This window comes from Dactylosporangium sp. NPDC000521, from assembly GCF_042898305.1.
Taxonomy (GTDB): domain Bacteria; phylum Actinomycetota; class Actinomycetes; order Mycobacteriales; family Micromonosporaceae; genus Dactylosporangium.
The window spans coordinates 1-114,583 of record NZ_JBIAYW010000027.1 but is presented as its reverse complement, the minus strand read 5'-3'; the positions used below and the strand labels follow the sequence as shown (position 1 = coordinate 114,583).

At 72.5% G+C, this 114,583-nt stretch carries 94 protein-coding genes and 1 tRNA gene (1 of these 95 cut by a window edge); 64 read left to right on the top strand and 31 right to left on the bottom strand.

All coding sequences use genetic code 11. From position 1 onward, the window contains the following. The 4 genes from ACFY3L_RS47690 to ACFY3L_RS47675 all read left to right on the top strand — a co-directional run. A protein-coding gene (locus ACFY3L_RS47690) for a valine--tRNA ligase (protein WP_389340355.1) crosses the window boundary here: on the top strand, positions 1 to 1,783 show its 3' portion. Its footprint begins 779 nt before the window's first position; only the last 1,783 of its 2,562 coding nucleotides appear in the window; the start codon falls outside the window, past its left edge; its stop codon occupies positions 1,781 to 1,783. 118 nt (positions 1,784 to 1,901) lie between these two features. Continuing rightward, positions 1,902 to 3,233: a bifunctional folylpolyglutamate synthase/dihydrofolate synthase gene (locus tag ACFY3L_RS47685; protein WP_389340341.1), complete on the top strand. Its 1,332-nt coding sequence runs from the start codon at positions 1,902 to 1,904 to the stop codon at positions 3,231 to 3,233. Further along, on the top strand, positions 3,230 to 3,574 hold the full coding sequence (locus tag ACFY3L_RS47680) for a DUF4233 domain-containing protein (protein WP_389340339.1): 345 nt from the start codon (positions 3,230 to 3,232) through the stop codon (positions 3,572 to 3,574). The genes ACFY3L_RS47685 and ACFY3L_RS47680 overlap by 4 nt, the downstream gene beginning before the upstream one ends. A 3-nt stretch (positions 3,575 to 3,577) precedes the next feature. After that, positions 3,578 to 4,546, top strand: a complete 969-nt coding sequence (locus tag ACFY3L_RS47675; protein WP_389340337.1) for a helix-turn-helix transcriptional regulator — start codon at positions 3,578 to 3,580, stop codon at positions 4,544 to 4,546. Positions 4,547 to 4,552: 6 nt separating this feature from the next. On the opposite strand, the gene ACFY3L_RS47670 is transcribed toward ACFY3L_RS47675, so the two are convergent. After that, on the bottom strand, positions 4,553 to 6,976 hold the full coding sequence (locus ACFY3L_RS47670; protein ID WP_389340335.1) for a VOC family protein: 2,424 nt from the start codon (positions 6,974 to 6,976) through the stop codon (positions 4,553 to 4,555). A gap of 236 nt (positions 6,977 to 7,212) precedes the next feature. Here ACFY3L_RS47670 and ndk point away from each other — a divergent pair, with 236 nt between their 5' ends. Then, the gene (gene ndk / locus ACFY3L_RS47665; RefSeq protein ID WP_389340333.1) at positions 7,213 to 7,626 is read left to right on the top strand and encodes a nucleoside-diphosphate kinase; all 414 of its coding nucleotides are present in this window, start codon (positions 7,213 to 7,215) and stop codon (positions 7,624 to 7,626) included. 87 nt (positions 7,627 to 7,713) lie between these two features. On the opposite strand, the gene ACFY3L_RS47660 is transcribed toward ndk, so the two are convergent. After that, complete coding sequence (locus ACFY3L_RS47660; protein WP_389340331.1) at positions 7,714 to 9,240, bottom strand: chitinase; 1,527 nt, start codon at positions 9,238 to 9,240, stop codon at positions 7,714 to 7,716. 358 nt (positions 9,241 to 9,598) lie between these two features. Between ACFY3L_RS47660 and ileS the strand changes: the two genes are divergently transcribed. Next, positions 9,599 to 12,706 carry an isoleucine--tRNA ligase gene (ileS, locus tag ACFY3L_RS47655; RefSeq protein ID WP_389340329.1) on the top strand — a complete coding sequence of 1,036 codons (3,108 nt, stop codon included), beginning with the start codon at positions 9,599 to 9,601 and terminating at the stop codon, positions 12,704 to 12,706. Here the strand turns inward: ileS and ACFY3L_RS47650 are convergent. Beyond that, complete coding sequence (locus ACFY3L_RS47650; protein ID WP_389340327.1) at positions 12,687 to 13,298, bottom strand: helix-turn-helix domain-containing protein; 612 nt, start codon at positions 13,296 to 13,298, stop codon at positions 12,687 to 12,689. The genes ileS and ACFY3L_RS47650 overlap by 20 nt on opposite strands. A gap of 41 nt (positions 13,299 to 13,339) precedes the next feature. Here ACFY3L_RS47650 and ACFY3L_RS47645 point away from each other — a divergent pair, with 41 nt between their 5' ends. The 3 genes from ACFY3L_RS47645 (at position 13,340) to ACFY3L_RS47635 (ending at position 15,776) form a co-directional block, all read left to right on the top strand. Beyond that, positions 13,340 to 13,990, top strand: coding sequence for a B3/4 domain-containing protein (locus ACFY3L_RS47645; protein ID WP_389340325.1), 651 nt, complete (start codon positions 13,340 to 13,342; stop codon positions 13,988 to 13,990). Then, on the top strand, positions 13,987 to 14,847 hold the full coding sequence (locus ACFY3L_RS47640; RefSeq protein WP_389340323.1) for an EamA family transporter: 861 nt from the start codon (positions 13,987 to 13,989) through the stop codon (positions 14,845 to 14,847). The genes ACFY3L_RS47645 and ACFY3L_RS47640 overlap by 4 nt, the downstream gene beginning before the upstream one ends. Positions 14,848 to 15,065: 218 nt before the next feature. Then, the gene (locus tag ACFY3L_RS47635) at positions 15,066 to 15,776 is read left to right on the top strand and encodes a lysophospholipid acyltransferase family protein (protein WP_389340321.1); all 711 of its coding nucleotides are present in this window, start codon (positions 15,066 to 15,068) and stop codon (positions 15,774 to 15,776) included. 1 nt (position 15,777) lies between these two features. Here ACFY3L_RS47635 and ACFY3L_RS47630 read toward each other — a convergent pair whose 3' ends face one another. After that, positions 15,778 to 16,614: a hypothetical protein gene (locus ACFY3L_RS47630; protein ID WP_389340319.1), complete on the bottom strand. Its 837-nt coding sequence runs from the start codon at positions 16,612 to 16,614 to the stop codon at positions 15,778 to 15,780. A gap of 85 nt (positions 16,615 to 16,699) precedes the next feature. Between ACFY3L_RS47630 and ACFY3L_RS47625 the strand changes: the two genes are divergently transcribed. The 9 genes from ACFY3L_RS47625 (at position 16,700) to ACFY3L_RS47585 (ending at position 29,361) form a co-directional block, all read left to right on the top strand. After that, complete coding sequence (locus ACFY3L_RS47625; protein ID WP_389340317.1) at positions 16,700 to 17,428, top strand: beta-phosphoglucomutase family hydrolase; 729 nt, start codon at positions 16,700 to 16,702, stop codon at positions 17,426 to 17,428. After that, on the top strand, positions 17,428 to 19,773 hold the full coding sequence (locus tag ACFY3L_RS47620; protein WP_389340315.1) for a glycoside hydrolase family 65 protein: 2,346 nt from the start codon (positions 17,428 to 17,430) through the stop codon (positions 19,771 to 19,773). Before ACFY3L_RS47625 ends, ACFY3L_RS47620 begins: the two co-directional genes overlap by 1 nt. Positions 19,774 to 19,846: 73 nt before the next feature. Beyond that, positions 19,847 to 21,811: a TIGR03960 family B12-binding radical SAM protein gene (locus ACFY3L_RS47615; protein WP_389340313.1), complete on the top strand. Its 1,965-nt coding sequence runs from the start codon at positions 19,847 to 19,849 to the stop codon at positions 21,809 to 21,811. 31 nt (positions 21,812 to 21,842) lie between these two features. Further along, a complete protein-coding gene (locus ACFY3L_RS47610) occupies positions 21,843 to 22,607 on the top strand; it encodes a TIGR03936 family radical SAM-associated protein (protein WP_389340353.1) in 765 nt (254 codons plus the stop codon). A 132-nt stretch (positions 22,608 to 22,739) separates the two neighbouring features. Then, positions 22,740 to 25,835, top strand: a complete 3,096-nt coding sequence (locus tag ACFY3L_RS47605) for a ribonuclease E/G (RefSeq protein WP_389340311.1) — start codon at positions 22,740 to 22,742, stop codon at positions 25,833 to 25,835. A gap of 127 nt (positions 25,836 to 25,962) precedes the next feature. After that, a complete protein-coding gene (rplU, locus tag ACFY3L_RS47600; RefSeq protein ID WP_033365478.1) occupies positions 25,963 to 26,277 on the top strand; it encodes a 50S ribosomal protein L21 in 315 nt (104 codons plus the stop codon). A gap of 10 nt (positions 26,278 to 26,287) precedes the next feature. Further along, complete coding sequence (gene rpmA, locus ACFY3L_RS47595; RefSeq protein ID WP_389340309.1) at positions 26,288 to 26,545, top strand: 50S ribosomal protein L27; 258 nt, start codon at positions 26,288 to 26,290, stop codon at positions 26,543 to 26,545. A gap of 83 nt (positions 26,546 to 26,628) precedes the next feature. Next, positions 26,629 to 28,083 (top strand): GTPase ObgE, encoded by a 1,455-nt coding sequence (gene obgE, locus ACFY3L_RS47590; protein ID WP_389340307.1) that lies wholly within the window; start codon positions 26,629 to 26,631, stop codon positions 28,081 to 28,083. 129 nt (positions 28,084 to 28,212) lie between these two features. Continuing rightward, positions 28,213 to 29,361, top strand: a complete 1,149-nt coding sequence (locus ACFY3L_RS47585; protein ID WP_389340305.1) for a hypothetical protein — start codon at positions 28,213 to 28,215, stop codon at positions 29,359 to 29,361. On the opposite strand, the gene trpS is transcribed toward ACFY3L_RS47585, so the two are convergent. After that, the gene (gene trpS, locus ACFY3L_RS47580) at positions 29,294 to 30,322 is read right to left on the bottom strand and encodes a tryptophan--tRNA ligase (protein ID WP_389340303.1); all 1,029 of its coding nucleotides are present in this window, start codon (positions 30,320 to 30,322) and stop codon (positions 29,294 to 29,296) included. The two genes, ACFY3L_RS47585 and trpS, sit on opposite strands and share 68 nt — an antisense overlap. Positions 30,323 to 30,590: 268 nt before the next feature. On the opposite strand from trpS, the gene ACFY3L_RS47575 reads away from it, so the two are divergent. Then, entirely contained in the window at positions 30,591 to 30,773 is a 183-nt protein-coding gene (locus ACFY3L_RS47575) for a hypothetical protein (RefSeq protein WP_389340301.1), read from the top strand. Continuing rightward, complete coding sequence (locus ACFY3L_RS47570) at positions 30,770 to 31,285, top strand: hypothetical protein (protein ID WP_389340299.1); 516 nt, start codon at positions 30,770 to 30,772, stop codon at positions 31,283 to 31,285. Before ACFY3L_RS47575 ends, ACFY3L_RS47570 begins: the two co-directional genes overlap by 4 nt. 171 nt (positions 31,286 to 31,456) lie before the next feature. Here the strand turns inward: ACFY3L_RS47570 and ACFY3L_RS47565 are convergent, their stop codons facing one another. Continuing rightward, a complete protein-coding gene (locus tag ACFY3L_RS47565) occupies positions 31,457 to 31,675 on the bottom strand; it encodes a DUF397 domain-containing protein (protein WP_389340297.1) in 219 nt (72 codons plus the stop codon). An 83-nt stretch (positions 31,676 to 31,758) separates the two neighbouring features. Here ACFY3L_RS47565 and nadD point away from each other — a divergent pair, with 83 nt between their 5' ends. From nadD to ACFY3L_RS47520, 9 genes are all read left to right on the top strand, one after another. Further along, entirely contained in the window at positions 31,759 to 32,352 is a 594-nt protein-coding gene (gene nadD / locus ACFY3L_RS47560; protein WP_389340295.1) for a nicotinate-nucleotide adenylyltransferase, read from the top strand. An 80-nt stretch (positions 32,353 to 32,432) separates the two neighbouring features. Beyond that, entirely contained in the window at positions 32,433 to 32,816 is a 384-nt protein-coding gene (gene rsfS / locus ACFY3L_RS47555) for a ribosome silencing factor (protein WP_389340293.1), read from the top strand. After that, complete coding sequence (locus tag ACFY3L_RS47550) at positions 32,813 to 33,412, top strand: histidine phosphatase family protein (RefSeq protein ID WP_389340291.1); 600 nt, start codon at positions 32,813 to 32,815, stop codon at positions 33,410 to 33,412. The genes rsfS and ACFY3L_RS47550 overlap by 4 nt, the downstream gene beginning before the upstream one ends. Positions 33,413 to 33,460: 48 nt before the next feature. Further along, positions 33,461 to 33,826, top strand: a complete 366-nt coding sequence (locus tag ACFY3L_RS47545) for a hypothetical protein (protein ID WP_389340289.1) — start codon at positions 33,461 to 33,463, stop codon at positions 33,824 to 33,826. A 157-nt stretch (positions 33,827 to 33,983) separates the two neighbouring features. Beyond that, a complete protein-coding gene (locus ACFY3L_RS47540; protein WP_389340287.1) occupies positions 33,984 to 34,850 on the top strand; it encodes a DegV family protein in 867 nt (288 codons plus the stop codon). 250 nt (positions 34,851 to 35,100) lie between these two features. Then, positions 35,101 to 35,853 (top strand): helix-hairpin-helix domain-containing protein, encoded by a 753-nt coding sequence (locus ACFY3L_RS47535; RefSeq protein WP_389340285.1) that lies wholly within the window; start codon positions 35,101 to 35,103, stop codon positions 35,851 to 35,853. Beyond that, positions 35,850 to 38,165, top strand: a complete 2,316-nt coding sequence (locus tag ACFY3L_RS47530; protein WP_389340283.1) for a ComEC/Rec2 family competence protein — start codon at positions 35,850 to 35,852, stop codon at positions 38,163 to 38,165. The genes ACFY3L_RS47535 and ACFY3L_RS47530 overlap by 4 nt, the downstream gene beginning before the upstream one ends. A gap of 4 nt (positions 38,166 to 38,169) precedes the next feature. After that, the gene (gene holA, locus ACFY3L_RS47525) at positions 38,170 to 39,153 is read left to right on the top strand and encodes a DNA polymerase III subunit delta (RefSeq protein WP_389340281.1); all 984 of its coding nucleotides are present in this window, start codon (positions 38,170 to 38,172) and stop codon (positions 39,151 to 39,153) included. Further along, the gene (locus ACFY3L_RS47520) at positions 39,150 to 42,083 is read left to right on the top strand and encodes a hypothetical protein (protein WP_389340279.1); all 2,934 of its coding nucleotides are present in this window, start codon (positions 39,150 to 39,152) and stop codon (positions 42,081 to 42,083) included. Before holA ends, ACFY3L_RS47520 begins: the two co-directional genes overlap by 4 nt. Positions 42,084 to 42,636: 553 nt before the next feature. Here ACFY3L_RS47520 and rpsT read toward each other — a convergent pair. From rpsT to ACFY3L_RS47500, 4 genes are all read right to left on the bottom strand, one after another. Next, positions 42,637 to 42,903, bottom strand: a complete 267-nt coding sequence (rpsT, locus tag ACFY3L_RS47515; RefSeq protein ID WP_344512338.1) for a 30S ribosomal protein S20 — start codon at positions 42,901 to 42,903, stop codon at positions 42,637 to 42,639. Positions 42,904 to 43,039: 136 nt separating this feature from the next. Continuing rightward, a complete protein-coding gene (locus ACFY3L_RS47510) occupies positions 43,040 to 44,302 on the bottom strand; it encodes an Ig-like domain-containing protein (RefSeq protein ID WP_389340277.1) in 1,263 nt (420 codons plus the stop codon). A gap of 55 nt (positions 44,303 to 44,357) precedes the next feature. Next, complete coding sequence (locus ACFY3L_RS47505; protein WP_389340275.1) at positions 44,358 to 46,823, bottom strand: PAS domain S-box protein; 2,466 nt, start codon at positions 46,821 to 46,823, stop codon at positions 44,358 to 44,360. Between the two features lie 61 nt (positions 46,824 to 46,884). Continuing rightward, positions 46,885 to 47,652 (bottom strand): ABC transporter ATP-binding protein, encoded by a 768-nt coding sequence (locus ACFY3L_RS47500; protein ID WP_389340273.1) that lies wholly within the window; start codon positions 47,650 to 47,652, stop codon positions 46,885 to 46,887. A gap of 56 nt (positions 47,653 to 47,708) precedes the next feature. Here ACFY3L_RS47500 and ACFY3L_RS47495 point away from each other — a divergent pair, with 56 nt between their 5' ends. Beyond that, positions 47,709 to 48,293, top strand: coding sequence for a helix-turn-helix transcriptional regulator (locus tag ACFY3L_RS47495; RefSeq protein ID WP_389340271.1), 585 nt, complete (start codon positions 47,709 to 47,711; stop codon positions 48,291 to 48,293). Here ACFY3L_RS47495 and ACFY3L_RS47490 read toward each other — a convergent pair. Continuing rightward, positions 48,290 to 49,402, bottom strand: coding sequence for an NAD(P)/FAD-dependent oxidoreductase (locus ACFY3L_RS47490; RefSeq protein WP_389340351.1), 1,113 nt, complete (start codon positions 49,400 to 49,402; stop codon positions 48,290 to 48,292). The two genes, ACFY3L_RS47495 and ACFY3L_RS47490, sit on opposite strands and share 4 nt — an antisense overlap. Before the next feature lie 91 nt (positions 49,403 to 49,493). Between ACFY3L_RS47490 and ACFY3L_RS47485 the strand changes: the two genes are divergently transcribed. Then, on the top strand, positions 49,494 to 50,435 hold the full coding sequence (locus ACFY3L_RS47485) for a PfkB family carbohydrate kinase (RefSeq protein WP_389340269.1): 942 nt from the start codon (positions 49,494 to 49,496) through the stop codon (positions 50,433 to 50,435). Positions 50,436 to 50,598: 163 nt separating this feature from the next. On the opposite strand, the gene ACFY3L_RS47480 is transcribed toward ACFY3L_RS47485, so the two are convergent. Continuing rightward, on the bottom strand, positions 50,599 to 51,000 hold the full coding sequence (locus ACFY3L_RS47480) for a hypothetical protein (protein ID WP_389340268.1): 402 nt from the start codon (positions 50,998 to 51,000) through the stop codon (positions 50,599 to 50,601). 170 nt (positions 51,001 to 51,170) lie between these two features. Here ACFY3L_RS47480 and ACFY3L_RS47475 point away from each other — a divergent pair, with 170 nt between their 5' ends. The 4 genes from ACFY3L_RS47475 to ACFY3L_RS47460 are packed head-to-tail and all read left to right on the top strand — an operon-like array spanning position 51,171 to position 54,985. Further along, on the top strand, positions 51,171 to 53,606 hold the full coding sequence (locus ACFY3L_RS47475; RefSeq protein WP_389340266.1) for a nitrate- and nitrite sensing domain-containing protein: 2,436 nt from the start codon (positions 51,171 to 51,173) through the stop codon (positions 53,604 to 53,606). Further along, complete coding sequence (locus tag ACFY3L_RS47470; RefSeq protein WP_389340264.1) at positions 53,607 to 54,029, top strand: roadblock/LC7 domain-containing protein; 423 nt, start codon at positions 53,607 to 53,609, stop codon at positions 54,027 to 54,029. After that, on the top strand, positions 54,016 to 54,399 hold the full coding sequence (locus tag ACFY3L_RS47465; RefSeq protein ID WP_389340262.1) for a DUF742 domain-containing protein: 384 nt from the start codon (positions 54,016 to 54,018) through the stop codon (positions 54,397 to 54,399). Before ACFY3L_RS47470 ends, ACFY3L_RS47465 begins: the two co-directional genes overlap by 14 nt. After that, entirely contained in the window at positions 54,380 to 54,985 is a 606-nt protein-coding gene (locus tag ACFY3L_RS47460; protein ID WP_389340260.1) for an ATP/GTP-binding protein, read from the top strand. The genes ACFY3L_RS47465 and ACFY3L_RS47460 overlap by 20 nt, the downstream gene beginning before the upstream one ends. Here ACFY3L_RS47460 and ACFY3L_RS47455 read toward each other — a convergent pair. Further along, positions 54,939 to 56,240 (bottom strand): FAD/NAD(P)-binding protein, encoded by a 1,302-nt coding sequence (locus ACFY3L_RS47455; RefSeq protein WP_389340258.1) that lies wholly within the window; start codon positions 56,238 to 56,240, stop codon positions 54,939 to 54,941. The two genes, ACFY3L_RS47460 and ACFY3L_RS47455, sit on opposite strands and share 47 nt — an antisense overlap. Positions 56,241 to 56,366: 126 nt before the next feature. Between ACFY3L_RS47455 and ACFY3L_RS47450 the strand changes: the two genes are divergently transcribed. After that, complete coding sequence (locus tag ACFY3L_RS47450; RefSeq protein WP_389340256.1) at positions 56,367 to 57,881, top strand: amino acid permease; 1,515 nt, start codon at positions 56,367 to 56,369, stop codon at positions 57,879 to 57,881. Between the two features lie 155 nt (positions 57,882 to 58,036). Further along, entirely contained in the window at positions 58,037 to 58,516 is a 480-nt protein-coding gene (locus ACFY3L_RS47445; protein ID WP_389340254.1) for a hypothetical protein, read from the top strand. Here ACFY3L_RS47445 and ACFY3L_RS47440 read toward each other — a convergent pair. Then, the gene (locus ACFY3L_RS47440) at positions 58,513 to 59,187 is read right to left on the bottom strand and encodes a hemerythrin domain-containing protein (protein WP_389340252.1); all 675 of its coding nucleotides are present in this window, start codon (positions 59,185 to 59,187) and stop codon (positions 58,513 to 58,515) included. The genes ACFY3L_RS47445 and ACFY3L_RS47440 overlap by 4 nt on opposite strands. A gap of 95 nt (positions 59,188 to 59,282) precedes the next feature. On the opposite strand from ACFY3L_RS47440, the gene ACFY3L_RS47435 reads away from it, so the two are divergent. Next, a complete protein-coding gene (locus tag ACFY3L_RS47435) occupies positions 59,283 to 62,993 on the top strand; it encodes a BTAD domain-containing putative transcriptional regulator (RefSeq protein WP_389340250.1) in 3,711 nt (1,236 codons plus the stop codon). Positions 62,994 to 63,000: 7 nt separating this feature from the next. Here the strand turns inward: ACFY3L_RS47435 and ACFY3L_RS47430 are convergent, their stop codons facing one another. Continuing rightward, positions 63,001 to 63,984, bottom strand: coding sequence for a hypothetical protein (locus ACFY3L_RS47430; RefSeq protein ID WP_389340248.1), 984 nt, complete (start codon positions 63,982 to 63,984; stop codon positions 63,001 to 63,003). 124 nt (positions 63,985 to 64,108) lie between these two features. Here ACFY3L_RS47430 and hrpB point away from each other — a divergent pair, with 124 nt between their 5' ends. The 3 genes from hrpB (at position 64,109) to ACFY3L_RS47415 (ending at position 70,220) form a co-directional block, all read left to right on the top strand. After that, entirely contained in the window at positions 64,109 to 66,604 is a 2,496-nt protein-coding gene (hrpB, locus tag ACFY3L_RS47425) for an ATP-dependent helicase HrpB (protein ID WP_389340246.1), read from the top strand. A 131-nt stretch (positions 66,605 to 66,735) separates the two neighbouring features. Beyond that, positions 66,736 to 68,028, top strand: a complete 1,293-nt coding sequence (locus tag ACFY3L_RS47420; RefSeq protein ID WP_389340244.1) for a DUF1254 domain-containing protein — start codon at positions 66,736 to 66,738, stop codon at positions 68,026 to 68,028. Positions 68,029 to 68,114: 86 nt separating this feature from the next. Then, positions 68,115 to 70,220 carry an MMPL family transporter gene (locus tag ACFY3L_RS47415; RefSeq protein ID WP_389340242.1) on the top strand — a complete coding sequence of 702 codons (2,106 nt, stop codon included), beginning with the start codon at positions 68,115 to 68,117 and terminating at the stop codon, positions 70,218 to 70,220. A gap of 3 nt (positions 70,221 to 70,223) precedes the next feature. Here the strand turns inward: ACFY3L_RS47415 and ACFY3L_RS47410 are convergent, their stop codons facing one another. From ACFY3L_RS47410 to ACFY3L_RS47395, 4 genes are read right to left on the bottom strand one after another with little or no spacing between them, the layout of a single operon-like run. After that, the gene (locus ACFY3L_RS47410; protein ID WP_389340240.1) at positions 70,224 to 71,117 is read right to left on the bottom strand and encodes a hypothetical protein; all 894 of its coding nucleotides are present in this window, start codon (positions 71,115 to 71,117) and stop codon (positions 70,224 to 70,226) included. Beyond that, positions 71,114 to 71,683: an NADAR family protein gene (locus ACFY3L_RS47405; RefSeq protein ID WP_389340238.1), complete on the bottom strand. Its 570-nt coding sequence runs from the start codon at positions 71,681 to 71,683 to the stop codon at positions 71,114 to 71,116. Before ACFY3L_RS47405 ends, ACFY3L_RS47410 begins: the two co-directional genes overlap by 4 nt. A 35-nt stretch (positions 71,684 to 71,718) precedes the next feature. Next, complete coding sequence (locus ACFY3L_RS47400; protein ID WP_389340349.1) at positions 71,719 to 72,870, bottom strand: sensor histidine kinase; 1,152 nt, start codon at positions 72,868 to 72,870, stop codon at positions 71,719 to 71,721. A gap of 14 nt (positions 72,871 to 72,884) precedes the next feature. Next, positions 72,885 to 73,541: a response regulator transcription factor gene (locus tag ACFY3L_RS47395; RefSeq protein ID WP_344512378.1), complete on the bottom strand. Its 657-nt coding sequence runs from the start codon at positions 73,539 to 73,541 to the stop codon at positions 72,885 to 72,887. A 127-nt stretch (positions 73,542 to 73,668) separates the two neighbouring features. On the opposite strand from ACFY3L_RS47395, the gene ACFY3L_RS47390 reads away from it, so the two are divergent. From ACFY3L_RS47390 to ACFY3L_RS47375, 4 genes are read left to right on the top strand one after another with little or no spacing between them, the layout of a single operon-like run. Next, a complete protein-coding gene (locus tag ACFY3L_RS47390; protein ID WP_389340236.1) occupies positions 73,669 to 74,271 on the top strand; it encodes a hypothetical protein in 603 nt (200 codons plus the stop codon). Next, on the top strand, positions 74,268 to 75,338 hold the full coding sequence (locus ACFY3L_RS47385) for a peptidoglycan-binding protein (protein WP_389340234.1): 1,071 nt from the start codon (positions 74,268 to 74,270) through the stop codon (positions 75,336 to 75,338). Before ACFY3L_RS47390 ends, ACFY3L_RS47385 begins: the two co-directional genes overlap by 4 nt. Then, positions 75,335 to 76,045, top strand: a complete 711-nt coding sequence (locus ACFY3L_RS47380) for an ABC transporter ATP-binding protein (protein ID WP_389340232.1) — start codon at positions 75,335 to 75,337, stop codon at positions 76,043 to 76,045. The genes ACFY3L_RS47385 and ACFY3L_RS47380 overlap by 4 nt, the downstream gene beginning before the upstream one ends. After that, on the top strand, positions 76,042 to 77,253 hold the full coding sequence (locus ACFY3L_RS47375) for an ABC transporter permease (RefSeq protein ID WP_389340230.1): 1,212 nt from the start codon (positions 76,042 to 76,044) through the stop codon (positions 77,251 to 77,253). The genes ACFY3L_RS47380 and ACFY3L_RS47375 overlap by 4 nt, the downstream gene beginning before the upstream one ends. On the opposite strand, the gene ACFY3L_RS47370 is transcribed toward ACFY3L_RS47375, so the two are convergent. Continuing rightward, positions 77,196 to 78,383 (bottom strand): glycosyltransferase, encoded by a 1,188-nt coding sequence (locus tag ACFY3L_RS47370; protein ID WP_389340228.1) that lies wholly within the window; start codon positions 78,381 to 78,383, stop codon positions 77,196 to 77,198. The genes ACFY3L_RS47375 and ACFY3L_RS47370 overlap by 58 nt on opposite strands. Before the next feature lie 249 nt (positions 78,384 to 78,632). Between ACFY3L_RS47370 and ACFY3L_RS47365 the strand changes: the two genes are divergently transcribed. Further along, positions 78,633 to 79,178, top strand: a complete 546-nt coding sequence (locus ACFY3L_RS47365; RefSeq protein WP_389340226.1) for a DoxX family protein — start codon at positions 78,633 to 78,635, stop codon at positions 79,176 to 79,178. Between the two features lie 60 nt (positions 79,179 to 79,238). Here the strand turns inward: ACFY3L_RS47365 and ACFY3L_RS47360 are convergent, their stop codons facing one another. After that, the gene (locus ACFY3L_RS47360; RefSeq protein ID WP_389340224.1) at positions 79,239 to 81,626 is read right to left on the bottom strand and encodes a hypothetical protein; all 2,388 of its coding nucleotides are present in this window, start codon (positions 81,624 to 81,626) and stop codon (positions 79,239 to 79,241) included. 311 nt (positions 81,627 to 81,937) lie between these two features. Further along, positions 81,938 to 84,580: a sugar-binding protein gene (locus ACFY3L_RS47355; RefSeq protein ID WP_389340222.1), complete on the bottom strand. Its 2,643-nt coding sequence runs from the start codon at positions 84,578 to 84,580 to the stop codon at positions 81,938 to 81,940. A 612-nt stretch (positions 84,581 to 85,192) separates the two neighbouring features. Between ACFY3L_RS47355 and ACFY3L_RS47350 the strand changes: the two genes are divergently transcribed. The 8 genes from ACFY3L_RS47350 to ACFY3L_RS47315 all read left to right on the top strand — a co-directional run bounded on the left by ACFY3L_RS47350 (position 85,193) and on the right by ACFY3L_RS47315 (position 95,361). After that, on the top strand, positions 85,193 to 86,266 hold the full coding sequence (locus ACFY3L_RS47350) for an ROK family protein (protein ID WP_389340220.1): 1,074 nt from the start codon (positions 85,193 to 85,195) through the stop codon (positions 86,264 to 86,266). A 31-nt stretch (positions 86,267 to 86,297) separates the two neighbouring features. Next, entirely contained in the window at positions 86,298 to 87,356 is a 1,059-nt protein-coding gene (locus tag ACFY3L_RS47345) for an extracellular solute-binding protein (protein WP_389340218.1), read from the top strand. Positions 87,357 to 87,457: 101 nt separating this feature from the next. Further along, the gene (locus tag ACFY3L_RS47340) at positions 87,458 to 88,540 is read left to right on the top strand and encodes an ABC transporter ATP-binding protein (RefSeq protein ID WP_389340216.1); all 1,083 of its coding nucleotides are present in this window, start codon (positions 87,458 to 87,460) and stop codon (positions 88,538 to 88,540) included. After that, on the top strand, positions 88,537 to 90,291 hold the full coding sequence (locus ACFY3L_RS47335) for an ABC transporter permease (protein WP_389340214.1): 1,755 nt from the start codon (positions 88,537 to 88,539) through the stop codon (positions 90,289 to 90,291). Before ACFY3L_RS47340 ends, ACFY3L_RS47335 begins: the two co-directional genes overlap by 4 nt. Beyond that, positions 90,279 to 91,109, top strand: coding sequence for a creatininase family protein (locus tag ACFY3L_RS47330; RefSeq protein ID WP_389340212.1), 831 nt, complete (start codon positions 90,279 to 90,281; stop codon positions 91,107 to 91,109). Before ACFY3L_RS47335 ends, ACFY3L_RS47330 begins: the two co-directional genes overlap by 13 nt. Continuing rightward, positions 91,106 to 92,566: an argininosuccinate lyase gene (locus tag ACFY3L_RS47325; RefSeq protein ID WP_389340210.1), complete on the top strand. Its 1,461-nt coding sequence runs from the start codon at positions 91,106 to 91,108 to the stop codon at positions 92,564 to 92,566. Before ACFY3L_RS47330 ends, ACFY3L_RS47325 begins: the two co-directional genes overlap by 4 nt. After that, the gene (locus tag ACFY3L_RS47320; protein WP_389340208.1) at positions 92,563 to 93,453 is read left to right on the top strand and encodes an ROK family protein; all 891 of its coding nucleotides are present in this window, start codon (positions 92,563 to 92,565) and stop codon (positions 93,451 to 93,453) included. The genes ACFY3L_RS47325 and ACFY3L_RS47320 overlap by 4 nt, the downstream gene beginning before the upstream one ends. A gap of 150 nt (positions 93,454 to 93,603) precedes the next feature. Next, positions 93,604 to 95,361, top strand: coding sequence for a hypothetical protein (locus tag ACFY3L_RS47315; protein WP_389340207.1), 1,758 nt, complete (start codon positions 93,604 to 93,606; stop codon positions 95,359 to 95,361). Positions 95,362 to 95,553: 192 nt separating this feature from the next. Here the strand turns inward: ACFY3L_RS47315 and ACFY3L_RS47310 are convergent, their stop codons facing one another. From ACFY3L_RS47310 to ACFY3L_RS47295, 4 genes are all read right to left on the bottom strand, one after another. Beyond that, positions 95,554 to 95,703, bottom strand: coding sequence for a hypothetical protein (locus tag ACFY3L_RS47310; RefSeq protein WP_389340206.1), 150 nt, complete (start codon positions 95,701 to 95,703; stop codon positions 95,554 to 95,556). 1,260 nt (positions 95,704 to 96,963) lie between these two features. Beyond that, a tRNA-Lys gene (locus ACFY3L_RS47305) sits at positions 96,964 to 97,036 on the bottom strand. Positions 97,037 to 97,115: 79 nt separating this feature from the next. Then, a complete protein-coding gene (locus ACFY3L_RS47300) occupies positions 97,116 to 97,253 on the bottom strand; it encodes a hypothetical protein (RefSeq protein WP_389340205.1) in 138 nt (45 codons plus the stop codon). A gap of 49 nt (positions 97,254 to 97,302) precedes the next feature. After that, the gene (locus tag ACFY3L_RS47295; protein WP_389340203.1) at positions 97,303 to 98,331 is read right to left on the bottom strand and encodes a LacI family DNA-binding transcriptional regulator; all 1,029 of its coding nucleotides are present in this window, start codon (positions 98,329 to 98,331) and stop codon (positions 97,303 to 97,305) included. A 186-nt stretch (positions 98,332 to 98,517) separates the two neighbouring features. On the opposite strand from ACFY3L_RS47295, the gene ACFY3L_RS47290 reads away from it, so the two are divergent. The 7 genes from ACFY3L_RS47290 to ACFY3L_RS47260 all read left to right on the top strand — a co-directional run bounded on the left by ACFY3L_RS47290 (position 98,518) and on the right by ACFY3L_RS47260 (position 106,008). Beyond that, on the top strand, positions 98,518 to 99,858 hold the full coding sequence (locus ACFY3L_RS47290) for an ABC transporter substrate-binding protein (RefSeq protein WP_389340201.1): 1,341 nt from the start codon (positions 98,518 to 98,520) through the stop codon (positions 99,856 to 99,858). Between the two features lie 83 nt (positions 99,859 to 99,941). Then, on the top strand, positions 99,942 to 100,940 hold the full coding sequence (locus tag ACFY3L_RS47285; RefSeq protein WP_389340199.1) for a carbohydrate ABC transporter permease: 999 nt from the start codon (positions 99,942 to 99,944) through the stop codon (positions 100,938 to 100,940). A 116-nt stretch (positions 100,941 to 101,056) separates the two neighbouring features. Further along, positions 101,057 to 101,920 (top strand): carbohydrate ABC transporter permease, encoded by an 864-nt coding sequence (locus ACFY3L_RS47280; RefSeq protein WP_389340347.1) that lies wholly within the window; start codon positions 101,057 to 101,059, stop codon positions 101,918 to 101,920. Next, positions 101,917 to 103,533 (top strand): glycoside hydrolase family 13 protein, encoded by a 1,617-nt coding sequence (locus ACFY3L_RS47275; protein ID WP_389340197.1) that lies wholly within the window; start codon positions 101,917 to 101,919, stop codon positions 103,531 to 103,533. The genes ACFY3L_RS47280 and ACFY3L_RS47275 overlap by 4 nt, the downstream gene beginning before the upstream one ends. Positions 103,534 to 103,555: 22 nt before the next feature. Then, complete coding sequence (locus ACFY3L_RS47270) at positions 103,556 to 103,753, top strand: hypothetical protein (RefSeq protein ID WP_389340195.1); 198 nt, start codon at positions 103,556 to 103,558, stop codon at positions 103,751 to 103,753. Positions 103,754 to 103,841: 88 nt separating this feature from the next. After that, positions 103,842 to 104,204 carry a response regulator gene (locus ACFY3L_RS47265; protein ID WP_389340193.1) on the top strand — a complete coding sequence of 121 codons (363 nt, stop codon included), beginning with the start codon at positions 103,842 to 103,844 and terminating at the stop codon, positions 104,202 to 104,204. A 181-nt stretch (positions 104,205 to 104,385) separates the two neighbouring features. Further along, positions 104,386 to 106,008 carry a S8 family serine peptidase gene (locus ACFY3L_RS47260; RefSeq protein WP_389340191.1) on the top strand — a complete coding sequence of 541 codons (1,623 nt, stop codon included), beginning with the start codon at positions 104,386 to 104,388 and terminating at the stop codon, positions 106,006 to 106,008. Positions 106,009 to 106,101: 93 nt separating this feature from the next. Here ACFY3L_RS47260 and ACFY3L_RS47255 read toward each other — a convergent pair whose 3' ends face one another. The 4 genes from ACFY3L_RS47255 to ACFY3L_RS47240 form a co-directional block, all read right to left on the bottom strand. Continuing rightward, complete coding sequence (locus tag ACFY3L_RS47255) at positions 106,102 to 106,821, bottom strand: GAF and ANTAR domain-containing protein (RefSeq protein ID WP_389340189.1); 720 nt, start codon at positions 106,819 to 106,821, stop codon at positions 106,102 to 106,104. A 46-nt stretch (positions 106,822 to 106,867) separates the two neighbouring features. Further along, positions 106,868 to 108,007, bottom strand: a complete 1,140-nt coding sequence (locus ACFY3L_RS47250) for a SigB/SigF/SigG family RNA polymerase sigma factor (protein WP_344512419.1) — start codon at positions 108,005 to 108,007, stop codon at positions 106,868 to 106,870. Positions 108,008 to 108,214: 207 nt separating this feature from the next. Then, positions 108,215 to 108,955 (bottom strand): ATP-binding protein, encoded by a 741-nt coding sequence (locus ACFY3L_RS47245; protein ID WP_389340187.1) that lies wholly within the window; start codon positions 108,953 to 108,955, stop codon positions 108,215 to 108,217. A gap of 99 nt (positions 108,956 to 109,054) precedes the next feature. After that, a complete protein-coding gene (locus tag ACFY3L_RS47240) occupies positions 109,055 to 109,747 on the bottom strand; it encodes a phosphoribosyltransferase (protein WP_389340185.1) in 693 nt (230 codons plus the stop codon). 285 nt (positions 109,748 to 110,032) lie between these two features. Here ACFY3L_RS47240 and ACFY3L_RS47235 point away from each other — a divergent pair, with 285 nt between their 5' ends. After that, entirely contained in the window at positions 110,033 to 110,530 is a 498-nt protein-coding gene (locus ACFY3L_RS47235) for a hypothetical protein (RefSeq protein ID WP_389340183.1), read from the top strand. A gap of 46 nt (positions 110,531 to 110,576) precedes the next feature. Here the strand turns inward: ACFY3L_RS47235 and ACFY3L_RS47230 are convergent, their stop codons facing one another. Next, positions 110,577 to 112,787 carry a putative bifunctional diguanylate cyclase/phosphodiesterase gene (locus ACFY3L_RS47230; protein ID WP_389340181.1) on the bottom strand — a complete coding sequence of 737 codons (2,211 nt, stop codon included), beginning with the start codon at positions 112,785 to 112,787 and terminating at the stop codon, positions 110,577 to 110,579. A 102-nt stretch (positions 112,788 to 112,889) separates the two neighbouring features. Between ACFY3L_RS47230 and ACFY3L_RS47225 the strand changes: the two genes are divergently transcribed. After that, positions 112,890 to 113,597, top strand: coding sequence for a class E sortase (locus ACFY3L_RS47225; RefSeq protein WP_389340179.1), 708 nt, complete (start codon positions 112,890 to 112,892; stop codon positions 113,595 to 113,597). 147 nt (positions 113,598 to 113,744) lie between these two features. Then, the coding region (locus tag ACFY3L_RS47220) for an Hpt domain-containing protein (RefSeq protein WP_389340177.1) at positions 113,745 to 114,583 on the top strand (839 nt) is incomplete at its 3' end.

Here is a 114,583-nt window from a genome sequence, read left to right as displayed (position 1 = left end):
CCCGGCGTTCGGCACCGGCGCGGTGAAGGTGACCCCGGCGCACGACCCCAACGACTTCGAGATCGGCCAGCGGCACGACCTGCCCAGCCTCACGATCATGGACGAGCACGGCGTCATCACCGTGCACGGCCCGTTCCTCGGCCTGGACCGCTTCGAGGCTCGCCCCGCGGTCGTCGCCGCGCTGCGCGCCGAGGGGCGCATCGTCGCGGAGAAGCGGCCGTATGTCCACGCCGTCGGCCACTGCCAGCGGTGCGGCACCACCGTGGAGCCGCGCCTGTCGCTGCAGTGGTTCGTGCGGACCGAGCCCCTGGCGCGGGCCGCCGGCGACGCCGTCCGCGACGGCCGGGTCCGGGTGGAGCCGCCGGAGCTCACCAAGCGCTACTTCGGCTGGGTCGACAACATGCACGACTGGTGCATCTCCCGGCAGCTGTGGTGGGGGCATCGCATCCCGGTGTGGTACGGGCCGCAGGGCGAGGTCGTCTGCGTCGGCCCCGACGAGCAGGTGCCGTCGGGCGAGGGCTGGACGCAGGACCAGGACGTGCTCGACACGTGGTTCTCCTCGGCGCTGTGGCCGTTCTCCACCCTCGGCTGGCCCGACGAGACCCCCGACCTGGCGAAGTTCTACCCGACCAGCGTCCTGGTGACCGGCTACGACATCCTGTTCTTCTGGGTCGCCCGGATGATGATGTTCGGCCTGTACGCGATGGACGGCCGCCAGCCGTTCGACGTCGTCATGCTGCACGGCATGGTCCGCGACCAGCACGGCAAGAAGATGTCGAAGTCGTTCGGCAACGTCGTCGACCCGCTCGACTGGATCGACCGCTTCGGCGCCGACGCGACCCGCTTCACCCTCGCCCGCGGCGCCAACCCCGGCGCCGACGTGCCGGTCAGCGAGGAGTGGGTGCAGGGCGCCCGCAACTTCTGCAACAAGCTGTGGAATGCCACCCGGTTCGGCCTGTCCAACGGCGCGACCGTCGAGGGTGACCTGCCCACCGAGGGGCTGTCGACCGTCGACCGGTGGATCCTGTCCCGGTTGCAGCACGTCATCGCCGAGGTCGACGAGCAGTTCGAGGCGTTCGAGCTGGCGAAGGTGTGCGACACGCTGTACCACTTCGCGTGGGACGACGTCTGCGACTGGTACCTGGAGCTGTCGAAGCCGGCCATGACGCCGCAGCGCCAGCGGGTGCTCGGCCACGTGCTCGACCAGCTGCTGCGGCTGCTGCACCCGATCACGCCGTTCGTGACCGAGGAGCTGTGGACGACCCTGACCGGCGCGCCGACGCTGGTCCGGGCCGCCTGGCCGGTCGCCGACCAGGCGCTGGTGGACGACGCCGCCGAGCGGGAGGTGGCCGACCTGCAGCGGGTCGTGACCGAGGTCCGCCGGTTCCGCGCCGACCAGGGCGTCAAGCCGGCCCAGCGGGTCGTCGCCCGGCTCGAAGGGCTCGACGCCGCCGGCCTGTCGGCGCACGAGGGCCTCATCCGGTCCCTGGCGCGGCTCGAGGCGCCCGGCACGGAGTTCGCGGCCACCGCGAAGCTCAGCGTCGGCGTCGGGGTCACCGTCGAGCTCGACACCCGCGGCACGATCGACGTCGCCGCGGAGCGGGCCCGGCTCGGCAAGGACAAGGCCGCCGCGGAGAAGGAAGCCGCGCAGTGCCGGGCCAAGCTGGAGAACCCGGCGTTCACCGACAAGGCGCCCGACGCGGTCGTGGAGAAGATCCGGCAGCGTCTCGCCGCCGCCGAGGCCGACCTGGTCCGCATCACAGGGCAGCTGGACGCGCTGTGAGCGGGCCGGAGCGGAGCGGAGGGGGCGGCATGAGCGGGCCGGAGCGTAGCGGAGGGCTGCGAACCAGGATCACAGGGTGGAGCTCAGGCCGTCGCCGGAGCGGAGCGGAGGGGGCGGCATGAGCGGGCCTGGTCGCTTCGCCGAGGTCGAGCAGGAACTCAACGGCCGGGGCTTCACCCGTATGGTGTTCGACCTCGGCCGGATCGAGGCCCTGCTCGACTCGCTGGGCAGCCCGCAGCGGGCGTACCCGGCGATCCACCTGACGGGCACCAACGGCAAGACCTCGACGGCCAGGATGATCGACTCGCTGCTGCGCGCGCACGGCCTGCGGACCGGGCGCTACACCAGCCCGCACCTGCAGACGATCCGTGAGCGCATCAGCATCGAGGGCGAGCCGATCAGCGAGGAGCGGTTCGTCGAGGTGTACGACGAGGTCCAGCCCCTCGCCGAGTACCTGGACGCGCGCAGCGACGCGCCGCTGACGTACTTCGACATGACCACGGCGATGGCGTTCGCCGCGTTCGCCGACGCGCCCGTCGACGTCGCCGTCGTCGAGGTCGGCCTCGGCGGCGCCGACGACTCCACGAACGTGCTGCAGGCGCAGACGACCGTCATCACCCCGATCGGCCTCGACCACACCGAGTGGCTGGGCGACACCATCGAGGACATCGCGCTCGCCAAGGCCGGCATCGTCCACAAGGGGTCGACCCTGATCTGCGCGGCGCAGCCGGACGAGGCGATGCGCCCGATCCTGGAGCGCTGCGCCGAGGTCGGCGCGACCATCGCCCGGGAGGGCCGCGAGTTCGGCGTCGTCCGGCGCGACCTCGCCGTCGGCGGGCAGGTCCTCACCCTGCAGGGCCTGTCCGGCACCTACGAGGGCATCTTCCTGCCGCTGCACGGCGAGCACCAGGCGCAGAACGCGGCGATCGCCCTGGCCGCCGTCGAGTCGTTCCTCGGCGCCGGCAACGAGCGGGCGCTGAGCGCCGACGCCGTCCGTGAAGGGTTCGGCGGCGCCACCTCGCCGGGCCGGCTCGAGCGGGTCCGCAAGTCACCGCCGATCCTCGTCGACGCCGCGCACAACCCGGTCGGCATGCGGGCCACCGTCCGCGCGCTCAACGAGGAGTTCGCGTTCAGCGGCCTCGTCGCCGTCGTCGCGGCCCTCGCCGACAAGGACGTCGAAGGCATGCTGGAGCTGCTCGAGCCGATCACCGAGAGCATCGTCTGCACCCGTAACAGCTCGCCGCGGGCGATGTCGGCCGCGCAGCTCGGCGCGATCGCCGAGGAGCTGTACGGGCCCGAACGGGTTCACGTCGTGCCCGACTTCGCCGACGCGATCGACGCGGCCGTCACGCTCGCCGAGTCCGACAACGCGGTCCCGGGCTCGATCGGCATCCTCGTCACCGGCTCGGTCGTCACCGTCGCCGACGCCCGCGGGCTGCTGAAGCGATGAGCACCCCCGGGCTGAAGAACCCCGGCGGCGCCGTCCGCGGTGTCGGCGCGTCCGCGCTCGTCGTGTTCGGCCTGGTCCTGCTGCTCGCGCTGCTGCCCCTGGCGAAGCTCGGCCAGTCGACCGGCGCGCTGTGGCTCTGCGGCGGGCTCGCCGTGGTCAGCTTCGGCCTCTGCGGGCTGCTGCGCCACAACTGGGCCTGGCACGCGGCGCTGGTCGTGCCGGTCGCGCTGCTCGCCGGCGGCGCCCTGCACTGGTCCCTGCTCGCCCTCGGCATCGTCTTCGGCCTGACGTGGGCTTACGTGTTGTACGTGCGGCGAGCCGTCTACGCGAACAAACCCTGACGCATGCGGGCGAGCCGGCTGCTCTCCACGCTTCTGCTGCTGCAGACCCGGGGCCGGCTCACCGCGCAGCAGATCGCGGACGAGCTCGAGGTCTCGATCCGGACCGTCTACCGCGACATCGAGGCGCTCTCCGCGGCCGGGGTTCCCGTGTACGCGGACCGCGGGCCCGCCGGCGGCTACCAGCTCGTCGACGGCTACCGCACGACGCTGACGGGGCTGACCACCGACGAGGCGGCCGCGCTCTTCCTCGCCGGCAGCGGCGCCACCGCCGGGCAGCTGGGCCTCGGGCCGACGCTCGACGCGGCGCAGCTGAAGCTCCTCGCGGCGATGCCCTTGGAGCAGCGCACCATGGCGGCGCGCATCCAGGAGCGCGTCCACGTCGACGCGCCCGGCTGGTTCCGCGACCCGGAGGCGCCGCCGCATCTCGATGCCGTCGCCGGTGCGGTGTGGGAGCAGCGGCGGCTGCGGGTGTCGTACCGCAAGTGGGACGGCACCCAGGTCGAGCGGACCCTGGAGCCGCTCGGCCTGGTGCTCAAGGGCACCGCCTGGTACGTCGTCGCCCGCGGGCGGGAGCGTGTCAACGCCTACCGGATCTCCCGCGTCGACGCCGTCGACGCGCTGCCTGAGCGGTTCGACCGGCCCGACGGCTTCGACCTGCGCGACTACTGGACCGAGTGGTCCGATCGGCTGCAGCGCACGCTGTACCGCGGGGGCGACGCCACCGTCCGCGTCGGGCCCCGCGCGGCGAGCATGTGGTGGATGCTGGGCCCGGTCGCCGAACGGGCCCTGCGCGAGACCGCCGGCCCGCCCGACGCCGACGGCTGGGTGGAGATCGTCCTGCCGATCGAGACCTTCGACCACGTGCGGGTCGACCTGGGCCGCTTCGGCCCCGACGTCGAGGTGCTCGCCCCGGCGGAGCTGCGCGAGCTGATGCGCCGCACCGCCGAGGAGACCCTTCGCCGCTACTCCTGACGCCGGCTAGCGCCGCAGCTCCCACTTGGTCAGCGCGATCGCGTGACCGTCGGGGTCGCGGAACGTCGCCGAGCACAGCTCCAGCTGCTCGCCCTGCGGCACGACCCGCGGCCGGTGGACGAAGTCGACGCCCTGCTCGCGGAGCCGCTCGTACGCCTCGTAGACGTCGGGGACCTCGAGATTGAGGTGCACGACCCGGCGGTCGACCGGCGGCATGTCCGCGACCCGGCGCAGCACCACCCTGGCGTCGCCGGTGGCGAGGACCGCGGCCGTGTCGCCGCTGTCGAGCTCGGTGAGGCCGAGGGTGTCGCGGTAGAACCGCCGGGACCGCTCCAGGTCCGACACGATCAGCGTGATGCTCACCCCATTGACGCCGTCGAGGGGGTTGGGCTGCTGCCGCTGCTCGGTCGCCAGGAACTGCCCGACCGCGCCCTCGGACGGCGGCTGCTCCTCCAACTGGTCCTCGGGCGAGTCGCCGACGTAGTGCTCCGTGGCGTACGGGTCCGGGGTGACCGGCTCCTCGTCATCGTCGCCCGGGACCACCGTGGCGGGATCCGGCCAGGCGGGCGCGGCGCCGAACATGCCGGTGCCGGGTGTGGCGGCGTCGCGCGAGTGGCCGTTGGTCGACCACGCCGACGTCGTGCGCCCGCCGGCGTCGGCCGCGCCCCACGGCCGGACCGTGGAGGTGCCGTTGCTCGCCGGGTCGCCGGCGGCGGCCTCGTTCGCCGACCGCAGCGGCGTCGGCGGCCCGGCCGGCGTCGCCCCCATGACCGGTGACGGCCCCATGACCGGTGCCGGTCCCTCGGTGTCGGTGCCGCCCGCGGGCGTGGGGGCGGCGGGGTCGCTGTCCGCCGTCGCCGGGTCCGCGGGAGTGGTGTCCGTGGGCGTCGCTTCAGTGGGCGGCTCGGGGTCGTGGACCGGGATGTCCTCCAGGCGCGGGAGCCGGGCCGGCAGCTGCTCGGTCTCGCGGTCGGGCCACCAGGTGGTCCCCGGCGGAAGGGCGGCGGTGCCCGCGGGCTCGCCGCCGGACTGCTCGACACCGCCCTCGACGGCGGTTTCGACGTCGTGTGCCGCGGCCGCCAGCTCCGGGGCAGGGCCGGCGCCCTGGTCAGCGGCGGGCTGCTCAGGGGTGGCCTGGTCAGCGGCGGGCTGACCAGCGGGCTGGTCGGCGGCGGCTGCGGGCTCGGGCAGGTCGGAGGACGGCAGGTCCGGCGGCGGGGAGAGGGTGGAGGCCGCTTCCGGGATCGTGTAGGTCGGCGCCGCCTCCGGCGCGACCTCCGGCGTCGGCGCCGCTTCCGTGACCGCGGCCGGGGTCTCCTCCGTGGCGGGCGCGACCGCCGGTGCGCGGTCGTGGGTGCCGGGGCGGGGCCGCGGGCTCGGCCGGCGCCGGGCGCCGCCACGCACCGGGTTGGACGGCAGCCGCACCACCATCGGCGGGGTGTCCTCGGTGACGACACCCGTGCGCGCGCCTCCGGCGTCGGCGACGGGTTCCGCTGCCCCCGCACCGCTGACGGGCGCGGCGGTGACGGTCCCGACCCCGGTGGGCTCCCCGGCCGGCGCGTGCTCCCCGGCCGCTGCCCGCCCGCCCGCTGCCGCCTGCCCGCCGGTCGCCGCCTGCCCGCCGGCCGCCGCGGGAGAAGCGGCCGCCGTGGGCGAGCCGGTGGCCTGCGAGCCGGTCTTGGTGAAGGCGACCGCCGCCGGTGCTGCGAACCCTGCCGTGCCGGACGGGTCGGCGGCGCCGGGCGCCGGGGCGGCGGGGGAGTTCGGCCGCTGGCCGGGCCGGGTCTGGCCGGGCCGGTCGCCGCGCCCGGACAGCCGGACCGGCTCGATGACCGGTGCCGCGATCGGTGGGAGGTCGGTGAGCGTGGGCCGGTCGTCGGGCGGGAGTTCGTCGGTCGGCCGCACGAAGGACGTGACCGGGCCGCCGACCGAACCACCGATCGGGCCACCCACAGCGCCGCCGGCTGCGGCCCGGGCGCGTTCGCGCTCGTAGTCATCGGTGGGGGAGTCGACGATGTCGAGCTGGTCGCCGTCCACGGAGTAGCGCGGGCCGCCGCCGGAGGGACGGCGCTCCGACGCCTGGGCGTCCTGGTGCGACTGGACCTTGTCCCAGACCACGGCGAGCTTGCGCGGGTTGCCCTTGAGGACCTGGACGGGCAGGGTCGCGCCGGCGTCGGGCCATTTGTCCAGCGGGATGGCCGGGTCGACGGTGGAGACGGTGGCGCCGTTGATGCCGGTCGCCCTGACGACGAGCTTGAGCCGCCCGCGGGCGGTGCGGCCGTCGGTCGCCGGGCGGGGCGAGATATCGGCGACCCTCGCTGTGCCGTAGACGTATTGCCGCACCTTGTTGCGCGAGTTGAGGACAAGGATCAGCACCGGACCGGCCGCGGCCAGGATGACGCCCAACGCGACCACCAACGCGTTGGTCATTCCCAGTCCGCAGAATGCCAGGAAACCGCCGACCACGACGAGCAGTGCGATCACGAGTTTCCTGGTGCCGGTGTCCTGCGCACGATTGCTGGACGGCAAAGTCGACCTCCCCAGACGACTGACATCAGGCTATGCCTGATCATCGCCGGAACGGAAGTCTTCGGCACCCGGGCGGGTCAGGTGCGGTGACGCTGGGTAGGCTCGCGGGCGTACCGGACCCACCTTGGAGGCACGTCGTGGCCGAGCGTTCGCTCGTTTTGATCAAGCCTGATGCCGTGCGTCGTGGACTCGTCGGCGAGATCCTCGGGCGCTTGGAGCGCAAGGGCCTCACCATCGATGCGATGCGGCTGCGCACCATGGATCGGACCCTCGCCGATCAGCACTACGCAGAGCACGTGGAGCTCGATTTCTACCCGCCGCTGCGGGACTTCATGACCAGCGGTGACCTCGTCGCGCTGGTCGTCTCGGGCGACGAGGCGATCGCCGTCATCCGCACGCTGATCGGTTCGACCGACGGCAGGAAGGCCGCGCCGGGCAGCATCCGCGGCGATTTCTCGCTGTCCAACCGGGAGAACCTCGTGCACGCGTCCGACTCGGTGGACAGCGCGAAGCGTGAGATCGCGCTGTGGTTCCCGGAGCTCGCGGAATAAGAATCACCCTGAATGGGTGAGACGTGAATGGCGAGGAGGGCGGGTGCTGGGACACCCGCCCTCCTCACTGTGTTGGGGAAGAAAGACCTAGGGCAGCGTCGCCAGGTGCGGCTTGACGGTCTTGGCGAAGTTGTTGCCGTTCGTGATGTCCCAGTTGATCGACCAGGTCATCGCGCCCCGGATGCCGGGGTAGGTGTGCGGCGGCTTGAACGTGCCGCAGTTGGTGCCGGACGCCAGGCACGACAGCGCCTGGTTGACCAGCGCCGGGGCGACCACGCCACCGCCGGCGGCGCCGGGGCCGGCCGGCAGGCCGAGGGCGACCTGGTCGGGCCGCAGCCCGTTCTCCAGCTGGATGCAGGCGAGCGCGGTCATGAAGTTGACGGTGCCCTGCGAGTACGCGGCCATCTGGTCGCAGCCGAGCATCGCGCCGGAGTTGTAGTACTGGGTGTAGACCACCGTGAGGATGTCCTTGATGGACAGTGCCAGCGCGAAGTAGCTGCTGCCGGTGGACTGCATGTCGATCGTCTGCGGCGCCATCGTGATGATGAGGTTCGGGCCCGCCTTGGCCCGCAGCGAGCGCAGCGCCTGCGCCATGTAGGTCGGGTTGAGGCCGTTCTCCAGGTCGATGTCGACGCCGTCGAAGCCGTACTGCTGCATCAGCGTCCACGCGCTGTTGGCGAAGTTCGTCGCGGCGGTCGCGTCGCCCACGCTGACCCGTCCGGCCTCGCCGCCGACGGACAGGATGACCTTCTTGCCGCGGGCGTGCAGGGTGGCGATGTCGGACTTGAACTCCGCGTCGGTGTAGCCGCCGAGCGCCGAGGCGAGCTGCGGGTCGACCGCGAAGGTCAGCTGGCCCGGCTGCGAGCCGGTCTCGGCGAACGCGACGTCGATCAGGTCGTACTCGCTGGGGACGTCACGCAGCTTCAGCTTCGCCGCGCTGTTGACGAAGTCCTGCCAGTAGCCGGTCAGGAAGTGCTTCGGCAGCGGGCTGGGCGGCGTCGAGGTCGACGGTGACGGCGAGGTCGACGGGGACTTCGACGCCGACGGCGACACGGACGGCGACGGCGAGGTCGACCGCGACGGGGACGCGGACGGGGTGGTCGGTTCGAGTGTCGTCGGCGGGGTGCCGCCGGGGCCGTTCAGCGAGAAGTCGTCCGCCGTGTAGGCGGGCTGCCCGTACCAGCCGTTGACGTAGACGACCGCCGTCTTCTGCGTCGCGGCGGTGGTGAACGACACCGAGAGCTGCGAGTAGGCGCCGCCGGTGCCGGGCGTCCAGGTGCTGGCGTCGACGCCGCCGGTGACGCCGATGAACACGTAGGAGCCGTTGACGTAGCCGGAGAAGGTGTACTTCGTGTTCGGCTGCACCGACACCGTCTGCTGGCACCGGGCGGTGCCGCCGCCGGGCGTGCCGGTGAGCTTGTAGCTGCCGGACCGGGCCCCGCCGGAGGTGACCGCGGCCGACGGCTCGCAGCTCCAGCTGTTGGCGTTGCCGGTTTCGAAGCCTGGGTTGGTGAGCAGCTCGGCGGCCGAGGCGGGCAGCGCGATCACGACCCCGGCGAGGGTCAGCGCGGCCGCTCCGGTGCCCGCGAGCAGGGCGATAGTGCGTGGACGCATCGTGGCTCCAGGTGGGGGTGACGTCGATGGGCGTCGACGTTTGGTGTCACGAAACTCCAGCGGGGATTTAATGTCAAGGTTTCTTTACTATTCTTTATGGCTGCCGGGGAAACCTGGATGCGCGACGCGGTACCCTGGACGCACAGGCGTCGACCCGGCCATCACCGGCGAGCCTCCGGAAGAACGGACCGCCGGATCGTCGGGGGTCTCAGTAGAACCGGACGGGCACCGGTCCGTTACAGCCGGCCAACGAGCGGCCACCGCCAGGTGGCAAGCGGGGTGGTACCGCGGACCTGCGAGGGTTCGTCCCCGCGTGAAGTCGAGACAGCTGACATCACGCGAGGAGTTGCGACCACCGATGGCCTACCCGATGCACAACGCGGCGCGCGGCGTGCCCGCGAGCCCCGACCTGCCCGAGGTCGAGCGGAATGTCCTGGACTACTGGGCCGCCGACAAGACCTTTGAGGCATCCGTCGAGCAGCGCGACGCGGGCGTCGACGGCGCCAACGAGTTCGTGTTCTACGACGGCCCGCCGTTCGCCAACGGCCTGCCGCACTACGGCCACCTGCTGACCGGCTACGCGAAGGACGTCGTCCCCCGGTACAAGTCGATGCGCGGCCACCGGGTCGAGCGCCGCTTCGGGTGGGACTGCCACGGCCTGCCGGCCGAGGTCGAGGCGGAGAAGCAGCTCGGCATCACCACGAAGGCCGAGATCCTGCAGCTCGGCGTCGACAAGTTCAACGCCGCCACCAGGGAGTCCGTGCTGCGTTACACCGCCGAGTGGGAGCGGTACGTGACGCGCCAGGCGCGCTGGGTCGACTTCACCAACGACTACAAGACGCTCGACCTGGACTACATGGAAAGCGTCATGTGGGCCTTCAAGACCCTGCACGACAAGGGTCTCGTCTACGAGGGGTTCCGGGTCCTCGCGTACTGCTGGCGCTGCGAGACCCCGCTGTCCAACACCGAGCTGCGCATGGACGACGACGTCTACCGCGACCGGCAGGACCCGGCGCTGACCGTGGCGTTCCAGCTGGAGACCGGCGAGAAGATCCTCGCCTGGACGACGACCCCGTGGACGCTGCCGTCCAACCTGGCCCTGGCCGTCGGCCCGGACATCGACTACTCAGTGTTCGAAGAGGACGGCCAGGAGTTCATCCTGGCATCGTCACGCGTCGCCGCTTACGAGAAGGAGCTGGCGGGAGCGACGTTCAAAAAGGCCGTCAAGGGCGCGGAGCTCGTCGGGCGCCGGTACACGCCGCTGTTCGACTTCCTCGCCGAGACCCCCAACGCGTTCCAGGTCATCGGCGCGGACTTCGTCACCACCGAGGACGGCACCGGCGTGGTGCACATGGCGCCCGCCTTCGGTGAGGACGACCAGACGGCCTGCGCCTCCGTCGGCATCCCCACCGTCGTCACCGTCGACGAGCACACCCGCTTCACCTCGATCGTCCCCGCGTACCAGGGGCTGCAGGTCTTCGAGGCCAACAAGCCGGTCATCCGCGACCTGAAGGCCGCGGGCGTCGTCGTGCGCCACGACTCCTACACGCACTCCTACCCGCACTGCTGGCGCTGCGACTCGCCGCTGGTCTACAAGGCGGTCTCGTCGTGGTTCGTGGCCGTGTCCACGTTCCGCGACCGGATGGTGGAGCTCAACCAGCAGATCACCTGGACGCCGGAGCACATCAAGGAGGGCTCGTTCGGCAAGTGGCTGGCCAACGCCCGCGACTGGTCGATCAGCCGCAACCGGTTCTGGGGCTCGCCGATCCCGGTGTGGAAGTCCGACGACCCGCAGTATCCGCGCGTCGACGTGTACGGCTCGCTCGACGAGCTGGAGCGCGACTTCGGCGTGCGCCCCGGCGACCTGCACCGGCCCGAGATCGACAGCCTGACCCGGCCCAACCCGGACGACCCGACCGGGCAGTCCGTCATGCGCCGCGTGCCGGAGGTCCTCGACTGCTGGTTCGAGTCGGGCTCGATGCCGTTCGCGCAGGTCCACTACCCGTTCGAGAACCGGGACTGGTTCGAGCACCACTACCCGGGCGACTTCATCGTCGAGTACATCGGCCAGACCCGCGGCTGGTTCTACACCATGCACGTGCTGGCCACCGCGCTCTTCGACCGCCCGGCGTTCAACAACTGCGTCAGCCACGGCATCCTCCTCGGCGAGGACGGCCGCAAGATGTCCAAGAGCCTGCGCAACTACCCCGACGTCTACCGGGTGTTCGACGAGTACGGCTCCGACGCGATGCGGTGGTTCCTCGTGGCGTCGCCGGTGCTGCGCGGCGGCGACATGCCGGTCACCGAGGTCGGCATCCGCGACGCGGTCCGGCAGGTGCTCCTGCCGCTGTGGAACGTCTGGTACTTCTTCTCGCTGTACGCCAACGCGGACGGCTACACCGCGCGGCGGCGCGCCGACAGCACGCACCTGCTCGACCGGTACGTGCTGGCCAAGACCGGCGAGCTGGTGGAGGCCGTGACCGCGCAGCTGGACGCCTACGACCTGTCCGGCGCCTGCGGGACGGTCCGGTCCTACCTCGACGCGCTGACCAACTGGTACGTGCGCCGCTCCCGCGACCGGTTCTGGTCCGGCGACCACGACGCGTTCGACACGCTCTACACCGTGCTGTCGACGCTGACGCAGGTCGTCGCGCCGCTCGCGCCGCTGACCGCGGAGGAGATCTTCCGCGGCCTGACCGGCGAGCGGTCGGTGCACCTGACCGACTGGCCGTCGGCGTCGCAGTTCCCGGCCGACCACGCGCTGGTCGCGGACATGGACGCGGTGCGGGACGTCTGCTCGGCGGCGCTCTCCCTGCGCAAGGCCCGCGGGCTGCGGGTACGGCTGCCGCTGCAGACCCTGACGGTGGCCACGCCGCGGGCGGAGGCGCTGCGGCCCTTCGCCGCGCTCGTCGCCGACGAGGTCAACGTCAAGGAGGTCGTCTTCACCGGCGACGTCGCCGCGCACTGCACGCCGGTGCTGACGCTGGTGCCGCGGGTGCTCGGCCCGCGCCTCGGCAAGGACGTCCAGCAGGTGATCAAGGCGGTCAAGGCCGGCGACTGGCAGCACACCGGCGACGAGGTCGTGGCCGGCGGCGTGACCCTGCAGGACGGCGAGTACGACCTGAAGCTCGTCGCGGCGGACCCGACCCAGTCGGCGCCACTGCCCGGCGGCGAGGGCGTGGTCGTGCTCGACAGCACGGTCACCCCGGAGCTGGCGGCCGAGGGGCTCGCCCGCGACCTGGTCCGGGTCGTGCAGCAGGCCCGGCGGGACGCGGACCTGAACGTCTCGGACCGCATCACGGTCCTCGTGCAGGGCGACGGGCTGGACGAGGTGCTCGCCGCGCACGGCGCGTTCGTGGCCGGCGAGGTCCTCGCCGACGCGGTGTCGCTGGGGGCGGTGGCCCAGGGCTTCGCCGGAGAGGTCGGCGAGGGTCAGTCCGTCGTCGTCAAGGTGACGAAGGCCTAGGCGCCCGCCGGTCGAACTCGCCCTCGGGCATCACGACCACCATGGTCAGGACCGCCTCCACGTCCGCCGCGTTGCGGTAGGTGTGGGGGCGGTCGGCTCGGAAGTCGATCGTCTCGCCGGTCCGCACGGTGTACTGCGAGCCGTCGACCGTCACCACGAGCGAGCCCTCCCGCAGGTGGATCAGCTCCCGCGTGCCGGAGGAGTGGTCGCCGGAGTCGTGCGTCTCGCCGGGCGGCATCCGCCACTCCCAGACCTCGACGAACGCCGGGTCGTTCACGCCGCGCAGCAGCCTGCCGGTCCCGCCCGCGCCGCCGCGCCACAGCACCGGCGGCTCGTCCGCGCCGACGATCCGCACCACCGGCTCCGGCTCCGACTCCAGCAGCCGGCCGATGCTCACCCCGAACGACTCCGCGATCCGGCACAGCGTGCCGATGCTCGGGTTGGTCCTCGCGCCCTCGATCTGCACCAGCATGCCCTTGCTGACGCCGGACCGGCTGGCCAGCTCGTCGAGGGACCAGCGCCGGCCCTGCCGCAGCGCCTTCACGTGCCTGGCGATCGCCGCCTGGGCGACCTGCGCCACATCGTCGGTCAAAATATTTTCCTTCACAGTCAATATCGTGATACGACTGCGGCATGTTCGCCATCGCTGACGAGGTGCTCGACCTGTGCCGTTCCGTGGGCCATGAGGCTACCGTCCTCGCGGTGCTCGCCGACGGACTCCGCAACGGTCCCAGCGACGGCGCCGTGCTGCACCGGGCCGTGGCGGCGGCCGGCGACGGTCTGGGACAGCCGCTCGACGCTCCGTTGCAGGCATGGCGCGACGTGTACCGGGCCTTCGGGGCGAAGCCGCAGCGCACCCCGTGCTCGGCGGAGGCGCTGCGCAAGCGGGCCGCCCGCGGGGACGTGCCCGTGATCGACCGGATCGTCGACGCGTACAACGCCGTCAGCATCCGCTTCGCCGTGCCGATCGGCGGCGAGGACCGCGCCGCGCTCGTGGGCACCGAGCGGCTCGTGCTCGCCGCCGGTGACGAGCCGTTCGACACGGTGAAGGAGGGCGCGCCGGTCGTGGAGACGCCGGAGCCCGGCGAGGTGATCTGGCGCGACGACCTGGGGGTGACCTGCCGCCGGTGGAACTGGCGCCAGGGCCGTCGCACCGCCATCACCGCCGCCACCACATCGGCGGTCTTCCTCCTGGAAGGCCTGGACACCGACCTCGCGCCGGCCGCGGAGATGCTCGCCGACCTGCTCGACGCCGACTCGATCACCGTGCAGAGGCTGGCGTGATCGGGATCATGCTGGCCGCGCTGTCGGGCCTCGTCTGGGGCGTCGGTGACTTCGCGGGTGGCAAGGCCAGCCAGCGCGTCGACTCGAAGACCGTCGTCGTGCTGTCGAAGGCCGCCAGCATCCCGCTGCTGCTGCTCTTCCTGGTGCTCATGCCCGTCGACCCGCACCCCGGCGCCCTCGGCTGGGGCGCCGCCGCCGGTGCGCTCGGCATGGTCGGGATGATGGTGTTCTACCGGGCGATGGCCGGCGGCGCCATGACGATCGTCGCCCCCGTCAGCGCCGTCACCACCGCCCTGCTGCCCCTCGCCGCCGGCCTGCTCTCCGGCGAGCGCCCCGGTGCGCTCGCCCTGGCCGGCGCCGGCTGCGCGATCGCCGCCATCGCGCTCGTCAGCCTGGTGCCCGGCGGCGACAGCGACGCGGACGGTGCCGGCAGGGTCTCCGCCCGGCTCCTCGGCATGGCCCTCGGCGCCGGCGTCGCGTTCGGTCTGTTCTTCATCTGCCTGTCCGCCGCGAGCGACGCCGCCGGTGGTGACGCCGGCATGTGGCCGGTCCTCGGCGCGCAGCTCACCGCCGTCGTGCTCGGCGCGCCGCTGCTGCTGCGTGGCCGGGGCGCGGCACGCCCCTCGGGGGCGCCGCTGCGCTGGCTGCTCGCGGCCGGGATGCTCGACATGAGCGCCAACGCCCTCTACGTCCTGGCCGTTCAGCGCGGGGACCTGAGCATCATCGCGCCGGTCGCGTCGCTGTACCCGGTGAGCACCGTCCTGCTCGCGATGCTCGTCGACCGCGAGCGGCTGCGCCCGGTGCAGCTCGCCGGGCTCGGGCTGGCCGCGACCGCGCTGGTGCTCGTCGCCTCATGAGCGGGCCGGAGCGGAGGTGGCGGCATGAGCGGGCCGGAGCGTAGCGGAGGGCTGCGAATCGGGATGACAGGGTGGAGCTCAGGCCGACGCCGGAGCGGAGCGGAGGTGGCGGCATGAGCGGCGGGTGGTGTTGCCCACGGTGTGAGCTCTCCGGCTGACCTGGCGACCCGCGCCGTCTACAGTGGGCGGCATCGTCTGTTGAGCCTGGTGGAGGGCCTTTGTCCGCGCTGTATGCGGTCGGCAAGTTCGCGATCTCACCAGTCTCCCGCCTGCTGTGGCGACCCAAGGTCAGCGGACTGGACAACGTGCCGGCCACCGGCCCGGCCATCCTCGCCAGCAACCACCAGTCCGTCATCGACTCGGTGCTGATGGGCGCGCTCATGCCGCGCAACGTCTACTTCCTCGCCAAGGACGAGTACTTCATCGCCCCCGGCGTCAAGGGCGCCGTCATGCGCAACGTCATGTACGGGCTGAACCAGATCCCCGTCGACCGCTCCGGCGGCCGGGCCAGCCTGATGGCCCTCGACGCGGCGCTGCCCGTCCTGCGCGACGGCCACGTCCTCGGCATCTTCCCCGAGGGCACCCGCTCGCCCGACGGCCGTCTCTACCGCGGCCGCCCCGGCGTGGCGAAGCTCGCCCTCGACGCGCCCGCCCCGATCATCCCGATCGGCCTGCTCAACACCGAGAAGATCCAGCCGATCGGTGCCTCCGTGCCCCGCATCGGCCCGACCGTCGAGGTGCGCGTCGGCGAGCCCCTGGACCTGAGCCAGTGGCAGGGCGGCGAGATCGACAGCCGCGGCCTGCGGGAGCTCACCCTCAAGCTGATGAACGCGATTCAGCAGCTCACCGGCCAGGAGTACGTCACCCGGTACGCCCCGAAGCGCCCCGACCAGATCGCCGCCGCGAACGGCGCCGCCGAGAAGGACTGAGTCAGCCGCGGCGCACGATCGAGCCGCGGATGTTGTGGGTCAGGGTGCCGGCCTGCTCGACGGACTTGCCGGGGAAGACGGCCAGAGCGATGACGCCGTGGTCGGCCCAGCCGCAGACGGTCGCCGAGCGGCCGTCGAAGCGGGCCGCGGCGCAGCGCTGCTCGCCGCCGAAGGGGCCGGGGTCGATGTCGCGCACCGTGCCGACCTGCAGCGCGGCCGGGAGCTTGCGGATCGACGCCTCCAGGTCGCGGGTGGGGTCGGTGATGAATCGGGTGGCGCCCGCGACGAGGACCCGCAGCTGCCTGTTCGACGCGTCGGTGTAGGTGACGGTGAAGCCGGACTCGTCGAGGTGGTCGGAGGTCAGCGCCTTCTGCAGGTCGGTGGCCGCCTTCTTGGCGCTGGCGTCGTTGGACCGGGTGAGCCCCGGCACCGTGGCGTCGACCTGGACAGATGCGGGATATTGCACCCAGTACGGGCGGGCCCAGGCGTAGGACCCGCCGCAGCAGCCTGCGCACAGGGCGAACAGCAGCAGCATCACCCACGGCCAGCGCCGCTTGCGCCGTCGGTACGGCGGGGGGCCGAACCCGGGCGGGCCGTAGCCGGGCGGCGGGCGGTAGCCGGGCGGCGGACCGTACTGGGGGACGGGGACATACCGGATCTCCGGCGGGGGCGGCGAAGGATCCGCCGGCAGAGGGACCGTCCGCGGCGCCGCGGGCAGGTCGAGCGTGTCCTCCCACTGCCGGCGCCGGCGTGACCCGCCCGGAGGCACCGACGCCGAACCCACCCACGTCGGCGTGGCCGGCTGGCGGTCGGTCGGCGATTCATCCGGAAGTGTCACACCCTGAAGGCTAGCGACCCCGCGCACGGACCGCCGTTCAGCGGCGACAGGTTTGGCGGACACCCCGCGCGGATACGGTTGCGGTGTGCTGGGTCTACCGGAACACGTGACCGCCTGCCTGTTCGACCTCGACGGGGTGCTCACCCCGACCGCCGTCATCCACAACCAGGCATGGACCAGGACGTTCGACGACTTCCTCGCCGGACGCGGCGGTCAGCGCCCGTTCGACCCGGTCGCCGACTACAACGACTACGTCGACGGCAAGCCGCGCGAGGCCGGCGTCCGCGACTTCCTCGCCTCCCGCGGCATCACGCTGCCCGAAGGCACCCCCGACGACCCTCCGGACGCCCAGACCGTCCATGGGCTCGGCAACCGCAAGAACGAGCTGCTGCTGACCCTCATCAAGGAGGGGCTCGAGCCGTACCCGGGCAGCGTGCGCTACCTGAAGGCGGCCGCCGCGGAAGGGCTGCGCCGGGCGGTGGTCAGCTCCAGCGCCAACACGCTGCAGGTGATCACGTCGACCGGCCTCGACGCCTACCTGGAGGCCAGGGTCGACGGCGTCACGATCCGCGAGCGGGGGCTGCGCGGCAAGCCGGCCCCCGACACGTTCCTGGCGGCGGCGAGCGAGCTCGGCGTCGCGCCGGAGCGGGCCGCGGTGTTCGAGGACGCCCTGGCCGGGGTCGCGGCCGGCAGGGCCGGCGGGTTCGGCTTCGTCGTCGGGCTCGACCGGATCGGCGGCGGGCACGCCGACGATCTCCGCGCGGCCGGCGCCGACCTGGTCGTGCCGGACCTCGACGCGTTGCTGGAGGGATGATGGCGCAATTCCCGGTCGAGCCGTGGGCGGTCCGCGAGACCGAGCTCGACCTCGACCACCTGGGGCAGACCGAGTCGCTGTTCGCGCTGTCCAACGGGCACGTCGGGCTGCGCGGCAACCTCGACGAGGGTGAGCCGTTCGGGCTGCCCGGCACGTACCTCAACTCCTTCTACGAGGAGCGCCCGCTGCCCTACGCGGAGGCGGGCTACGGCTTCCCCGAGGAGGGCCAGTCGATCCTGAACGTCACCAACGGCAAGGTGTTCCGCCTGCTGGTCGACGACGAGCCGTTCGACGTGCGGTACGGCAACCTCCTGAGCCATGAGCGGGTCCTCGACCTGCGGGCCGGCACGCTGCGGCGCGACGTCGACTGGGTGTCGCCGGCCCAGCAGCGGGTCAAGATCAGCACCACCCGCCTGGTGTCGCTGGAGCAGCGGTCGATCGCCGCGTTCCTGTACGAGGTCGAGCCCGTCGACGGCCCGGCGCGGGTGATCGTGCAGTCGGAGCTGGTCGCCAACGAGGACATCCCGCAGCCGAGCAAGGACCCGCGGGTCGCGGCGGCGCTCGGCCACGCCCTCGAGCCCGAGGAGCACACGGCCAGCGGCCTCAACGGTCAGCTGATGCACCGCACGAAGTCGAGCTGGCTGCGGCTCGGCGCGGAGATGGACCACGAGGTCGACGCGCCCGTGCCGGTCCGCTCGCACACGGAGGCCAGGGAGGACTGGGCGCGCACCACGTTCGCGTGCGAGCTGCAGCCCGGCCAGCGGCTGCGGATCGTCAAGTACCTCGCCTACGGCTGGTCGAGCCAGCGGTCCCGGCAGGCGATCCGCGACCAGGTGCACGGCGCGATCGCCGGCGCCCGGCTCGGCGGCTGGGACGGCCTCGTCGCGTCGCAGCGGAAGTTCCTCGACGGCTTCTGGGCGCAGGCCGACGTCGAGGTCGAGGGCGACGCGGAGATCCAGCAGGCCGTGCGGTTCGCCCTGTTCCACCTGATGCAGGCCGGCGCGCGGGCCGAGGCCAGGCCGATCGCGGCGAAGGGCCTGACCGGCCGCGGCTACGACGGGCACGTGTTCTGGGACACGGAGAGCTTCGTGCTGCCGGTCCTGACCTACACGCACCCGCAGGCGGCCCGCGACGGGCTGCGCTGGCGGCACGGCACGCTGCAGCTGGCCCGCGACCGCGCCGCGCAGCTGGGCCTGTCCGGGGCGGCCTTCCCGTGGCGGACGATCCGCGGGCAGGAGTGCTCCGCGTACTGGCCCGCGGGCACCGCCGGGTTCCACGTCAACGCCGACATCGCGGCCGCCGTGGTCCGCTACGTCCAGGCGACCGGCGACACCGACTTCGAGGCCGCCTGCGGCCTGGAGCTGCTGGTCGAGACGGCCCGGCTGTGGCGCTCCCTCGGCCACCACGACCGGCACGGCGTCTTCCACATCGACGGTGTGACCGGCCCGGACGAGTACAGCGCGATCGCCGACGACAACATCTACACCAATCTCATGGCCCAGCAGAACCTCGTCGCCGCTGCTGGTGCCGCCGAACGCCACCCGGACGTGGCCCGGACGATCGGCGTCGACGACGAGGAGATCGCCTCGTGGCGCGACGCGGCCGCCAGGATCCACCTGCCCTACAGCAGCGAGCTGCGGGTCCACGAGCAGTCCGCCGGCTTCACCCGGCACCAGGAGTGGGACTTCGAGCACACGCCCGCGGACCACTATCCGCTGCTCATGCACTACCCGTACTTCGACCTGTACCGCAAGCAGGTCGTCAAGCAGGCCGACCTGGTCCTGGCCATGCACTGGCGGGGCGACGCGTTCACCGCGGAGGAGAAGGCGCGCAACTTCGCCTACTACGATGAGCGCACGGTCCGTGACTCCTCGCTGTCGGCCTGCACGCAGGCGGTGATGGCCGCCGAGGTGGGGCACACCGAGCTGGCCTACGACTACCTCGGCGAGGCGGCCTTCGTCGACCTGTACAACCTGCAGCACAACTCCGGTGACGGGCTGCACATGGCCTCGCTCGCCGGGACGTGGCTGGCGCTCGTCGCGGGCTTCGGCGGGATGCGTGACCACGGCGGGGAGCTGTCGTTCATGCCGCGGTTGCCGGACCGCCTGGACCGGCTGTCGTTCGCGATCACCTGCCACGGCAGCATCCTGCGGGTCGCCGTCGACCACGACGAGGCGACGTACCAGCTGGACTCCGGGAAGCTGACGCTGCGCCACCACGACGAGCAGTTCACCGTCACGCCGGACAAACCGGTCACGCTGCGGGTCCCGCCGCCGCGGCCCGCCACGCCGGCGCCCCGGCAACCCGCAGGTCGCGCCCCGAGGCGGCGCCACCGGGAGTCCTGAGGCGGCGACACCGGTCCCGCTCGGTGAGGCGGTGGCAAGGGGCACCCGGAAGCGGCGGGTACCCTGGTAGCTCGTGAGCGTCGCAAGCGTCTTCCCGCAACTCGAGCGTCTCCTGCCCAGGATCAGCAAGCCGATCCAATATGTGGGCGGTGAGCTCGGTGCGGTCGTCAAGGACTGGGACTCCGCCACCGTGCGGTGGGCCCTGTCCTACCCCGACGCCTACGAGGTCGGCCTGCCCAACCAGGGCGTCCAGATCCTCTACGAGGTGCTCAACGAGCAGCCGGACGTGCTCGCCGAGCGCACCTACGCGGTGTGGCCCGACCTGGAGGCGCTCATGCGCGCCGAAGGTGTGCCGCAGTTCACCGTGGAGGCGCACCGCCCGGTGACCGCGTTCGACGTGTTCGGCATCTCGTTCGCCACCGAGCTCGGCTACACCAACATGCTGACCATGCTGGACCTGGCCGGCATCCCCCTCGACTCGCGCGAGCGCGACGACCGGCACCCGGTGGTCGTCGCCGGCGGGCACGCCGCGTTCAACCCCGAGCCGATCGCCGACTTCATCGACGCCGCCGTCCTCGGCGACGGCGAGGAGGCGGTCCTGGAGATCACCGCCATCGTGCGGCAGTGGAAGGCCGACGGCACGCCCGGCGGCCGTGACGAGCTGCTGCTGCGCCTGGCGCGGACCGAGTCGGTCTACGTGCCGCGCTTCTACGACGTCGACTACCTGCCCGACGGGCGCATCCAGCGGGTCGTGCCCAACCGCGCCGACGTGCCCTTCCGGGTGCACAAGCGCACCACGATGGACCTCGACGCGTGGCCCTACCCGAAGCGGCCGCTGGTGCCCCTCGCGGAGACGGTGCACGAGCGCTACGCCGTCGAGATCTTCCGTGGGTGCACGAGAGGCTGCCGGTTCTGCCAGGCCGGGATGATCACCCGCCCGGTGCGCGAGCGCTCGATCACGACGGTCGGGCAGATGGTCAAGGAAGGGCTCGAGTTCTCCGGCTTCCACGAGGTCGGCCTGCTCTCGCTCTCCTCCGCCGACCACTCCGAGATCGGCGACATGTGCTCCGGCCTCGCCCAGCAGTACGAGGGGACCAACGTCTCCCTGTCGCTGCCCTCGACCCGGGTCGACGCGTTCAACGTGACGCTCGCCCAGGAGCTGGCCCGCAACGGCCGGCGCACCGGCCTGACCTTCGCGCCCGAGGGCGGCTCGGAGCGGATCCGCAAGGTGATCAACAAGATGGTCACCGAGGAGGACCTGATCCGGACCGTCGTCACGGCGTACAGCAACGGCTGGCGGCAGGTGAAGCTGTACTTCATGTGCGGGCTGCCGACCGAGACCGACGATGACGTGCTGCAGATCGCCAAGCTGGCGCACGAGGTCATCCGGGCCGGCCGGGAGGCCACCGGCTCCCGGGACATCCGCTGCACGGTGTCGATCGGCGGGTTCGTCCCCAAGCCGCACACGCCGTTCCAGTGGGCGAAGATGGAGACGCCGGAGGTCATCGACCACCGCCTGCGGGCGCTGAAGACCGCGATCAACGCCGACCGCAGCCTCGGCAAGGCGATCGGCTACCGGTATCACGACGGCCAGCCCTCCCTGATCGAGGGCCTGCTCAGCCGGGGTGACCGGCGGGTCGGCGCGGTCATCCGGCGGGTCTGGGAGTCCGGCGGCCGCTTCGACGGCTGGTCCGAGCACTTCTCCTACCAGCGCTGGGTCGACGCCGCCGCGGCGGTGCTGCCCGGGCACGGCGTGGACCTGGACTGGTTCACCACCCGCGAGCGGGACCAGCACGAGGTCCTGCCGTGGGACCACCTCGACTCCGGCCTGGACAAGGACTGGCTCTGGCAGGACTGGCAGGACTCGCTCACCGGGTTCGAGCAGGACGACTGCAGGTGGACGCCCTGCTTCGACTGCGGCGTGTGCCCGAGCCAGGACACCGAGATCCAGATCGGCCCCACGGGCAAGAAGCTGCTGCCGCTGACCCCGGTCAGCGTGGGACTCCGGGTGCCTGAGGCGGTGCACCGCCGTGGCTAAGCGACAGCCTGAGGGCGGCCAGGACCCCGTCGTGCAGCGCATCCGGCTGCGGTACGCGAAGCGGGGCCCGATGCGCTTCACCTCGCACCGCGACTTCGCCCGCGCGTTCGAGCGGGCGCTGCTGCGGGCCAATGTGCCGATCGCCTACTCGCAGGGCTTCACCCCGCACCCGAAGGTCTCCTACGCCTCCGCCGCCCCGACCGGCGTGGCCAGCGAGGCCGAGTACCTGGAGATCGGCCTGCGGGCCGTCGTGGACCCGGGCGACCTGCGGGCCGCCCTCGACGCGGCCCTCTCGCCCGGCCTCGACGTGCTCGAGGCCGTCCAGTCGCCGCTCAACGGCGGCGGCAGCCTGGCCGACCGCATCGACGCGTCGGCCTGGCACCTGGAGCTGCCCGGCGTCCCGCCGGCCGAGGCCGAGGCGGCGGTCCGGGCCTTCCTGGACGCCGCCGAAGTGCTCGTGGAGCGGCTCACCAAGCAGGGCAAGCGGGTCTTCGACACGCGCGCCGCGGTTGTCCGGCTCGCCGTGCTTTCCGTCCCTTCGACCCTCGGTGACGTACCTTCCGAGGTCACCGAGGCACCGTGTGCGATACTCGACCTTGTCGTGCGGCAGGGAACCCCGACCGTGCGACCCGATGATGTGCTGTCCGGTCTGCGTGTAGTAGCCGGCCTGGAGCCTCCGGTCCCGCCTCGTGCGACCCGACTGGCTCAGGGCGTGCTGACCGCGCAGGAAGAGCTTGTCGATCCGCTCGCCGCGGATCGGCCGGCGGTCGTCGTCGGGGCTTCGTCACTGGAGTAGCTGGCGAGGTTGGCAGACTTTCGGCGGATCGTCCGTGCGAGCGGATACCTCCGCCGGCACAACATATATGCGGTGCCCCCGTGTGGCTGCGTTGCTACGCGCCCGGGAGCGCCAGAACTGGAGAACGTCCGCATGTTCGACAACGAGTCGGCAAGCGGCGAGGCAACCGGCGACGCGCCGGTTGCAGACGCCGCTACCACCGAAGAGACCACCCCCGTCCGTCGCACGCGGCGCCGGACCACCAAGGCCGCCGCCCCCGCCGCCGAGCCGGACGCGACCCCGGAGGCGGCCGTGACCGCCCCCGACGCGACCGCGGAGGCGGCACCCGCAGAGGAGGCCGCGCCGGCCCGCCGGACGCGCCGCAGAGCGGTGAAGGCGACAGCGAGCGCCGAATCGGGCGATTTGGGCGAGTCCGGGCAGCAGGCGCTGCCGCTGGACGACAGCACCCCAGCTGCCGTCGCCGCGGCGGACGCCCCCGTGGCCGGCGGCGACCAGGCCGCCGAGGCCGGTGAGGCGCCGGTCGCCGCGCCGGCCAAGCGCACTCGCCGCCGGGCGGTCAAGGCCGCGCCGGTGGCGGAGCCCGAGCCGCTGCCCGAGGCCGTCGCACTTGAGGTCGCCGACGTCCCGGCCGAGGCCGCTCCTGGCGAGGCCGCTCCTGGCGAGGCCGCTCCTGGCGAGGCCGCTCCTGGCGAGGCCGCTCCTGGCGAGGCCGCTCCTGGTGAGACCGCTTCTGGTGAGACCGCTTCTGGTGAGACCGCTTCTGGTGAGACCGCTTCTGGTGAGACCGCTTCTGGCGAGACCGAGGACGAGGAAGCGGTCGAGGAGACGGTCGCCGAGGAGGTCGTCGCGCCGGTCGAGGAGCCCCCCGCCCGCCGGGGCCGCCGCGCCGCGCCGATCCAGGTGCTCTTCATGCCGCCGAGCGAGGAGGTGGAGCCGGTCCGCCCGGCCACGCCCGCGTCCGGCGCCGCGTCCGGCATCGACCCGTTCGCCGCGCCGGTCGTCGCCGCCGACGACTACGACGAGCTGGGCGAGGAAGCCCCCGAGGAGCCCGTCGGCCGCAGCCGCCGGCGCCGGGGCCGCCGCGCCGCCGAGGAGGTGTCCGCAGCCGTCGAGGCTCCGGTGGAGACCGACGAGGTCGACGCCGAGGCGGACGAGGACGAGGACGAGGACGAGTTCGAGCCCGGCACCCGCCGCCGGCGGCGGCGTGGCCGCCGTGGCCGTGGCCGTGGTCGCGGCACGCTCGGCGACGACGAGATCGACGCCGAAGGCGAGACCGAGACCGACGCGGAGGGCGAGGAGGCCGCCGCCGACGAGGACGCCGAGGCGTCCGACGACGGCGACGAGGACGGCGAGGGCATGACCCGCCGCCGGCGCCGCCGCCGCCGCAAGGGCTCCGCCGACACCGAGCCCGCCGACGACCCGCACGTGGTCGTGAAGATCCGCGAGCCCCGCCCGGCCGCCCGCGAGCGCGACCGCGACGAGGTGCAGGGGATCTCCGGCTCGACCCGCCTGGAGGCGAAGCGCCAGCGCCGCCGCGACGGCCGCGAGCAGCGCCGGACCCGTCCGCCGATCCTGTCGGAGTCGGAGTTCCTGGCCCGCCGCGAGGCGGTCGACCGCACGATGGTCATCCGGCAGAAGAACGACCGCACGCAGATCGCGGTCCTGGAGGACAAGGTGCTCGTCGAGCACTACGTCACCCGGGCCTCGTCCAGCTCGATGGTGGGCAACGTCTACCTCGGCCGCGTGCAGAACGTGCTGCCCAGCATGGAGGCGGCGTTCGTCGACATCGGCCGGGGCCGCAACGCGGTGCTGTACGCGGGCGAGGTCAACTGGGACGCGACCGGCCTGGAGGGCCGCACCCGCTCCATCGAGCAGGCCCTCAAGTCGGGCGACTCGGTGCTGGTCCAGGTGACCAAGGACCCGATCGGCACCAAGGGCGCCCGGCTGACCAGCCACATCGCCCTGTCCGGCCGGCACCTCGTCTACGTGCCGCACGGCAACGCGTCCGGCATCAGCCGCAAGCTGTCGGACATCGAGCGCAAGCGCCTCCGTGACGTGCTCAAGAACCTGGTGCCCGACGGCGCCGGGGTCATCGTGCGCACCGCGGCCGAGGGTGCCAGCGAGGACGACCTGGCCCGTGACGTGAAGCGGCTGCAGGCGCAGTGGGAGGCCATCCAGGAGAAGTCCGGCAGCAGCAGCGCGCCGGCCCTGCTCTACGAGGAGCCCGAGCTGGTCGTGCGGGTCGTCCGCGACCTGTTCAACGAGGACTTCGGCGAGCTGGTCATCCAGGGCAACGATGCCTACGAGTCGGTCGAGCCGTATCTGTCGCACGTGTCGCCCGACCTGGTCGACCGCGTCCGCCGGTACACCGGCGTCAACGACGTCTTCGCGGACCTCCGCATCGACGAACAGCTGATCAAGGCCCTCGACCGGCGGGTGTTCCTGCCCTCCGGCGGCAGCCTCGTCATCGACCGCACCGAGGCGATGACCGTCATCGACGTCAACACCGGCAAGTACACGGGCGCCGGTGGCAACCTCGAGGAGACGGTCACCCGCAACAACCTCGAGGCGGCCGAGGAGATCGTCCACCAGCTGCGGCTGCGGGACCTCGGCGGCATCATCGTCATCGACTTCATCGACATGGTCCTGGAGTCCAACCGCGACCTGGTGCTGCGCCGGCTGACCGAGTGCCTGGGCCGGGACCGGACCAAGCACCAGGTCACCGAGATCACCTCGCTCGGCCTGGTGCAGATGACCCGCAAGCGGGTCGGCCAGGGCCTGCTCGAGGCGTTCAGCGAGACCTGCGAGGTGTGCAAGGGCCGCGGCCTGATCATCCACACCGAGCCGATCCCCGAGAAGCGCGGCGGTGGCGGCGGCAACGCCGGCAGCAACGGTCACGGCGCGGTGAAGGTGGCCGCGGCGACCGTCACCAGCGGCGTGGAGGAGGCCGACGTCCAGCCGGCCCGCAGCGGTCGCCGGCGTGGCCGCCGGGGCGGCGCGGCGGTGGCGGAGGTCGGCGAGGTCGCCGAGGTCGCCGAGGAGGAGACCGGCACCGACACCGTGGACGTGCCGCACACCGTGGAGGACGTCGCGGAGGAGGCGGAGTTCACGCCGATCGCCTCCGAGGACGACCCGGACAACATCGACGACGACGAGGACGAGTCGGCCGGCAACGGTGCCCGCCGCCGGACTCGCCGGGGTGGTCTGCGCAGGCGGACCCGCCCCTGATTTGGGGGGTACGCCACCGATGGCGTACCCTTCTCAAGGCGCACTTTCGTGTGCCGGGTCTTTGCGTGCTTTGTATGGGTCACGCTGATGACCAACCGCCAGTAGCTACGACAGGAGTCCGCGTCCGATGTACGCGATCGTCAAGACCGGCGGCAAGCAGTACAAGGTCGCCGAGGGCGATGTGATCGAGGTCGAGAAGCTCGCGGGCCAGCCTGGCGACTCCCTGTCGCTCGCGGCGGTGCTGCTTGTCGACGGCGAAGATCTCATCACCGACGCGGCGAAGCTTGCCAGCGCTGCGGTGACCGCTGAGGTCGTCGCGCACACCAAGGGTCCGAAGATCCGGATCCACAAGTTCAAGAACAAGACCGGCTACCACAAGCGCCAGGGTCACCGCCAGCCGCTGACCCAGGTGAAGGTCACCGGCATCTCCACCGGGAAGTAGGGGCAGCGCGATGGCACATAAAAAAGGTGCGTCCAGCTCGCGGAACGGGCGCGACTCCGCTGCCCAGCGGCTCGGCGTGAAGCGGTTCGGCGGCCAGCTGGTCAACGCCGGCGAGATCCTCATCCGGCAGCGCGGCACCAAGTTCCACCCGGGTGACCTGGTGGGCCGTGGCGGCGACGACACGCTGTTCGCGCTCGCCGCGGGCCACGTGCTCTTCGGCACCAAGCGGGGCCGCAAGACCGTCAGCATCACCCCAGTCGCAGGCTGAAGCAGTTTTCCGGACGGCGGGCCGGGGGCATATTCGCTCCCGGCCCGCCGTTCTTGTGTTCGTGAGTGTGAGGGGATCGGGTCGTGACCACGTTCGTTGACCGCGTCGTGCTGCACGTGAGGGCGGGCGACGGTGGCCATGGCTGCGTGTCCATCCACCGCGAGAAGTTCAAGCCGTTCGGCGGGCCCGACGGCGGTGACGGCGGGCACGGCGGCAGCGTCAAGCTCGTCGTCGACCCGGCGGTGCACACGCTGCTCGACTTCCACTTCCACCCGCACCAGAAGGGCGGCAACGGCGCCGGCGGCGCGGGCAACAACCGCGACGGCGCCAACGGGCAGACGCTCGTGCTGCGGGTGCCCGACGGCACCGTCGTGCACAGCATGGACGGCGAGGTCATCGCCGACCTGATCGGCGAGGGCACCGAGTTCGAGCTGGCCCGCGGCGGGCGGGGCGGCCGCGGCAACGCGGCCCTCGCGAACACCCGCCGCAAGGCGCCCGGCTTCGCGGAGCTCGGCGAGCCCGGCGAAGAGATCGACGTCGTCCTGGAGCTCAAGAGCGTCGCCGACGTCGGTCTGGTCGGCTTCCCGTCGGCCGGCAAGTCGTCGCTGATCTCGGTCATCTCCGCGGCCCGGCCGAAGATCGCCGACTACCCGTTCACCACCCTGGTGCCCAACCTGGGCGTCGTGCAGGCCGGCGACAACACGTTCACCGTCGCCGACGTGCCCGGCCTGATCCCCGGCGCCGCCACCGGCAAGGGCCTCGGCATGCAGTTCCTGCGGCACATCGAGCGCACCGCGGTGCTGGTCCACGTGGTCGACACCGCCGCCCTGGAGACCGAGCGCGACCCGGTGTCCGACATCGACGCGATCGAGGCCGAGCTGGCGGCGTATGGCGGCCTGGAGGACCGGCCGAGGATCGTCGCGCTGAACAAGATCGACGTGCCGGACGGCCGCGACCTCGCCGACATCATGCGCGCCGACCTGGAGGAGCGCGGCTACGCCGTGTACGCGGTGAGTGCCGTCACCCACGAGGGGCTCAAGGAGCTCATCTTCGCGATGTCGGAGCTGGTGCAGCAGCAGCGCAAGGCGGCCCCGCCGCCGGAGCGCACCCGCATCGTCATCCGTCCGGCCGCCGTCGACGACAGCGGCTTCACCATCGTCCAGGACGACGAGGGCGTCTTCGTGGTCCGGGGCGGTGCGCCCGAGCGCTGGGTCCGGCAGACCAACTTCGACAACGACGAGGCCGTCGGCTATCTCGCCGACCGGCTCGCCCGCCTCGGCGTCGAGGACGCGCTCAAGAAGGCCGGCGCCGAGCCCGGGTCGCCGGTCCGCATCGGCGCCCGCGAGTTCGACTGGCAGCCCAACACGTACACCGCCGACGACTTCGTGCCGGGCAACCGGGGCACCGACTACCGCCTGGAGGAGCCCAACAAGCGGGTCCGGGCCGCGGAGCGCAAGGCCATGCGGGGTGCCCGCCGCCAGCCGTACGAGACGCTGGAGCTCGCCTCCTCGGACGAGGACGACCCGGACGACTTCTGACCCGACGATCCGTTTGTACGAATCCGCGGGTTACGTCCGTCTACTGTCCGCTCAGCCGCTGCTACGAAAAACCGGCATTGGCCGCCGAGGCCATCGCGCCGTGGCTCGCGTGGGGCTAATGTTCGGTCGGTGGGCATCCTCGAGCGGCTGACCCGACCTGCGCGATCGCCACGTGAGCGCTTCGCCGACCAGGTGCTGGCAGAGTTGCGCAGGCTCGGTGTCCGGGACGCCGAGTTCCGCCCGACCCAGTTCGCGATCGTGTGCGAGTGCGGTCAGGACGCATACAGCTGGCTCTTCCTGGCCAAGGCATTCAGCCAGTACCAACGCAGACCCGGTGACCGGAAGCGCTTCGTGCGGGACTTCGTGGCCAGCAGCCTCGCGCCGCCGGAGCAGCCTTCGACGTTCGAAGAGGCGCTGCCGCGGCTGCGCCTCGCGCTGCGGCACGCCGCCCGTGGCACCCGCACGCTGCGCCGGCCCGCGCTGCCGCACCTCGACGAGGTCGTGCTCGTCGACGACGTCCCGGTCGACCTGGACAGCCCGGCCCGCTGGGGGGTCAGCGCCGAGCAGATCTTCGCGGCCGCGCACGAGCACACCCTCGCCCGCGCCGAGCTGCCGGCCAGCGCCGCGCTCTTCGGCCCGTCGGTGCTGCACGTGCCCGACCACTCCGGTGACCACCTGGTGTCCTGGGTGCTCCTTGAGGGCTGGCTGGCCGAGCTCGACGAGCAGGTCGGCGGGCGGGCCGTCGCGTTCCTGCCGAGCACGCTGATGCTGCTGGTCTGCGCCGACGAGCCGCGCCTGGTGGAGCAGCTGTTCGACCTGGCCGCCGACGAGTACGCGCGCACGCCGGTGCCGCTGTCGCCCATGGCGTACACCACCGACGACGACGGACGGGTCGTGCCCTTCGACCCGTCGCCGGGCCATCCCGCGTTCCACGCCGCGGCGAAGGCCCGCCGCCGCCTGGCCACCGACGTGGCCGAGCACCAGCGGCGGACCCTCGCCGATCCGCGCCTGTCCGACTGCACCCTGACCGCCCGGCCCGACGGCTCCACGTTCACCACCGCCGTCTGGACGGTCGGCACGCCGACGCTGCTGCCGGTCGTCGACTTCGTCGGGGTGGCGCTGCCGGGGGAGCGGGTGTTCTACGTGCCGTGGGCGCTGATGATCGAGGCCGACCTGCTGATCGAGGAGATCGACTTCCGGCCGGCGCGCTTCACCGCGGTCGACCGGCCATCGCCGGCGTCGCTGGGCTACCTGCGGGAGCGCGCCGTCCACCTGTGAGCCCGAGCGCTTCCTTGGCCCTCCGCACGGTCGCGTCCGCTCTCCTTGCGGCCTGCTCGGCGCCTTCTTCCAGGACGACCTCGATCTCCTCGTCGGTGAGCTTCTGGTAGCGGCGCTGGATCGGCTCCAGGGTGGCGATCACCGCGTCGGCGACCTGGGTCTTGAGCCGGCCGTACCCGCTGCCCTGGAAGTCGCCGGCGGCGGTCTGCGGGTCGCGGTCGGTCAGCGCGCCCAGGATGTCGAGGAGGTTGGCGACGCCGGGGCTGCCCTCCGGGTCGTACACCACCTCCGTGCCGGTGTCGGTGACCGCCCGCATCACCTTGCGGCGCAGGACATCCGGCGGGTCGAGCAGGAACAGCACGCCGGCGGTGGAGGCGTTGGTCTTGCCCATCTTGCGGGCCGGATCGGCAAGGTCGGCGATCCGCGCGGCGACCGCCGGGTGGACCGCCCGCGGCACGGTGAACGTGCGGCCGTACCGCTCGTTGAACCGTTCCGCGAGGTCGCGGGTCAGCTCGACGTGCTGGCGCTGGTCGCGGCCCACGGGAACCTCGTCGATGTCGTGCAGCAGGATGTCGGCGGCCATCAGGACCGGGTAGGTCAGCAACGACAGCCGGGACTTCTCGCCGCCCTTCTCCTTGAACTGGATCATCCGGTGCGCCTCGCCGTAGCCGGTGACGCACTCCAGCAGGTAGTGCAGCTCCAGGTGGGCGGTGACGTCGGACTGGCGGTAGAGCAGCGCCCGCCCGGGATCGAGGCCCGCGGCGAGCAGCAGGCCGGCCACTTCGCGGGACCGGCGCTGGAGCAGGATGGGGTCGTGCTGGACGGTCAGGGCGTGCAGGTCGGCGATGAACGCCACCGTGTCCTGCCCGTGCTGGCCGCGGACGACGGGTCTGATCGCGCCGACGTAGTTGCCGAGCTGCAGCGGGCCGGTGGGCTTGAAGCCTGAGATGCGACGGGACATCGGGGACTCTCCGGTCGGTCTGGAGGCCCGCCGCTACCGGGACACACGAAAGGCCGCCCGGAAACGGACGGCCTCGATCTTGGGGATGTGTGCAGGAAACAGCGGCCGCCCCTAGCGGGCGCGCCAGCTCGATTCACGGTGCAGCACGCCACCACGATAGCAGCCTGCGATGGCACTTGCCGTGGTCACAGTGGCCCCCTCTCTGGCCCCTCCCAAACGGCGGATCCAGGTGTTGGCTGGAGCGGAGGTTCGATCGGGGAGGCACGACATGCACGAGATGACAGGGGCGGACATCGACGTGGCAGAGGACCGGCACTGGCTGCGGCTGAGCTGTCCCGGCTGCCGGGGGTGGCTGGGGGTGCCCGGCGAGGTGCCGCCGGGTGCGGCGGCGCAGCTGGTGGCGCGGCGCATCGACGCGTTCGTGCAGCGGCACGTGCGGTGCGGGCGGTGACCATGCTGCGCCAGTTTCGGCTGACCGTCAGCCGGCCGCTGGACGACGAGCGGGCCGACCTGTTGTTCGACAGGGCGGACGACCTGAGCGTGGAGGTGGTGCCCGGTGAGGGGGTCGCCTGGGTGGCGTTCGACCGGGTCGCGCCGACGCTGGTCGACGCGGTCGTGTCCGGGGTCCGCGACCTGGACGCGGCGGGGGTCGGCATCGTGCGGGCCGTCGCCGACGACCCGCTGGTGACCCTGGAGGTGATCGCGGCCCGGGTGGAGCGGCCGGTCGAGGTCGTGCGGGGCTGGACACACGGCGGGTTTCCGGCGCCGGTCCGGGACCACCCGCGGCGGCCGGTCTACCACTGGCCGGACGTGTCCGCCTGGCTCGACCTGCACCGGGCGCCGCTGCCGCCCGCCGGGAACGCCGACGTGACCCTGGAGGCGGTCACGCTCGCGCTCCGGCTACGAGCGCTGGCACCGCGGCTGGAGCGGATGCCGCCGATCCGGTCGCTGCTGTATCCGTGACGATCGGACGGCGCTGCGGGCGTCGTGGTTTGCGCGGCGGCCGCGTGCGGCATCGCGGCCGCCGCGGTTGCTGCGGCGGTCGTGTATGGCGTCGCGGCCGTCGTGTTTCCGCGGCGGCCGCGGGCGGCGCTGGGGCCGTTGCTGCTCGTGTGGCGGCGGCGTCGGGCCGTCTCAGATGTCGAATTCGCCGTCTTTGGCGCCGGCGACGAAGGCGTCCCATTCGTCCTGGGTGAAGACGAGCACCGGGCTGTGCGGGTCGGCGCCGTTGCGCAGGCCGATCAGGTCGTCCACGAACGCGACCTCCACGCGGCTGCCTTGGCTCTCGCCCGGGGCCGAGCGCCACACGGCGCGGGAGCTGTCAAAGGCACCCTTCGGGTGCGACAACGTCATGGCACTTGAGGCTACACGTACAAGATGGAACGACGGAATCGGCGCACTCGTCCGGGCGACGTCGTGATCACTACGATGCCAGGATGCGCGTGGGCATCATGGGTGGGACGTTCGACCCGATCCACCACGGCCACCTGGTCGCGGCGAGCGAGGTGGCCGACCGGTTCGGGCTGGACCAGGTGGTGTTCGTGCCGACCGGTGACCCTTGGCAGAAGTCGGGGTCGGCGGTCAGCTCGCCGGAGGACCGCTACCTGATGACGGTCATCGCGACCGCCTCCAACCCGCGGTTCACCGTCAGCCGCGTCGACGTGGACCGCGGCGGGCCGACGTACACCGTCGACACGCTGCGTGACCTGCGTGAGCGGTACGGCGCGTCGGCGGAGCTGTTCTTCATCACCGGCGCCGACGCGCTCAAGAAGATCCTGTCGTGGAAGGACGCGCGGGACCTCTTCGACCTCGCGCACTTCGTCGGCGTCACGCGACCCGGGTTCGAGCTCGACGCCTCCCACCTGCCGGCGGACTCGGTGAGCCTGGTCCAGGTGCCGGCCATGGCGATCTCGTCCACCGACTGCCGGCGGCGAGTCGCGTCCGGCAAGCCGGTCTGGTATCTCGTCCCCGACGGGGTGGTGCAATACATCGCTAAGCGAGGTTTGTACCGAAAAGTCGACAACATCTGACGGGCAGAGTGTCGTACGGGCGTGAGAGGCTAGAACGAGCCCGGCGCAGCAGGCCGGGGTAGACCGACGAAGGGAGCCCGGTGCCCGCGACTGAGCGTGCCATCGAGCTGGCGCTCACCGCTGCACAGGCGGCCGCCGACAAGAAGGCTGAAGACATCGTCATCCTGGACGTCGCCGACCAGCTGGTCATCACCGACGCGTTCCTGGTCGCGTCGGCGCCCAACGAGCGGCAGGTCCTCTCGATCGTCGACGCCATCGAGGAGCGGCTGGCGCAGCTGCCCGAGAAGGCGAAGCCGGTGCGTCGCGAGGGCGAGCGGGGCGGGCGCTGGGTCCTGCTGGACTATGTCGACATCGTCGTGCACGTGCAGCACAGCGAGGAGCGCGAGTTCTACCAGCTCGACAAGCTGTGGAAGGACTGCCCGGTCATCGAGTTCGTCGACCGCGACCTTCCCGCGCCGGCGTGACGAGGCTGATTCTCTGGCGGCACGGACAGACCTCCTGGAATGCCGGTGGGCGGGTGCAGGGGCAGATCGACACGCCGCTGTCCGAGACCGGGCTGGCACAGGCGGCCGCGACGGCGCCCCGGCTGGCCGCGCTCGAGCCCGCCGTGCTCGTCTCCAGCGACCTGCGACGCGCCAGCACCACCATGGACGCCCTGGCCGCGCTCGTCGACGTGCCGGTCACCCATGACCCGCGGCTGCGGGAGCGCAGCTTCGGCGAGTGGGAAGGGCTGACGCACCCCGAGATCAGCGCGACCTGGCCGGAGGCGTTCGAGCGGTGGCGGCGGGGCGAGCCCGTCGACGACGCCGACGTCGAGGAGGTCGACGCGCTCAGCAAGCGCATGACCGAGGCGCTGCAGGAGATCGTCTCGGCGGCGCCGGACGGGTCGACGATCGTGGTCGCGACGCACGGCGCCGCGGCCCGGCACGGCACGTGCGCGCTGCTCGGCTGGCCGCACGCGCTGGCGTCGACACTGGGCGCGCTGCACAACTGCCACTCGACCGATCTGCGGTTCGACGCGACCCGCGGGTGGCAGCTGGCGGGCCACAACCTGCCATGATTGTCGTGGAACCGGGCGGGCGCCGGTAGCGTCGAAGGGATCATGGCAGTGCGCTCTGTGCTTCTGGTGGCCGCCGTCGCTCTCGCGCTCGGCGGCTGTGCTTCGCCGTCTTCCGAGATGGGGGCGCCCCCTTCGGAGTCCGCTGCTGCCTCGTCCGCCCCGGCGTCGCCGTCTTCCGCCGCTTCCGTTTCGGGGCCCGCTGCCATCACCGTCTCCGGCCAGGTCGTGGACGGGGTCGAGGCGGGCTGTGTGCTGTTGAAGACTCCCGACAAGACGTACCTGCTGCTCGGTGGTGACCGGGCCGCGCTGCAGGCCGGCAAGCAGGTCACCGTCACCGGGCGGCCCACGTCCGACCTCATGACCACGTGCCAGCAGGGCACCCCGTTCCAGGTGAGTTCGGTCCAGGGTGGCTGACCGGTGGTGAGCTCGGTCCAGGGTGGCTGACCGGTGGTGAGCTCGGTCCGGAGCGGCTGATCGGCTACCGTGCCGTCATGACCGGACCGGAGCGGAGCGGAGGGTCGGGCATCATGAGCACTGTCCGTACGTCGGGCCGACGCCGGAGCGTGGCGGCATGACCGGCTCGCGCCCCGCTGTCGCCGTTGTCACCGACTCGACCGCCTGCCTGCCTGCCGAGCTGGCCGCCAACCCGGCGCGGCGGCTCACCGTCGTGCCGCTCGCCGTCGTCGTCAACGGTGTCCCCGGTCTCGAGACCATCGACGTCGACTCCGCCACCGTCGCCGAGGCGCTCAACGCCCGGCGCGTCGCCGTCACCACCTCCAGGCCCTCACCGGAGGCGTTCGCCGACGTGTACCGGCGGCTGCTCGCCGCCGGGGCGACCGGTGTCCTGTCCGTGCACCTGTCGGCGAAGCTGTCCGGCACGCACGACGCGGCCAGCCTCGCGGCGGCCGAGTTCGACGGCGCCGTCTCCGTGGTCGACACCCAGTCCACCGGGATGGGGCTGGGCTTTCCCGCCCTCGCCGCGGCGGCCGCGGCCGGCTCGGGTGCCGCGCTGCCGGAGGTGCGGCAGGCCGCCCTCGACGCCGCGAGCCGCACCTCGACGCTCTTCTACGTCGACACCCTGGAGTTCCTGCGCCGGGGCGGGCGGATCGGGGCGGCGGCGGCGCTGCTCGGCACCGCCCTGTCGGTGAAGCCGATCCTGCACACCACCGACCAGGGTGTCGTCGTGCGCGAGAAGGTCCGCACGGCGAGCCGCGCGCTGGCCCGGCTGGTCGACATGGCCGACGAGGCGGCGGGGTCTTCGGTCGTCGATGTGGCGGTGCACCATCTGGCCGCGCCGGAGCGCGCCGACGCGCTGCTCACGACGTTGAAGGAGCGGCTCGGGGAGCGGCTGCGGGGTGCGTACCTGACGGAGGTCGGCGCGGTCGTCGGCGCCCACGTCGGGCCGGGGATGGTGGCCGTGGTGGTGCACGCGGTGTAGCCGTTGTGCGGCACTGTTGTGTGGTGCCGTCGCTTTGGCGGCGTTGTGTGGCGCTGTCATGTGGCGGCGGTGTGTGGTGCCGTCGTGCGGCGCTGTCGTGTGGCGGTGGTGTGTGGTGCTGTCGTGTGGCGGCGATGTGTTGCGCCGTCGTGCGGGCGGTGGTGTGCGTTGTCCACAAGGGCGTGGTTGTCCACAGGGCGGTGCGTTCGTGGGGGTGGCGCGGCCGTGACCGGTCTTAGCGTGACCGGGCATGAGGCGCAGTACTGCAGACGGTGACAGCGAGACGGCGGGGCGGCTGGCGAGGGTGGTCGGGCTCCCGCCCGATCCTGATCCGTATCCGTGGGACGAGTCGTTTCCGCCCGCCGGGTCCCCGGACCCCGGTCCTGACTCCACCGGTGGCCGGTCCTGGCTGTCGGCGGTCGATCCCGGCCGGCGGGGTGTGCGCGCCCTCATCGTGGTCGCCGCGCTGGTCGGCTGCGTGGCGGCGTTCCTCGCCTGGCGCTCCCGGCCGCAGGTCACCCCGGCGCCGCCGGTCGCCTCCGTCTCCGCACTCCCGCCCGCGGCGGTCTCCAGCCCCCCGGCCCGGCTGATCGTCTCGGTCGTCGGCAAGGTCCAGCGCCCCGGCCTCGTCGACCTGCCGCCCGGGGCCCGCGTCGCAGACGCCATCGCCGGCGCCGGCGGCATGCTGCCGGGCGCCGAGCCGACCGGACTCAACCTCGCCCGCAAGGTCGTCGACGGCGAGATGATCGCGGTCGGGATCCCGGCGCCGCCCGGTGCCGCGCCACCCGTCGCGGGCGGCGGATCCGGCGGCGGCCTCGTCAACCTCAACACCGCCACCGTCGCGGAGCTCCAGACGCTGCCCGGCATCGGCCAGGTCCTCGCACAGCGCATCATCGACCACCGCGACCGCCACGGCGGCTTCCGCGCCGTCACCGACCTGCGCCAGGTCGAAGGCATCGGCGACGCCAAGTTCGCGCAGCTCAAGGACCGGGTGACGGTGTGAGCACCGACCTGCGCCTGGCCGGCGCCGCGACCGGCTGCTGGCTGACCGCGCTGGGCTGCCTGTTCTGCCCCGCCCAGGCCGGCTGGGCGGTGGGTCTCGGCGCGGTGGCCCTCGCCGTGCTGTGGGGGCGGCTTCCCGTGCGGGCGCTGCGACCGACCCGGTGGGTGGTCGTCGCGGCGCTGCTCGGCGTCGCCTGTGGCGCGGTCGCCACCGCCGCCCGGGTCGGCGAGCGTGACGCCCAGCCCCTCGCCGGCCTCGCGGCCGCGCACAAGACGGTGCGACTCGGCCTGCGGATCTCCGACGACCCGCGGCTGGGCCGCTCCACGGCGGGCCGGTCGCCGACGGTCGTCGTGCCCGCCCGGCTGACGTGGCTGCGCACGGCGGACGGCATGAACGTGGACCTGGGCGCACGGGTGCTGGTCCTCGCGGCCGACCGGGGCTGGCTGGGGCTGCTGCCGGGTCAGCGGGTCGAGACGAGCGGCCGGCTGTCACCGGCCGACGGCGGCGACCTGCGCGCCGCGATCATCTCGGTCACCGACGCCCCGGCCCGCGTCGGCCAGGCGCCGGCGATCCAGCGGGCCGCCGGCACGCTGCGGGCCGGCCTGCAGCGGGCCTGCCTGCCCCTGCCCGCCGAGCCGGGAGGCCTCCTGCCGGGGCTCGTCGTCGGCGACACCAGCCGGCTCGACCAGCAGCTCGCCGACGACTTCCGCGCCACCGGCCTGACCCACCTGACCGCCGTGTCCGGAGCGAACCTGGCGATCGTGGTCGGGCTGGTGCTGCTCCTCGCCCGATGGTGCCGCGCCGGCCCGAAGGTCGCCGCGCTGATCTGCGTGCTGGCCCTCGCGGGGTTCGTCGTGCTGGTCCGGCCGTCGCCGAGCGTGCTGCGCGCCGCCGCGATGGGCGGCCTAGCCCTGGTCGCGCTGGCGCTCGGCCGCCCGCGGGCAGTGCTGCCGTCCCTCGCGACCAGCGTCCTCGTGCTCGTCGTCGCCGACCCCGAGCTGGCCGTCGACGCCGGCTTCGCGCTGTCCGTCCTCGCCACCGGCGGCCTGGTCCTGCTCGCGCCGCGCTGGGCGGAGGCACTGCGCGCCAAGGGGTGGCCGGCGTTCGCGGCCGAGGCGGTGTGTGTGCCCGCCGCGGCGCAGGCGGCGTGCGCGCCGGTGATCGCCGGCATCTCCGGCGGCGTCAGCCTGACGACCGTGCCGGCCAACCTGCTCGCCGCGCCCGCCGTCGCCCCCGCCACGATCCTCGGCATCCTCACCGCCGTGACGTCGCCGGTCCTGCCGGGTGTCGCGGCGTTCACCGCCTGGGTGGCCGCCTGGCCGGCCCGCTGGCTCGTCACGATCGCCCACCACGGCGCCGCGGTCCCGGACGGCGTCCTTCCGTGGCCGGGTGGCACGTTCGGCGGGATCCTGCTCGGTGGGCTGCTCGCGGCGCTGATCCTCGCGTTCCGGCGCCAGGCGGTGCGGCGGATCGTGCTCGTCGTCGCCCTCGCCGGCGTGCTCGGTGCCGTCCCCGTCAGGATCCTCGCCGGCGGCTGGCCGCCACCCGGCTGGGTCGTCGTCGCCTGTGACGTCGGCCAGGGCGACGCGCTCGTCGTGACCGCCGGAGGGGGTGCCGCCGTCGTCGTCGACGCGGGACCGCAGGCCGATCCCGTCGACCGCTGCCTGCGCGACCTCGGCGTCCGCCGTGTCCCGCTGCTGATCGTCAGCCACTTCCACCTCGACCACATCGGCGGTCTCGACGGCGTCCTGCGCCGGCGCCGCGTCGACCGGCTGCTCGTGCCGCCGTTCGCGGAGCCGGCGAGCGGCCGCCGTGCCGTCCTCGCCCGCGGCGTCGCCACCCTCGACGCGCCCGCCGGCACCACCCTCACCGTCGGCGAGGCGCGGCTGACCGTCCTCGGCCCGGCCCGCCCCGTGACCGGCACCCGATCCGACGTCAACAACAACTCGCTGGTCGTCGCGGTCACCGTCGGGGGGATCCGGATCCTGCTCACCGGCGACGCCGAGACGGAGGAGCAGCTCAGCCTGTTCGACGCGCCCCTGCACGCCGACGTCTTGAAGGTCGCCCACCATGGTTCGGCATTCCAGGATCCGGCCTTCCTCGACGCGGTCGCCCCGCGGGTCGCCCTGGTCAGCGTGGGCGCCGGCAACGACTACGGCCACCCCAGCCCCGGCATCCTCGCCCGCCTGGCCCGCGGGGGTGCGCGCGTCGTCCGTACCGACGAGGAGGGCGACATCGCCGTCGTCCGGGACGCGGCCGGTCGGCTCGCGGTCGTGTCCCACGGCTCGTCCGCTCTTGTCGGGGGGTCGTGACACGATGGCTCGCGTGTCTGGATCTGGTCTGCCCCGCCTCCGCCTGGTGATCGGCGACGAGGAGCTGCTCGTCTCCCGTGCCGTCACCGACACCATCGCCGCCGCCCGGGCGGACGATCCCGACACCGAGGTCCACCGGCGTCCAGGGGGCGACCTGACGGCCGGTGAGCTGGCCGAGCTGCTGAGCCCGTCGCTGTTCGGCGGGCGGCGGGTCCTCGTCGTCGACAGCGGCCAGGACACCAAGAAGGACATCACCGCGGCGCTGCTCGCCTATGCCGCCGACCCCGAGGACGACGTCGTCCTCGTCGTCACCCACGCCGGCGGCGCCAAGGGCAAGGCCCTCGCCGACGGGCTCAAGGCCGCCGGCGCCGACGTCGTGCCCGCCGCGAAGATCAGCAAGCACCGCGAGCGGGTCGACTTCGTGCGCAACGAGATCCGCCGGCAGGGTGGCAAGATCGGCGAGGACGCGGCGGAGGCCCTGCTCAGCGCCGTCGGCAACGACCTGCGCGAGCTCGTCGCCGCCTGCTCGCAGCTGGTCGCCGACACCGGCGGGCGGATCGACGTGAGCACCGTGGCGCAGTATTACCGCGGCCGCGCCGAGGTCTCCGGATTCACCGTCGCCGATGCCGTCATGGTCGGCGACACGGCCGCGGCGCTGGAGGCCCTGCGGTGGGCGATGCACGTCGGGGTGGACCCCGTGCCGATCGCCGACGCCATCGCCGACGGCGTCCGCACCGTCGCCCGGGTGGCCGCCGCCGGCAAGGGCAGCGCATATCAACTCGCCGGAAATTTGGGAATGCCTCCGTGGAAGGTCGAACGCGCACAGCGCCAAGCCCGTGGCTGGACGGCCGAGGCGCTCGTTGATGCCATGCGAGTGGCGGCAGAGTGCAATGCCGCCGTGAAGGGTGGCTCGGACGACCGCGGCTATGCGCTCGAGCGGGCTGTGTTCGCAGTGGTCGCGGCGCGTGCTGGAGGAATAGGACGATGACGACGAGCAACGGGTTCGCCCCACAGGCGCCGCTGTATGTGCGTGCGCTGCGGCTTCGCCACCTGCACATCGGCGGATTCGTCAGTTTCATGCTGTTCGAGTGCATGATCGCGGCCGGCGTGCTGCTCGCACTCGCCGAGCTGGTCAGCTGGTGGGCGGTCCCCGTCCTCCCCGCCGTCGTCGCCGTCATGGTGAAGGTCAACGACATGGCCATCGGCGGCTCGAAGCGGGTCCGGGCGCAGGCGCGTTCCGCGGCCCGGCGTTCACCCGAACGTGCGTCATCCACTCGGGTGGATCCGGCCACCGACACCGACGAGCCGACCTCCGCCACCCGGCGGACCACGACCGCGCTGGACCGCGCCGAGATGGCCCGGGGCGCGGGCAACTCCACCGGCACCGGCTCCGGCACGGGTGCGGCGGCCCGCGCCGCGGGCGCCGGCCGTGACTCGTCCGGGATCGGGGTCTCGACCGCCGGCTCGGGTCGTGCGGCCGCGGGCAGCGTCGCCAGGTCCGGCTTCGCCGCCGCCGGTGTCGGCGCTTCCGGCTCGGGCGCTTCCGGCTCGAGCGCCTCTGGCGCCGGCTCGTCCGGTGGTTCGGGTTCGGGCGGTGCGGGCGCGCCGGGTGATGGCGCCGGTGGGTCCGGCGCGGTCGGCGTCCGTCAGGGCGGCGCGGGTGCCACGCGCACCGCGACCCGGCAGGCATCCGGCGAGCCCCCGGCGCAGCGCAAGAAGGTCGGCGTCATCCGGATCTCGGTCCCGGCCCGCGACGGCGGCCCGCGCGGCGCCCGCCAGCCGGAGACCAGCAACGAATACGGGATCTCGCCCGCCAGCGACGCCCCGCCCACCCAGCTCACCGCCGAGAGTGCCGGCCGCCGCGCCGCCTCCGGCTCGGCCGTCCGCGACGCCGACACCGGCTCCCACGCGGCATTCACCGACGCCGACACGACGGGTTCGGGCCGGGCCTTCCGTGACGGGGACACCACGGGCTCCGGCCGGGCATTCCGTGACGGGGACACCACGGGCTCCGGCCGGGCATTCCGTGACGGGGACACCACGGGCTCCAGCCGGGCATTCCGCGACGGCGACACGACGGGTTCGGGCCGGGCGTTCCGCGAGGATGACACGGGTTCTGGCCGGGCGTTCCGTGAGGGCGGTTCGGGTCGGCAGGTCGTGGTCCGCGACGAGGACACCGGTGTTCACCCGGCGTTCCGGGCAGGGGAGAGCGGCGCCCGGTCCGCGTTCCGCCAGGGCGGTCACGATGACATCCACGAGGACGTTCACGGGGCGGACACGGGGAGCCACGCGGCGTACCAGACCTCGGACGCCCACCGGTCGGGCTACCGTACCGATGAGTCCGACGGCCGCTACGGCCGGACCGGCGAGCACGAGGGCTGGGACGAGTCGGCTCAGGCCGCACACGCAGGGCAGCACTGGGACCACACCGGCGAGACCGGCCAGGACCGGGACCGCTCCGGCGGCGCCGGCCAGGAGTGGGGCCAGACCACGCAGATCAGCCAGCGCCGCAGCCGCGACGATGAGGCGACCGAGGCCTGGGACGTGCGCGGCCGGTCCACCCAGGACCGGGCCCACGACAGCGGCGCCTGGGACCATGACCCCTCGGACGGACGTGGCTGGCGCACCGGTCAGGACGGCCGCGACTGGCAGGACGGCCGGGACGCCTCCGACGGTCGCGGCTGGCGCAGCGGCCACGACGGCCGCGACGGCTACGTCGGCCACGACGGGCATGGCTCGCAGGGCGGCCAGGACGCGTCCGACGGCCGTGGTTGGCGCAGCGTGCAGAACGATCACGACGCCCACGGCTGGCAGGGCGACCCGAGCGGCAGCACTGGTCACGGCGCGCCGGAGTGGGGGCACGACGACGAGGGTCCGCGCTGGGACCGCGCCACTCCCGCGGGCTGGGAGCCGGTCGCTCAGGTCACCGGCCACGCTCGGGTGGCGCGTGCCGGGCAGGGCGGCGACGGCCAGCAGGCGTGGGGCGAGGACACCGAGGCCGGCTGGGGCGACGAGGCGGCGTGGGCCGGCCGGCCGCGCACCCGCGACAACCAGGCCAACTGGGGCGACGAGACCGTCTGGGGCGACCGCTCCGCATGGATCAGCCGCGCCGCCGCCGCACGCATCGAGCACCCGGGCACGCGGGCGAGCGCGGAAGGTCACGCCTCGGACGGACACGGCGACGCGCAGCCGGGAGCCGTCTACACCGGCGCCGGCGGATCGGCCGGCTACCCGGGCGTGCAGGGCCAAGCGGACTACGACGGCCGGCCGGGCCACGCGGGCAGCGGCGAGGCAGGCTACGCGACCAACCAGCAGGGCTACGCGGCCCACCAACAGGGCTACGCGGCCCACCAACAGGGCTACGCGGCCGACCAACAGGGCTACGCGGGCGGCCAGCAGGGCTACGCGGGCGGCGGCGAGGCGGGCCACGTGACCGGTCAGCAGGGTTATGCGGGCGACGGGCAGGCGGAGTACGCGGCCGGTGGGCAGACGGGCTCGGGGTACACCGGCGACGGGAACGGAAGCGCGGTGCACGGTGAGCCGGTCGACCCGTGGGCGGAGTGGGACGACGAGACCGGCTGGGCGGACCAGTCGCAGTGGGGGACCGCGCCGAGCCGGAGTGGGCAGACCGGCTGGGCGGCGGGGCAGGCGGCGTGGAACGGGTACGAGCCAGCTGACGAGCCCGACACGAACGAGCCGACGCCATCCGTCGACAACGGCCGGCCGGCCGCCGGCCGGGACGCCGCCGGTGGGCGCCACGCGCAGCGCCAGCCCGGAGGGCGCCGGAGGCCGGACGACACGGGGCACTTCTCGTCCGGGCAGTTCCAGTCGGGTCGGCACGCCGAGCGGCCCTGGCGGACCGACGAGGACCTGACCCGGCAGCGGACGGGCGGGTTCAACCAGGGCCGCTTCGCCTGACCGGACCAGCACGGGGCCTGACAGGCTCCGGACGGCATGAACGATGAGCCGGAGGTGGCTCGGGGCACCCCGCCCCGGCTGTCTCCGGCTCTTCGGTGTCCTCTTCGGTGTCCGGGGGCGGTGCGTTGTGCTGGCCTGGCAGCGGGGCGGTTGGCTTCGGCCCGGGACCGCTTCGCTCAGAGCCGGACGGGCGCGGTGCGCCGCCTGGGAGGCTGCGGCGGGTTCGGGTGGCGTGGGCGGTGTGCCGGAGCGGCGTCGGCGCTGGCTGGTTGTCCCGGTTCTTCGGTGTCCGGGGGCGGTGCGTTGAGCTGGCGTGGCAGCGGGGTCGCTTCGTTCAGAGCTGTGCCGGCATGGCGGGCTGCGGCGGTTCGAGCGGCGTGGCGATGTGCCGGAAGCGGCTCACGCGGCGGTCCTGGTCGCCTCCGGCTCTTCGGTGTCCGGGGCTGCTGCCAGGAAGACGGGAGTGGGGCCGGCGGCGCGTCAACAGCGAAAGCGCCGCCCGCGTGTGGGGCGGCGCTTTTCGCGGAGCTGAGAAGAAGTGCTGGGGGGCCGGTCAGGCGGCCAGCGAGCCCAGCTTCTTGGTGATGGCCGACTTGCGGTTGGCCGCCTGGTTCTTGTGGATGACACCCTTGCTGGCGGCTTGGTCCAGCTTGCGCGAGGCGTCGCGGAGCAGGGTGGTGGCGGCCTCGGTGTCGCCGGCGGCGGTGGCCTCGTGGAACTTGCGGATCGCGGTCTTCAGGGAAGACTTGACCGACTTGTTGCGCAGGCGGCGCTTCTCGTTCTGCCGGTTGCGCTTGATCTGGGACTTGATGTTCGCCACGCGACAGACCTCGTCTTGTTAGCTCGGGTTGGAAAAGTTTAGGCGCAAGCAACAGGGACGCGTCACCGTGCGCGATGAATCAGGTTACCAGGTCCCCACCCGGCCAGCCAAAACGGGCGGCCACGGTGGGGTGGGGTCACAGGGCGCTGCCCTTCTTGTACTCGTCCCACGAGAGCTCCCAGTCGGTCCAGCCGTCGCCGTACTTCACCCGCTCCTCGGTGCCCTTGACGATGACGGGGTCGCCGATGTGGGTCACGCCGTACAGCCATTTCGCCAGGTCGAGGGAGATGTTGACGCAGCCGTGGGAGACGTTGCGCTTGCCCTGGTCCTTGACGGACCAGGGGGCGGCGTGGATGTACTGGCCGCTCCAGGTGATCCGCTGGGGGTACTCGACCTTCGTCCGGTAGCCGTCGGGGGAGTCGACGGGGACGCCGTAGGTGGAGGAGTCGAACCACTCCCACTCGTTCTTCACCATGACGATGAAGTTGCCGCTGTCGGAGGGGTTGCTGGGCTTGCCCAGGGAGATGGGCATCGTCTTGAGCAGGACGCCGTCCTCGGTGACGGTCATCTGCTTGGTGGCGTTGTCGGCCTCCATGATGAGCTTCTTGCCCACGGTGGCGTCGACGGTGAGGTCCTTCTCACCGTAGGACTTGCCGCCGAAGGAGACGCCACCGACGGCGGCGCGCAGAGAGAGCTTGGTCCCGGCCTGCCAGTACTCCTTGGGGCGGTAGTGGATCTCCTTGGGGGAGTACCAGTTCCAGACGCCTTCCTGCGGCGGGTCGGAGGACATGAAGAGCCGCTTCTGGATGCCGGCGCGCTTGTCCTTCGGGATGTCGACGCCGAAGGACAGGATCATCATCATGCCGACGCCGACGACCTGGCCGTCGCCGATCTGGCTGCTGGTGCGGGCGAGGCTGGACGGCTTGGCCATGGTGGTGAACTTCACCGTGGACTTGGCGCTGCCGGCGGTGATCGTGGCCGTGTACTCGGTGGAGTACTTCAGCTGCTTGTCCGGCACCCACTCGACGCCGCCACCCGAGGCGCCGGTGGACGGCGAGGTGCCAGTGGACGGCGAGGTGCCGGTGGAGGGCAAAGTGCCGGTGGAGGGCGAGGCGGACGCACCCGAGGCACCACCGGTCAGGGCGGCGCCGGAGACGGTGGCGCCCGAGGCGTCCTGCAGCGTGACCGTGGCGTCGGAGGAGGCCTCGTACACGATGGACGTCGCGGTCGAGACGTCCTTGGCGCCGTCGGTGGGAGTCGTCACCTTGGCGGTGCCGGCGGCCGCGCTGGAGCCGCCGCCGTCGCTGCCGCCGCCCTTCCAGGACGGGGCGGGGTCGCTGCAGCCGGCGAGCAGCAGGGCGCTCACCACGAACACGGAGGTCAGTCGTCGTAGTTGCATCAGCAACCATTGTGCCCCGGTCCGCAAGGACGGCAACCTGGTGGGTGGCCGCGGGCTACAGCGACGGCAGCCGGACGAGGAACGTGGTGCCGGGCTTGTCACCGTGGTCGGTGACGGTGATCGTGCCGCCGTGGCGTTCGATGACGGTGCGGCTGATGGCCAGGCCGAGGCCTGTGCCGGGCAGGCCGAGGCTGCGGATGTTGGAGCCGCGGAAGAAGCGCTCGAAGAGCCGTGACCGCTCCTCCTCGGGGATGCCGACGCCGGTGTCGGTGACCCGCAGGTCGACGCCGGCCCGGTCGCGGGTCAGCTCGATCTCGACCCGGCCACCCGCGGGTGTGAACTTCACCGCATTGGTGACGAGGTGGTCGACGACCTTGCGCAGCCGCGGCGGGTCGCCGGCGACGGGCGCCGGGCCGTCGGGGAGCGTGACCCGCATGTCGATGTCCTTCTCCTGCGCCGCGCGGGTGCCCGCGAGCGCGGAGTCGCCGACCACGGCGGCGAGGTCCAGGGGCCGCTCGACGAGGGAGACGTAGCCGCTCTCCAGGCCGGCCAGGTCCAGCAGGTCGTCGATGATCGCCCGGAGGTTCTCGGCGTTGCGGGCGATGACCGACAGGAACTGCGCGCGGGTCGTCTCGTCGTCGTTGTCGTGCAGGAGCAGCTCGGTGTAGGAGGAGATCGACGTGAGCGGGGTGCGCAGCTCGTGGCCGACGAGGGAGATGAACTCGTCCTTCGTGCGGGCCAGCTGGCGGGCCAGGTCCTCGGCGCGGCGGCGCTCCAGGAACTGCCCGACGTGCGCGGCGATCCCGGACAGCAGCGCGATGAGGGACTGCTCCGGCTCCTCGGCGGCGTCGCCGAAGAAGCTGAGCGTGCCGGTGACCCCGGTCCCGTCGCGGATCGGCACGGCGAGGCCGACGCGCAGGCCGTGCCGGGCCAGCGAGGGCACGTTGAGGCGGCTGCCGACGACGGAGATGTCGGGGATCCAGGCGGGCTGGCCGGTCTCCCAGGCGACGCCGGAGACGCCGACGCCGGGGGCGAGGGGTCCGGGCTCGGGGATGATGTAGCCGGGCTCGGTCCACATGGCCGCGTTGCGCAGGACGTTGCCGACCTTGTCGACCAGCCACAGCTCGCTGTGCGGCCACTGCAGGGTGCGCGCGACGGTGCCGAGCAGCTCCGGGCCGGCGTCCTCGATCGTGGGCGCCTGCTCCAGGATGCGGGAGACGGCGAGCTCGCACTCGATGAGCCGCTGCGCCCGGCGCCGGTCGGTGACCTCGTGCAGGGCCGCGACGGCGCCGAGCCGGTTGCCGTCGGTGTCGCGGATCGGCTGGGCGTTGGCCGTGAAGCTGCGCCGGGGGCGTCCGGGCGTGTGGATGACGACCTCGGCCTCGCGGACGTGCTCGCCGTGGAAGGCGCGGATGAGCGGCAGGTCGTCCGCCGGCGAAGCAGCGCCGTGGGCACGGTAGGCCTCGACCCAGCTCGACGCCGTCGACTGGTCGGCGTCGCCGCCGGTGATCTCCCGCATCGCCCGGTTGAACAGGATCAGCCGGCCGCGCTCGTCGCAGGCGACCACGCCGGCGTCGAGGTTGTCGAGCAGGGCGCTGAGGAAGTGCCGCTCGCGGGCGAGCTGCCGCTCGGCGGTGACGCGTTCGCTGATGTCGTACACGAAGGCGTGCGCGTGCCGCCCGGTCGGCCCGTCCACGACGTTCAGGGTCAGCTCGACCGGGAACTCGTCGCCGGCCCGGTTGTTGGCGTACAGCTGCAGCCGTTGCCCGATCAGCTTCGGTACGCCGCCCCGCACCAGCCTGGTCAGCCCGGCCCGGTGCGCGGCGCGGAACCGCTCGGGGATGATCAGCTCGTCCACCTGCCTGCCGATCGCCTCCGCGGCGGACCAGCCGAAGGTGCGCTCGGCGGCCTTGTTCCAGCGGGTGATCTCGCCGGTGAGCTCGATGGCGATGAACGCCTCCAGCGCGGTCTCCAGCACCGCGTCGGTCTCGGCCGCGGCGATCGCGATGTCCTGCCGGCCGGCCTCGGCGCCGAGCATGACCTCCAGCATCGCGGCGCACTCCGACACGGCCGCGATGTCGTCGTCGGTCCAGTGCCGGGGCACGGAGTCGGTGACGCAGATCGCCCCGAGCGTGTTGCCGTGCAGGTCGTGGACGGGGTGGCCGAGGTACGCCGTGACGCCCCGGTCCTGCACCGCGCCGAGGTCGCGCAGCACCGGGTGGTTCCGGGCGTCGCTGACGACGAGCGGCGCGTTCTCGGTCACCACGTACTGGCAGAAGGAGCTGGTCGCCGGCTCGGCGTGGACGCGGTCGAGGTCCGGTGCGAGGCCGTGCCGGCCGATGATGTGCATCCGCTCGTCGTCGACGAGGGTCAGCAGGCCGACGGGGGCCACGACCGAGCGTGCGGCGAGGCGGACCAGGCCGTCGACCGGCGCGGACGACGATGCGAGCAGTGTCTGGGCGCGCTGGAGCGCAGCCAGCCGTTCGGGCTGCGTGAGCACGCCGAGGTCGAGCTGCGGCATGTCCACCCCCAACCCGCGAGCAGCTAGGTCGATGGTACCCGCGCAAAGAGGCTAAATCAGACTAAAGCCGGAGCTGCGTGGCCCGAGCCAGAGTCGATGCCGGGTCCTCGCCGGCGGTCAGGTCGATGTCGTCGGTGAGCCGCCCGTCGGCGAGCCGCAGCAGCCGGTCGCACCGCGCCGCGATCTGCTGCTCGTGCGTGGCGAGCAGCACCGTCATGCCGCGCGCCTCCCGCAGGTCGAGCAGCAGGTCCAGGATCTGCGTGCCGTTGGCGGAGTCGAGGTTGCCGGTCGGCTCGTCGGCGAGCAGGAGCTTCGGCGACCCGATCAGGGCCCGGGCGATCGCCACCCGCTGCTGCTGGCCGCCGGACAGCTGCGCCGGCAGGGCCCGCTCCCGTCCGCCGAGCCCGACCGCGTCGAGCAGTTCGCGGGCGCGCTGCTGCTTGTCGAACCCGACGCGGAACGGCAGCACCGGCGCGATGACGTTGTCGAGCGCGGTGAGCGCGGGCAGCAGGTGGTACCGCTGGAACACGAACCCGACCGTGCGCCGGTATTCGCTGAGCTTGCGCCGCCGCAGCGCGGTCACCTCGACGCCGTCGACGACGATCGTGCCGGCGTCGGCGGTCTCGATCGCGCCGACCAGGTGCAGCAGCGTCGACTTGCCCGACCCGCTCGGCCCGGTGACCGCGGTGAAGCTCCCGGCCTCGACGCTCAGGGTCAGCTCGTCGGCGGCGACGATGTCCTGCTCCCCGGTGTGGAAGCGCTTGGTCAGCCCGGTGACGGACAGCGCGGCGCCGGTGGACGGATCGGCGCCGGTGGACGGTGCGGTCATCGCCCTACTCTGTCGCAATGCATTGCGACAATGCAAGGGGCGGGTAGGCTTTGGACATGCCGATCCATCACGCGGTGCTGTCGCTGCTGTCGCACGGGCCCAGCTACGGGTACGAGCTGAAGAGCGCCTTCGAGACCGCGGTCGGCCCGCAGTGGGGCCCGCTGAACATCGGGCACCTGTACCAGATCCTGGACCGCCTCTCCCGCGACGGCATGGTCAGCTCCGAGCGGCACGCCCAGGCGGTGAAGCCCGACCGGGTCGTCTACGAGATCACCGACGCCGGCCGGGGAGAGCTGCGGCGCTGGCTGGACGAGGCGAGCCCGCGCAGCGGCGGCTTCCGCGACGACTTCTTCCTCAAGGTGACCGCGGCGGCCCGCTCCGGCGACGAGGAGATCGTGCGCACCGTGCTGGGTCAGCAGCGCACGTACCTGCTGCGCGAGCTGCGCAACCTCGACGGCCTGCGGCGCAAGGCGGCCGACCCGGTCGTCGGGCTGCTGCTGTCGGCGGCGACCCGGCACGTCGAGGCCGATCTGGCGTTCGTCGACGACGCGGAGCGGGCGCTGCTGAACGACCCGGCCACGGTCGCCGCGCTCAAGGGCATCCGACCGCCGGCCCCGGGTCAGCTGCAACGACCCGCCTAACGCGGGTGGAGGGCGGCCCGCCGCAGGCCGGGGATCTCGAACGGCTCGCCCAGCAGCTCGGCCGCGCCCAGCCGGGCCAGCGCCGGCGCGGTCTGGATGCCGGAGCCGCCCTGCCCCGCGAACCAGTAGAACCCGTCCTGCGCCGGGTCCGGCCCGACGACCGGATTGCGGTCCGCCGCGAACGTCCGCAGCCCCGCCCAGCTCGTCCGCACCCGCCGCAGGTCCAGGGTGGTGACCGCGGCGACCCGCTCGACCGCGAGGGCGACGTCCTCCGGCGCGGCGACGGCGTCGACCGGCGGCGACGGCGTCTCGTCGCACGGCGACACCAGCAGCCCGCCGCCCTCGGGGCGGAAGTAGAACTCGTCGCCCACGTCGTGCACCAGCGGCCAGGTCGGCGCGACTCCTTCGATGGAGACGATCGCCACGGTACGGCGCAGCGGCGCCAACCCCGCGGCCGCCACCCCGAGCCGCCCCGCGACGGCGTCCGCCCAGGCACCGGCCGCGTTGACGACCCGCCCGACCTCCAGCTCGCCGCGGTCGGTGGTGAGCCGCCAGCCGTGCCCGGTCCACTCGCCGGCCTCCAGGCCGATCGCGGTGCGCAGCACCACGCCCGCGGCGGCGGCGCGCTTGCGGTACAGCTGATGCAGCGCGTCGACGTCGATGTCCTGCGCGGTGCGCTCGACCGCGGCCCTCGCGACCGCCGACGGGCGCAGCGCCGGGCACAGCGTCTGCGCCCCGGCGACATCCGTGCCGCGCAGCGACGGGTTGGCGGTCAGCAGCGCGTTCATCGCCGGGAGCTGCTCCTCGCCGGCGATCCAGACCAGCGGCCGGGTCCGTAGCAGCGGCGTGCCGGACTCGGCGCCGAGCGCGTCGAGGATCGTCCGCGACGCGCGGGTCAGCGCCCGCACCTCCGGCGTGCCGTAGCTCTCGAGGAAGGCGGCCACGGACCGCCCGGTCGTGTGGTAACCGAACTGGTTCTCCCGTTCGAGCACCATGATCCGCAACGGCTCGCGGTGGCCACCCGCGGCCTCCACCCGTGCGACCAACCGGCTGTCCAGCTCGGCGAGCTCCGCGGCGAGGGACAGGCCGGCCATGCCCCCACCGATCATCGCCACGTCTGCGCGTTCGATCCTGCAATTGTCGCAGGCGATGTTGAGATGTTGCAGAATGTTCCGTTTCGAGTCGGGTAGGCATGGTGGCGTGAGATTCGCCGAACTCGCCGCCCGCTGGCAGGACCGTCCCGTGCTCGTCGTCGGCGACGCCGTGCTCGACTGCTGGCTGACCGGGACCCCTACCCGCATGAGCCGGGAGGCACCCGTCCCCGTCATCACGCTGGAGACGACCCGCGAGGTCGCCGGCGGTGCCGCGGCCGTCGCGGGCGCGTTCACCGCCCTGGGCGCCAGGACCACCGTCGTCGGCGCGACCGGCGACGACGACGCGGGCGCCACGCTGCGCTCCAGGGTGTGGGACGGCGGCGCCGCCGACCGTCTGGTCGTCGCGGTCGGCCGGCGCACGCTCACCAAGCGCCGCGTCGTCGCCGCCGGTCAGGTGGTGGCACGGTTCGACGACGGCGACACGAGCCCCCTCGGTGGCGAGGCCGCCGAGACGCTCCAGCAGCGCCTCCACGAGTCCCTCGCCGAGCGCCCCGCGGCGGTCGTCGTCTGCGACCTCGGCGCCGGCACCCTCGGCCCCGCCGTCCGCGCGGTCCTCGCCGGCCGGCGCCTCGACGTGCCGCTCCTCGCCGTCGACGCGTTGGACCTCGCGCCGTGGGCCCATCTCGGCCCGGACCTCGTCACGCCCACCCTCGACACCGTCAGCGGGGTCGTCGACGGCACCAACGCCGCCGCCGTCATCGCGTCCCGTGGCATGCTCCTGCGCTCGACCGCCGCCGCCGTCGTGGCCGTCACGCTCGACGCCGACGGTGCGGTCGTGCACAGCCACGACGCCGACACGGTCCACACCTCGGCGGCCCCGACACCACGCAACCGGTCCGCGTACGTCGCCGGCTTCGTCCTCTCCCAGCTCGCCGGCGCCGCCCTGCCGGAGGCCGCCGCCACCGCCCAACGCTGCGCCGCCATCCGCGACCGCGACCTCCCCCTCGCCGCCGCGCAGCTGGGCGCCCTGGACCCCACCCCGACCTGACCCGCCGACGAGCCGCCGCCTCGCTGCGCTGACGTTGGCCAATGCCGACGTTTCGCGGTTCAGCCCGTAGACGTTGGGCGATCGACCCGCAAGTCGATCTCCGGCAGAGGGGTGGATCGTGGCATTGGCCGGCGTCTGTGGCGCGTAGCGGGGGGTCGACGGTTCAGCCGAGGGTCACGTCGGCGGTGGGGATGAGGGTCTTGGTGTCGCAGTGGACGACGACGCGGACCTCCTGGCCGTCGGTCTTGAAGGTGACCCGGTATTCGACGCCCGGGCCCTGCTGGGCGTTCTCGATGTGGAAGCGGAGCGCCGGGCGCAGGTAGTCGGCCCAGGTCATGCCGGCGTCGCAGCGGGCGAGGATCGTGCCGCCGGGGGTGCGCAGGAGCTGTGCGGCGCCGGGTGACGGGGACGGGGGTGCCGGGGAAGGGGTGGAGGAGCGGTTGCCGCTGGTGGCGGCCAGGAAGGACGAGCGGATGGCCTCCACCTTGCCGACGCAGACGACGCCGAGCGTCGCCGTGCACGCGGCCCAGGCGCCGATCGCGAAAACCCACCGTGCACCCCGCATGCCGGGCGCCCTGCCCGGGGGTGGAGCAAGCACACCGGCGCGGGAAGGAGATCGGAGGCGAGCCGGGTTTGAGACGGCGACGACCTTGTTGGTGACTTCCTCGCCTGTCTGTCCGTATCATGCCCGAGACGCGCCACCCCCCCCTTGTCGACGCGACCCACGAGGACCACATGAAGACCCGCACGTGGAGAATCCGCACGTGGTCGATCCGGGCCAAGATCGTAACCCTGCTGCTCCCGCCGCTGCTGTCGCTCGTCGTGCTGTGGGTCTTCGCGACCAGCCTGACGTCCGGCGCGGTGGTCGAGCTGTTCGACGCGCAGACCTACTACAAGCTGGCCGCCGAGCCGGCCGAGACGATGACCGTCGAGCTGCAGCGGGAGCGGAAGCTGTCGCAGGTGTACCTGGGGTCCGGCCGGGCCGAGGGGAAGCCGGAGGCGGCGCTGCTGGCCGAGCAGCGGCGCAAGACCGACGCCGCCATCAGCAACTTCCGGACCCTCGCCGGCAAGGGGGAGACCACGGAGGCCATGCCGGAGGCCGCCAGGGGGCGCCTCGCGGAGATCATGGTGGCGCTCGACGGGATCGTGTCGGGGCGTTCGGGGATCTCGCTCGGGCAGGTCGACCGGGCCGGTGCGATGGAGATCTACAACGGCCCGATCGACGCGATCTACCGCTGGTACAACGCGCTGCCCGGCGTCAGTGACGCGCAGCTGAGCAAGGACGCCCGGACCAACATCGCGATGAGCCGGGCCCGGGAACTGCTCGCGCGGGAGGACTCGCTGGTCAACGGCGCGGCCGCGGCGGGCAAGTTCATCCGCACCGAGGCCGCCGACCTGATCGCGGCGATCGGCGCGAAGCGCAGCGAATACGCGGAGCAGTCCGCGGAGCTGCCCGAGCCGGTGCAGCGGGTCTACCGGGACATCGTCGCGGGCGACCCGCACAAGAAGCTGACCGACTTCGAGAACAAGATCATCGCCGAGGCCAGGCCGAACGCCGCCATCCCGGTCGACATCGCGGTGTGGCGCGACGCCTACGACAAGCTCGCCGAGCAGCTGCGCCAGCTGGACCTGCAGTACGGCGACACGATCCTGGAGCGGGCCGAGCCCGTCGGTGTGGCGATCATCGTCCGGCTGGTGCTCGCCGCGGTGCTGGGGCTGCTCGCGATCGCGATCTCGGTCGTGCTGTCGATCCGGATCGGCCGGTCGCTGATCAACCGGCTCACCGGCCTGCGGCAGGACGCCCAGATCCTCGCCGACCAGCGGCTGCCGGAGCTCGTCGGCCGGCTGCGCCGGGGCGAGGAGCTGGACCTGGCCGAGGCGGCGCCGCCGCTGGAGTACGGCACCGACGAGATCGGCAAGGTGGGCAACGCGTTCAGCGCCGTGCAGCGCACCGCGGTCGAGTCCGCGGCGCACGAGGCGCAGCTGCGCCGGGGGCTCAACGAGGTCTTCCTGAACATCGCCCGCCGCAGCCAGACGCTGCTGCACCGCCAGCTCGCGCTGCTGGACCGGATGGAGCGGCGGACCGGCGACCCGGAGGAGCTGGAGGACCTGTTCCGGGTCGACCACCTCGCGACCCGCATGCGCCGCCACGCCGAGGACCTGGTCATCCTGGCCGGTGCGACCCCCGGCCGCGGCTGGCGCAACCCGGTGCCGATGATCGACGTGGTCCGCGGCGCGGTGTCGGAGGTCGAGGACTACGCGCGGGTCGGCTTCCTCACGCTGCCCGAGGCGTCGCTGGTCGGGCGGGCCGTCGCCGACGTCATCCACCTGCTCGCCGAGGTGATCGAGAACGCGACGTCCTACTCGCCGCCGCACACCCGGGTGCAGATCAGCGGGCAGCTCGTGCCGAACGGGTTCGCGGTCGAGATCGAGGACCGCGGGCTGGGCATGGCACCGGAGGCCATCGAGGAGGCCAACCAGCGGCTGCTGCACCCGCCGGACTTCGACCCGGCCAACAGCGCCCGGCTCGGCCTGTTCGTGGTGGCGCTGCTCGCGGCCCGCCACGGCGTCCGGGTCACGCTGCGGTCCTCGCCGTACGGGGGCATCACCGCGGTCGTGCTGATCCCGCCCCACCTGATCACGGGTGGGACCCCGGAGCTGACCGCGTCCACCCCGTCGGAGGCGGCGTCGGAGCTGGCCGATGAGCTGGCGGCGGGGCCCGGGTTCGAGGTGCGCCGGGTCCAGGCGGACGAGCGGCTCACCGCGGATGTCCTGGAGCTGGTGCCGTCGCAGGTGAGCACGGCCGCGCCCGCGCCCCTGCCCGTCCGTGGGCCCGGCGCCGGCGCCGAATCGCCGCAGCCGCCGCAGGTCGTGCCGGCTCAGGAGGTACAGACGCGGCAAACGCCATCGGAGCAACCCGTCGACCTCACCGACGACGGACTTCCCAAGCGGCGCCGGCAGGCGAGCCTTGCCCCGCAGCTCCGGGAGCGACCTGACGACGAGCACACGGTCGACGGCGTGCCGGCGTCGCAGTTCGCGGCCGCCGGGACCGGTGGCAGGTCGCCCGAGCAGACCCGCGCGATGATGACGTCGCTGCAGGCGGGGTTCACCCGGGGGCGCCGGGAGGCGGCGCTCACCGACGATCAACCCACACCGGAAAGGGACGCATAGGTGGCACAATCGACGAGTCGCACCGGCAAGCTCGACTGGCTCCTCGACGACCTCGTCGATCGGGTCGAGTCGGCGCAGCACGCCGTGGTGCTCTCCGCCGACGGGCTGCTCATGGGCGCGTCCAGCCAGCTCGGCCGGGACGACGCCGAGCACCTGTCCGCGGTCGCGTCCGGGTTCCAGAGCCTGGCCCGCAGCGCCGGCCGGCACTTCAACGGCGGCGCCGTCCGGCAGACGATCGTGGAGATGGACGACGCCTTCCTGTTCGTCACGGCCGCCGGGCAGGGCGCCTGCCTGGCGGTGCTGAGCGCGGCGGACTCCGACATCGGCGTGATCGCCTACGAGATGGCGATGCTGGTGACCCGGGTCGGGCAGTACCTCACGGCACCGTCACGAACGGGCGCTCCGTCCGATGCCGCAGGGTGAACACAACTGGCTCGACTCCGACGCCGGGCCGGTGGTGCGCCCGTACGCGGTGACCGGTGGGCGGGCCAGGCCCGTCGTCGGCGGCTTCGACCTGGTGGCGTTCGTCGTCAACACCGACGGCGGGACGGGCCCCCGGCACCTGCAGCCCGAGCACTATGCGATCCTGGCCCGCACCCGTGTGCCGATCACGGTCGCGGAGCTCGCCTCACACCTCGATCTCGCGCTCGGCGTGGTGCGCGTGCTGCTGGGCGACCTGCTCCAGCAGGGACTCATCGAGATGCACGAACCTGTGTACGACCAATCCGTCGGGCCGCAGCGGCCCGACGATCGCATTCTCAAGGCGGTTGTCAATGGTCTCCGATCGCTCTGACGGGCACATCCCGCTGGCGGTGAAGATCCTCATCGCCGGGGGGTTCGGCGTCGGCAAGACCACGCTCGTCAGCGCGGTCAGTGAGATCCGTCCCCTCCAGACCGAGGAGGTGCTCACCAACGCGGGTGTCGGCATCGACGACGTCAACGGCGTGGAGGGCAAGACCACCACGACGGTGGCGATGGACTTCGGCCGGATCAGCATCAACGACGACATCGTGCTCTACCTCTTCGGTACCCCCGGGCAGGACCGCTTCTGGTTCCTGTGGGACGAGCTGGCGCTGGGCGCGCTCGGCGCGGTCGTGCTCGCCGACACCCGGCGGCTCACCGACTGCTTCCCGTCGGTGGACTACTTCGAGGAGCGCAAGACGCCGTTCCTGGTCGCCGTCAACTGCTTCGACGGCGTGCAGAAGCACACCGCGGAGGCGGTCCGCCGGGCGCTGGACCTCGACCCGGACGTGCCCGTGGTGCTCTGCGACGCCCGCGACCGGCGCTCGATCAAGGGCGTGCTCATCGCGCTCGTCGAGCACGTGATGACGATCAAGCAGGCACCGGCACTCGAGCCAGCGCGGCGGCCTGGCTTCTGATCTCCGGCACGGCCGTCGTCTCCCACCAGGCGCCCCGGCGGGTCGGGCCGATCGCGAGGATGCGGTCGGACGGCTCGCCGTCGCGGCCGACGAGCCGGCCGTGCCCGTCGACGTCGAGGCCGGTGCCGGTCGGGTCGCGGCGGGCCAGCCCGTCGTCCAGCAGGGCCCGGCCGAGGGTACTGGTGGCGGCGCCGCCCGGGCCGGTGCAGTTGACGATCGCGCCGACCGGCCAGCTCACGTCCCTGTCCTTGAACCGCAGCGTCACCACGAAGCCGCGCTCGCCGCGCCGGATCGAGTGGATCGCCGCCGCGTGCGTGAAGAGGGCGCCGCTGTCGCGCAGCGCGGCCACCCGCGCCGCGACCGTCGGCGCCATCCGGTGCCGGTGGACCTCCCAGTACGCCGCGACGTGCTGCAGGAACCGGCGCCGCGCGTCCACCGACAGCTGCCACCACAGCCGGTCGATCTGCGGCCGCAGCGTGTCGACCGCGCAGCGCCAGTCGGGCTCGGTCGCCGCGTAGCGCCGGACCGCCCGCAGCAGCCCGCGCGCGTCGGCGCCGTCGTGGGCGAACGTCCCGGTGGCCTTCGGCTGGGTCTCCAGGTGCGGCTGGGGGAGCAGGCCGCGGCGCGACACCGCGTGCAGCGGCGCCCGGCGCCCCCGGCCGCTCAGCGACATCGCCACGTCCAGCGCGGTGAGCCCGGTGCCGATCAGCAGCACCGGCACGTCGCCCGGGACCCGGTCCAGCGCGCCCGGCGTCCATGGGTTTCCCACATAGTAGGGGTGGGTGCGCACGGCCGAGGTGATCGACAGCGGGCCCGCCGGAGCGCCGTGGCCGAGGGCGAGCACGACCCGGTCGGCGGCCACGGTCCGCCCGCCACGCAGCACCACGCCCAGTCGCTCCTGACTGGCGTCCAGGCGGATCGCCACCCCGCGGACGTGCTCGAAGTCGGCGCCGCGCAGGCGGTCGTGCAGGTAGTCGCCGAAGACCGCCCGGGGCGCGAAGTCCGCCGGCCCGATGGAGAGCCCCTGCTCCCGGCACCAGTCGACGAAGTCGGTCGGGGTGTCGGCGAGGGCGCTCATCGCCGCCGCGCGCGAGTTGAGCAGATGGGTGGGGTCGGTCGTGCGGTACGCCGCGCCACGGCCGAGCAGGTTGGCCGGCGCCGGGTCGACCAGCACGACCCGGTCCGCCGGGCCGCTGACATGGATCGCCGTGAGGGCGCCGCTACAGCCTCCGCCCACGACCACTGTGGTTTGCATGCTCGCCCCTAATTTCTATCTAACCGGTAGGTTTTAACTGTACTAGGTGCGGCCGCCCGGGTGTAGAACCCAGATCGTCCGGGCATGTCGGGTTCAGGGCCTGCCTGGCCTTGAGGAGGTGCACCGATGTCGATCTTTCGGACCAAGTCGATCGAGCAGTCGCTGCGGGAAACGGACGAACCGGGCAGAGGGCTGCGCAAGAACCTGTCGGCGTTCCACCTCACGGTCTTCGGGGTGGGTGTGATCATCGGCACGGGCATCTTCGTGCTGACCGGCCAGCAGGCCGCCCGCAATGCCGGCCCGGCCATCGTGATCTCGTTCGCCCTGGCCGGCGTGGTGTGCGCCCTCGCCGCCCTCTGCTACGCGGAGTTCGCCTCCAGCGTGCCGGTCGCCGGCTCCGCGTACACCTTCTCCTACGCCACCCTCGGGCAGTTCGTCGCCTGGATCATCGGCTGGGACCTGTGCCTGGAGCTCGCCCTCGGCGCCGCCGTCGTCTCCCGCGGCTGGTCGGCCTACCTGCAGGAGCTGTTCGACCTGCCCACCTGGCTCGCCGGCGACAAGGCCGTGCCCGACTTCGGCGCCGCCTTCATCGTCGCCGCCCTCACGATCGTGGCGGTCATGGGCGCGAAGCTGTCCGGGCGGGTCACCGGTTTCCTCGTCGTCCTCAAGGTCGCCGTCGTCGTGTTCGTCATCGGGCTCGGCCTGTTCTTCATCAAGGCCGCCAACTACACGCCGTTCATCCCGGCCGCCGAGCCGTCGTCCAAGGCCAGCGGCGCCGACGCGCCCCTGCTGCAGGTCCTGGCCGGGATCACGCCGCAGCACTTCGGCTGGTTCGGCATCGTCGCGGCCGCGTCCATCGTGTTCTTCGCGTACATCGGCTTCGACGTCGTCGCGACCACCGCCGAGGAGACCCGCAACCCGCAGCGCGACGTCCCCTGGGGCATCATCGGCTCCCTGGTCATCTGCGGCGTGCTGTACATGGCGGTGGCCTTCGTGGTGACCGGCATGGTCCCCTTCGACCAGCTCGACACCGCCGCGCCGCTCGCGAAGGCGTTCGACCTCGTCGGGCAGGGCTGGGCCGCCGACCTGATCTCCCTCGGCGCCGTGTGCGGCATCACGTCCGTCATCCTCGTGCTGCTGCTCGGGCAGGCCCGGGTGTCGTTCGCGATGGCCCGCGACGGCCTGCTGCCGCCGGTCCTGTCGAAGGTGCATCCCCGCTACGGCACCCCGTGGGTCATGTCGACGATCACCGGCGTCGTGGTCGCCGTGCTCGCCGCGTTCGTGCCCTTGTCGGAGCTGTCGGAGCTGACCAGCATCGGGACGCTGTTCGCGTTCGTCGTGGTGTCGATCGGCGTGATCGTCCTGCGCCGCACGCGGCCCGACCTGCCCCGGGCCTTCCGGGCGCCGGGCGTGCCGTGGCTGCCGGCGCTGAGCGTGCTGGCCAGCCTGTGGCTGATGCTCAACCTGCCGGTGGTGACCTGGGTGCGGTTCCTGATCTGGATGGCCGCCGGTCTGGTGTTGTTCTTCCTGTACGGGATGCGCCGCGCCAACCTCGCGCTCTCCGCGGCCGGCCAGGACGGGCTCACCGCGGGCGGCGGGCGATCGGATAGCCGGTCAGCACCGGGAGACCGGACGTCGTAGGAAGGCTCGGGCCGAGCCGGTCGGCGAGCCGGTCGGCAAGCACAGCGCGGAGCCGGCGCCCCCGGGACACGTGTGGGTCGGTGCGGGTCTTCTCATACCGACCCGCACGTGTCCCGGGTGGCGCCGGGTTCAGCGGTGCTGGAAAGGTGACAGGCATGAGTGACTTCGGCCTGCAGTCCGACTTCGGCGTCGACTTCGACCCGGGCGATCTCGACGTGTCCGACTTCGCCGACCCGCACGCGGTCTTCGGCGAGGCGCACGGCGTGGAGGCCGGCCTCAGCCCCGCGAGCGAGACCACGGCCGACCCCGGCACCGGGACCGAAGCGTCCGACCCCGCCGGCGGCGCCGCCGGGTCGCAGGCGCCGCCGTCCACGGAAGGGCTGGAGACCGCGAGCTACGACAGCGACGGCGACGGCGTGACCGACGTGCTGGTCGCCGACGAGAACCACGACGGCGTCACCGACATCGCCATGTGGGACACCAACGCCGACGGCCTCATCGACCAGGTCGCGTACGACCAGGACCACGACGGCAAGATCGACCTGATCTACCACGACGACGACTTCGACGGCGAGGTCGATCGCGTCGAGAGCGCCGACGGCTCCCAGGACGTCCCCGGCTACACCTCGAATTAGGACCGCGTCTCGCCGAGCCCGGCGCGGACCTTGCGCATCTGCTTCGCGTACTGGCGGCGACCCACCGTGTGCCACAGCACCCGCGCCGGCATGGGCAGGTGCGACAGGAAGCGGCTCGTCTCCTCGGGCGTCGCGTCCTCCAGGAGCGCGCCGAGCATGAAGAGCAGCTTGTCCTTCGGCGTGTGCGACCGGGCCTCCTCGCCGAGCTCCGCCCACTCCGCCACGGTGATGTGCTCCGACACCAGCGGCAGCACCGAGCGCTCCTCCTCGTCGAGGTGCACGAGCAGGTCCCGGCGGTGCCGGTCGACCGCGTCGGCGAACGCGTCCCGGGCCGGCGCCGACGCGTCGGCCTCCCACGCGGCGAGCAGGGCCATCGCCTCCTGGAGCCCCGCGGCGACGACCTCGTGCTGCTGCTCCATCCGCAGCACCAGCTCCGCGTCCAGGTCGACGCGGGCGAGCAGCTTCGGCCACAGCAGCGCGTCCTCGCCCGTGTGGTGGGCGTGCAGGCCGGCGTCGTACTCGCGGAACATCGACCCCAGGAACCTCGCGCGCTCCACGTCGCCGGGCCGGACATTGCGGACGAGCTGGGGCAGCAGCCGCGACTCGCGCCGGAACACGCGGTGCACGACGACCATCTCCTGGACCCAGGGACGCTCAACGGTGGTGGTCATATCGGGTATCTCCTCGAATTGCGGGCTTCAGCAGTGCGTTCAAGGTGCGGGGACTGTCTTGTAGCGGTCTTGGAACGCGCTTGGGGACGGCTACGATGACGCGCGTCATGCTGATGCGGGTGCTCGGACCGTTCGCGGTCGACGTCAACGGCGGTGCGGCCGACCTCGGCGGCCCCCGCCAGCGCGCCGTGCTCGCGCTCCTGCTGTCCGCCGGCGGCGACGTCGTCTCCGTCGACCGGATGATCGACGACCTGTGGCGCGGCGAGGCGCCGCCGCGGGCGATCGCGTCCCTGCAGGCCTACGTCTCCAACCTCCGCCGCGTCCTCGAACCCGCTCGCGAGCGCCGCGCACCGGCCCGGCTGCTGATCAGCGCGCCGCCCGGCTACGCGATCCGCGTGCCGCCCGACGCCGTCGACGCGTGGCGCTTCGAGGCCCTGCTCGCCGAGGCGCGCGCCGCGCACACCGCCGAGCCCGGCCGGGCGCGGCTGCTGCTGCGGGCCGGGCTGGAGCTGTGGCAGGGCGGCGCGTACGCCGAGTTCGCCGAGGAGCCCTGGGCGCAGCCGGAGGCGGCGCGCCTCGAAGAGCTCCGCCTCGTTGCCCGGGAGCTGCTGCTCGACGTGGCGCTGCGCACCGGCGGCGCCGCCGAGGCGGTCCCGGAGGCGGAGCTGCTGACCCGGCAGGAGCCGCTGCGGGAGGAGGGGTGGCGGCTGCTCGCCCTCGCCCTGTGGAGCACCGGCCGGCAGGCCGACGCCCTCGCCGCGCTGCGCCGCGCCCGCGCCGTCCTCGCCGACGAGCTGGGCCTGGACCCGGGGCCCGCGCTGGTGGAGCTGGAGTCCGCGATCCTCGGCCAGCGTGTCGAGATCCTTGGCGGCCTGCGCCCGGCGCCCGGCTCCGTCGGCGGCACCCGGCCGGATGCACCAGCAGCCACCGGACCCGGCCCACGCCCGAACCCCGCCGAGCCCGGCCCGCGCCCGAACTCCGCCGAGCCCGGCCTGCGACCCGGAGCCGGCGAGCACGACGGGTGGCCCGCGGAGGGTGGGCGCCGTGCGGGACCGGCGGGCGACGGGCGCCATGGGCAGGGTGCGGCGCCGTCGGACCGGTCGCCCGCCGGCGGGTCCGCCGACGACCTGCGACCAGGCGGCGGGTCCGCCGCGCGACCAATGACCGACCAGCACGACGTGCGGGCGGCGGGCCACGAGCGTCAGGCACGGTGGACGGCGGACGAACACCCCGGTGACCTCGGGACGGCCGGCGGCGCCGTGCCCGAGCGGACGACGCCACCGCGGCGGCGCGGGGCCGGGCAGGACGAGGTGTTCGTCGGGCGGGGGCAGGAGCTGGCGACGCTCGCCGGGGTCGCCGCGGAGGCCGTCGCCGGCGGGCCGCGGATCGTCCTGCTCAGCGGCGAGGCCGGGGTCGGCAAGACCAGCGTGCTCGCCCGGTTCCGGCAGGAGCTGCTCGACGGCGGCTGGCTCGTCGCGGTCGGCAGGTGCCCCGAGGTCGACGGTGCGCCGCCGGCGTGGGCCTGGGTCGAGGCGCTGCGCGGGCTCGCCGGTGAGGTGCCGCCCGACGACCTCGCCCCGGCGCTCGCGCCGCTGCTGGAGGACGCCGACCGGCCCACGGCCCAGGGCGAGGGCAGCGACGTGGCCGCCGGCCGGTTCCGGCTGCACCGGTCCGTGCGCGCGTGGCTGCGGCGGGCCGCCGCCCGCAGGCCCGTGGCCATCGTCCTGGACGACCTGCACGCCGCGGACGCCGAGACGCTGCTGCTGCTCGCCAGCGTCGCCGAGCTCACCGACGCGCCGGTGCTCATCGTCGCCGCGCTGCGGCCCGCCGACAGCAGGGAGCGGCTCGCCGAGACCCTTGCGGCGCTCGCCCGGCGGTCGGCGGTCCGCGTCCACCTCGACGGGCTCGGACCCGACGACGTGCGGCGGCTGGTCGGGGTGTTCGCGGACGCCGACGCGGGCACCGTCGCCGCCCTCGCCGAACGCACCGGCGGCAACCCGTTCTACGTCCGGGAGTCCGCGCGGCTGCTCGCCTCGGAAGGTGCGCTCGTCGCCACGTCCGAGGTGCCGGAAGGGGTACGCGACGTGCTGCGCCGCCGGTTGTCGCGGCTGCCGCAGCCGGCCGTCGCGGTGCTGCGCCTCGCCGCGGTCGTCGGGCGGGAGGCCGATGTGGAGACCCTTGTCGGGGCCGCCGACACCGATGAGGGCGCCGTCCTCGACGCGCTCGAGGCCGGGCTCATCGCGGGCCTGCTGACGGAGCCGGCGCCGGGCCGGGTCAGGTTCGTGCACGGGCTGGTCCGGGACACGATGTACACGGACCTGTCGCAGCTGCGCCGCACCCGCATGCACGCGCGGGTCGCCGCGTGCACCAGGCAGCTGCGCCCCGACGACTACCCCGCGCTGGCGTACCACTACGCGCGGGCCGCCTCGTCGGACACGTCCGCGCTCGCCGTCGACTACGCGGTGCGGGCGGCGGAGCTGGCCGAGCGGCGCTACGCGTACGACGCCGCGATCGAACTGCTCGAGAGCGCGGTGCAGACGGTGGAGACCGCCGCCGGGGACCGCGACCAGCTGCGCATCGACCTCCTCGGCCGGCTGCTGCGGGCGCAGGCGCGGGCGGGTGCGGTGGCGCAGGCCCGGAAGACCCGCGACCGCGCGCTGGACATCGCCGTCGCCGGCGGGCGCGAGGAGCTGCTGATCGCGGCCTTCACCGCGTGGAACGTGCCGACGCCGTGGCAGATCCGCACGTACGGCCTGATCGACCACCGGGTCGTCGACCTGCTGACCCGCCTGCTGCGCAAGCCCGACCTGGACCCGGTGACGAGAGTGCGGCTGCTCGACGCGTTCACCGCCGAGCTCGACGGCGAGGACGACCCGCGCGGCCCGGCGGCCGGCCTGGAGGCGTACGAGCTCGCCGCGACCCTCCCGGACCCGGCCGTGCGGGCACTCGGGCTGGCCGCCAGGGCCAGGACGATGCGCTTCGACCTGGAGGCCGACGAGCGGGCCGAGGTCGGCGCGCGGCTGGCGGAGCTCGCCAGGGCGCACGACATGGTCGCCTACGAGTGGGTCGCCGAGCAGATCCTCACCAACTGCGCCGCAGCCGCCAACGACGCCGCCGGCGTGCGGGACCGGGTCGAGCGGCAGGGGCTGCTCGCCACGGCGTACCAGCTTCCGGAGCCCCAGGCGATCATCGTCAGCGCCCGGGCCATGCTCGCGCACGTCGCCGGCGACTACGCCGAGTCGCAGCGGCTCTACGACGAGGCCCACGAATACATGCGCCGGCAGGGGTCGCTGCACGCCGACGGGTTCCACTTCCTCGCCACCGCGAGCCTGCTCATCACCCAGGGCCGCTTCGCGGAGTACCTGACGCAGACCCGCGCGACGCGGGCGGCCCTCGGCCCGATCGCCGACGACGCCCTCGCCCTGGCGCTCGTCGAGTCGGGCCTTCCGGATGAGGCGCGGACGATCGCGGTCGGCGAGTACCCGCACCGGCCCGACTACTTCGAGTCCGCGTTCCTGGCGGTGCGGGGGATGGCGGTCGTCGCCCTCGACCGCGCCGACCTGGCCCCCGCCGTCATCGAGGCGCTGCTGCCGGTCCGCACGCAGATCGCCGGGGCGAGCAGCACCTCGATCGCGGTTCGCCCGGTCGCGTTCGTGCTCGGCCGCCTGTTCGCGCTGCTCGGCGACCACGAGCGGGCGGCGGAGCACTTCCGGCTCGCGCGGGACGTCGCCGGCATGTGGGGCGCCGCGCACTGGGTCGCCGACGCGGAGGCCGCCCTGTCGGCGCTCCCCGCTGACCTGCGCTGAACCCGTCTCACCCGGTCTCGCCTGCGTTGCACCCGTCTCGCCTGCGCTGAACCCGTCCGCACCAGGTCAGGAGCGCGACCGCCGCCAGCGCGAACCCGGCGTTGCCCCACCACCGGACCGGGTCGTCGGGCCGCGTCAGCCAGGTCAGGACGAAGCCGAGCCACGCGTACGTCAGCAGCACCCCGCCGACGAGCGCGATGTGCCGCCCCTGCGTCCACTGTGGACTGCGGGCGAGCCGGGAGACCACGGCGGCGGCGAGCGCGAGCAGCGCCGCGCCGATCCAGACCCCGGCCCAGCTCTCCGGCCGCGCCACGAACGCCCCCGAGAGCACGAACCCACCGGCCCCGACCAGCCACGTTCCCGGCACCCACCCGTCCCGGACGGCCGGCCGCGCACCGGGCCGGCGGGTCAGGAACGCGGCCACCACCAGCAGCGCCGCCACCACCGCCGCCCCGGTCAGCTGCGCCGGCGTGGCGAGGAACCCCGACGAGTCGTGCAGCTCCTTGAAGATGATCCAGAGCCCGCCCATGTACGCCAACGCCGTCACCACCAGCCCGGCCGGCCCGAGCCACGGGGTGCGGCGCCGGGCGGGTGTCAGGTGCTCCACCAGCGCGATCGGCAGGGCGATGCTCCACACCGCGTGCCCGGTGACGAACGACATCGCGTTCAGCGCACTGATCCCCAGCGCCGGCACGGGCGTCACCGACTGGAAGTCGTGCCCCTCGAACGCCGGGTTGAACAGCGACTGGTCCGCCAGCCCCGCCTCGACCACGCCGTACGCCGCACCGAGCAGCAGCACCGCCGGCCACCCGTACCCGGCCCGCCGCACCACCTCCCTGATGAGCAGCGCGCCGGCACCGTACATCGGCACCAGGAACGGCAGCGCGAGCAGCTCCCGCACCGAGATGTTGCCCAGCAGGTACTCCCCGACGAACGGCGCCAGCACGAGCAACCCGGCCACCGGCGCCATCTTGCGGATGAATGCTTCCATGCCTCCAGTCCACCGGCCCGCCGCCGCCCCGCCTACCGCCGAAAGTCGCTCCCCGCCGTCACCTTCCGCCCACCACCTGGGTCCGACCGCAGGGGCCGGCGGGGGATGGGGTAGGAGTGGGGGCGTGGGTGAGCTGGCGGTGGAGCGGGTGCTCGGGGACGTGGTCTCCGTGCTCGGGGGTGGCGCCGGGGTGCTGGTGGCACCGCCGGGGAGTGGGAAGACGACGCTGGTGCCGGGGGTCCTCGCGGGGGCGTTCGAGGGCAGGGTGGTGGTGGCGGAGCCGCGGCGGATCGCGGCGCGGGCGGCGGCCCGGAGGATGGCCGAGCTGCGGGGCGAGCGGGTCGGGGAGAGCGTGGGGTACAGCGTCCGCGGCGACCGCAGGGTCGGGCCCGGGACGCGGGTCGAGGTCGTCACGACCGGGCTGCTCGTGCAGCGGCTCCTCGCGGACCCCGAGCTGGCGGGGGTGGGGACCGTGATGATCGACGAGTGTCATGAGCGGCACCTGGACACGGACCTGGCGCTCGGGTTCCTGGTGGAGAGCCGGCAGACGCTGCGGCCGGACCTGCGGCTGCTGGCGACGTCCGCGACGGCCGACACGCGGCGGCTCGCGGAGCTGCTGGAGGCGGGCGTCGTCGAGGCGGAGGGGTCGCCGCACGAGGTGGCGGTGGTGTGGTGCCCGCCGGAGCGGCCGGTCAGGCCGCCGCACGGGCTCAAGGTCGACCCGGCGTTCCTGGACCACGTGGCGGCGGTGGTGCGCAGGGCGTGGCGGGAGACCGGCGGGGACCTGCTGGTGTTCCTGCCCGGCGCGGCGGAGATCGCGTCGGTCCGCGGCAGGCTCGCCGACCTGCCGACTGACGTCCTGCACGGGCGGCTGCCGGCGGCGGTGCAGGACGCGGCGATCAGGGCCGGCGACCGGCGCCGGGTCGTGCTCGCGACGGCGGTCGCGGAGAGCAGCCTGACGGTGCCGGGAGTGCGGGTCGTGGTGGACGCGGGACTGGCGCGGGTCCCACGGACGGATCATGCCCGCGGTCTGGGCTCGCTCGCCACGGTGCGGGCGGCGAAGGCCTCCACCGTCCAGCGCGCCGGGCGGGCCGGTCGGGAGGGGCCCGGCGTCGTGTACCGCTGCTGGTCGCGGCTCGACGACGAGCGGCTGCCGGCGCAGCCCGAGCCCGAGGTGGCCGTGGGGGAGCTGAGCGCGTTCGCCCTCGCGCTCGCCTGCTGGGGGCACCCGGGCGGGGTGGGCCTCGCCCTGCCGGACGCGCCGCCGGACGCGGCGATGCGCGTGGCGCAGGCGACGCTGCGGGCGCTCGGCGCGGTGGACGACGAGGGGCGGGCGACGCCGCGCGGGCACCGTTTGTCGCGCATCGGCGCGCATCCGCGGCTGGCGCGGGCGCTGCTGGACGGCGCGCCGTCGGTGGGGGCGCGGAAGGCGGCCGAGGTGGTCGCGATCCTCGCCGACGACGCCCTCGCCAGGGGCGACGACCTGGCCGCCGCCTGGCGCCACCTCCGCGACGCCCGGGACCCCCGCTGGCGCGCCGAGGCGGACCGCCTGCAGCGCAGCGCCGCCACCGACGACCAGCAGCGCGCCGCCGCCGATCAGCAGCGCGCCGGCCGCGCCGACCGCGGGCGGCGTGACACCGAAGCCGTCGCCGGCCGGCGGCGCGACACCGGAGGCGCCGGGGCGGCGCCCACGACGATGCCCGACGATCTGGTCGCGGGGCTGGTCGTCGGGCTCGCCTACCCGGAGCGGCTCGCCCGGCTGCGCGGTGGCGCGTACCTGATGGCGGGCGGGACCGAGGCGGTCCTGGCGCCGGGGTCGGCGCTGACCGGGCATCCGTGGCTCGCTGTCGCCGTCGCCGACCGGCAGCCGGGCAGCGCCTCCGCCAGGGTCCGGCTCGCCGCCGCGATCGACGAGGACACCGCCCGCGAGGCCGGCGCCGCGCTGCTGTCCACTGTGGACGAGGTGACGGCGGAAGGCGCGGAGCGCCAGGAGCGGCTGGGCGCGATCACGCTGCGGCGGCGCGAGCTGAAGGACCCGCCGCGGGAGCTGGTCGAGCGGGCGCTCCGCGAGGCGCTCGCCAAGCAGGGGCTGCGCTGGACGAAGGAGGCGGCCCAGCTGCGGCAGCGGATGGACTTCTGCCACCGCGTCCTCGGCCCGCCGTGGCCCGATGTCAGCGACGCCGCCGTCATCGCGCACACCGACCTGAGCGGCGTGGCGAAGCTCTCCTCGGTGGACCCCGCGACGACGCTCCGGGCGATGCTGCCGTGGCCCGCGGCGGCCCGGCTCGACGAGCTCGCGCCCGAGCGGCTGCCGGTGCCGAGCGGTTCGCTCGTCAGGCTCGACTACAGCGACCCCGAGGCGCCGGTCCTCGCGGTGAAGGTCCAGGAGGCGTTCGGCTGGCTGGAGACCCCGCGGATCGGCGACGGCCGGGTGGCGGTCCTGCTGCACCTGCTGTCGCCCGCGGGGCGCCCCGCCGCCGTCACCCGCGACCTCGCGTCCTTCTGGCGCACCGGGTACCCGCAGGTCCGGGCCGAGCTGCGGGGCCGGTACCCGCGCCACCCGTGGCCGGAGGACCCGGCCACCGCCACCCCGACCAGGCGCACCAACCCGCGCAGGTGATGCGGCCCACCGCCACCCCGGCAAGGCGCACGAGTCCGCGCAGGTGAAGCCACCCGGCGACTCACCCATCGGTGCCACGACCGGCGAGGAGGCTGGAGTCCAGAGGAGGCGCTCCAACCCGGGAGGAACGCATGGACTTCCGCGCGATGGACCTGACCACGCTGGCCGCCGAGGCGTTCCAGTACGGCTACCCGCTGCTGACCAGCCTCGCTGCCATCGAGCGGGAGGGCGGCGCGGACAACACGTTCACGCACCAGCGGCGCTTCGACGACCGGGCCAACGCGAACCCGGACCTACTGTACTCGACCGCCCGGCTCGACCTGTCCGGCGGACCGCTGTGGCTGCGCGTCCCCGACACCGGCGACCGGTATCACGTGCTGCAGTTCGTCGACGCGTGGACGGACAACTTCGCGTACGTGGGCCGGCGGTCCACCGGCGGCGGCGAGCGCGAGTTCCTGCTGGTCCCGCCCGGGTGGGCCGGGCGGGAGGCGCCCGGCGCCCACGTCATCAGGATCCCGACGATGGTGACGACGCTCATCGGGCGGTTCGCCTGCGGCGGCCCCGGCGACGCGCCCGCCGTGCACGCGCTGCAGGACGCGCTGCGGATCGAGCCGATGTACCCGCAGGTCCCGCTCGACGGGCTGCCCCACCCGCAGGCGGGCGTCCCGGACGACCTGGTGTTCTTCGAGACGCTGCGGCGGGCCATGGCGGCGTTCCCTCCGTCGCCGGCGGAGCGGCGTTACCAGCGCAGGTTCGCGGCGATCGGGCTGCTGGAGCCGGGCACGTCGCCGTACGCGGGCGCGCCGCGCGAGCTCCGCGAGACGCTGCGCGACGGGCTCGCCGCGGCCCGCGACCAGCTGGAGGAGGAGGCGACGACCCGGCACGCCGGGCTCGTCAACGGCTGGACCAACGACCTGCACCTGTTCGACTTCAACCTCGACTACTTCGAGGTCGGCACGATGGACACGCCGGAGTGGACGATGCCGGACCGCGACGAGGCGCACGCGGTGCGGGCCGTCGCGGCGCGGACCGGGCTGTGGGGCAACCACGCCTACGAGTCGGTCGCGCCGACCGTGCACAAGGACGCGGTGGGCGTCCGGCTCAACGGCGCCCACCGCTACGAGCTCCACTTCCCCGAGCCGCCGCCGGCCAACGCCGGTTGGTCCCTGTCCATGTACGACGCGCCCGGCTCCTTCCCGGTGCCGAACCCCCTGGCCCGCCGGGCGATCGGCGGCGGCACACCCGGGCTCCGGGTCGACGCCGACGGGTCGCTCACCATCCGCATCCAGCACGAGCGGCCCGACGACGTCGCCAACTGGCTGCCGGCGCCCGAGGGAGGCTTCCGGCCGGTGCTGCGGGTGTACGAGCCGCGCCAGGCCGTCCTGTCCGGTGCGTTCCAGCCGCCCCCGATCGTGCGGGTCTAGTGCGGTCCTAGTCACCTCCAAGTCGGCTGTAAGTGGCACACGGGATGGTGTCGCTGCTGATTCAGACGACTTTGGAGGCACCACATATGTCCCGCTTGCTCGGCCGGCTCGGAGGAGCGGCCGCCGCCCATCCCTGGCGCGTCATCGGCGCGTGGCTGATCGTGCTCGTCGCGTTCACCGCGCTGTCCGTCGGCTTCGGCGGCACCCCGCACGACGACTACAACGTGCCCGGCACCGAGTCGCAGGCCGGCACCGAGTTTCTGCGCAAGCACCTGCCGGAGCTGTCCGGCACCGACGCCCGTGTCGTGGTCCACGGCAAGGGCAAGGTGGACCCGGCGACCCTGGAGGGTCTCCGCACGCGGCTCGCCGCGATGCCGAGCGCCGGAGACGTGTCACAGCCGCGCATGTCGGCCGACGGCGACACGGCGCTCATCGCCGTCCGGTACACCATCCCCGTCACCGACTTCGAAGGCACCGCCGGCATGGACGCCCTGCGGGCCGCCGCCGAGCCGCTCGTCCGCGAGGGTCTGCAGGTCGAGTTCGGTGGCCAGGTCGCCGAGAACATCTCCGCGCCGTCCGGCACCGCCGAGGCCGTCGGCATCGTCGCCGCGCTGTTCATCCTGGTCTTCGCGCTCGGCTCGGTCGTCGCGGCCGGCCTGCCGCTGATCGTGGCGATCAGCGGGCTCGGCGTCGCGAGCGCCGTCATCGCCCTGCTGGCGTCGGTCACCGACATCAGCACCACCGCCCCCACGATCGCGACCATGGTCGGGCTCGGCGTCGGCATCGACTACGCGCTGCTGCTCGTCGCCCGGCACGTCGAAGGGCTGCGGGCCGGGCTGAGCCCGCGCGAGGCGGCCGTCGCGGCGAACGCGACCGCGGGCGCGTCGGTCATCGTCGCCGGGCTCACCGTGCTGGTGTCGCTGTTCGGCCTGAAGCTGGCGACGCTGCCGGTCTACTCGTCGTTCGGCTACGCCACGTTCGCCGCCGTCGGTGCCGTCATGCTCGCCTCGATCACCCTCGTGCCGGCCCTGTGCGGCCTGGCGGGCCACCGCGTCCTGCCCCGCGCGGTCCGCAAAGGCACCGTCGCGGCGCGGGACACGGTCGCGCGGCCCGGGTTCACGGCGCGGTGGGCGGCGCTCGTCGGGCGGCGGCCCGTCGTCGCGGCCCTGGCGTCGCTGCTGGTCCTCGCCGCGCTGTCCGCGCCGGTCCTCGGCATGCGCACCTGGCCGCAGGACGCCGGCAGCCAGCCGACCTCCAACACGACCCGGCAGGCCTACGACCTGACCGCCGCCGAGTTCGGCGTCGGTGCCAACGGCCCGCTCGTCATCGCCGTCGACACGGCCAAGGTGCCGGACGTGGACGGTCTCGTCGCCGCCCTGCGCGCCGTGCCGGGGGTGGCGCTGGTGGCGCCGGCCGCTCGTGCCGGCGACGCCGCCGTCATCCTCGTCGAGCCCACGACCGGCCCGCAGGACGAGCGGACCGTCGAGCTGCTCGGCCACCTCCGCGCCGACGTCCTGCCCGACGGCGCGCTCGTCACCGGGCTCGTCGCGGTGTTCGCCGACATCTCCGACCGGCTCGCCGACCGGCTGTGGATCGTGGTCGCGTTCGTGGTGGCGCTGTCGCTGCTGCTGCTCACCGTCCTGTTCCGGGCGCCGGTCGTGGCCGTCAAGGCCGCCGTCATGAACCTGCTGTCGGTCGCCGCGGCGTACGGCGTGATGACCGCCGTCTTCCAGACCGACGCCGGCGCGAAGGCTGTCGGGCTGCCGCACTCGACGCCGGTGTCGAGCTGGGTGCCGATCCTGCTCTTCACCGTCCTGTTCGGGCTGTCGATGGACTACGAGGTGTTCCTGCTGTCCCGGGTCCGCGAGGACTGGCTGGCGACCGGCGACGCGCAGGGCAGCGTGGTCCGCGGCCTGTCCGCGACCGGCCGGGTCATCAGCGGCGCGGCGGCCATCATGGTGGCGGTGTTCGTCGGGTTCGCCCTCGACCCCGACGTGACGGTCAAGATGATCGGCGTCGGCATGGCCGCGGCCGTCCTCGTCGACGCGACCCTGGTCCGCCTGGTCCTGGTCCCGGCGACGATGTCGCTGCTCGGCCGGGCGAACTGGTGGCTGCCCGCGTGGCTGGACCGCCTCCTGCCGCACGTGAAGGTCGAGGCCGCCGAGGAGCGGGAGCTCACGCCCGTGGCGTGAGGCTCAGCGCAGCCCGAGGGTGGCGAGGACCCGCCCGACCGTCTGCCCCACCGGCCGGAGGACCGCGTCGCGGACCCACCGGCCGGTCGGGGCGACGACCGACTGCCATGCCCACCGGACCGGGGCGACGACGAGGTACTTCCACAGCAGGACGACCGAGTGGTTCCAGCCCCACGCGATCGCCTTGCCGATCGGCACGATGACGGTGCGCCAGAACCAGGCGATGAGCAGCCCCGCCGGCCGGATGCCGTAGTAGCCGATGACGCCGACGACGAACGCGACCGCGAGGCCGACCGGCTTCAGCAGATAGCGCCACAGCGCGCCGGCGAGCCAGGCGATGGCGATGCCCAGCGGGCGGATGCCGTAGCGGTACCCGGTCTCGGCCAGCCACGCGATCGCGATGCCGATGGGGCGCAGGACGTAGCGGTACAGCCCGATCACGGTCCACCGGACCCCCTGGACCAGGGCCCAGAGGACGTAGTAGACGCCCTTGCCGAGGTAGATCCAGAACAGTCGGGTGCGCTTCGCCAGCCACACGGTCGCGTCCCAGAGCGCCTGCAGCGCGGGCGCGATCACGTGCTCGATGAGCCACGCGACGGGCGTCGCCACGAGGTTGCGCACCACCCAGACCAGCGGGATCCAGATCAGGGTGCGCCACACCCAGGCCAGCGGGCGCAGGATGACGTAGTCGATCGCGATGCCGATCGGGCGCAGGACGTACCGGTACATCAGGCGCGGGATCGGTTCGAGGACGTACCTGCGGATCGCGACGAGCAGCTCCCACAGCAGCTTGAACGGCACGACCACCACGACCGCGACCACCCGCACCGGCCACGCCAGCCAGTCCGGCAGCGGCTCCGGCTCCGGCCCGCGGGAGCGCTTCTTCAGGGACGTCATGCCGACGCCAGGATCGTGCGGGCCCGCATGAGGGCGAAGCCGAGCAGGTTCAGGCCGCGCCAGAGGGCCGGCTCGTCGGCGGAGGCGTCCTGGGCGCTCAGCCCGATGCCCCAGACCCGGTCCACGGGGCTCGCCTCGACCAGGATCCGGTCGCCGGTGCCGAGCAGGAACGCGCGCAGGTCCTCGTGCTGGCCGAACTTCCCCACGCTGGCGTTGACGACGATGTCGAAGCGCTCCCGCTTCCAGACGGTCTCGTCGAAGCCGCGGACCTCGCGGCCGAGGGTCTTCGCGTCGTTCGGGTGCCCCGCCTTCAGCACCTTCGCCGCGGTGGCGGTGTCGCCGAACAGGCTGGCCTTCGACCACATCATGTAGTGCTCGGCGGACGCGAACCGCACGCCGCCGACCTGGAACTCGGCCGGCCACCACTGGCTCAGGCAGCCCGGCCCGACGGATCCGTCGCGGTTGGGCCGGTGTCCCCAGAAGTGCAGGAAGCGGACCCGCGCGCCGGTCGCCATCAGCGCGACGAGCTCAGCGGTGCTGGCCGGTGGGTCGGTCGGAACTGGCATGATCCGAGTCTGCCCGACGGTGGCAACCCGTTATGTCAGGAAACCGGCGGAGCTGTGGGCAAGATGACTGTCACGACCAGCCCGCCGCCCTCGCGCGGCTCGGCGAGCACCCGCCCGCCGTGGGCGCGGGCGACGGCACCGACGATCGACAGGCCGAGCCCGGCGCCGGGCACTCCGGCGGCGACCCGCTCGGGTCCGAGCCGCCGGAACGGTTCGAAGAGGCGCGGGATCTCGTACCGTGGCACGACCGGGCCCGTGTTGCTGACAGTCACCCCGACGGTCCCGTCGGGGCGCGTGCCGCAGCTGACGTGGACCCAGCCGCCGTCGGGCAGGTTGTGCCGGACCCCGTTCTCGACCAGGTTGTGGACGAGCCGTTCGAGCAGCACGGCGTTGCCGGTCGTCGGGGCCTCCCGCGGGGCGCTGTCCACGGCCGCCTTCCCCGGGGGCAGTTGGGCAGTGACGTGCTCGACGATGTCAGCGAGGTCGACGAACGACCGGTCGGTCACCTCCCGCTCCGACTTGGCGAGCAGCAGCAGCCCGTCGATGAGCCGCTCGTGCCGGGCGTTGACGGCCAGCAGCGTCCTGCCGAGCTGCCGCAGCTCCGGGGAGGCGTCGTCGGGGTCGACCGCGACCTCGAGGAGCGTCCGGTTGAGCGTCAGCGGGGTCCGCAGCTCGTGGGACGCGTTGGCGATGAACCGCCGCTGGCCGTCGAACGCGTGGTCGAGCCGGGCCAGCATCAGGTCGAACGTGTCGGCGAGCTCCTTGACCTCGTCGTGCGGGCCGGGCAGCGCGATCCGCTCGTGCAGCCCGCGGTCGGGGGCGTTGGCGATCCGGCGGGCGGTGGCGGTCACCTGGTGCAGCGGCTGGAGCAGGCGCCCGGCGATCAGCCAGCCGAACGCGGTCGCCGCGGCCGCGATGACGGCGAGCGCGACGCCGCCCTGGACGATCAGCGTCTGGCGGGTGTCGGTGGTGATGTCGTCCCTGATCTGCCGGACGAACAGCTGCCCGTCCGGCGGTGGCGCGGAGACACCCGGGGGAAGCCCGCCGACGGTTCCGGTGATGATCGCGTTGCCGCTGAGCCGCTGGTACAGCAGGACGTAGGTGACCCCGAGCAGCAGCAGCCCGGCGAGGAGGAACAGCCCGCCGTACACCAGCGTGAGCCGCGCCCGGATCGTCAGCCTGTTCATCAGCCTGGTGGACATCACGCCACCCGGTAGCCGACGCCCGGCTCGGTGTGGACGACCGGTGGGTCGCCGAGCTTGCGCCGGAGCTTGAGGATCGTCATCCGCACCGTGTGCGTGAACGGGTCGGCGTGCTCGTCCCACGCCTTCTCCAGGAGCTGCTCGGCGGAGACCGCGGCACCGTCGGCGCGCAGCAGCTCGGCGAGGACCGCGAACTCCTTGCGGGACAGCGGCACGTAGCGGCCGTCGCGGAACACCTCCCGGCGGTGCGGGTCGAGCCGGATCCCGGCGCGCTCCAGGACCGGCGGCGCCGCCGCCCGCGCCCGCCTTCCGAGCGCGGCGACCCGCGCCGACAGCTCCCGGAACGCGAACGGTTTCGGCAGGTAGTCGTCGGCGCCGATGGCGAGGCCGGCGACCCGGTCGTCGATGTCGGCGGCGGCGGTCAGCATCAGCACGCGGGCCGCGCCGTCGCGGGCCGCCAGGGACCGGCACACGTCGTCGCCGTGGACGACCGGCAGGTCCCGGTCGAGGACCACGACGTCGTAGTCGTTGACGTCGAGCCGCTCCAGGGCGGCGCCGCCGTCGTGGACCACGTCGACCGCGTGCGCGTCGCGCCGCAGCCCCTGCGCGACCGTCTCGGCCAGCAGCGGCTCGTCCTCGACCACCAGAATCCGCATGCCCTCCATGGTGACGCGTGGTGACGTCACGCCGGCGTCAACATTCGCGGTTACGGCCGGGTGACGCCCGCCTCGCTTGACTGCGACGCAGCGGCCGGCGAGTGCCCGGCCCATCAGGAGGAACGCCATGATGCGCGTCAGGAAGGCCCGAGCGCTCGGCCTGCTGCTCGTCGCCGCCCTCGCCGTCGCCGGGTGCGGCAAGGACCGCGGCGGCGACAACGGGGTGGCGAGCGCCGGCGGCACGCCGGTCGCGAGCGCGAGCGCCGGGCCGGGGAGCCAGCCCCGGGACCCGGCCAAGGACCAGGAGAACATGCTCAGGTACGCCCAGTGCATGCGCGAGCACGGCGTCGACATGCCGGACCCGCAGTTCGAGGGCGGCGGGGTCACGATGATGCTGCCCCAGGGCACCGACAAGGCGAAGGTCGACGCCGCGAACGCGGAGTGCAAGCAGTTCATGCCCAACGGCGGCCAGCCGATGAAGGCCGACCCGGAGATGCAGGAGCGGATGCGCAAGTACTCGCAGTGCATGCGGGAGAACGGCGTGCCGGAGTTCCCCGACCCGAGCGAGGGCGGCGGGATCCGCATCGAGGGCGGGCAGGGCACCGGCCTCGACCCCGGCAGCGAGGCGTTCAAGAAGGCCGACCAGGCGTGCCAGGAGTTCGGGCCCAAGCGGCCCGGCGACGGCGGCCCCGCGACCAACCAGAAGACCGAGACCGGCGGCGGCGCATGACCGCGGGTCGCAGGAGGAGCAAGGCCGGGCGGGTCGCGGTCACGGCGGTCGCGGTCGCGGCCGTCGGGGCCGCCGCGGCGGCCGGGCTCGGGCTGCCCGACCGCAGCAGCACTGCCGGCACACAGTCGTCGGCGGCGCCGCCGAAGACCGCGAAGGTCACCCGGCAGACGCTCGTCGACACGCAGACCGAGGACGGCAAGCTCGGCCACGGCACCTCGGCGACCGTGTCGGGGCGCCTGTCCGGCACGCTGACCGAGCTGCCCGCGGTGGGCGCGACCGTCCAGCGTGGACAATCGCTGTACAAGGTGGACGACAGGCCGGTGGTCCTCCTGTACGGCGGCCTGCCGGCCTACCGGAGCCTCGCGCCCGGCACGGAGGGCACCGACGTCCGCCAGTTCGAGGAGAACCTCGCCGCCCTCGGCTACAAGGGGTTCACCGTCGACGACGAGTACACCGCGTCGACGGCGACCGCGGTCAAGGCGTGGCAGGGCAAGCTGGGCCTGACGAAGACCGGCGTGGTCGAGCTCGGCCGGGTCGTCTACGCCGTCGGCGCGGTCCGGGTCGAGGCGCACAAGGCGGCCCTCGGCGACCCGGCGAACGGCGCGCTGCTCACCTGCACCGGCACCGGCCCGGTCGTCACCGCCACGCTCGAGGTCTCCGAGCAGCGGCTCGCCCCGGTGGGCGCCGCGGTCACGGTCAAGCTGCCGGCCGGCACGACGGTGCCCGGCAAGGTCGCGAAGGTCACGACGGTGATCACCCCGGCGCAGGGCAACGAGTCCGCGAAGACCAACCTGGAGGTCACCGTCACGCCCGATGACGGCGCCGCGTTCGCCGGGCTCGACCAGGTCACCGCCGAGGTGGTGTTCACCGCCTCGCGCAAGGAGGGCGTGCTCACGGTGCCGGTCGCGGCCCTGCTCGCGCTCGCCGAGGGCGGTTACGGGCTGCAGGTCGTCGAGAACGGCACCGGCCGCGTCGTCGCCGTGCAGCTCGGCATGTTCGCCGCGGGCCGGGTCGAGGTCAGCGGTGGCGGGATCACCGAGGGCATGCAGGTGGGGGTGCCGTCATGACGGTCCTGATCGACCTGGACCCGCAGCGCCCGGCCGGTGCCGGACCGGTCGAGGTGGTCGCGCTGGAGCGGGTCAGCAAGCAGTACCCGGGCGGCGTCACGGCCGTCAGAGAGGTGTCGCTGACGGTCGCGGCGGGGGAGATGGTCGCGATCGTCGGGCCTTCGGGCTCCGGCAAGTCGACCATGCTGCATCTCATCGGCACCCTGGACCGCCCGTCGTCCGGCACGGTGCGCATCGACGGGCACGACGTCTCCGCGCTCACCGACCGGCAGCTGTCGGCGCTGCGGGCCCGGCGGATCGGGTTCGTCTTCCAGCAGTTCCACCTCGCGCCCGGCCAGAGCGCGCTCGACAACGTCGCCGACGGCCTGCTCTACGCGGGGCCGTCGCGGGCGCAGCGGCGGGCCAGGGCGGAGGCGGCCCTCGTCAGGGTCGGCCTCGCGGACCGCCTCGACCACCTGCCGCACGAGCTGTCCGGCGGCGAACGGCAGCGGGTCGCGATCGCCCGCGCCGTCGTCGGCGAGCCGGCGCTGCTGCTGGCCGACGAGCCGACCGGCAACCTCGACTCCGCGTCGGGGGCCGGCGTGGTCGAGCTGCTGCGCGAGCTGCACGCCGGCGGCACCACCGTCCTGGTCATCACCCACGACCAGGCGATCGCGGCGGCCCTGCCCCGGCAGGTCGGCATGCGTGACGGGGAGGTGGTCGCATGACCGGCGTGGACGCGTCGTTGCGGCCGGTCCGGCTGTACCTCAGCGACGTCCTGCGGGTCGGCGGCGCCGGGCTGCGGACCAGGCCGATGCGGGTGTTCCTGTCCGCGCTGGGCATCGCGATCGGCATCGCCGCGATGACCGCCGTCGTCGGCATCTCCTCGTCCAGCCGGGCGGAGCTCGACCGGCAGCTCGACGCGCTCGGCACGAACCTGCTGACCGTCGCACCCGGCAGCGACCTCTTCGGCGGCGGCGCGACCCTGCCCGACGAGTCGGTGTCGATGATCTCGCGGATCGGCCCCGTCACCGAGGTCGCCGCGACCGGCAAGGTGTCCGGCGCGCACGTGTACCGCAACGACCACATCCCGGCCGCGCAGACCGGCGCGATCAGCGTCCAGGCCGCGCACCTGGACCTGCCGCGCACCGTCGGCGCGTCGCTCGCCGACGGTGCCTGGCTCAACGCCGCCACGGCCCGCTACCCGGCGGTCGTCCTCGGTGCGGCGGCCGCCCGGCGGCTCGGCGTCGACACGGCCGGCGAGGGCGTCCAGGTGTACCTCGACCGGCGCTGGTTCACCGTGGTCGGGGTGCTGCGGCCGGTGCCGCTGGCGCCGGAGCTCGACGCGGCCGCGCTCGTCGGCTGGGCGGCGGCGCAGGCCTACCTCGGCTTCGACGGGCACCCGACGACCGTCTACACGCGGTCCCGCGACGAGCAGGTGGAGGCGGTCCGGTCGGTGCTCGCCGCGACCGCGAACCCGCGGAAGCCCAACGAGGTCAAGGTGTCCCGGCCGTCCGACGCGCTCGCCGCCCGGCAGGCGACGGACAGGACGTTCACCGGGCTGCTGCTCGGCCTCGGCGCGGTCGCGCTGCTCGTCGGTGGCGTCGGGGTGGCCAACACGATGGTCATCTCGGTGCTCGAGCGGCGCGCCGAGATCGGCCTGCGGCGGGCGCTCGGCGCCACCCGCGGGCAGGTTCTGCTGCAGTTCCTCGCCGAGTCGCTGCTGCTGTCGGCGCTCGGCGGGGTCGGCGGGGTGCTCCTCGGGGTCACGGTCACCGGCGTCTACGCGCTCACGAGGTCGTGGCCGGCGGTCGTGCCGCCGTGGGCGACCGCCGGCGGGGTCGTCGCGACCCTGGTGATCGGCGCGATCGCCGGGCTCTACCCGGCGGTGCGCGCCGCCAGGCTCGCCCCGACGGAGGCCCTCGCCACACCCTGAGCAGCTGTGTAGGCGCGCAGCAGGTGGTCGAGGTAGTTCTGGGTCGAGTACGCCTCGGCGGCGGCCCGGCCGGCCTCGGCCACCTCGCGGTGCAGCGACGGATCCGTCAGGACCCGCACGAGCGCGGCGGCGAACGAGTCGGCGTCGGGCGCGGTGCTCAGCCGGTGCGCGCCGGCGAGCGCCGCGTCGGCCAGCACGACCGGCAGGCCCTGCGCCTCCGCCTCGACGAGCACCAGGCCCTGCGTGTCGGTGGTCGACGCGAACGCCAGCACGTCGGCCATCCGGTAGTAGGCGGCCATGCTCGCGTGCGGCACCGGCCGGACCAGCCGCAGCGCGTGCGCCACCCCGGCCTGCCGCGCCTGCCGCAGCACCGCCTGCCGCCGCTGCAGCACGCCGAGCATCACCAGCCGCGCGTCCGGCAGCCGCCGCAGCACCCGCGCGAACGCCTCCAGCAGCAGCTGCGGGTCCTTCTCCTTGGTGGCCCGCCCGACGGCGAGGACCACGGGGGCGTCGGCCGGCAGCCGCAGCGACCGCCGCAGGTCGTCGCGGCTCAGCGGGCAGTCCGGCAGCGTCACCGACGTCGGCACCGTCCACACCGGAGGGACGCGCTCGAACTCGGCCAGGCTCGCCGCCGTCTTCTCCGACGGCGCGATGAGGATCGGCACCAGCTGGGCCCGCCGCTCGTTGCCGGGCCGGGTCAGCTTCAGGTAGTCGCGGACGGTCCAGCCGACCTGCAGGCGCTGCGCGGCATGGGCGGCGCCGAGCTGGATCTCCATGAAGTGCGCCGAGTACGCGAGCAGGTCCGTGTGCCAGGTCATGACGACCGGGATGTCGTGGGCCCGCGCGTACCGCAGACCGCCGACGCCGACCGGGCCCTGGGTGTGGACGTGCACGACCTCCGGCACCCGCCGCATCCCCGGGAACCTCGGGACCCCGATCCGGACATTGCGCAGCGGCACCGGCACCGACCGCACCCCGCACGGCTCGGCCCGTCCGCGCAGCAGCGGCGCCGGCTGGTACACCTGGACCTCGTGCCCGGCGTCTCGCAGGAGCGCCACGGTCGTCGCGACCGAGATCGCCACGCCGTCGGAGCGGCCGGGGTGGCTGTCGCAGAAGTGCGCAACTCTCACGCCGGACATGGTGCGGCACGCCCACCGGGTTCGGGGATGGCTCACGCGAGGTGTACGCCGTCCCGAAAGCCGATGTTCACTGTCCTGGGCCGCGTCCCGGTCCGTGCCGGCGGAACGCCCCCGCGTTCCCGCAGGTGGAGCGCGTTCCGGGTGTCCCACGGTGTCCCACGGCCGGCGCGCGGCCCGCCGCCGCGATGGTCAGCTGTCTCCCGTCAGCGACACGCACCACGACATCAGGGAGCCACGACCATGAACGCGACCGCCACCACGACCCGGCCCGCCGCCAAGATCCGCTTCACGCTCAACGGCGCGCTGTGGACCCTGCAGGTGCTGTGGGGCTTCTTCTTCGCCGGCAGCGGCTTCGGCAAGGTGCTGCTCGCCGACGACACCCTGTACGCCGAGGCACCCCGGGCCGTCGCCTGGTACGCCGCGGTGCCGCAGCCGCTCATCGTCTTCATCGGGGTCGCCGAGGTGCTCGGCGGCATCGGCCTGATCCTGCCGGCCGTCACCAGGGTCAGGCCGCGGCTGGTCCCGCTCGCCGCCGCCGGTCTCGCGCTCACCATGGTCCTGGCCGCCGGCTTCCACCTCGTCCGCGGCGAGTACGAGCTGGTCCCGGCCAACGTCGTGCTGGGTGGGGCGGCCGCCTTCATCGCCGCCGGCCGGTCCACCATGCGCCCCGCCGAGGCCGCCCCCCTCACGACCCGGCGCGCGCTGACGGCCGTGGCCGTGCTGGTCGTCCTGGCCCTGACGACGTTCGTGCCCACCTGGTACACGATGACCCACGCCCAGTTCTGAGACCGCTCTCCGGCAGGGGCGAGCATCGACGGCCCGGGACCACGCTCACGTGGTCCCCCGCTATTTGATCTCGTAGACCGCCACGTGCCCGGCCTGGTACCGCAGCTGAGCGAACTTGCCGAGGTCCGGCGACACGTGGACCTCGTCGGGGAACGGCGGCTCGTCCTCCCAGAACCAGTTGGAGACGTCCTCGACCCACAGCCACCGCACGCCGTACTGGTCGCGCAGCTTGCCGACGGTCTCCGCGGACGGGGCGGTGAAGGCGGCGTCGTTGTCGATGATGATCTGCGGGTGCCAGTACATGGTGTACTGCTGGATCACGCCCTGCGTGAGCTCCTGGCTGTGCGCCTCGGCCGTGTAGGCCCACGACTCGACGAGGACGCGGCGCTCGCTGTACGCGGCGATGCCGAAGTGCCTCCGGTCGCAGCCGTCGGCGACGCTGAGGAACACGCAGTGCGCGTTGGTGGCGACGAGGTCGTCGGGCGAGGAGTGGGCCCGCAGCCAGCGGCCCGCGTCGGGGGTGCCCTCGGTGACGATCGGCCAGAGCTCCGCGGCGTTCTTCCAGCCGTTCTTGTGGCCGACCGGGTACAGGTAGCCGATCTGGCTGGCCACGGTCGGCAGGGAGAAGCCGAGCATCAGCGTCACGACCAGCGCCGCCGGCCGGGTGCCGCCGAGCCGGCTCCGGTACCGCCAGGCCAGGACCGCCGCGACGGCGATGACCAGCGCCAGGAGCACGTACGGATACGTGATCTTCACGGTCAGCTGCACCGTGCGGTACGTGGCGCTGAAGCGCGGCACATGGTCGCCGTCGACGGTCCGGATCGCGAAGATCACGAGCACGCCGGCGCCCAGCGCGATCAGCAGCGGGCGGGCGGTGCGCCAGGTCAGCGCCGGCGCCATGAGCAGCAGCCCCCAGGCGGCCAGGGTCGCCAGGTAGGGCCGCGCACCCATCAGGAAGAAGCCCTCGGCCGACCCGCCGGAGTGCGCGAACAGCATCAGCGCCGACATGCCGACGATGCCGAGCCCGGCCATGAGCAGCACCTCGGCGTCGAACAGCCGGTGGCGCAGGCCGGCGGCGCCGGCCCACATGCAGACCCAGCACAGCACGGTCAGGGCGAGCAGGATCACCAGGCGGTACATCTTGGGGTCGGCGATGAAGCCGGTGGTGTCACCGGTCGGGTTGTGCCGCATGCCACCGAGCGGCACGATGTCCAGCCCCTGGCTCTCCCCGCCGAAGAGCACCAGGTTCGCGAACGCCATCCAGGCCCCGACGATGCCCAGCGCGGCGAGCGCCACCCGGTTGAGCCGCCGCCGGAAGACCAGCTGCGCGCAGACGACCAGCAGCAGCCCGCACAGCAGCGTCGGCAGGAACGTCGCCTTCGCGCCCATGATCGCCGCGGGCAGCAGCGCGAACAGCACCCACCGCCGCCGGTCCCGGCCGTGCTCCCGCAGCAGGTCGACCAGCAGCAGCATCAGCGGCACGAACAGCAGGCTGCCGAACGTCTGGGTCGGGCTGGCCCACAGGAACAGCTTCATGTTGGAGCCGTCGTCCATGGTGTTGAACGCGTAGTTCGTGTAGAACCCGGCCAGCTGCCAGCCGTACGGGTCCGGCGACAGGACGAGGAACGCCGCCAGGGACGAGAGCGCCCCGCCCAGCCAGGACCCGGTCACCCGGCGCCCGAACGCGGCGATCAGCACCACGTACGCCATGATCATCGGCAGTAGGGACAGCCTGGCGATCAGCACCCACGGCTCGATCCCGGTCACCCAGCTCGTCGAGGCGAAGTCCGCGTAGACGAACCAGTGGTAGAAGACGCCCTCACTGGTCACCCACGGCGTCACGAGGTCCATGTGATGCTTGAACTCGCCGGTGAGCGCCATGTGGAACGGCAGGTCGATGTCCGTCCTGCCGTAGCTGGGCCACTCCGTGCCCAGGTACCGGTAGTACTTGGACGCCCACGCCAGCATGACCAGCGCCACGACCGCCATCGCCCACGACCAGGCCAGCGGCGTTCTCGCGGCCGGCCCGGCGCCGCGCCAGAACCGCCGCAGACCCGGCACGACCGCGAACGCCGCGATGATCGCCAGCGGCACCACCTGCGCCGCCAGCGGCACCCCCAGGGCGCGGGCCGGGATGTAGGCGAGCACCTCGATCGCGTACCCGATGGCCGTCCCCGCCGCCAGGTCCTCCGGCAGCGCCCGCGCCCCCCGATGCACCAACCGCCACAACAGCGTCCCCGGCACCGTGATCCCGATCGCGACGTACGCCGCGAAGATCCCGGTCGTCGCCGGCGACACGTCGTAGAACCACAGCAGCCCGACCGCGGCGACCGCCACGAGCACCGCCGGTAACCATCCGGACCTCCAGACAGCCGTCCGCACCGGGCCGGACGACCGCTCGTCGGACTGGACGCCGCCGTCGTGCTCGGCCTGCTGTGCCAGAGTCATCGTGAGAGTCACCTTCGGGGTTCGTCGTACGCTGCGGCCCGAGTATAGGCACCGTGACCGCCGCGCACTGACCGCGCACAGTGACGCCCGGCGACGCCCGGGTCCTGTCAAGCGCCGTTCGTCTGGTGTTCACCGCCACTGAGCGTCGCAGACAAGCCGATCGAGCACCGGCCCGCCGGAGTGAACGCCGGTGTGACCTCGCGTCGGCGGGCGTGACGGTTTCGCGCGCTTTATGAAGATCAGGCCGTAATGAGCATGAAAGGAGGGGCCGGCGTGTGCCGGCCCCTCCCTCCGCGATGCCCTCAGCGCAGCTAGCTCAGCTGCTGGGCGATACCCGTGGTGGCCTCGCCGGACTGGTACGACACCAGCAACGTGGCGCCGGCAGGCAGTGCGCCGGCCGTGGGCAGCCACGCGTCACTCGAGCCGCTGCCACGGAACTCGACCGTGGCCTGGGCCAGGATCGCGTTGCCGTCCCAGACGAACACCCGGGCGGTGCCCGCCTGGCGGGACTTGAGCTCGACCTTGACGCCGCCCTGCTGCTTGGTCACGTCCTTGATCTGGATCGTGCCCGCGGGCAGCGCCGTCCAGCCGCCGGGGGCGACCATGTCCGCGCTCGACTGCAGGATCGTCTGCGGCGACTTCACGCTCTCCGCCGCCGTGTCCGGCATGATCGGCGTCTTGGGCGCCGACGGCTTGGTCTGGTAGCCGTCGAGCTTGGCGACACCCCAGCGCCACGGGTCGGCCCGCACGCCGCTCCACGTGGACCAGCCGACGCGGGTCTGGGCCGCCAGGTCCTGCGTGTCGGAGTCGTTCACGAGGATGTTCATGCCCATCTTCGCCGCGTCCACGTTGTCGGGCAGGACGCTGAACGGCACCTTCACCTCGATGCGGTAACCGGTGTAGGGGCTGCTGACCACGGACGCGACCTGCATGCCGGGCGCGGTCAGCGGGCCGGCGCCCTGGTAGTTGTCCCGCTCCCGGGCGTAGCATGGCGGGTTGCCGTTGGCCGGGTCCTTCGTCGCCGGGAACAGGGCCACGTTGAACACCGTGGAGGTGTTCGCCGAGCCGCCGCGCGGGTCGATGCCGAACTCGATGTTGTCGTTGCGCCGGGGACGCTTGCAGTCCTCGGGCGGCAGCACCGTGCCGAGCACGTCGTCGGTGATCTCGAACAGCGCGTAGATCGCGTCGTCGGTGTACGTCAGCCAGGCCTTGCCGGAGATGTCCGCCGCCGTGGCCGCGGTGCCCTCCCACCGGGTGGAGATGTCGATGGGCTGGCCGCTGTACTCACCCGGGCTCGCCGTGCCGTCGACGACGGGGGCCTTCGCCGCCTTGGGGACGGACGTGACCGGCACGATGTTGAGGACACCGGGCTCGACCGCGCTGCCGCCGGCGTAGCTGGTCTCGATCTGCACCGCGTAACGCCCGTCGTTGGGCGCCCGGTTGGCGGTCGGCAGCGACGCGTCGGTGTTGGTCACCGTGAACGTGACCGAGCCGCGCGCGCCGGGCTGCAGGCCGCTGTAGCTCTGCTGCGCCTCGGCCACGGCGAAGCCGGCGGGCACGTTGAGCTTCACCGTGCCGGACTGCACCTGGTTGCTGTGGTTGGTGAGGTCGACCCGGATCGGCCGGGTGCCGCCGCTGGGGATGCTCAGCATCGACTCGATCAGCGCGTCGAGGGACTGGCCCTCGTTGCGCTGCGTCCACTCGCGGAAGTCACCCACCTCCGGCAGCGGCTCGAGCGTGCCGCGGACCGGGGCGGTGGCCTGCACCAGCGTGGTGTTGCTGCCGGTGCCGTCCTTCTTGGTGGTCATGGTCGCCTTGAGCTGGAACCGCTGCCCGGCCACCAGGGTCGCCGGTGGGGTCACGGTGAACGTGGCGACGGACTCCTTGTTGTTGGGCGTGATGGTGCCGATGTCGCCCTTGCCCGTGACGGTCCAGCCCGCCGGGGCCTGCAGGGCCACGCTCGCGCCCGGGATCGCCTGGGTGGCCCGCACGTGGGTCTTGACCTCGAAGGGCTGGCCGGCCAGCACCTCCCACTGCTCGGAGCGGACGTGCAGCTCGGTGCCGAGCGGCAGCCCGCCCTCGGCGCGGATGCTGGTGCCCTGCAGCGCGGCGGTGCCGCCGACGTTCGGGTCCGGGTACGGGGTCCGGCTGTCGATCATCGTGATCCGGTTGCAGCCGATGCTCGCCGGGTTGGTCTGCGCGTCAGCCGTGTCGGCCCAGCCCTGGGAGGCGTACTCGCGCCGGGCCAGCACGCCGACCTGGTTCCACCGCATGCCGCCGTTGCGGGCCGACTCGTAGCCCTGCCAGGTGCCGAAGATGGTGTTGGTCGGCTGGGAGGGGGTGAAGGTGGTCTCGCAGGCCTGACCGTTCGAGCTGGTGCCGCTGCCGCCGCCCTGGAAGAGGCGGGCGGGACGGAACGGCTTGAGCCCTTCCTTCGTGATCTGCTCGGGGAAGGCGGTGGGGTCCGCCGCCGCGTAGAACGCCTCGACGGCGAGCATCGCGGCTTCCTGGTGGTTGCCGTGGTTGCCCTGGGTCGCCGACGGGTTCATCGTGACGATGACTTCCGGCTTGGTGGTCCGGATCGTGCGCACGATGCGCGACAGCGACTTCTCGTAGTTCCAGATCTGCTTGGACAGCGGCGCGCTCGCGGTGTAGTAGAAGTCGAGCGCGTCGAGGTTGTAGACGTTCATGACGCCGGCCCGGCCGACGGCGCGGCGCTCCTCGGCCTCACGCAGGATGCCGAGCGCGGGTCCCTCCTCGAGGCCGACCGCGTTGCCGCCGCCCTCGCCCCGGGTCATCGTGATGACCCCGGCCTTCATGTTGTGGTACTCGTTCCAGTAACCGAACATGCCGAGCTGCCCGGCCTCGTCGTCCGGGTGCGCACCGATGAACATGATGTCCAGGTCGATCGGTGCGTTCGGTTTGGCCTGTGCCGGGCTTGCCAGGCCCACCATTAACAGACCGCACGTGGCGATCGCGGCTTTGGCGCGCCATTTCATAGGGCAACCTCTTCGTGTGGTGGAGACGGGGGGTACTCCTGGACCGCTGGCGGCTTTCCGGGTTAATTCAGACTGCGAAATTAGTGCGCGGACGCGACAGCGTCCCGCACGGAGTGACGACCGTCCACAGTGGACAGTCGTCAGGGGTCAACAGCGCCCGGTAAGCCGGTCAGCACTGGAAGGGTGTTGTGGCGTAACGCTAGGGACCGCCCGAAAGGACTGTCAACACCTCGGACGGGCATTTTCTTCGCTCTAGAAAAAATCACCGAGCGAGGGCGGGTGGGCGCGGTGCCGATCCGACCATGAATGTCCATATTTGTGTTTATGATCTGTCCACATTACTGTCCTTTTATGCGAGCCACCTGGCCTTTTGCCATGTCCAGCTCGTCGGATATCGCGGGGCCACGGTGGCCCTTCGAGATCGTTCCGTGACTTGACCCCCGATTTTCTTCGCACTAGTAAGAAAGGGTGATCGCCGTGGGGAGAGCACCGACAAGTCCGGTCAGCCGGGAACGGTCGCGTGAGATCAAGCGCCAGTCGGTGATCTCGGCTGCCCGGGAAGCGCGCGTGCTGTCCCGGGTCGATCTGGCCGAGCTCACCGGGCTACCGGCGGCGACGCTCACCGCGCTCGTACGTGACCTGATCGCCGACGGATTCCTGATCGAGCGCGGTCCGGGCGCCAACACGCACGGGCGGCCGCGGGCGATGCTCGAGTTCAACCCACGCGCCGAACTGGTGGCCGCGGTGTCCCTCGAGCCGCCCCGCATCACGTGCGAGATCGCGGACAGCAACGGCACGGTGATCGCCCACCGCACGTCCCGCCTCGGCCGCGACGTCGTCGAGACCGTCTGCCAGTTCGTGGCGGAGCTGGTCGCCGACAACCGGCCGTCGCTGTGCGGGGTCGCGATCGCCGTGCCCGGGGTGTCGTCCGACGGCGCGGTCCGGCTGGCACCTTCGGTCGGCCTCGTCGAGGCGCGGCCGATCGGCCAGTCGGTGCAGCAGGAGCTCGGCGTGCCGGTGGTCGTCGACAACGACGTCAACCTGATGGCGGCGGGGGAGCGGATGGCCGGCGCCGGGAAGGACGTCGACGACCTGATGCTGCTGCACGTCGCCGACGGCATCGGCGCGGGCCTCATCCTCGACGGCCAGGTGCGGCGGGGGGCGAGCGGCGCGGCGGGGGAGATCGGTTTCCTCCCGCTCGATCCGCAAGCGGACCGCGCCTACAGCGGGGTCGGCCCATTCGAGGCGCGTTGGTCGGCCAACGCGATCGCGGAGCGGGTCGTCGCACTGAACCCCGGCCGCCGCCCCGAGGCGCCGGTCAGCGAGCTGATCGAGCTCGCGGCCACGTCCGCCGCGGCCCGCGCCTACCTCGACGAGGTGCTGGACGCGTGGGCCCGGCTCGTCATCTCCTGTGCCTGCGTCGTCGACCCGGGCCGGGTGCTGCTCAGCGGCGCGGCGGCCGAGCTCGACGACGCGGCGCTGGCACGCATCCAGGACCTGGTCTCCGCAAGGGTTCCGGCCCCCACCGAGGTGCGCCGGGCCGTGCTCGGGGACCAGGCGGTGCTGCACGGCGCGATCAGTTATGCCCTGTCGGCCGCGGTACGGCTACCCGGCCCGTTCCTTACCCCGAACCACCGATAACACCCCCCCTTTTCTGCATGCGGAGGAAGTCATGAGACGTCGCGTTGCCCTCACCCTCGCGGTCAGCACGTTAGTGGCCGGTCTGACCGGCTGCGGGAGCGAGGACAAGGATTCCGCCTCGGCGGGCTCCTCGGGGAAGCCGGCCGAGAAGATCGTCGTCTACAGCGCCCGCGACAAGAAGGTCACCGACTTCGTCGTCGAGCAGTTCGTCGCCAAGCACCCCGAGTACAAGGGCAAGGTCGAGGTGCTCAACATGGGCGCCCAGGAGGTGCTCGAGCGGACGCGTGCGGAGAAGGCCAACCCGCAGGGCTCGGTCTGGTGGGGCGGCACGCAGCAGGGCCTGTCGGCCGGTGCCGGCGACGGCCTGCTCGAGGCGTGGCAGCCGTCCTTCGCCGCGCAGATGGACGCCCGGTACAAGGACGCGCAGGGCCGCTGGTTCGGCGAGATCCTGCTGCCCGAGGTCATCATGTACAACAACAAGGCGATCCCGGCCGACCAGGCGCCGAAGGACTGGGACGACCTGCTCGACCCGAAGTGGAAGAAGAAGGTCATCATCCGGGACGTGGCCGCGTCGGGCACCATGCGGTCCATCTACTCCTCGATGATCCAGCGCCTGTCGAAGGACGGCAGCAACCCGCAGCCCGGCTACGACTGGCTGCGCAAGCTCGACGCCAACACCGGTGACTACGCCGCCAACCCGACGGACCTGTACGTCAAGATGTCCCGCGAGCAGGGCGTGCTCAGCGCCTGGAACCTGCAGGACATCCTGCTGCAGTCCGAGCAGTCGAAGATGCCGTTCGGCTACGTGATGCCGGCGTCCGGCGCGCCGGTGCTCGTCGACGGCGTGGCCGTGATCAAAGGCGGCAACACCGAGGGTGCCAAGACCTTCATCGAGTTCCTGTTCGACGGCGCGCTGCGGGCCAACCTGGCCAAGGACTTCTTCCAGATCCCGGCCGTGCCGATCGCCGAGAAGCCGCAGTGGCTGGCGGACCTGAACCTCAAGCCGATGGACGTCGACTGGGACGTCATCGCCAAGAACGAGACCCAGTGGATCAACCACTGGAACGCCGAGATCAAGAACAAGGGCTGACCGCCCACCGGGCCGGGTCGTCGCACGGCGACGACCCGGCCCCCCGGATGCTCCAGGCCTGCTGACCGTCCAGGCATCGATGGCAGTGCAGAGAGGGAACGATGATCGACGTCGAGTTGGAGTCGGTGAGCAAACGCTTCGCCAAATCGGGCGAGGCCGCCGCAGTCGACGACGTGAACTTCACCATCGGTGCGGGGGAGTTCTTCACGCTCCTGGGCCCGAGCGGGTGCGGCAAGACGACCACGCTGCGGATGGTGGCCGGGTTCTACTTCCCCACCATGGGGCACATCCGCTTCGGCGGGCAGGACGTCACCCGGCTCGCTCCCAACAAGCGCGACACCGGCATGGTGTTCCAGAACTACGCGCTCTTCCCGCACATGACCGTGGCGCAGAACGTCGCCTACGGGCTCAAGGTGCGCAGGGTGTCCCGCGCCGAGGCGAGCCGGCGGGTGTCCGAGGCGCTGGCCCAGGTCCACCTCGACGGATACGGGTCACGCCGGATCGAGCAGCTCTCCGGCGGGCAGCAGCAGCGCGTCGCGCTGGCCCGCGCGCTGGTGATCCGCCCCCGCATGCTCCTGCTCGACGAGCCGCTGTCCAACCTGGACGCGAAGCTGCGCGAGGAGACCCGCACCGAGATCCGGCGCATCCAGCGCGAGGCCGGCACCACGTCCATCTACGTGACCCACGACCAGGCCGAGGCGATGGCCATGTCGGACCGCATCGCCGTGATGCAGGCCGGTCGCGTGCAGCAGATCGGCACGCCGCGCGAGGTGTACCACCAGCCGGCCAACGCGTTCGTCGCGCGCTTCATCGGCCGCAGCAACGTGCTGTCGCTGCCGGTCACCGCAGCCGACACCACCCGGGTCGAGGTCGCGCTGCCCGGCGGCGGTCACATCGCCGCCGGCGCGCCCGCCGGGCACGGGCTGCGCACCGGCGACACCGCGCTGGTCTCCGCCCGGCCCGAGCACATCGCGCTGGCCGGCCCCGACGACCCCGGCGTGATCCGCGGGCGCGTGACCGCCCTCGAGTTCACCGGTATGGCCACGCACCTGACGATCGACATCGGCGACGACAAGGGCGGTGAGGTCACCGTCGCGGCGGTCGACGTGCCCGACCGCGTCGACGTCGGCGACAGCATCGGCCTGCGGCTCTCCGCCGACCGGCTGTGGGTGGTCCGGCCGTGACCGCGGCGTCGTCCACCGTGACGTCGCGCCGGGTCACGCTGGCCCGGCGGCTGGCCGGTGGTGCGAACGCGGCCTGGTTCCCGTACCTGATGGTCGCCCCGCTCGTCCTGATCCTCTGGGGCTACGTGGTGCAGCCGATGCTCGCCACCTTCGTGGAGAGCGTCAGCGAGGACGGCGCCAGCAACTACACGCAGTTCTTCACCTCGGCCGGTGTCGCGCGGACGTCCCTGATCACGTCGCTGGCCATCTCGGTGGCCAGTGTGGTGCTGTGCGGCGTCGTCGGCGTCGCGATGGCGTTCCTGCTCAAGCGGTTCTCGTTCCCCGGCCGCCGCCTCATCGAGGCGTTCATCCTGGTGCCGGCCGCGCTGCCACCGCTGATCGGGGCGATCTCGTTCCAGCTCCTGTACAGCGAGATCGGCATCCTGCCACGCGGCCTGCAGCGCCTGTTCGGGACCGAGTCGCCGGTGCTCGCGTTCGACGGCATCGCCGGGGTGCTCGTCGTGCACACCTTCACCATGTACCCCTTCTTCTACCTGGCCGCGTCCGCCGCGCTGGCGGGACTGGACCCGTCGATCGAGGAGGCCGCGTACAACCTGGGCGCCGGACGCGTCCGGGTGTGGCGCACGGTGCTGCTGCCGATGCTGACCCCCGCGATGGTGTCCGCGTCGCTGCTGGTCTTCATGACGTCGCTGGCGTCCTACACGGCGCCGCTGCTGTTCGGCGTCGACCAGACCATGACGATGCAGATCTACATCAACCGCACCAACGGCGACCTGCCGATGGCCTCGACGTACGCCTCGGCGCTTGGTCTGGTGTCGATCGCCTTCCTGCTGCTGATGCGCTGGTACGAGGGGCGGCGCAGCTACCTGTCGCAGTCGAAGGGCATCTCCGCGCGACGCCGGGAGATCTCCAACCCGGTCGGTCGCTGGCTCGCGCCGGTCGCCTCCGTGCTCGCGGCGATCGTGCTGCTGGCCCCGGTCGCGACGATCGCGCTGGTGGCGTTCTCCGAGGACGGGTCGTGGACGACGGAGATCATCCCGTCGGCGTACTCCGTCGACAACTTCGTCACGATCATGTCCGAGCCGAAAGCGTTCCAGCCGATCCTGAACTCGCTGCAGATGAGCCTGCTCGCCACCGCCGGATGCATCGTGATCGGCGTGCTGATCGCCTACGCGGTGCGGCGGCTGCGCTTCGTCGGCAGGAGCCTGCTCGACATCGGCGTCATGATCGCATGGGCGCTGCCCGGCACCGTCGTGGCGATCAACCTGATCTCGGCGTTCAGCACCGGCAACAGCTTCAGCTTCGGGCAGGCGCTGATCGGCACCTTCTGGATCCTGCCGCTGGCGTACTTCGTGCGGTTCCTGCCGCTGGTGTTCCGGGCCAGCTCCGCGTCCCTGGCGCTGATCGACCCGTCGCTGGAGGAGGCGGCGCGCAACCTCGGCGCGTCGTGGTTCCGGGCCTTCCTCAACATCACGGTGCGGCTCATGCTGCCGGGCGTCATCGTCGGCGCGCTGCTGGCGTTCGTGCACGGCGTGGGCGAGTTCGTCGCATCGGTGCTCATCTACACCTCCTCGACCGTCCCGATCTCGGTGGCCATCAACAACCGCATGTACTCCTTCGAGATCGGCACGGCCGCCGCGTACGGCATGCTGCAGGTGGTGCTGATCTTCGTGGTGATGTGGTTCTCGAGCCGGCTGGAGAACGGTGGCGGCCGGGCCGCGGCACGGCAGGCGGAGCAATGGACGAACTGATCGAGGCCTGGCAGGCGGACGGCGGGCTCCTCCCGGTGAGCCGCCTGCCCGGGCACGAACTGGCGCGCGTCGCCGCGGCGGCCGACTTCGCGGTCCTGCCCGTCGGCGCGGTCGAGTGGCACGGCCCGCACCTGCCGCTCGGCACCGACCTGATCCTGGCCGACGGGTTCGCGGGCGAGGTGGGCGGCGCCGGGCTGCGGGCCGTGTCGTTCCCGGCCGTCCCGTACGCGGCGTGCCCGGGACAGACGCGGCCGTGGCCCGGCACCGTCGCCGTGCGCCCCGAGATCGCCGTCGGATACCTGTGCGACGTGCTCGACGGCATCGTGGCCGCGGGCTTCGCGCGGGTGCTCGTGGTCAACGGGCACGACGCCAACATGTCCACGGCGCGGGCCGCGATGGAGTGGGTGTCCGGCCGGCGGCGGGTGAGCCTGCTGCTGGTCAACTGGTTCCAGCTCGTCGACGCCCGCGAGACGACCGAGCTGTTCGGCGAGCTGCCCTCGCGCGGACACGGCGGCGCCTACGAGACGTCCGCCGTGCTCGGCTTCGACCCGGAGGCGGTGCACCCGGGCGTCGCGCCCGACCTGCCGCCCCGGCCGAAGCTGCCGACGGTCCATCCATACGTCCTGGTCGAGTCGCGACCCGAGCCGTGGAACGGTTGGTCCGGCCACGTCTCGCTGGCCACCGAGGCGGCCGGCCGGCAGGTGCGCGAGACGGCCGGCGCCCGGCTCGGTGAGGTCGCGCGGGCATGGGTCGCGGCGCCGCTGCCCGGCCCGCCCGGCGCCGATCCGGCACCACAACGACACGAGGGGAACGCATGACGCACCAGCTGACCACCTACCAGCAGCACCATCTCCGCGTCGTCTTCGACCACCACGCCACCTACCTCTACGGGCCGATGGTGAAGGCCAGCGAGGCGCACGTGGTGATGCTCGCCGAGCAGGGCCTCGTGTCCACCGACGCGGCGGCGCAGATGCTGCGCGGGCTGGTCACGCTCCGGGACGACCGGCCCGGGACGTTCGACTACGACGGCTCGGTCGAGGACGTGTACTTCACGCTGGAGAAGCGGCTCGCCGAGGCCTGCGGCATCCCGACCGGGCAGCTCAGCGTGCAGCTCGCCCGCAGCCGCAACGACCTCGATTCGGGCGTGTTCCGGATGGTCCTGCGCGACCAGCTGCTCGGTGTGCTCACCGCGATCGGCGACGCGGGCGCCGTGCTGCTGGACCGCGCCGACCGGTACGCCGACGTGGTCGTGGTCGGGTACACCCACCGGCGCCCCGCCCAGCCGACCAGCATCGGGCACGTGCTCGCCGGATACGCCGAGGCCCTCGCGGGTCAGGCCGCCGCCTACGCGAGCCTGCTCGCCGAGATGAACCGGTCACCGCTCGGCTCCTGCGCCTTCGCGGGCACCGACCTGGCGATCGACTCCCACCGGCTGGCCGAGCTGCTCGGCTTCGACGAGGTGGTGGTCAACTCGTACGAGGCGGTCGCCGGCGCCGACCACCTCATGCGCACGGCCGCGCTCAACGCGCAGGCACTCGCCACCGGGGCGCGCGTGGCCCGCACGCTCATGGACTGGCTGACCTGGGAATGGGTGCGCACCCCCGAGGAGTTCACCCAGGGCAGCAGCATCATGCCGCAGAAGCGCAACCCGGTCGTGCTGGAGCACCTGGTCTCGATGGCCGGCGCGACGGCCGCCGACGCCGCGTCCGTGTTCAACAACGTCGGCGCGGCGTGGTGGGAGGACTCCAACAACGCCACCACCGACGTGCAGGTGCGGCTGTGGGAGAGCAACGACCGCGCGTACCGGTTCTTCGCCCTGCTCGGCGGCCTGTTCGAGCGGCTGGAGCCGCTGCGCCCGCCGACCGGTGAGGCGATCGTCGCGACCGGCGCGACCACGACCGCCGCGGCCGACGCGCTGACCCGGCACGGCCTGCCGTTCCGCGCCGCCCACTCGGTCATCGGCCGCCTGGTCCGGTCCGGGCCGCCCGCGGCCTGGACCGACGACGGCATACGGGAGGCGGCGCACGCCGTCGCCGGGATCGACTCGCTCGATGACGCCGCCGTGCAGGACCTCCTCGCCGCGGCGCTGCGTCCGGAGCTGGTGCTGCGCCGCGCCCAGCCGGACGGCCCGGGCGAGGCCGCCGTCCGGGCACAGGTCGCCCGGCTCCGATCCAACCTGGACGCGACGCTCACCGGGGTCGACGCGCTGCGGCAGCGGCTGCGCGAGGCCGACACGAAGCTCGCGACCGCGGTCGCGGAAAGGGCCACACAGTGAACCTCGAAGCCCCCGCCGACCGGCGGTTGTTGGGCATCGACTTCGGCGGCACGAAGATGGCGATCGGGATCGGCGACGCCGACGGACGCCTGCTCGTCTCGGAGCGGCTGCCGACCCTCGCCGTGCGCGGCGCGCGGCAGGCGCTGGACCGCGCCCTGGATCTGGCGCAGAAGCTCGTCACCGACACCGGCGGCACCCTGCACGCGGCCGGGATCGCCTCGCCCGGCGTGATCCGTGAGGACGGCATCGACCTAGCGCCGAACGTGCCGGGCTGGGAGAGCCTGCGCCTGGCCGAGGCGGTCCGCGAGCACCTGGGCGTCTCCCGCGTGCGGGTCGCCAACGACCTCAACGCCGCGGCCCTCGCCGAACTGCACCGGGGAGCGCTGCGGGACGCCGACCCGGGGCTCGTGATCGGCCTGGGCACGGGCGTCGCCACGGCCGTCACGGTCAACGGCGCCGTCGTGCCCGGGTTCCGCGGCGCGGCCGGTGAGATCGCGTACGCCGTCACCGGCCCGGACTGGCCGGCGTCGCCGGAGCCGCTGCTCGAGACCGACTTCTCCGGGCGGGCCCTCGACGAGCTGGCGGACCGGCTCGCCCTGCCCGACGGCGCGGCCGGGCTCTGCGCGGCCGCGGTGGAGCCCGGGCTGGTGCGCGACGCGCTGGTCGCCCGGGTCGGCGAGCTGGCCCGCCACGTCGTCACGTGCTGCCTGCTGCTCGACCCGCAGTGCATCGTGCTCGTCGGCGGTGTCGCCCGCGACGACCTGGTGCGCGAGCTGCTGATCGACAGGCTCTCCCACGCGCTGCCGTACCCGCCCGAGGTGGTCCTGTCCGACTTCGCGCAGGACGCCGCGCTGCTCGGCTCGCTTACGCTCGCGACGCAGGCCTGATCGCTCCCACGCCGCAGGACTGCCCCGGGGCGGTCCTGCGGCGTGCGCGGTGCTCCGTAACGGTCGTTACCTCGGGGTGCCGTGCTCCGATGCCGTGCCGTACATTGCGCAGGCGCCCGCGTGGGCGCGGAGCTGGGGGAGTCCGCCTCGATGGCCAATGGGTTGTTCTCACCGGTGCTGCTGCTCGTGCAGGCCATCTGGCTGCTCGCGCCCGGGCTCGTCGTCGGCATCGAGCTGGCGCGGCGGGAGCTCATCGCCCGGTGGCTCGTGGTGCCCGTCGCCGGGGTCGTCGGGGCCGTCGTCAGCTACGCGGCCGTCTGGATCTACCTGGCCAGCGGCACCGCCGGGACGGCCTACAGCTACCTCACCGCGGCGCTCGCGCTCGCCGCCGTCGCGCGGCTGCTGGCCCGGCCCGGCGACCGCCAGCTGCTGCGGGACGTCGACGTCGCCGCGCCGCTGGTCCTGCTGTTCCTCTTGACGCTCTTCCTCGTCACCGCCACCTTCGGCTGCACGGTCTTCCCGGACCAGCGCAGCCTCGAGAACGCCTGCTACCTCTCCGGCTTCACCGGCGACAACGTCCTGCCGCAGTACTTCGCCGACCACGTGCTGGACCGCCACCCGCGCACCCCCGTCTGGCAGTGGCAGGGCAGCGCCCGGCCGCCGCTGCAGTCCGCCGTCGTGCTGATGCAGAACCCGCTCACCCACCCCGGCGCCCTGCACATCCTCGGCTACCACACCGTCACGGTGCTGCTGCAGGTGCTGTGCGTGCCGGCGGTGTGGGCGATGCTGCGGGCCCTGCGCCTGAGCGGGTACCGGCTCGTCGTCGTGCTCACGATGTTCGTCTTCACGGGCTTCTTCGTGTTCAACAGCGTCTTCGTCTGGCCCAAGCTGCTCGCCGCGAGCATGACGCTCACCGCCTTCGCACTGCTGTTCTTCACGCGGCCCACCCGGTCCATGTGGGCCCTCGCAGGCATCGCGGCCGGCGCCGGCATGCTCGCGCACGGCGGCGTCGTGTTCACGCTGCTGCCGATCGGCCTGCTGCTCCTGTGGCGCCGCCACCGCCCCTCGTGGCAGCACGTCGGCCTGCTCGCGCTCTTCGGGCTGCTGATGCAGCTGCCGTGGACGGCGTACCAGAAGCTGGTCGACCCGCCCGGCGACCAGCTGCTGAAGTGGCACCTGGCCGGCCAGTGGCAGCCGGCGTTCACCGGCGACAACCGCACGCTGGGCGAGCTGATCAGGCAGAACTACGGCGAGCTGACCTTCGCGGAGATCCTGCACAACAAGTGGACCAACTACCTGACGCTGTTCGGCCGCTCCCTCACCGAACCGCGGCTGGCCGGCCCCGGGCGGACGGGGCTCCTCCGGGCGGAGGAGATGTCCTTCGTCCTCTTCGGCCTCGGGCTCTTCACCCTCGCCCTGGTCGTGCCCGCCGTCCCCGCCCTCCGCCGCCGCCTGGCGGGCGTGCTTGACGTCCCCCGCCTCAAGATCATGGCGCTGGTCGCCGGGATCACCCTCGCCTTCTGGCCCCTGGTGCTGTTCGGCCCCGGCTACCCGGGCACCGACCCGACCATCTACCAGGGCTCGTACGCCATGATGGCCCTGCTGTACGTCGTCCTCGGCGCGCTGCTCACCGTGCTGCCCCGCCTGGTCACCAACCTGTTCGTCGCGGCCAACGTGGCCTGGACGACCCTGCTGTGGTTCGTCGACGTCTGGTTCCGAGGCGGCCGCACCACCGACTGGACCTACCTGACGCTCAGCATCCTGACCTGGGCGGTGCTGCTGGGCTACCTCTGGTACACCGCACGCCGTCCCACCCCGGACACACCCGCCGACCCGCCTGCCCAGACCCCCGAGGCCGCCCCGGCGGCCGCCCTCCACCCGCTGGACCAGACCCACGCCCCGAACTGACCTCGCACCGGCCCCCGTGCCGGCTTCGCGGTAACTGCTACGCCCATAGATTGGTAATTTCCAATATCGCTGCCTCGGCTGATTGCGTGCGATGCTGCCCGGTCGCGACACCGTCCTGCGTCGGAACGGCGTAGTTCGGCGCTGTCGCTGTTGCTGTCGGCGCACTCATATTCGATCCCGAGCCCTTTACCGCTAGAAGCGCGGCACGAGCGCTGAGGCGCCCGCGCCGGCCAGATACGACAACAGGGCCGCGAGCCAACGTTCGAGACCCTGACGTAGCGCCAGTTCCAATGTCGCCTCTCTGGCGAGCCAGCCCGCCAGGACGGCAAGAATCTGCTTCATGGTTCTACTCCTTTGCTTACCCGCGAGGCCTGATCCGCACTCGCCCAGATGTCCTAGGTATTCGTGCTGGATGGTCGCCCATCAAGGGTCCTGCGCGCGTATGCAAGTTAAGGGCACTTTTCCAAGGGTGCTTACGGCCGTGAGGTTGGCGTTGCCTTTGTTGGGTGCTTCTGCGGCAGGATCCAAGCATGTACGAGCAGCAGGTCGAGGTAGGCCAGATCGACAGTTCTTCCTAATCCGTGTCGCGGCCGAGAATGGCTGTTCCCTGAGTCAGTGGATGCTGGGGGAGCTGTGTAGGCGGGGCTTGGTCCCGCGGCTAGTCTGCGTCGGGTACCGCGGGAAGACTCCGGTGTGGGCGTACCCGGAGGGTACCGACAAGCAGCTCCTGGTCCTGCTTCGCTGGCGTAAGCACACCAAGAACGAGGAGGTACTGCGCGTCCTGCTATGGCTGGAAGGCTTCCCTATTCCTGTTGCGTCAGTTCGGGAAGGGTTCGCTGCCTATTTGCAGAAATCGCTCGCCGATCTTTTCGACGGGATTCGGACTCACGCGAGCCAAAACGGTGTAGCCGTCACCGACGAAGTTCGGAGAAGACGCGGATGTCACTGAGGAGGAAGCGGAGGTGGTTGAGCGTGTCGCAGGCATCGCGCCCAACGCGCGCCGTCACACCATCCTCGGTGCTGGTCCGTGGTTGGAGGGGCCTGCGTTGGGCCTGTTCGACGCTGCCGAGTTTCTGGCATTACCGAACATGTTCCAGACCGTTCTCGACTCAACGGACGAGGAGTTGCAGGCCTCGCGCGAGTTGGTCGTCACGCTCTGGCGCACACTGCCCCTGGCAGCGCGCATGGTTGGCGCCGCCTTCGCCGATGACAACTATGCGGGCTTCGGGGTGCTAAGCCACCTGGACGAGCAACTTGAAGTCGTGATGGTGCCGGTCCCGTTCGTCATTGGAATGCTGCGCTCCGAGAACGGCGAGCATTTGAGATCGGTCGCTGGCTCGCTATACCCGTTTGCGGAGTTCCCTCAGCAGATGCGGGAGATCCTGGCGCTACTGTCGAGCCAACTGGCCAAGAATCTAGCGGCAGGCCAGCAGAGGCGCGGGTGGTGGTGGACCGGCTCATCGAATCGGCGATCGCCGGCAAGTTCGACGTGCCGCCGTCCACCCGGTGAAGGAGCATCGGTACCCACCTTGGCTGTACGGCCTCGACAACGCGAAAGGCCCAGGTTCGGCGTGACTGCCGTGGCCTGGGCCTTTGGTGCTGTACGCCGCGTAGGACTTGAACCTACAACCCGCAGATTAAGAGTCTGCTGCTCTGCCAGTTGAGCTAGCGGCGCCTGGCTGAACGGAGGAAACTCTAGCACGCCCTCGCCGGGCCCCAAAAACGAGATACCCCCGTCCGGCCTGTGCGGTGCGTTACTCCTCGTCGTCCTCCCAGAAGAAGTCCGTCGGTGTGGGTTGCTCCGGCTCCTGGTCCAACAGGTCGGTGTCGGGGCCGACCAGGTCCTCGAGTTCGTCGTCCGGCTGCTCCCAGGTCACCGGCATCTCGGTCATGTCACTAACCCCCTGAAGTACTTCCGAAGGAATTCCAACGGCCCGCGAGCTACCCGGTCCGGGCAGTCCTAACCGCGACCGGCCAGGTCGAGGCGCGCAGGACGAGGGTGGTGGGCATGAGGAGCTCTTCGGGGGTCCAGTCGCTGACGGTCATGGCGCGGCGGAGCATGCCGGCGGCGAGGACGCCCTGCTCGAAGACGCGCTGGCGGACGGTGGTGAGGTCGAGCAGGGCGCTCAGTTCGTGGTCGTCGAAGCCGATGACCGAGACGTGGCGGCCGGTGCGGCGCAGGGCCGAGAGGGCGCCGAAGGCCAGTTCGTCCGACTCGGCGAAGACGGCGGTGGGTGGGTCGCGGAGGGCGAGGAGGCGGCGCATGGCCTGTTCGCCGCCGTCGAGGCCGTGCGGGACGGACATGACGAGCTCGTCGCAGACGGGCAGGCCGGCGGCGGCGAGGGTGTCGAGGTAGGCGCGGCGGCGCTCGTGCGCGACGGGAAGGAACATCGCCTGGTCGGCGTAGGTGGAGATCATGCCGATGCGGCGGTGGCCGAGGCCGAGGAGGTGCTGGACGGCGGAGGTGGCGGCGGCGACGTCGTCGATGCGGACGCAGCCGGCGCCGGGCACGTCGTGGCCGACGGCGACGATCGGGACGCCGAGGCTGCGCAGGTCGGCGAGCTCGGGGTCGCTGAACTGCATGGCGACCACGAGGACGGCGTCGACGCGGCGGCGCAGCGGGAGCTGGCCGAAGAAGCGTTGCCGGGCCGCGACGTCGCCGAGGTTGTACAGCAGGAGGTCGAGGTCGTGCTCGCGAAGGACGGACTCGGCGCCGGCGACGATCTGCCCGAAGAACCAGCGCGCGGCGTACGGGACGATCACCCCGACGGTGTGGGTGCGGCCGCTCGCGAGGCGGGAGGCGATCGGTGAGACGACGTACGACAGCGACGCCGCGGCGTGCAGCACGCGGTCGCGCGTCTCGTCGGAGACATTGGGCAGCCCTCGGAGGGTGCGTGACACGGTGGCGGTGGAGACCCCGGCCAGCCGGGCCACGTCCTCCATGCTCACGGGCACGGGAACGTCGGCCACACGGGGAGGCTAGCAACACAGACGGCAACAGCAATATGTCCGCCGTGTTGCGAACTCGTTATCGATGAATAGTCCCGAAGGACTCGACAAACCGACCTTGCAAACGCTTACATCCGAGTGACACAGCACACCGGTACGTGGGCGGAGCTGTTCGCCCGGACCGGGTCAAGCCAAAGGAGGCTAACCATGGCTGTCCTTTCGAGGCGGCGTCGGGCGTTCGCGCTCGCCGGTGTGGCCGCGCTGGCAATGATCGCCGCCGCTTGCGGTGACGATGCCGGCGACACCGGCTCTACGAGCGCCGACAAGCCCGAGTGCGCGCCCTACGCGCAATACAAGGTCGACAAGAAGAAGACCGTCTCGATCTACGCGACGATCCGCGACGCCGAAGCCACCAAGCTGACGAACTCGTGGAAGCAGTTCGAAGAGTGCACCAACATCAAGATCGACTACGAGGGGTCCGGCGAGTTCGAGACCCAGATCAAGGTGCGCGCCGACGGAGGTCAGCCGCCAGACATCGCGGTCTTCCCGCAGCCGGGCCTGCTGGCCTCGTTCGCGACGAAGAACCAGCTCAAGGAGCTGCCCGCGCCGGTGAAGGCCAACCTCGACAAGAACTGGTCGAAGGACTGGGCCAAGTACGCCACCGTCAACGGCAAGGTTTACGGCGTGCCGCTGGGCGCGAACGTGAAGTCGCTGGTGTGGTACTCGCCGCAGCTGTTCAAGGAGAAGGGCTACAAGGTCCCCACCACGTGGGACGAGATGATCAAGCTCTCCGACGACATCGCGGCGACCGGCATCAAGGCGTGGTGCGCGGGCATCGAGTCCGGTGACGCGACCGGCTGGCCGGCCACCGACTGGATCGAGGACATCGTCCTGCGCGACCAGGGTCCGGACGTGTACGACCAGTGGGTCAACCACACGATCCCGTTCAACGACCCGCGCATCGTCTCGGCCGCCGAGCGGACCGCGTCGATCCTGAAGAACCCCAAGTACGTGGGCAACCCGAAGACCATCGTGACCACCTCGTTCCAGGAGGGTGGCCTGCCGGTCAAGGACAAGAAGTGCGGTCTGCACCGCCAGGCCAACTTCTACTCCAACCAGTGGGCGAAGGGCACGAACGTGGCCGAGGACGGCGACGTGTTCGCCTTCTACTTCCCGGCCGTGGACCCCTCCAAGGGCAAGCCGGTCCTGGTCGCCGGCGAGTTCGTCTCGGCGTTCTCCGACCGCGACGAGGTCGTCAAGGTGCAGACCTACCTCGCCTCCGCCGAGTGGGCCAACAGCAAGGCCGCGCTCGGTGACTGGATCTCGGCCAACAAGAACCTCGACGTCAGCCTGGTCAAGGGCACGATCGACCAGCTGTCGGTGAAGATCCTGCAGGACCCGGCCACCGTGGCCCGGTTCGACGGCTCGGACCTGATGCCCGCCGCGGTCGGCTCGAAGTCCTTCTGGACCGGTATGACCGACTGGATCAACGGCACCAAGGACACCAAGGCGACGCTGGACTACATCGAAAGCACCTGGCCCAAGTAAGTGAACTGAGGTCCGGCTCCGGCGCTGCGAACTACGCGAACCCGCGGCAGCAGCGCCGGGGCCGGCCGGTCGGAGGACCCCCTATGGAATATGACTTCTCCGAAGACGTCGCCAAGATCTGGCCGGCCCTGCTGTTCATCGGCGGTTTCGTCGCCGTCGTCGGCGGACTGCTGTTCGTGCTCGACATCCTGCCCAGATGGGGGAAGGGCAAGGAACGGCTGCAGATGCTGGGCTTCCTCGGCCCCGCGCTCGTCCTGCTCGGTGTCGGGCTGCTCTACCCGCTGGTCCGCACGGTCACGCTGTCGTTCTACAACAACTCCCGCGGCTCCTTCGTGGGGCTGGACAACTACACCTGGATCGTCACCAACGACGACACGCTGATCATGCTGCGCAACACCCTGTTCTGGGTGGTGTGCGTGCCGCTGCTCGCGACCGCGTTCGGCCTGATCTACGCCGTGCTGGTCGACAAGGCCCGCGGTGAGGGCATCGCCAAGTCGCTCATCTTCATGCCGATGGCGATCTCGCTCGTCGGCGCCACGATCATCTGGAAGTTCGTCTACGCGTTCCGCGAGGCGGACCAGGAGCAGATCGGCCTGCTGAACCAGATCCTCGTGTGGCTCGGCATGGAACCCCAGCAGTTCCTCACCAGCTCGCCGAGCAACACCTTCTACATGATCGTCATGATGATCTGGATCCAGGCCGGCTTCGCGATGGTCATCCTGTCCGCCGCGATCAAGGCGATCCCGGCCGAGATCGTCGAGGCGGCCAAGCTCGACGGCGCCAACCCGTGGCAGATGTTCTGGAAGGTCACGATGCCGAGCATCCGGCCGGCGGTCGTGGTGGTCACCATCACCATCACCATCGCCACGCTGAAGGTCTTCGACATCGTCCGGACGTCGACCAACGGCAACTTCAAGAGCAGCGTGCTCGCCTTCGAGATGTACAACCAGGCCTTCCGGCTCAGCGACGACCCCAGCGGTGAGGGGCGCGGTGCCGCGCTCGCCGTCGTGCTGTTCCTGCTCGTCGTGCCGGTCGTCGCCTACCAGGTCCGGCAGCTGCGGAAGCGAGCGGAGATCCGATGAGCGACGTTTCCCTCGACAAGAACGAGGACAAGAACAAGGACGTGACCAAGGCCGGGACCACGGGCGCCCCCGAGACCAGCCCGCTCTACAAGAGCGGGCAGGGCGACGGGGACACCATGGCCGCCCGGGTCCGCCGCAAGCTGACCTCCCGGGTGGCCAGCGCCGTGGCGATCGTCATCGCGATCGTCTGGACGATCCCGACGTTCGGGCTGTTCGTCTCGTCGCTGCGGCCCGAGGAGGACATCAAGACCACGGGCTGGTGGAAGTTCTTCAGCAACCCGAGCCTGACCCTGGACAACTACAACGAGGTCGTCTTCGGCACCTCGGCGAGCTCCGGCCGGCTGGCCAGCTATTTCATCAACTCGCTGGTCATCACCGTGCCGGCCGTGGTGTTCTCGGTCAGCCTGGCGGCGATGGCCGCCTACGCGCTGTCCTGGCTCAACTTCCGCGGCCGGGACTGGATCTTCATCGGCGTGTTCACGCTGCAGATCGTGCCGCTGCAGATGGCGCTCATCCCGCTGCTGCAGCTGCTCGGCGACTACACCGAGTGGGGCGGCGGCTTCTTCGCCGTGTGGTTCGCGCACACCTGCTTCGGCCTGCCGCTCGGCGTGTTCCTGCTGCACAACTTCATGTCGGAGCTGCCGAAGGACCTGTTCGAGGCGGCCCGGGTCGACGGCGCCGGCCCGGCGATGACGTTCCGGCGCATCGTGCTGCCGCTCGTCACGCCGGCGCTCGCCTCCCTGACGATCTTCCAGTTCCTGTGGATCTGGAATGATCTTCTGGTGGGCCTGGTGTTCACGTCCGGTCCGGACACCCGTCCGCTGACGGTCCGGCTCGCCGAGCTGGCCGGCACCCGGGGCAACGACTGGCAGCGGCTGACCTCCGGGGCGTTCGTCTCGATGGTCATCCCGATCATCGTGTTCCTGTCACTGCAGAGGTATTTCGTTCGCGGCCTGCTGGCCGGAGGAGTCAAGGGGTGAGTTCGCTGGTCTGGTGGCGTGATGCCGTGATCTATCAGGTCTACCCACGCTCGTTCGCGGATGCGGACGGCGACGGTATGGGGGACCTCCGCGGCATCACGTCGCGCCTCGACCACCTCGCCGAGCTGGGTGTCGACGCGCTGTGGATGTCGCCGTTCTACCCCTCGCCGCAGCACGACGCGGGGTACGACGTCGCCGACTACCGCGACGTCGACCCCCGGTTCGGCACCCTTGCGGACTTCGACGCCCTGGTCGCCGCGGCGAAGGCCCGCAACCTGCGGGTCGTCGTCGACCTGGTGCCCAACCACACCTCCAGCGACCACGTGTGGTTCCAGGAGGCGCTCGCCGCGGGCCCCGGCAGCCAGGCGCGGGAGCGGTACCACTTCCGCAAGGGCCTCGGCCCCGACGGCGAGCTGCCGCCCAACGGCTGGCAGAGCGTCTTCGGCGGCCCCGCCTGGACCCGGGTCCCCGACGGCGAGTGGTACCTGCACCTGTTCGACACCAGCCAGCCCGACCTCAACTGGGACCTTCCCGAGGTCCGGCAGATGTTCGTCGACGTGCTGCGGTTCTGGCTCGACCGGGGTGTCGACGGCTTCCGCGTCGACGTCGCGCACGGCCTGATCAAGGAGAGCGGCCTGCCCGACTGGGTCGAGGCGCAGGTGCCGATCACCAGCCCGGGCGCCGAGCACCGCACCCCGCCGATGTGGGACCAGGACGGCGTCCACGACATCTACCGCGAGTGGCGGCGGGTCCTGGACTCCTACGACGGTGACCGGATGATGGTCGGCGAGGCCTGGGTGTCGCCGGCGGAGCGGATGGCCCGCTACATCCGCCCCGACGAGATGCACCAGGCGTTCAACTTCAACTACCTGATGGCCCCGTGGACCGCCGCCGACCAGCGCGCCGCGATCACCGAGTCGATCGCGGGCGTCACCCCCGTCGGTGCCGTCTGCACCTGGGTGCTGTCCAACCACGACGTGGTGCGGCACGCGTCCCGCCTCGGCTTCGAGCCCGGCTACAGCACGCAGGGCGGCATCGGCGTCGGCGACCCGCAGCCCGACGAGGCGCTCGGCCTGCGCAGGGCCCGCGCCGCCACGATGCTGATGCTGTCGCTGCCCGGCTCCGCCTACGTGTACCAGGGCGAGGAGCTCGGCCTGCCGGAGCACACGACGCTGCCCGACGAGGCGCGGCAGGACCCGACCTGGTTCCGCTCCAAGCACGAGGTCCGGGGCCGCGACGGCTGCCGGGTGCCGGTGCCGTGGGAGGCGGACGCGCCGTCGTTCGGCTTCGGCCCGACCGGCGCGTCGTGGCTGCCGCAGCCCGCCGACTGGGGCCGCTTCGCCGCGGACGCCCAGCGCGGCGTGCCGGGCTCGACCCTGTCGCTCTACACCGAGGCGTTGCGGTTGCGTCGCTCGTACGAGCTGGGCCGCGGCGTCCTCGAGTGGAACACGGCCGACGATCTGGTCGACTTCCGCAACGGCGGGATCCGGGTGATCACGAACTTCGGACAGGTGCCCGCCCCGCTGCCGCCGGGTGAGGTCCTGCTCGCCAGCGGCGACCTCGCCGCGGACGGGAGTCTGCCACCCGACACCACAGCCTGGATACGAGCGTGACAGAACCGGTTACCTTGACGGGATGACCGCACTGTTCGCGTACGTCGTCAGCTACCTCCACCCGTCGGTGCTCGAAGTCACCGGCGAGCTGGCGAAGAAGAAGCCGAAGGTGAAGACCAGCGGCGGCGGCCTCATCGGCGCCTGCTGCTGCGGTGTCGTGGTGATCATCGCCGTCGTGGTGATCGTGATCGTGATGCGCCGCCGCAGGTCGAGCTCCTGACGCGAGTTGGTTCACGTAGCGGGGTTCTCCGACCGATGAGGCAACCGATGAGACGGTTGCGACCCGTCGGGAAGGGAACCCTGCTGCCATGGCACGAGTGCTGCTCGTCGACGACGACGCGGACATCCGCGAGACCACCGCGATCCGGCTGCAGATCGGGGGTCACCACGTGATCACCGCCGCCACGCCGCAGGAGGCGCTCGACGTCGCGGCGGATCAGCCGCACTTCGACGTCGCCGTGCTCGACCTGCACCTGCCGCGGGTCGACGGCGACGAGCTGCTCGACCTGTTCCGCGGCAACCAGGCGACCGCGGACCTGCCCGTGGTGTTCTACAGCGCCAACGCTCCCCACGCCACCTCGGTCCACGGCCTGTCCCTGGCCGACACCAAACTCACCCACGGCCGCCCCTTGAACAGCCTCCTGGCCACCATCAACTGCCTGTCCCACTAGGACACCCCTTGAGACGTACGCCGTCTGGGTCTCCAACCTCCTGAGGGACGCCAGCCCGTCGCCGGCATAGCCACGGGTAACGGGCAACCGCACCGCAACCGGTGGTGAACCGGCGCCGCACCGCCCGCTCCCGAACCTTGGTGAAGCACACACGTCACCACGTTCGGGAGGGCCCAGCCAGATGCGAAGCACCCTGCGCGCCACCTTCGTCGCCGCCGTCGCGGCCGCCGGTGTCGTGGCCGCCGGTACTCCGGCCCTGGCTGCCCCAGCCGAGGGGCGGATCCGCGACGCGGGCAAGCCGGGGGCGATCCGCGACCGGTACATCGTCGTCCTCAAGGACACGGTGGCGGCGAGCGACACGGCCAGCAGCGCGAGCCGGCTCGCCGAACGCTTCGGCGGGCAGGTCAAGCGCTCGTTCGGCAGCACGCTGAAGGGGTTCTCGGCCCAGCTGACGGAGCGCGGCGCCAAGCGGCTCGCCGCCAACCCGCTCGTCGAGTACGTACAGCAGGACCGCACCGTCTCGCTGGAAGGCAGCCAGGCCGGCGCGCCGTGGGGGCTGGACCGCATCGACCAGGCGAGCCGCCCGCTCGACGGCACCTACACGTTCCAGGGCAGCGCCGCCAACGTCACCGCGTACGTGCTGGACACCGGCGTCCGCCTGACGCACGGCGAGTTCGGCGGCCGGGCCCGGTCCGGCTACGACTTCGTCGACAACGACACCGACGCGAGCGACTGCCACGGCCACGGCACCCACGTCGCGGGCACCGTCGGCGGCAGCACGTACGGCGTCGCGAAGTCCGTGAACATCGTCAGCGTGCGCGTCCTGGACTGCAACGGCTCCGGCACGTACTCCGGGATCATCGCCGGGATCGACTGGGTGACCGCCAACGCGCAGAAGCCGGCGGTCGTCAACATGAGCCTCGGCGGCACCGCCAGCCCCGCGCTCGACCAGGCGGTGCGCAACTCGGTCGCCTCCGGCGTCACCTACGTGCTCGCCGCCGGCAACGCGAACGTCGACGCCTGCGGGGTCTCCCCGGCCCGCACCGGCGAGGCGATCACGGTCGGCGCGACCGACTCGAGTGACAACCGGGCCTCGTTCTCCAACTACGGCGCCTGCGTCGACCTGTTCGCGCCCGGCGTCGCGATCACCTCGGCCAGCAACAGCGGCGACGCCGGCTCCGCGATCATGAGCGGCACCTCGATGGCGTCCCCGCACGTGACCGGCGCCGCGGCGCTCTACCTGTCGGCGTTCCCGTCGGCGACCCCCGCGGAGGTGCAGACCGCGCTGCTGGCCTCGTCGGTGGCGAACGTCGTCGGCAACCCGGGCACCGGCTCGCCGGACCGCCTGCTGCAGGCCCCGGCCGTGACCGGTCCGGCCCCCGTCGTGCAGCAGCCCGTCACCCAGCAGCCAGTGACCCAGCCGGTCGCGGTGGTCGCCGCGCCCGCCCCGGTCGCGCCGTGCAACGTGCGGACCAACCCGGCCGGCTCGACGATCCGCGACCGCGGGACCGTCACCACCGCCGTCGTGGTCAGCGGCTGCGCCGGCAAGGCGTCGGCGAAGGCCCGCGTCGAGGTGCACGTCGTGCACGCCAAGCGTGGCGACCTGGTGGTCGAGCTGATCGCGCCGAACGGCTCGGTCAAGCGCCTCAAGGCCGCGAGCTCGAAGGACAAGGCGCGCAACCTCGACGCCGCCTACACCGTGAACCTCTCCAGCCGCCTGAAGAACGGCACCTGGAAGCTGCGGGTGCGCGACTCGTACAAGGGCAACACGGGCTATCTGAACAGCTGGACGCTCACGGTCTGAACCAGCACGAGCTCGGCCGCACCGGTGTCGCCAAGGATGGCGGGCCGGTGCGGCCGTATGTCTCCGGGCCACCTGTTCCTAGGCCACCCGTTCCTAGGCCACCGTCGCGCGGCGCTCGACCGTCTCGACCAGGCGCTGCGCGACCGTGGCGAGGGGCAGCCCGAGCCGGTTCGCGGTGCCGTGCAGCACCTCCAGCGCCGCCTCGGACGAGCAGGCCCGCTGCACCATCATGATCCCGATGGCCCGGTTGACGGTCTCGCCGTCGGCCAGAGCCTCGGTCAGCTCCGCGTGCAGGTCGGCCTGCCGGCCCCGGTCGAGGGCCGCGGCGAGCAGCAGCCCGGCGTGCTCGGCGATGAGCATCGCCGTCAGGCCCGCGTCTCCGGTGATGCGGCCGGCCTGGGCCGCGTACACCGTCAAGGCCCCGATGACCTGCTCGTCGATGTCGACCGGGACGGTCAGCACACCGTGCACCCCGGCCGCGATCGCGTGCTCGCGCCACCCCGGCCAGCGGTCGTCCGACGACAGGTCGGCGCTGACGATGAGGTCACGGGTGCGGATCGCCTCCATCGAGGGGCCGGTGCCGCTGTGGTACTGGCTGTCGTGGAGCTCAGCCGGCAGTTCGGGCGACGCGGCGGCGGTCGACGGCCCCCCGGCCCGAACCAGGGTGACCGCACACCACGACGCCCCGTCCACCAGGTCGGCAGCGGTCTCGACGAGGTCCTCGAGGGCCTCGTCGAGGTCGTCGCTGGCGATCAGGCGTGCGGTGAGCTGGCGCAGGACAGCGGCGATCTCCACCATGTGGAGCTCCGTCACGATTCCCCCTTCAGACACGCCGCCTCCTACCCGGCGCGTCGTGATCTCAACCGTCCAGGAGCGCCCGGCGTAGTCCTTCCAGGGTCCGTGACAGCAGCCGTGACACGTGCATCTGGGAGATACCGAGGTCGGCGGCGATCTGCGCCTGGGTGCGGTTGCCGTAGAAGCGCAGCGACAGGATCCGCCGCTCCCGCTCCGGCAGCCGCGCGATCAGCGGCTTCACCGCCTGGCGGAACTCGACGCCGTCGATGTCGCGGTCGTCGTCGCCGAGCACGTCGGCGAGCGTGCCCGCGTCGTCGTCCCCGCCGAGCGGCGCGAACAGCGACACCGGCCGGTACGCGGAGGAGGCCACCAGGGCCTCCAGGATCTGGTCCTCGGCGACACCGAGATGGTCGGCGACGTCACGCGGCGTGGGCGAGCGCCCCAGCCGCTGCCCGAGCGTGTCCCGCACCCGGTTGATCTCGATCCGCAGCTCCTGGAGCCGCCGGGGCACGTGCACCCCCCAGCCCTTGTCGCGGAAGTACCGCTTCAGCTCACCGACGATGGTCGGCGTCGCGTACCCGCCGAAGTCGGTGCCGTAGTCGGGGTCGAAGCCGTCGATCGCCTTCATCAGCCCGAGCGCGGCGACCTGGCTGAGGTCGGCGGGCGACTCGCCCATCCCGTGGAACCGGCGGGCCAGCCGGTCGGCGAGCGGCAGGCTGTGCTCGATCGCCCGCTGCCGCAGCGCGCCGCGCCGGGCGTCCTTGACGTCCATCGTGGCCGCCTGGCGCAGCAGCTCGTTGACGGTCGTCCACTGGCTCTGCGGCTCTTCCTCATCGTGTACGGGCGGCGGAGCGCCGACCGGTGGGTCGTCGTACGCGCGCAGGCGTTTCGCCGCCCCGATGATCTCCAGGACGTCCAGCACCAGGTCCGACGCGCCGGGGGTCCGCAGGCCGCCGCCGCGCTCCTGGGCCTCCAGCTGGGCGCGCAGCAGCGTGTCGGCGGCGGCGCAGTCCAGCAGCCGCAGCCGCGACAGGTCGACGGTCAGGTGTACCCGGCCGGCGTCGAGCCGCTGGTTGAGCTGGATTCGCAGGTCGAGGCTCGCCGCGTGGTCGAGCACTCCGGAGGGGCGCAGGATCTCCTCGTCTCCTTCGCGCCAGGATTCCAGTGAAAGTGCCGATTCAAATCGGTCTTCATATATGGGCATTGTCTCCATGGTGGAGACTCCCCCCTATCCCATCGCGTTGCGCAGCAAGCGATTCGCGGTTGAGCGTGCGGTCGTGGAACCGGGCGGAATTGCTTTCCCGGTCACTGTACGCACGGGGGAATTGCCAATGAATATGCGAAAGGGTGAGGTCGTGGGTGACCTTTCCTGCGCGTGCGAGGTCGCCTTTGTCTTGATGGCCGGCGCGGTTCAGGCCCGCAGCGTCGCCCAGACGACCTTGCCGTCGGGGACGGGGGTGCAGCCCCAGCGCTCGGTGAGCGCCTCGACCACGAGCAGCCCGCGGCCGCCCTCGGCGAGGGTGTCGTCGGACGAGCCGCGGACAGGCAGGGCGTGGCTGCCGTCGCGCACCGACAGGTGCAGTTGGTGGCGGCGCAGGCTGACGCGGACCTCCAGCTCGGTGCCCGCGTGCCGCACCCCGTTGCTGACCAGCTCGGTGATGATGAGCTCGGCGAGATCGGCGAGCCGGGCGACCCCCCACAGCCGGCAGGCCCGGTCCACCATGTGCCGCGCCGCGGCGGTGGCGTCGAGCATCGGCTGGAGCCGGACGCGCATCATGGGCGGCTCGCCGCCGGGCGCCCCGGCGCCGCCGTGCGCGATCGCCGCGTCGGTGGTCGCGAAGAGAGGGATCTGCCGCGCGACGGCCATCCGGTCCAGCGCGTGCCGCAGCGGCGCGGGGGCGGCCGCCATGCTGACCGCGCTGCCGGGCCAGGCCGCGGCGTGCTGGGCGAGGGCGGGGAGCACGGTCAGCGCCACGTCTTCGTGGGTCCGCAGCTCCGCGACGTCGAGCACGATGAGCGCGGGCTCCGCGGCGAGGCACTCCAGGACGGTGGTGCGCAGCACCGGCGCGGTGCTCACGCCCAGGCTCCCGGCGACGTGCACCACGGTCGCATCGCCGCGGACCTCGACGGTTGCCGCAAGACTCGCCCTCATGGGGTGACGCTCTACCCGCCCCCGGTGGGTTAAACCCCCTGGCGGCGGATAGAGCGTCCTCGCGATGCTTCCAGCGAACTTATGTCGGGGCGCCGCCCCTCAGACCGGCGTGGGAACCTTCATGGCGCTCCAGGCCGCGGCGCAGATGTCGGCGACGTCCGTGTCGGTGACCGGGGTGAAATCGGTGTAGTACAGGCCGAGGGCGTGGAACTCCCGCGGCGAGTGGATGTCGATGACCGCGTCGACGTCACAGGCGAGCAGGTCGACCGACTCCGCGGCACACACCGGCGCCGCGAACACGATGTGGGCGGGCTTCTGGGTCTGCAGCGCCCGGACCGCCGCACGCGCGGTGACCCCGGTCGCGAGCCCGTCGTCGACGAGGATGACCACGCGTCCGGTCACCTCCGCCGCGGGCTGTGACCCGCGGTAGCGCTCCTGCCGGCGGCGCAGCTCCACCCGCTCCCGCTGGACCGCGGGCGCGAGGTCGCTGACGGTCAGCCCGGCGCACGCGAGCGCGCCGCGGTCGAACACCGGCGGCCCGTTCTCGGCGATGGCGCCCACCCCGTGGTCCGACTGCCACGGCAGCCCGATCTTCCGGGCAACCATGAGGTCGAAGTCGGCGTGGACGGTCTCCGCCACCGCGTACCCGACGGGGACTCCGCCCCGGGGGAGCGCGAGCACCAGCGGGGCCTGCGTCATGTCGAGCTGCCGCAGGTGCGCGGCGACGGCGGTGCCGAGCAAGCGACCCGCGGCCGTCCGGTCCGCGAATCGCTCCGCCTCAGGCGGCCACATGGTCGTAGGCTTCCACTCGGGCGACCCGGAGGCCGGCCAACATGATCCGCATCAAGCGGACACCTCCTTCGATCGGCGCGGTGGGGCCATCGCCACGCTGGGTCGTCGTCCCCTGCTGGCCGCTCTGCCGCGACCTACCTCGCCCGGTCCGAAGACTACGCCGGTTGAGCTGCGGAAACGTCGGCTTGGCATACTTCCTCCGGGGTGAAACCGGCATTCCAGAAATTCCTGTTGTCTCCCGTTTCCGGAGTGACGCGGGCCGAACCGGCCGGGCATGATGTCCCGGTGGACACGCCAGCGCAGCGCGACGCGACCCTTGCCGTGTTCGACATCGACGGAGTCGTCGCCGACGTCCGGCACCGCCTCCGCCACCTCGACAAGCGCCCGAAGGACTGGGCCCGCTTCTTCGCCGCCGCCGACCGCGACCCCGTCCTCCCCGAAGGCGTCGAACTGGCCCTGCGGCACGCCGCCGAACACGTCCTCGTCTGGCTCACCGGCCGCCCCGAGCAGCTGCGCCCGGTGACCGACGCCTGGCTCCGCCACGCCGGGCTCCCCGCCGACCTGCTCTTCATGCGCCCCGCCCGGGACCGCCGCCCCGCCAAGGACTTCAAGGCCGCCCAGCTGTCCCTCCTGGCCCGCGAGTCCCAGATCGCCATCGTCGTGGACGACGACCCGGAGGTGGTGACGAAGCTGCGCAAGCTCGGCCACCCCGTCCACCTCGCCGACTGGGTCCCACACTCCTCCACCCTGCACGCCGCCCAGGAACAGGACGGCAAGACCTGACCCTTGCCCGCCGGTCAGTCCGGTTCCTCGCCTGGGCGGTGGCGGGTCACGGGGCCGCGGTGAGCTGGGCGGTCAGCACCGCCTGGAGGGCGGGGGCGGGCATGGGGCGGGCGAAGAGGAAGCCCTGGGCGTGGCCGCAGTCCAGCTCACGGAGTGCGGCCGCCTGCTGTTCGGTCTCGACGCCTTCGGCGACGGGCTGCAGGTACATGCTGCGGGCCAGTTCGACCACGGCGCGGAAGAGGGCCTTCTCCTGGCGGTCGGCGACGCGGGCGACGAAGGCGCGGTCGATCTTCAGGACGTCGATGGGGAGGGTGCGCAGGTAGGCCAGGGAGGAGTAGCCCGTGCCGAAGTCGTCGATGGCGATGCGGATGCCGTGGGCGCGGAGGCGGGCGAGGCGGCGGCTGACGGCCGCGGTCTCCTCGACGGTGGCGGTGACGAGGACGGTCTCGGTGATCTCCAGGACCAGGGCGGCGCCGGGCAGGCCGGTGCGCTTGAGGGTGGCGAGGACGTCGTCGGCGAACGAGGGGTCGCGCAGCTGGCGGCCGGAGACGTTGACGGTGACGGAGATGCCGTGGGCGGCGTGCCAGGCGCGGGCGTCGGCGCAGGCGCGCTCCAGGACCCAGGCGCCGAGCCGGCAGATCAGCCCGGTCTCCTCGGCGACGGGCACGAACCGTACCGGGGAGACGGCCGAGCCATCGGGGGCGGTGAAGCGCAGGAGTGCCTCGACGGCGGCGATCCGGCCGGTGTGGACGTCGACGACCGGTTGGTAGTGCACGGCGAAGCCGGCCGCGCCGTCGACCGCGGCGCGCAGCTGGTCGGCGAGGGCGGCGTGCGCGAGGTGGGCGGCGCGCAGCTTGGGGTCGTACCGCTCGGCGCGGTTGCGGCCGGCCTCCTTCGCGGCGTAGAGGGCCAGGTCGGCGCTCTGCAGCGCCTCGCCGGTGCTGGCGGGTGAGCCGGAGTAGACGCCGACGCTGGCGGTGAGGCGCAGCTCGCGGCCGTCGACGAGGTACGGGCACGCCAGGTCGGCGACGCACCGGGCGGCGAGGGCGTCGAGGCCGGCCAGGTCGGGGGAGACGACCGCGAACTCGTCGCCGCCGAGCCGGGCGAGCAGGTCGCCGGGGCCGGCGATGGCGCGCAGCCGGGCGGTGGCCTGCAGCAGCAGCTCGTCGCCGGCGGGGTGGCCGAGGGTGTCGTTGACGTCCTTGAACCCGTCGAGGTCGACGATGAGCAGGCCGATGCCGGCCTCGGCGGCGATCCCGGCCTGGAGCCGGGTGCGGAACTCCTCCCGGTTGGCCAGGCCGGTCAGCGCGTCGTGCTGGGCGCGGAACGCCAGCTCCCGCTGCAGCGAGGTGCGCTCCCGCAGCGCCCCGCCGAGGCGCAGCACCATCAGCACCATGAGCGCCGCGGTGAGGACGGCCGGGACGAGGGCGTGCGACCACGCGCCGGTGCCGCGGTGCAGGGCGATGTCGGCGATGAGGACGGCCGGTCCGAGCACGGCAAGGGCGATGAAGCCGCCGATCGGGGTGGCGCTCTCGTCGGTGGTGCGGGCGCCCTCGCCCACGTCGCGGATGCCGGGGTGCAGGCACGCCGCGGCGAGCAGGAAGCTCCACGTGAGCCAGCCGACGGAGGTCACGGAGCTGACGACCGCGCCGCCGCGGCCCCACACGTACATGATGACGTAGCCCGCGTCGGTGAGGAGCATCGCCGCGGTCGAGGCGACGAGCAGGCCGGACGCGACACCGGGGCGGACCGCGAACGCGACCCGCAGCAGGATCGACACGACCAGCAGGTCGCAGACGGCGATGCCGGTGACGCCGACGATGGTCGATTGGTCGAGACCGGACCGGGACAGCAGCGGGTACAGCACGAACGCCCACGCCGGCTGCGCCATGCCGATGAGCGCGATGGCGGCGTCGAGCAGCCGCGTCGAGGACCACGGCCGCAGGCGGCGGGCGAGCAGCCACAGCGCGACGCCGGTCAGCGGGTAGCACAGCAGGTAGCCCGCCTCGCCCGCCGGCCTCAGCGCCGGGGCGGCGGTCATGACGGCGGTCGTGACGGTGGAGGTGCCGACGCCTGCGACCAGCAGCCAGTACACGGCGGCGGGGCCCGGCCGGTGCCGGCGCAGCCCGATCACGGCGGCGACGAAGCAGGCGGCCTGCACCGTGACCCAGACCGCGCCGAAGCCCTCCGGGTGCGCGGCGGCGGTCGCGGCGGAGGCCACGGCGGCGCACGCCAAGAACCACAGCCAGATCCTCACGCTTCCATTCAGAAGGACACGGGTAGCGGACCGGTTGCACCCTTGGGTGCGAATGGCGAGCGAAGCGCTTTCTGCCCGAATTTCGAGGCCTATAGTCCTTTTGTGGGTACCGGCAGGCGTGGCGACCGGACGACCCGCCTGCTCCTGGTCGCGGCCGTCCTGCTGCTCGCCTCCGGCGTGGCCGCCGGTGGCGTGACGGCCTGGAGCTGGTGGGGCCGGGTCAGCGCCGTTCACGCGGCGCAGGATCGGCTCGCCGCCGAGTGGGCCTCGCAGGCCCGGCGCTCCGACGCGGCCGTGACCGCCGCCGCGGAGGCCGCCGGCCGGCGCCCGCCCGCCCCGATGGCGCTCGGGGGCGGGCCGCGCGGTGATGACGGTCCGGTGGCGGTGCTGCACGTACCGACGCTGCGGTTGAAGCTCTTCGTGGTCGAAGGGTCCGACGACGCGCACCTCATGCGCGGCCCCGGCCACATCCCCGGCACCGCCGCGTTCGGCGAGACCGGCAACGCCGGCATCGCCGCGCACCGCTATCCGGGCGTCTTCTGGGACCTCGACGAGCTGGAGGTCAGCGCGCCGGTCGTGGTCGAGACCCGCGACACCTGGCTCGTCTACCGGGTCGTCGAGGCGCGCGTGGTGCGGCCGGAGCAGAGCGAGGTGCTCGCGCCGCCCGCGCCCGGCGCCGGGCCGCTGCTCACCCTCGTCACCTGCGAGCCGAAGCTCAGCACGTCGCGCCGGCTGATCCGGCAGGCGACCCTGGTGCGCCGCGATCCGGTGGGCGGACCACGCCCGGCGGAGCTGCAACACCCTGCGTGACGATCCGCTTACCCTAACGCAACGAATCTCCTTGACCGGCACCCGAACGTGCCGATTGTCCCTGTGAGTTCGGCCGGTTCCGGGGGCTTCGCCCGGCCGCGACCCGACGCGTGGTTTGTCCCGGTGAGGGCTGAAGGGAGCCTGGCCGTGAGCGACTTGGGTGACATCGTTCAGGAGTTTCTCGTCGAATCACACGAGAACCTGGACCAGCTGGACCGGGACCTGGTGGCGCTCGAAGCGGCACCGGGATCGCGGGAGCTGCTGTCGTCGATCTTCCGCACCATCCACACGATCAAGGGCACCTCGGGCTTCCTGGCGTTCAACCGTCTGGAGAAGGTGACCCACGTCGGTGAGTCGCTGCTGTCCCGCCTCAGGGACGGTGCGCAGGGCATGACGCCGTCGACGACCGACGCGCTGCTGCGGATGGTCGACACGGTCCGTGGCCTGCTGTCGGAGATCGAGGAGCACGGGCAGGAGCTGGAGGGCGACGACTCGGGCGTGATCGCCGCCGTGAATGCCTGCATCACCGACGGGCCGGCCTCCACCCCCGCTCGCGCCGCTGCTCCCGCTGCTCCCGCTGCTCCCGCTGCTCCGGCTGCTCCCGCCGCTGCCGCTCCCGTGCCCGATGCCGCGCCGCCGGCCGTGCCGGGCACCGTCGTCGACCCGCCGCCGGCCGTCGAGGTCGTGGTGGTCGAGCCGGTGGTCGTCGTCAAGGCCGCCGCCCCGGCTCCTGCCCCCGCCGCTCCTGCGCCTGCTCCGGCTGCCGCTCCTCCCGCGCCCGCTCCTGCCGCGCCCACTCCCGCGCCCACTCCCGCGCCGCCGCCCGCCGCTGCCGCGGCACCGCCTTCTGGTGCGAAGGCGCCGGCGGGGAAGCCGGCGCCGGCTCCGGGTGGGGAGGTGGCGCCCGAGGACGGGGTGTCGAAGCGCAGTGTCGCGGATCAGTCGATCCGGGTGGATGTGGATCTGTTGGACAAGTTGATGAATTT

What these genes read in the sequence shown, in the direction of transcription:
- ACFY3L_RS47535 (WP_389340285.1), top strand. Translation starts at nt 35,101, where the DNA reads ATGAGGCGCAGTACTGCAGACGGTGACAGCGAGACGGCGGGGCGGCTG.
- ACFY3L_RS47415 (WP_389340242.1), top strand. Translation starts at nt 68,115, where the DNA reads ATGTCCCGCTTGCTCGGCCGGCTCGGAGGAGCGGCCGCCGCCCATCCC.
- ACFY3L_RS47390 (WP_389340236.1), top strand. Translation starts at nt 73,669, where the DNA reads ATGATGCGCGTCAGGAAGGCCCGAGCGCTCGGCCTGCTGCTCGTCGCC.
- ACFY3L_RS47250 (WP_344512419.1), bottom strand. Translation starts at nt 108,007, where the DNA reads ATGCCCATATATGAAGACCGATTTGAATCGGCACTTTCACTGGAATCC.
- ACFY3L_RS47490 (WP_389340351.1), bottom strand. Translation starts at nt 49,402, where the DNA reads ATGATCGGTGGGGGCATGGCCGGCCTGTCCCTCGCCGCGGAGCTCGCC.
- ACFY3L_RS47405 (WP_389340238.1), bottom strand. Translation starts at nt 71,683, where the DNA reads ATGCCAGTTCCGACCGACCCACCGGCCAGCACCGCTGAGCTCGTCGCG.
- ACFY3L_RS47675 (WP_389340337.1), top strand. Translation starts at nt 3,578, where the DNA reads ATGCGGGCGAGCCGGCTGCTCTCCACGCTTCTGCTGCTGCAGACCCGG.
- ACFY3L_RS47360 (WP_389340224.1), bottom strand. Translation starts at nt 81,626, where the DNA reads ATGACTCTGGCACAGCAGGCCGAGCACGACGGCGGCGTCCAGTCCGAC.
- ACFY3L_RS47410 (WP_389340240.1), bottom strand. Translation starts at nt 71,117, where the DNA reads ATGACGTCCCTGAAGAAGCGCTCCCGCGGGCCGGAGCCGGAGCCGCTG.
- ACFY3L_RS47440 (WP_389340252.1), bottom strand. Translation starts at nt 59,187, where the DNA reads ATGACCACCACCGTTGAGCGTCCCTGGGTCCAGGAGATGGTCGTCGTG.
- ACFY3L_RS47420 (WP_389340244.1), top strand. Translation starts at nt 66,736, where the DNA reads ATGGACTTCCGCGCGATGGACCTGACCACGCTGGCCGCCGAGGCGTTC.
- ACFY3L_RS47620 (WP_389340315.1), top strand. Translation starts at nt 17,428, where the DNA reads ATGGCGCAATTCCCGGTCGAGCCGTGGGCGGTCCGCGAGACCGAGCTC.
- ACFY3L_RS47375 (WP_389340230.1), top strand. Translation starts at nt 76,042, where the DNA reads ATGACCGGCGTGGACGCGTCGTTGCGGCCGGTCCGGCTGTACCTCAGC.
- ACFY3L_RS47500 (WP_389340273.1), bottom strand. Translation starts at nt 47,652, where the DNA reads ATGACCGCACCGTCCACCGGCGCCGATCCGTCCACCGGCGCCGCGCTG.
- trpS (WP_389340303.1), bottom strand. Translation starts at nt 30,322, where the DNA reads ATGTCCCGTCGCATCTCAGGCTTCAAGCCCACCGGCCCGCTGCAGCTC.
- ACFY3L_RS47240 (WP_389340185.1), bottom strand. Translation starts at nt 109,747, where the DNA reads ATGTGGCCGCCTGAGGCGGAGCGATTCGCGGACCGGACGGCCGCGGGT.
- nadD (WP_389340295.1), top strand. Translation starts at nt 31,759, where the DNA reads ATGCGCGTGGGCATCATGGGTGGGACGTTCGACCCGATCCACCACGGC.
- rplU (WP_033365478.1), top strand. Translation starts at nt 25,963, where the DNA reads ATGTACGCGATCGTCAAGACCGGCGGCAAGCAGTACAAGGTCGCCGAG.
- ACFY3L_RS47680 (WP_389340339.1), top strand. Translation starts at nt 3,230, where the DNA reads ATGAGCACCCCCGGGCTGAAGAACCCCGGCGGCGCCGTCCGCGGTGTC.
- ACFY3L_RS47270 (WP_389340195.1), top strand. Translation starts at nt 103,556, where the DNA reads ATGACCGCACTGTTCGCGTACGTCGTCAGCTACCTCCACCCGTCGGTG.
- ACFY3L_RS47300 (WP_389340205.1), bottom strand. Translation starts at nt 97,253, where the DNA reads ATGACCGAGATGCCGGTGACCTGGGAGCAGCCGGACGACGAACTCGAG.
- ACFY3L_RS47660 (WP_389340331.1), bottom strand. Translation starts at nt 9,240, where the DNA reads ATGCGTCCACGCACTATCGCCCTGCTCGCGGGCACCGGAGCGGCCGCG.
- ACFY3L_RS47445 (WP_389340254.1), top strand. Translation starts at nt 58,037, where the DNA reads ATGAGTGACTTCGGCCTGCAGTCCGACTTCGGCGTCGACTTCGACCCG.
- ACFY3L_RS47400 (WP_389340349.1), bottom strand. Translation starts at nt 72,870, where the DNA reads ATGAACAGGCTGACGATCCGGGCGCGGCTCACGCTGGTGTACGGCGGG.
- ACFY3L_RS47310 (WP_389340206.1), bottom strand. Translation starts at nt 95,703, where the DNA reads ATGAAGCAGATTCTTGCCGTCCTGGCGGGCTGGCTCGCCAGAGAGGCG.
- ACFY3L_RS47510 (WP_389340277.1), bottom strand. Translation starts at nt 44,302, where the DNA reads ATGCAACTACGACGACTGACCTCCGTGTTCGTGGTGAGCGCCCTGCTG.
- ACFY3L_RS47455 (WP_389340258.1), bottom strand. Translation starts at nt 56,240, where the DNA reads ATGCAAACCACAGTGGTCGTGGGCGGAGGCTGTAGCGGCGCCCTCACG.
- ACFY3L_RS47540 (WP_389340287.1), top strand. Translation starts at nt 33,984, where the DNA reads ATGACCGGCTCGCGCCCCGCTGTCGCCGTTGTCACCGACTCGACCGCC.
- ACFY3L_RS47495 (WP_389340271.1), top strand. Translation starts at nt 47,709, where the DNA reads ATGCCGATCCATCACGCGGTGCTGTCGCTGCTGTCGCACGGGCCCAGC.
- ACFY3L_RS47395 (WP_344512378.1), bottom strand. Translation starts at nt 73,541, where the DNA reads ATGCGGATTCTGGTGGTCGAGGACGAGCCGCTGCTGGCCGAGACGGTC.
- ACFY3L_RS47245 (WP_389340187.1), bottom strand. Translation starts at nt 108,955, where the DNA reads ATGAGGGCGAGTCTTGCGGCAACCGTCGAGGTCCGCGGCGATGCGACC.
- ACFY3L_RS47565 (WP_389340297.1), bottom strand. Translation starts at nt 31,675, where the DNA reads ATGACGTTGTCGCACCCGAAGGGTGCCTTTGACAGCTCCCGCGCCGTG.
- ACFY3L_RS47520 (WP_389340279.1), top strand. Translation starts at nt 39,150, where the DNA reads ATGACGACGAGCAACGGGTTCGCCCCACAGGCGCCGCTGTATGTGCGT.
- ACFY3L_RS47505 (WP_389340275.1), bottom strand. Translation starts at nt 46,823, where the DNA reads ATGCCGCAGCTCGACCTCGGCGTGCTCACGCAGCCCGAACGGCTGGCT.
- ACFY3L_RS47260 (WP_389340191.1), top strand. Translation starts at nt 104,386, where the DNA reads ATGCGAAGCACCCTGCGCGCCACCTTCGTCGCCGCCGTCGCGGCCGCC.
- ileS (WP_389340329.1), top strand. Translation starts at nt 9,599, where the DNA reads ATGGCCTACCCGATGCACAACGCGGCGCGCGGCGTGCCCGCGAGCCCC.
- ACFY3L_RS47290 (WP_389340201.1), top strand. Translation starts at nt 98,518, where the DNA reads ATGGCTGTCCTTTCGAGGCGGCGTCGGGCGTTCGCGCTCGCCGGTGTG.
- ACFY3L_RS47670 (WP_389340335.1), bottom strand. Translation starts at nt 6,976, where the DNA reads ATGACCAACGCGTTGGTGGTCGCGTTGGGCGTCATCCTGGCCGCGGCC.
- ACFY3L_RS47325 (WP_389340210.1), top strand. Translation starts at nt 91,106, where the DNA reads ATGACGCACCAGCTGACCACCTACCAGCAGCACCATCTCCGCGTCGTC.
- ACFY3L_RS47265 (WP_389340193.1), top strand. Translation starts at nt 103,842, where the DNA reads ATGGCACGAGTGCTGCTCGTCGACGACGACGCGGACATCCGCGAGACC.
- ACFY3L_RS47355 (WP_389340222.1), bottom strand. Translation starts at nt 84,580, where the DNA reads ATGGTGGGCCTGGCAAGCCCGGCACAGGCCAAACCGAACGCACCGATC.
- holA (WP_389340281.1), top strand. Translation starts at nt 38,170, where the DNA reads ATGGCTCGCGTGTCTGGATCTGGTCTGCCCCGCCTCCGCCTGGTGATC.
- ACFY3L_RS47385 (WP_389340234.1), top strand. Translation starts at nt 74,268, where the DNA reads ATGACCGCGGGTCGCAGGAGGAGCAAGGCCGGGCGGGTCGCGGTCACG.
- ACFY3L_RS47605 (WP_389340311.1), top strand. Translation starts at nt 22,740, where the DNA reads ATGTTCGACAACGAGTCGGCAAGCGGCGAGGCAACCGGCGACGCGCCG.
- ACFY3L_RS47340 (WP_389340216.1), top strand. Translation starts at nt 87,458, where the DNA reads ATGATCGACGTCGAGTTGGAGTCGGTGAGCAAACGCTTCGCCAAATCG.
- ACFY3L_RS47480 (WP_389340268.1), bottom strand. Translation starts at nt 51,000, where the DNA reads ATGCGGGGTGCACGGTGGGTTTTCGCGATCGGCGCCTGGGCCGCGTGC.
- ACFY3L_RS47575 (WP_389340301.1), top strand. Translation starts at nt 30,591, where the DNA reads ATGCACGAGATGACAGGGGCGGACATCGACGTGGCAGAGGACCGGCAC.
- ACFY3L_RS47450 (WP_389340256.1), top strand. Translation starts at nt 56,367, where the DNA reads ATGTCGATCTTTCGGACCAAGTCGATCGAGCAGTCGCTGCGGGAAACG.
- ACFY3L_RS47315 (WP_389340207.1), top strand. Translation starts at nt 93,604, where the DNA reads ATGGCCAATGGGTTGTTCTCACCGGTGCTGCTGCTCGTGCAGGCCATC.
- ACFY3L_RS47380 (WP_389340232.1), top strand. Translation starts at nt 75,335, where the DNA reads ATGACGGTCCTGATCGACCTGGACCCGCAGCGCCCGGCCGGTGCCGGA.
- ACFY3L_RS47460 (WP_389340260.1), top strand. Translation starts at nt 54,380, where the DNA reads ATGGTCTCCGATCGCTCTGACGGGCACATCCCGCTGGCGGTGAAGATC.
- ACFY3L_RS47280 (WP_389340347.1), top strand. Translation starts at nt 101,057, where the DNA reads ATGGCCGCCCGGGTCCGCCGCAAGCTGACCTCCCGGGTGGCCAGCGCC.
- ACFY3L_RS47285 (WP_389340199.1), top strand. Translation starts at nt 99,942, where the DNA reads ATGGAATATGACTTCTCCGAAGACGTCGCCAAGATCTGGCCGGCCCTG.
- ACFY3L_RS47435 (WP_389340250.1), top strand. Translation starts at nt 59,283, where the DNA reads ATGACGCGCGTCATGCTGATGCGGGTGCTCGGACCGTTCGCGGTCGAC.
- ACFY3L_RS47475 (WP_389340266.1), top strand. Translation starts at nt 51,171, where the DNA reads ATGAAGACCCGCACGTGGAGAATCCGCACGTGGTCGATCCGGGCCAAG.
- ACFY3L_RS47465 (WP_389340262.1), top strand. Translation starts at nt 54,016, where the DNA reads ATGCCGCAGGGTGAACACAACTGGCTCGACTCCGACGCCGGGCCGGTG.
- ACFY3L_RS47365 (WP_389340226.1), top strand. Translation starts at nt 78,633, where the DNA reads ATGAACGCGACCGCCACCACGACCCGGCCCGCCGCCAAGATCCGCTTC.
- ACFY3L_RS47345 (WP_389340218.1), top strand. Translation starts at nt 86,298, where the DNA reads ATGAGACGTCGCGTTGCCCTCACCCTCGCGGTCAGCACGTTAGTGGCC.
- ACFY3L_RS47685 (WP_389340341.1), top strand. Translation starts at nt 1,902, where the DNA reads ATGAGCGGGCCTGGTCGCTTCGCCGAGGTCGAGCAGGAACTCAACGGC.
- rpmA (WP_389340309.1), top strand. Translation starts at nt 26,288, where the DNA reads ATGGCACATAAAAAAGGTGCGTCCAGCTCGCGGAACGGGCGCGACTCC.
- ACFY3L_RS47430 (WP_389340248.1), bottom strand. Translation starts at nt 63,984, where the DNA reads ATGGAAGCATTCATCCGCAAGATGGCGCCGGTGGCCGGGTTGCTCGTG.
- ACFY3L_RS47645 (WP_389340325.1), top strand. Translation starts at nt 13,340, where the DNA reads ATGTTCGCCATCGCTGACGAGGTGCTCGACCTGTGCCGTTCCGTGGGC.
- ACFY3L_RS47330 (WP_389340212.1), top strand. Translation starts at nt 90,279, where the DNA reads ATGGACGAACTGATCGAGGCCTGGCAGGCGGACGGCGGGCTCCTCCCG.